Here is a 113075-nt window from a genome sequence, read left to right as displayed (position 1 = left end):
CGGCCACGCTGCAGGAAGTCGAGCTGCCCGACAGCCGCCTGCGCTTCGACCTGACCGTCGAGCCCGGCGCGCCGCACCGCATCACCTCGCTGGACGTCGAGTACCTGCCCACGCCGCGCCTCGACGAAGCGGCCGCGATCGCCGCCGTGGTGGCGCGCGCGGACGCGCTGGCGAAGCAGGACCGCTTCAGCGGCGCCGTGCTCGTGGCGCGCGGCGACAAGATCCTGCTGGAGCAGGCCTGGGGCCTGGCCGACCGCGCGCAGGGCACGCCGAACACCGTCGACACGCGCTTCCGCCTCGGCTCGATGAACAAGATCGTGACGGCGGTGGCGGTGCTGCAGCTGGTCGAGGCCGGCAAGCTCGCGCTGGACACGCCGATCGGCGAGTACCTTCCGGACTATCCGAACCCGGAGGCCGCGGCGAAGGTCACGATCCGCCACCTGCTGACGCATCGCGCCGGCGTGGGCGAGATCGGCTTCGGCGAGTCGCCGGAGTTCAAGACGCCGGCCGAATTCATCGCCAGGCGTGACGCGATGCGCACGCCCTCGGACTACCTCGCGCAGTACGCGGGCCAGGCGCTGGCCTTCGAGCCCGGCAGCCAGACCGAATATTCCTCGCTGGGCTTCATGGTGCTGGGCGCGCTGGTCGAACGCGCCAGCGGGCAGGACTACTACGCCTACGTGCAGCAACACATCCTCGACGTCGCCGGCATGGCCCGCACCGGCTCGCTGCCGGAAACCACGCCGGTCGAGGGCCGCGCCGTCGGCTACCTGCGGCAGGGCCAGGCCTGGGTGCCGAACGGCGACACGCTGCCGTTCCGCGGCTCGCCGGCGGGCGGCGGCTATGCCACGGTGCGCGACCTGCACCGCTTCGTGCAGGCACTGCAGGCCGGCAAGCTGCTGTCGCCGGCGATGGCGGCCGAAGCGACGCGCCTGCAGAGCGGCTGGCAGGGCCTCGGTTTCGAAGTCGTGGGCGAGGGCGCGCTGGCGAGCTACGGCCACGGCGGCATGGCGCCGGGCATGAACGCGCACCTGCGCGTTTATCCGCAGCTCGACGTCACCATCGTGGTGCTGAGCAACTTCGATCCCCCCGCCGCGGGCCTGGTTTACTCCTACCTGCACGAGCGCATGCCGGTTCCCTGACGGCGTGCGCGCTCAGCGCGCCGGCGCGTGCGCCTGGAAGAACTCCCACATCACCGCCGTCGCATCCACCGACCGACTGCCGTGGCTGCGCACGTGTCCGGGCCAGTCGTGTTCGCCCCGGCGGAAGCTGTACAGCAGAACCGGTGCGTCGGCATCGCAGGCCCAGTGGTGCCGGCGCACGCCCTCGGCGCGTAGCTTCGGGTCCGTCATGACCTCGATCGTGGCGGTCGGCTGGCAGCCTTCGCGCGCCGCCCAGGCCTGGCCCAGCGCCGGGATATCCAGCGTGCGCTGGCCATCCATGAACGGCAGCGAGGAATCGCGTTCGCCATGGAACAGGATCACCGGCGGCTTGTCGCCCAGGCCGCAGCCGTCGGGTGCGGCGCCGGCCACGAAGCCGGCCGCGACCACGCGCGTTGGTTCCTGGCAGGCGAAGCGCCAGCTCATTTGCGCGCCGCCCGAGTAGCCATTGACGAAAACGCGCGCGGGATCGACCCGCCCGTCGGCCGCCAGCTGGTCGATCAACGCGACCAGGAATTCCACGTCGGGGCTGCGTGGTCCGAAGATGCGCCAGCGCTCGCCGCGGGACAGCGGGTAGGCCACCACGGCGCCGTGCCGCGCAGCCACTGCGGTCCAGCCCGACATCGCCTCGATCTGCTTCGCGGTCTGGCCGTGGCCGTGCAGTGTGATCACCAGCGGCGCGCGCTTGGCATCGGGCGGCGCGAACAGGTGGTACCTGCGCAGCTCGCCGGCGACATCCAGTTCGCGCGTCGTCGCGGGATCATCCGCGGCCGCCGGTGAGGCGCTCGCCGCAGCGATGAACACGAGGACGAGCCGAATCAGCGCCCGGCCCATCGCCTAGCCCCGCACCGCCGCCTCGATGGCCGCGACGTCGATGCGGGTCATGGTCATCATCGCTTCGAACGCGCGCCGCCCCACCTCGGGGTCCGGATCGGCGAGGGCGCGGGTGAGCACGCGCGGGGTGATCTGCCAGTTCACGCCCCAGCGGTCCTTGCACCAGCCGCAGGCGCTGGGCTGGCCGCCGTTGGCGAGGATGGCGTTCCAGTAGCGGTCGGTTTCCGCCTGGTCGTCGGTGGCGACCTGGAACGAGAACGCTTCGGTCTGCGGGAAGGCCGGGCCGCCGTTGAGGCCGAGGCAGGGGATGCCGAGCACGGTGAACGCCACCGTCAGCACGTCGCCCTGCTTGCCTGAAGGGAAGTCGGACGGCGCCTTGAAGATGCCGTCGACCTGGCTGTCGGGAAAGGTCCCTGCGTAGAAGCGCGCGGCGTCCAGCGCGCCACCGTCGTACCAAAGGCAGATGGTGTTGCGGGCAATGCGTGCGGTCATGGCGGGCTCCTCGTGGCGCGGTATCCCCTGCGCCCGGGACGCTAGCACCCGCCGTCCGCCGCTGCCACCGCCGGTCGGCCCGTGCGACGACGGCCGCCGGGGAAACCGACGCGCGCCCGCTGCCGGGCGCGCGCGACGGGTCAGGCCACCTTGAGCCGCGCAATCGCCGGCGCCGCGGCCAGCTCGCCGAACAGATCCTTCGGGTCGCGCAGCGCGGGGATCAGCCCGGCCTCGCGGCCCAGGCCCAGCTCCTTCGCGGAGTCACGCACCAGGCGCAGCGCGGAGTAATCCTCCAGCGCGAAGCCGACCGAATCGAACAGCGTCACTTCGGCGCCGTTGCGGCGGCCGGCGGCGCGCAGCGTCAGCACTTCCCACAGCTCGGTGGCGGGGAAGTCGGCGGGCATCTGCTGCAGCTCGCCCTCGATGCGCGACTGCGGCTCGAACTCGACGAACACCGACGCATTCGCCACCACTTCCGGCGCCAGCTCGGTCTTGCCCGGGCAGTCGCCGCCGACGCCGTTGATGTGCATGCCGGGCTCGATCATGTCCGGCGTCAGGATGTCGGCGTTGGCCTTGTCCGCGGTCACCGTGGTCACGATGTCGGCGCCGCGCACGGCCTGGGCGACGCTGGCGCTGCGCACCACGCGCAGGGCGGGCGCGGCGGCGGCCAGGTTGCGCACCAGCTTGTCGGTGGCGGCCGGGTCGGTGTCGAACACGCGCACTTCCTCGATGCCCATCAGGTGGTGGAAGGCCAGCGCCTGGAACTCGCTCTGGGCGCCGTTGCCGATCAGTGCCATCGTTTTCGAATCCTTGCGCGCCAGCAGCTTCGCGGCCATCACCGAGGTGGCGGCGGTGCGCAGCGCGGTGGTCAGCGTCAGCTCGCTGATCAGCGTCGGCAGGCCGGTGTCCATGTCGGCCAGCACGCCGAAGGCGACCACGGTCGAGAGGCCCAGCTTCGTGTTGCCCGGGTGGCCGTTGACGTACTTGAAGCTGTACTCCTTCGCGTCCGCGACCGGCATCAGCTCGATCACGCCCAGCGCCGAGTGCGCGGCCGAACGCGGGCTCTTGTCGAACTCCGGCCAGCGGCGGAAGTCCGCCTCCAGGTAGTCCACCAGGCGGCCGAGCAGGGTCGGCAGGCCATTCGCGGCGACGATGCGGGTGAGGTCCTGGGTGGTGAGCTGGGTCATGGCCATCGGGGTTCTCCGGGTGTGCGGTTCGATGACCCCATTGTCCGGACCGGCGTGGCAGGGCGAAATGGCAGTAATGCCACGTTTTCGCCAGAAACCTGCTAAAACGACAGTACGAAATGCCGGAGTGTCCAAGTGGACGACCTCGACCAGCGCCTGATCGCCAAACTCCGCCACGACGCCCGGGCCCCCGTGGCCGACCTGGCCAAGGCGCTGGGCGTTTCCCGCGGCACGATCACCAACCGCATGGCGCGCCTGCAGCGCGACGGCGTGATCACCGGCTACACCCTGCGCCTGCGCCCCGACGCCACGCCCGACGAGATCCGTGCCTGGACCTCCCTCGCGGTCGAGGGCAACCAGCAGCGCGTCATCCGTGCGCTGCTGGGCGAACCCGGCGTCGCCGCCCTGCACGACACCAACGGCCGCTGGGACCTGCTGGTCGAACTTCGCGTGGGCAGCCTGGCCGAACTCTCCTCCGCACTCGAGCGAATCCGCGGCATCGAAGGCGTCAGCGCCAGCGAAACCAGCGTGCACCTGCGGACGCTGCGCGGATGACTGGCTTGCCCGCGAAGCCCGTCCCCCCGGAGAAGCCGCTGCCGGCCGACTGCTGCGACAGCGGCTGCGACCGCTGCGTGCACGAGATCTATGCCGAGGAACTCGCCCACTACGAGCAGCAACTCGCGGCATGGCAGGCGGCCACGGGCGACACAGCGTTCACGCCGAAGGCGGGTCCGGGCACCGAATCGCGCCTTGCGGACGACGCGGCGGACCCCATCAAGTAAGCCTGATCCCCGAGGCGCCCCGATGACCCCGCTCTCCCTCCTCGACCTCGCCCCCGTCACCGTCGGCAGCACGCCGGCCCAGACCTTCGCGAACGCCCTCGACCTGGCGCGTGCGGGCGAGCGGCTCGGCTATCGCCGCTACTGGCTGGCCGAGCACCACAACATGCCGGGCATCGCCAGCGCAGCCACCGCGGTGCTGATCGGCCATGTCGCCGCGGGCACTTCGCGGATCCGCGTGGGCGCGGGCGGCATCATGCTGCCGAACCACTCGCCGCTGCAGGCCGCCGAGGCCTTCGGCACGCTGGGCACCCTGTTCCCGGACCGCATCGACCTCGGCCTGGGCCGCGCGCCCGGCACCGACGCGGCGGCCGCGCAGGCATTGCGGCGCTACTACGCCAATGCCGAGGAGTTCCCGGCCGACGTGGTCGAACTGCTGCGCTATTTCGAACCCGCGCAGCCGGGCCAGGCGGTGCAGGCCGTGCCCGGCGCGGGCGTCGAGATCGAGGCGTGGATCCTGGGCTCCAGCCTGTTCGGCGCGCGCCTCGCCGCGGCGCTCGGGCTGCCTTATGCCTTTGCCTCGCACTTCGCGCCGGATGCGCTCGACCAGGCGCTGGCGGTGTATCGCCGCGAGTTCAAACCATCCAGGCGCCTGGCCCGGCCGCACGCGATGCTGGCCCTCAACGTGGTCGCCGCCGACACGGACGACGAAGCCGCGCGCCTGTTCACCACCCAGCAGCAGGCCTTCGTGAACCTGCGCCGCGGCCGCCCGGGCCTGGTGCCGCCGCCGCTCGCCAGCGCCGCCGACATCGACGACTACTGCACGCCCGCCGAGAGGCACATGATCGACAGCACGCTGGCCTGCCGCGCGGTCGGCGCGCCGGCCACGGTGCGCGCGCAGATGCAGGCCTTCGTCGAACGCCATCGCCCGGACGAACTGATCCTCACCGCCAACATCTTCGACCACGCTGCGCGCGTGCGTTCCTTCGAACTCACCATGGAAGCCTGGCAGGCATGAGCAGCCCGAAACTCTTCGAACCGCTTTCCGTCGGCGCGCTGTCGCTCCCCAACCGCATCGTCATCGCGCCCATGTGCCAGTACTCGGCGGTGGACGGCAAGATGACCGACTGGCACCTGATCCACCTCGGCCAGCTGGTGCTGTCCGGCGCCGGGCTGCTCACGATCGAGGCCACCGCGGTGCGACCCGAAGGGCGGATCTCCTACGGTGACGTCGGGCTCTGGGATGACGACACCGAGGCGGCGATGGCGACGGTGCTGCAGTCCGTTCGCCGATGGTCTTCGATGCCGATCGCGATCCAGCTCGCGCATGCGGGCCGCAAGGCCTCGACCGACCTGCCTTGGCACGGCGGCAGGCAGATCGCGCCCGGCCACGCCCACGGCTGGCAGACCGTCGCGCCGTCGGCGCTGCCGTTCCACGATACCGACCACGCCCCCGAGGCGATGACGCGCGAGCAGATGGACGAAGTGCGCGACGCCTTCGCCGCCGCCGCGCGCCGCGCCGCGCGCCTGGGCCTCGACGCGGTGCAGATCCACGCCGCGCACGGCTACCTGCTGCACCAGTTCCTGTCGCCGTTGTCCAACCAGCGCGACGACGAGTACGGCGGCACGCCCGGGAACCGCATGCGCTTCCCGCTGGAGGTCTTCGATGCGGTGCGCGCGGCCTTCCCGGCGGAAAACCCGGTCAGCGTGCGGGTGTCCGCCACCGACTGGGTCGACGGCGGCTGGACCACCGAAGACACGGTGGCGTTCGCGAAAGCCCTGGAGGCGCGCGGCTGCAGCGCCATCCATGTCTCGACCGGCGGGCTGCACCCGGCGCAGCGGATCCCGGTCGGACCCGGCTACCAGGTGCCGCACGCGCGCGCGGTGAAGCAGGCGGTGGCGATTCCGGTGGTGGCCGTTGGAATGATCACCGACTACGACCACGCCGAAGCCATCGTCGCCACCGGCGATGCCGACCTCGTGGCCATCGCCCGCGGCATCCTCTACGACCCGCGCTGGCCCTGGCATGCCGCGGCGCACCTCGGCGCCAGCGTCGCCGCGCCGCCGCAGTACCTGCGCTCGCAGCCCCGCCAGTTCCCGAACCTGCTGAAAGCCGATGAACCTGGTTCAATTGCCTGAGGCGCATGGAGGGCACGGGCCATGACCGACACTGAGGCCGCCGCGCACTGGCAGGACGTCTACCGCCGCAAGCCCAGCGACAGCGTGAGCTGGTACCGGCCGCACCTCGAGACCTCGCTTGCCCTGCTCGAAGCGGCCGGCCTGTCGAAGGCCTCGCGCGTCATCGATGTCGGCGGCGGGGCGTCCACGCTGGTCGACGACCTGCTTGATCGCGGTGTCCCCGACATCACCGTGCTCGACCTCGCCGGCGAAGCGCTCGCGGTCTCGCGCCAGCGCCTGGGCCAGCGCGCCGAAGCCGTCCATTGGCTGGCGGCCGATGTGCTCGACGCAAACCTGCCGGAGGCCGCCTTCGATCTCTGGCATGACCGCGCCGTGCTGCATTTCCTGACCACGCCCGAGGCGGCCGCGGGCTACGCCGCCCAGGCCGCGCGGAGCCTGCGCCCGGGCGGGCACGCGGTGATCGGCGGCTTCGCGCCGGACGGCCCCGAGCGCTGCAGCGGGCTCATCGTCGCGCGACGCGCACCCGCCGACATCGCCGCCCTGATGGGCCCCGGCTTCACGCTGGTCGACCAGCGCCACGAGATCCACACCACCCCCGGCGGCAGCCCGCAGTCCTTCGCCTGGGCCGTGCTGCGTCGGCTGGACTAGCGCCCGGCCGTCGCACGACGGGGTCAGCTTCCGCCCTTGGCCCCGCCCTCGTCGCTGGCGATGCGGCCGTCCACCAGCGACACGGTGCGGTCGCACCGGGCCGACAGCCGCGGGTCGTGGGTGACCAGCAGCACGGCGCAGCCGAACTCGCGGTTGAACTTGCGGAAGAGTTCGAAGACCTCGCCGGCGGACTGGCTGTCGAGGTTGCCGGTGGGTTCGTCGGCGAGCAGCAGGGCGGGGCGGGTGATGAGCGCGCGGGCGACCGCCACGCGCTGCTGCTGGCCGCCGGAGAGCTGGTCGGGCTTGCGGTGTTCGAGTCCCGAGAGGCCAACGTCCGACAGCAGCCCCCGCCCGCGATCGAGCTGCTCGCGCGTGGGCTTGCCGCTCGCCACCATCAGCGGCATCAGCACGTTCTCCAGCGCGGTGAAGGCCTGGATCAGATGGTGGAACTGGAACACGAAGCCGATCGCGCTGCCGCGCAGCGCGGTGCGCCCGGCGTCGTCCATCGCGCGGGTGGGCTTGCCAAGAAGAAAAAGCTCGCCATCGGTCGGGCGGTCCAGCAGTCCGATCACGTTCAGCAGCGTGCTCTTGCCCGAGCCCGACGCGCCCACCAGCGCCGCGAAGTCGCTGCGCTGCAGCCGCAGGTCCAGGCCGTGCAGCACTTCCACCTCGGTCGGCTTCCCGACGTTGTAGCTCTTGCGCAGGCCCGCGAGCCGCAGCACTTCCTGCGCGGCGTCATGGGTCTCAGACATGGCGGATCGCCTCCACCGGGTCCAGGCCCGACGCGCGCCGCGCCGGCACCGCCGCCGCGACGATGCCGGTCAACGTCGCCAGCGCCGCGGCGCCCACCAGCAGCCAAGGGTCCACCGGGATGAAAAACAGCTTGGGCCCGAAGGTGTTGAATGCGCCCACGAGTGCATAGCCCGCCAGCCCGCCCACCAGCGACCCGGCCAGGCCGAAGATCGCGCCCTGCATCAGGAACACCCGCAGCATCTGCGGCCGCGTCGTGCCCATCGCGCGCAGGATGCCGATCTCGCGCGTGCGTTGCACCACGCTCACCGACAGCACGCTGGCGATGCCCAGCGCCACGCTCAGCGCCACGAACAGGCTGATCATTTGCGTGCTCAGGCTCTGCGAGCGGAGCGCGTTCATCAGCTGCGCGTTCGTCTCCATCCAGCTCTCGGACTTGAGCCCCGTCAGCCGGCCGATGCGCGTCGCGATCGGCTGCGCCGCGAAAATGTCGTCCACCGTCACGTCGATCACGGTCGCCGCGCCGGGCAGGTCGAGCAGCGACTGCGCCTGCTTCATGTCCAGGTAAACGTAGCGCGAATCCAGCTCGCGCACGCCCAGCTCGAAGATGCCGGCGACGTTGAGCACCGTCTCGCGGCCCTGGCCGCCGTCAAGCCGCAGCTTGTCGCCGACGCGGATGCCCAGGTCCGCCGCCAGCTGCTTGCCGATCACCGTGTCGCCGGCGCCGATGCGGAATACGCCGGCCACCACGTCGTCCTGGATCGGGATGATGCGCTGGTAGCGCTCGGCATCGATGCCCACCAGCGCCACCGACTCCAGTGCCTCGCCGCGGCGCGCGAACGCCGGGCCCGAGATGACCGGCGACACCGCCGTGACCTGCGGCAGCGTGTCCAGCACGTCGCGCACCTGCTGCCAGTTGTTGATCGAACGCAGCCGTTGCGCGCGCTTGTTCTCGAGCACGAGCTGCACGCTGCCGTCGGCGGGCGCCAGGATGCGGTTGGTTTCCTCCGTCGGCTGCACGCGGATGTGCGCCTGCGTGCCCAGCGTGCGGTTGATGATGTTGCCCTGCAGGCCGGTGATCAGCGCAGTCAGGAATACGATCACCGCCACGCCCGTGGCGATGCCGACCAGGATCAGCGTGCTCTGCGCCTTGCCCTCGCGCAGGAAGCGGGTGGCGATGGTCCATTCGATCCACATCGGCGTCAGTCGAGCTTGGCCGGCAGTTCGTTGCGGGTGGCGGCGTTGCCCGCCTCGGTGGGCAGCGCGCCGTCCCGCACGCGCACGCGGTCGCCTTCGGCCACCGGCGCCTGGGCGTCGGCCAGCACGCGGTCGCCTTCGGCCAGGCCCTCGGTGATTTCGGTCATCGCCAGGCCGCGCAGGCCCAGCGTCACGGTGCGTCGCGCGGCGCGGCCGTCGACGACGGCCCACAGTTCGGCGCGGCCATCGTCGGTGCTGGCCAGGGCGTCGTTGGGCACGACGATGGCGCGCTCGCGGCGGCCGGTCTCCACGTTCACCGACACGGTCATGTCCTGGCGCAGGAAGTCGGGCGCGGGCGACACGGTGAGCCGGATGTCCACCGAGCCGCGCTGCGGGTCCACGCTGGGCGCGATGAAGCTGACGCGGGCCGGGAAGGGGCGCGACGGGAAGGCGTCGGCCACGCACATCGCCGGCTGGTCCAGCGCCAGCACCTCGAGGTTCTTTTCGTCCAGCGGCAGCAGGATCTCGGTATCGCCCGCGCGGGCGATCTCGAACAGCACGCGGCCGGGCTGCACCAGGTCGCCGGGCTCGGCATTGCGGGTGAGCACGGTGCCGGCCACCTCGGCGCGGATCGTGGTCTTGGCCAGCTGGGCGCGCGCGGATTCGAGCCGGGCGCGGGCGGCGGCTTCGGCGGGCTGGCCGGCGGCGAGCGCGGCCGCGGCCAGGCGGGCCTGCTCGGCGGTGGAGCGGGCGGTGGTTTCGGCCTGGGTGGCCTGCTCCAGCGCCTCGCGGGCGATCAGCTGGCGCGCGAACAGGTCTCGGCGGCGTTCGGCCTCGCGGCTGGCCTGCGCCAGCCGGGCCTCGGCCTCGCGCAGCGCGGCCTGGGCCTGCGGGCGGGTGGCCTGCTGCAGCTGGGCCAGCGAGGATTCGGCCTCACGCACGGCGGCCTCGAGGTCATCGGCACGCAGCACGGCCAACACGTCGCCGGGCTGCACCACGTCGCCTTCCTCCACCCGCCGCTCCAGCACCACCGCGGTGACCGGGCTGCCCACCTGTGCCCGCGACACCGCCGCCACCCGGCCGGTGGCGACCACGGTCTGGACCAGCGGGCGGGCCGTGACCCCGTAGCCGTCGAGCACCGGGCCGCGCAGGGACTGCAGGCCGGACCAGCCCAGGGCCAGGACGACCACGACCAGCGCAGCAACGACGAGGGGGCGCTTCATGCCAAGGCTCCGGGGGCAATTCGAATCTCAGGACAGCTTCTGCCCCGTGAGGCCGCATGAGAAAGAACGGGGTCAGGTTCACTTACCTCGCCGGAACTTGGCTGTGGCCGGGTTGCTTCGCCAGGTAAGTGAACCTGACCCCGTTCTTTCCTCGTAGAATTCCGGCCCATGAACCCGACCACCCTCAGCGCCGAACAGGCCCGCGTCCTCGCCAAGGGTCCGTTCCCGGACTATCCCTTCACCCCGAAGTCCTTCGTGCACCCGAACGGGCTGGCCCAGTCCTACCTGGACGAGGGCGAGGGCGACCCGGTGCTGATGCTGCACGGCAACCCGTCCTGGTCGTACTACTGGCGCCACCTGGTGCTCGGCCTGCGCGACGACTACCGCTGCATCGTGCCCGACCACATCGGCATGGGCCTGTCCGACAAGCCCGACGACAAGGCCTACAGCTACACCCTGCGCAGCCGCATCCAGGACCTGGACCGCCTGCTCACGCACCTGGACGTCGGCGACGACCTCACCCTGGCCGTGCACGACTGGGGCGGCATGATCGGCTTCGGCTGGGCGCTCAAGCACGGCGCCCGCATCAAGCGCCTGGTCATCCTCAACACCGCGTCCTTCCCGCTGCCCGCCAGCAAGCCGCTGCCCTGGCAGCTCAAGCTCGGCCGCGACTACAACCTCGGCGCGATCGCCATCCGCGGCTTCAACGCCTTCGCGGCCGGCGCCACCCGGCAGGGCGTGGTGCGCAAGATGCCCGAGGACGTGCTCAAGGCCTACGAGGCCCCGTACGACAGCTGGAAGAACCGCATCTCCACGCTCCGCTTCGTGCAGGACATCCCGCTGGCGCCGGGCGACCGCGCCTGGGACCTGGTGGAGGAGGCCGGCAAGCGCCTGGCGTCCTACGCCGACCGCCCGGCCTACCTGGGCTGGGGCCTGCAGGATTTCGTGTTCGACCACCATTTCCTGAAGGGCTTCGAGGAGGCGCTGCCGCGCGCGGAGAAGCAGGTGTACGAGGACGCCGGCCACTACGTGCTCGAAGACAAGCACGAGCTGCTGGTGCCGCGCATCCGCGATTTCCTCGACCGCAACCTGCTGTGAAATGACGGCGGCCTGCAACATCGCCGCCGCGCTGCCGCGGCTGGCCGCCGAAGCGCCCGACCGCATCGCCATGCGCTGCCCGGGCTCGCGCGGGCCCGGCGGTTTCGCCCGCCACGACCTCACGCTCAGCTATCGCGAACTCGACCAGCGCTCCGACGCGATCGCGGCGGGCCTGGCGAAGCACGGCATCGGTCGCGGCACCCGCGCGGTGGTGATGGTGCGGCCCTCGCCCGAGTTCTTCCTGCTGATGTTCGCGCTGTTCAAGGCGGGTGCGGTGCCGGTGCTGGTGGACCCGGGCATCGACAAGCGCGCGCTGAAGGAATGCCTGGGCGAAGCGATGCCCGAGGCTTTCATCGGCATCCCGCTCGCGCAGTTCGCGCGGATTTTGCTGCGCTGGGCGCCGTCGGCGCGCACGCGCATCACCGTCGGGCGCCGCTGGTTCTGGGGGGGCGCGACGCTGGCGCAAGTCGAAGCCGCCGGCGCCAACGCGGGTCCGCAGCTGGCCGACACCGCGGGCGATGACGTCGCCGCGATCCTGTTCACCTCCGGCTCCACCGGCGTGCCCAAGGGCGTGGTCTACCGCCACCGCCACTTCGTTGCGCAGATCGACCTGCTGCGCGACGCCTTCGGCATCCGGCCCGGCGGCGTGGACATGCCCACCTTCCCGCCGTTCGCGCTGTTCGACCCGGCCCTGGGCCTGAGCTCGATCATTCCCGACATGGATCCGACCCAGCCCGCCAAGGCCGATCCGCGCAGGCTGCTGCACGCGATGAAGGCCTTCGGCGTCGACCAGCTGTTCGGCTCGCCGGCGCTGATGAAGGTGCTGGCCGACCACGGCCAGAAGCTCGACGGCCTGCGCCGCGTCACCTCCGCCGGCGCGCCCGTGCCTGCCGACGTGGTGGCGCACATCCGTGCGCTGCTGCCGGACGACGCGCAGTTCTGGACGCCCTACGGCGCCACCGAGTGCCTGCCCGTCGCGGTGATCGAAGGCCGCGAGCTGCAGTCCACCCGCGAGGCCACCGAGCACGGCGCCGGCACCTGCGTCGGCCGCCCGGTGCCGCCTAACGAAGTGCGCATCATCGCCATCACCGACGCCGCGATCCCCGACTGGTCGCAGGCGCAGGTGCTGGGCGCCGAGATGATCGGCGAGATCACCGTCGCCGGCCCCACCGCCACCGACGAATACTTCAACCGCCCGCAGGCCACCGCGCTGGCGAAGATCCGCGAGACCCTGCCCGACGGCAGCACGCGCGTGGTGCACCGCATGGGCGACCTCGGCCGCTTCGACGCCGAGGGCCGGCTGTGGTTCTGCGGCCGCAAGTCGCATCGCGTGCGCACCGCGCTGGGCAATCTCTACACCGAGCAGGTCGAGCCGGTGTTCAACACCCATCCCGAAGTGGCGCGCACCGCGCTGGTCGGCGTGGGCGAGGGCAGCGACCAGCGCCCGGTGCTCTGCGTCGAGATGGCGCCGAACCTGCCGATGTCGGAGCATGAGCGCGTGCTCGACGAGCTGTATCGCCTCGGCATGGGCTACGTGCACACCGCGCGCATCCACGATTTCCTGATCCACCCGGGCTTCCCGGTGGACATCCGCCACAACGCTAAGATCGGCCGCGAGCAGCTGGCGGCCTGGGCCGCGAAGCAGCCGCGCGTGCCGCGGAGGAACGCATGAAGGTGCTCGTGACCGGCGGTGCCGGCTTCCTCGGCCAGGCGCTGTGCCAGGCGCTGCAGGCCGAAGGCCACGAGGTCACCAGCTTCCAGCGCAGCCACTCGCCCGCGCTCGAGGCAATGGGCGTGCGCCAGGTGCGCGGCGACCTCGCCGACGCCGCGGCGGTGCTCGCCGCCTTCGCAGGGCAGGACGCGATCTTCCACAACGCCGCCAAGGCCGGCGCCTGGGGCAGCGTGGAAAGCTACTTCAGCGCCAACGTCACCGGCACGCGCAACGTGCTGGCGGCGATGCGCGCCCACGGCATCGCGCGGCTGGTCTACACCTCCACGCCCAGCGTCACCCACAGCGGCCGCACGCCGGTGGAGGGCGGCAACGAGATCAACACGCCGTACGGCGAGCGCTTCCAGGCGCCGTACCCGGCCACCAAGCTGATCGCCGAGCAGGAGGTGCTGGCCGCGAACGGCGCCACGCTCGCCACCGTCGCGCTGCGCCCGCGCCTGATCTGGGGCCCGGGCGACACCCAGCTGCTGCCGCGCCTGGTCGAGCGCGCGAACGCGGGCCGGCTGCGCTTCGTCGGTGGCGGCCACAACCGCATGGACACCACCTACATCGACAACGCCGCGCAGGCCCACGTCGATGCCTTCAAGGCGCTGTCGCCGGGTGCGCCCTGCGCCGGCAAGGCCTATTTCATTTCCAATGGCGAGCCGCGGCCCGTGCGCCAGATCGTCAACGACATGCTGGGCGCGGCGGGCGTGCCGCCGGTCACCGGCAGCGTGCCCTACGCGGTGGCTTACGCGGCGGGCGCCGTGCTCGAAACCGCCTGGACGCTGCTGCGCCTGAAGGGCGAACCGCCGATGACGCGCTTCCTCGCCGAGCAGCTGTCGACGCCGCACTGGTACGACATCTCCGCCGCCCGTCGTGATTTCGGCTACGTGCCGCGCGTGTCCACCGCCGAAGGATTGGAGCGACTGGCCGCCTGGTGGCGCGCGGGCGCTCGCTAGCGCCGCGTGAAGGCGAGTCTAAACCGCGCCTGAGGACGATTCCGCGCTTAACCCGGCGGTCAGGCAGCGGGGGCTAGGGTCGGCTTGCCCATCAGAGGCATCCCCCCAATAACAGGAGAGCAACCATGCTCCATTACGCGCTGATCTTCCTCGTGGTCGCCATCATTGCGGCCGTCCTCGGTTTCGGTGGCCTGGCCGGCATGGCTGCCACGATCGCCAAGGTGCTGTTCGTGGTGTTCCTGATCCTGGCGGTCGTGTCCTTCCTCAAGAAGGCGACCTGACGGTCCATCCCCGGGCATCACGCCGGATGGCTAGAATGGCGGCATGACGCCAGCCGCCTCCCCCTTCGACGCCCTCAAGCCCCTGGCCGGCCGCGCCCTGGAACTGGCGCTCAACCGACTGGTTGCCCTCGATCCCGACACCGCCGGGGCGCTCACGCGCCTCGGCGGTCGTCGTATCGGCCTCGCGCTGGAGGCGCCGCCGGTGGCGCTCGACATCAAGGTGCACGAGGGCCAGCTGCAGGTGGGCCCGCCGACCGACGAGCCCGACCTCGGCATCCGCGCCACGCTCTCGGGCGTGCTGTCCCAGTTGCCCTTCTTCCGCGCCAGCGGCGCGCCGCCGGTGGGCAAGGTCCGCATCAACGGCGACGCCGAGCTGGCGCGCACGCTGCAGCATCTCGCGCAGCGCTTCGATCCTGATTTCGAGAAGCCCTTCGCCGACCTGCTGGGCCCGGTGATCGGGCCGCAGGTGGCGCGCGTGCTGGGCGAGGCGCTGAAGGCCGGCGGCGAGTTCGCCCGCGGCTTCAGCCGCGACACCGTCGACTACCTCACCGAGGAATCGCGCGACCTGGTCGGAAAGGCCGAGCTCGCGGCATTCCACGATGACGTCGACGACCTGCGCGATCGCGCCGAACGCCTGCTCGCCCGCTTCGCCCGTTTGAACGCGGGGCAGGGCGCATGAGCGCGGTCGGCCTGGTGCGCGGCGGCTCGCGCGGTGTCACCGCCACGTTGCGCGCCGTGGGCATCGCCCGCGTGCTGCTGCGGCACCGGCTCGATGACTTCCTGCGCGACACCGCCTTCCGCCGCTGGCTGTGGCTGCTCAAGCCGATCACGCCGGCGCGCGAGGCCGCCGACCTGCCGCGCGGCCAGCGCCTGCGCCACGCGCTGCAGGAGCTGGGCCCGATCTTCGTGAAGTTCGGCCAGGTGCTGTCGACGCGCCGCGACCTGCTGCCGCCCGACATCGCCGAGGAACTCACCCTGCTGCAGGACCGCGTCGCGCCGTTCCCGGGCGAAGCCGCGCGTGCGCTGGTCGAGGCGGCGCTGGGCAAGCCGGTCGGCGAAGTCTACGCCGAGTTCGACCTCACGCCGCTCGCGTCCGCGTCCATCGCCCAGGTGCACGCCGCGCGTTTCCACGACGGCCGCGAGGTGGTGGTGAAGGTGCTGCGCCCCGACATCCGCGCCCGCATCGACGCCGACATCGAGCTGCTGCGCACCCTGGCTTCGCTGGCCGACCGCCACCATCCGAACGCCGACAAGATCCGCGCGCACGAGGTGGTGTCCGAGATCGCGGCCACGCTGTACGCCGAGCTCGACCTGCAGCGCGAGGGCGCCAACGCCAGCCAGATGCGCCGCACCTGGCTGGGCAGCGACGACCTGTACGTGCCCGAGGTGCTCTGGGACTACAGCACCGAGACCGTGCTGACGATGGAGCGCGTGCGCGGCATCCCGTCGGACGACATCGTGGCGCTCGATGCCGCCGGCATCGACCGCAAGGCGCTGGCGGCCAAGGGCGTGCGCGTGTTCTACGCGCAGGTGTTCCGCGACAACTTCTTCCACGCCGATGCCCACGCCGGCAACATCTGGGTGGACGCCACCCGCCAGGCCAACCCGCGCTACATCGCGATTGATTTCGGCATCGTCGGCCAGCTCGATCGCCGCGACCAGTACTACCTGGCCGAGAACTTCATGGCGATCTTCCAGCGCGACTACCGCCGCATCGCCGAGCTGCACATCGAGGCGGGCTGGATGCCTTCGCACATCCGCATCGACGAGCTCGAGGCGGCCACGCGCGCCGTCTGCGAGCCCTACTTCACCCGCCCGCTGAGCGAGATCTCGCTGGGCGAGGTGCTGGTGAAGCTGTTCAAGACCGCGCAGCGCTACGAGCTCACCCTGCAGCCGCAGCTGATCCTGCTGCAGAAGACGCTGCTCAACATCGAGGGCGTCGGCCGCCTGCTCGACCCCAAGCTCGACATCTGGGCCGAGGCGCGCCCCGTGCTGGAGAAGATCCTGCGCGAGCGCTACAGCCCGGCCACGCTGGGCGCCGAGTTCCGCAAGCGCCTGCCCGAGCTGATCACGCACGCGCCCGACATGCCGCGCCTGCTGCACGATTTCCTGGCCCAGCAGGTGCGCGGCCAGCACTCGATCAACATGCGCAGCGAAGACCTGGCCGAGCTGGCGCGCATTTCCAAGGCCGGCCAGCGCCAGACCATCTACGCCATCCTCGGCACCGGCCTGATGGTGGTGGCGGCCGTCCTCGTCGGACTGGAAGCCGGCGGCCCGCGCCTGCTCGGCATCCCGGCCGCGGCGGGCATTGCCGGGCTCGGCGCGTTCGCCGCGTTCCTGGCGGCCTGGCCGCGTCGCTGAGCTGACGTGACGCTCGCGCTTCCCGTACTGCACGCCGACGAACAGATCGCGGTGGTCAACAAGCCCGCCGGCCTGATGGTGCACGACAGCGCCCTGGCCCGCGGTGAAACCGACTTCGCCGCCGACCGACTGCGCGAGCAGTTCGGCCGGCCCGTGTTCCTGGTGCACCGGTTGGACCGCGCCACCAGCGGCTGCCTGCTGCTGGCCTTCGACCGCGACAGCGCCTCGGCGCTGGGCAAGGCGCTGATGTCGCAGGACTTCGAGAAGGACTACCTGGCCGTGTGCCGCGGCTGGCCCGAGCCGGCCGAAGGCGTGATCGACCACCCGCTGGACGGCGGCCCCGGCAAGCCGCAGAAGAAGCCGGCGATCACCGCCTACGCGCGCCTGGCCACCGCCGAACTCGAGATCCCCAGTGCCCAGCACCCGACCTCGCGCTACGCGCTGCTGCGCTGTACGCCGCAAACGGGCCGCTTCCGCCAGATCCGCCGCCACCTCAAGCACCTGCACCACCACATGATCGGCGACAGCAGCCACGGCGACGGCCGCCACAACCAGGCCTTCCGCATGATGGGCGTGCACCGGATGCTGCTGCACGCCTACCGGCTGAGCTTCCCGCATCCGCTTGACGGCCGCCGCATCACCGCCATCGCCCCGGGCGACGACGAGTGGAACCGCGCGATGGCGCGGCTGGGGTGGTCGGACGTGATGGAGGCCGCGCTGCAGCGGCCACCCGGGACCTGAACGGCCCGGCCTTGGCCACGGGCCCGCGCCAGCGGCGATAATGGCCCTTCGCACGCCCCGGACCACCGCCTTGGCCAAGCTCTATTTCTACTATTCGGCGATGAACGCCGGAAAGACCACCACGCTGCTGCAGAGCGCGCACAACTACCACGAGCGCGGCATGCGCACGCTCATCCTCACGCCGCGGCTGGACGACCGCTACGGCGAGGGCGTGGTGGCCTCGCGCATCGGCCTCAAGGCCCGCGGCACCATCTTCGGCCGCGACGACGATTTGCTGGCCATGGTGCGCGACGACATCGCCGCGCGCGGGCCACTGCACTGCGTGCTGGTGGACGAGGCGCAGTTCCTGTCGAAGCGCCAGGTCTGGCAGGTCACCGAGATCGTGGATCGCCTGAACGTGCCGGTGCTGGCCTACGGCCTGCGCACCGATTTCCGCGGCGAACTGTTCGAAGGCAGCCAGTACCTGCTGGCCTGGGCCGACAACCTGGTCGAGATCAAGACCATCTGCCACACCGGCCGCAAGGCGACGATGGTGCTGCGCGTGGACGAGAACGGCCGCGCCATCTCCGACGGCCCGCAGGTGGAGATCGGCGGCAATGAGCGCTATGTTTCGGTCAGCCGCGGCGAGTTCAAGAAGGTGATGGCGGGCGAGGGCGTGATCGACCTGCAGCAGCCACAGCTGCCCCTCGGCGACTGAAGCAATAAAAAAGGGGTCAGAGTAAATATCTGTTTGAATCCCGTGCGCGGCATCATCCGGTGCTGTCTTTCTTGGTTGCATTCTTTCGAGGACGTCCCCTCGGTCGCGTCGACGCGACTTGGCCCAGCGATGCCTCCAGCATCGATTGGAAACGCGGGCTGCCCAGTGCGCGCTCTTGCCGCATGTACTCCCGAATGGCGGCCAGCTCCTCGTCCGGCAACGAATCGACCAGCAGGTGCCGGTAGGTCTCGATGCGTTGGCGTGGATCTGTCCCCAGAGCCAGGAACGAAGGATGTGGCGTTACCAAGGGGTCCGACCGTCGTCCCAAGTGGTGGTGGACGCTGGACCAGGGGTAGTCCTCGGGCCTGGCTGCCAAGGCGGCACGGACCGGGTTGAGCTCGATGTAGCGACAAACCGCCAGGGCGTAGCGGTCGGAGTCGACCAGGCAAGACCTGAAGCGGCCCTCCCAAAGCGTCCCGGTCCGCTCGTGACGCTGGTTGAATGACAGTACGTAGCGCCGGCCGAGCTGGCCCATGGCCTTGGAAAGCGCGCCCGGTCTCGATGGGGTTGCGAGCAGGTGGACGTGGTTTCCCATCAGGACATAGGCATGAAGCGCAACGTGATGCTCCGCGAACGCCTCTGCAAGCCAATGGAGATAGCGTGAGTAGTCGCCCGGATCGATGAACGTAGCCGCACGGTTAACGCCGCGCTGCGTGATGTGCAAGGGGAATCCTGAGGCTTCCAGCCTGGGGCGGCGCGGCATGGGCATGACTCCTTGGAAGGGTTACGCCAGTCTGGATGGGATCGGGTTGAAAAAGAGGAAGCGAATCGCCTCGTGTCCGCTGCGAGTACGGCCGTTTCAAACAGAAATTTACTCTGACCCCTTTTTTGGGTTCAGCCGCGGCCGCAGCCGGCGGCCAGCTCCGCGATTTCATCCGCAAGACGTTGCCGCTCCGGCTGGCCAAGGCTGGCTTCGGCGAGCATCTGCTGCCGCAGCTCACGGCCATCGCCGCTTCGGCCTTGCCGGCAGAACAGACGCGCCTGCAGGGCGCCGATGCGCCAGTCCCAGGCGTCGGTCGGGGTGGGGCGGGCGCGGGGCAGGTTGCGTAGCGAAACAAGCGCCGCATCGGCCCCGGGAACGTTGCCGACGTCGATCAGCACCTGGGTGCGCGCGAGGGCCACGGGCAGATGCTCATCGCTGCCGGCAGCGATGCCCGCCGCCAGCAGGCGCTGTTCGGCCGAAGCCAGCAGCGACAGCGCGGCTTCCGAATTCATGCGGCCCATCGCCACCCGCGCCAGCAGCAGGTCGGCGCGCGCGGCCTGCAGCGGGCTGTCGGCTAGGGCCAGCTGCTGGCATTCCAGCGCCAGCAGTTCGGCGCCGTCGGCCTGGCCCAGGGCCAGGCGCACCTGGGCCAAATCGCACAGCACCGACGAACGCGGGCCGAGGTCGTTGCCCCGACGCACCAGCTGCAGGCTGCGCTGGAACGCGTCCTGCGCCTGCGCCAGCCGGCCCTGCTCCCACGACAGCCGGCCGAGCTGCTGCCAGGACGCCGCCACTTCCGGATGCTCGGGGCCGAAGCGCGCCAGCAAGCGCTCGTGCGCGGTGCGCAGCAGGCGCTCGGCTTCCTCGAGCTTGCCGTTCTGCACCAGCAGCGCGCCCAGCGGACGCTGCACGCCGGTGCTGGCGGGGTGCCCGGGGCCGAAGCGCGTGAGCGCGATCTCCATCGCCTGGCGGTAGGACGATTCGCTTTCGACGCGGTCGCCGATCACCAGGTGCAGGTTGCCCAGTTCGCGCCAGATCTCCACGCCCAGCGCATTGCGGTCGCCGCCGCTCTCGCGCAGCAGCGACAGCGCGGCGCGCATCGCCAGGATCGCTTCCGCGTGGCGGCCTTCGTCGGCCAGCAGGCCGGCCAGGTCGGCCTGGCTTTCAGCCTGCAGCGCTTTCGAATCCGGCCCTTCGCGCAGTGCCAGCGCCTGCCCGAACAGGTCGCGCGCGACGTCCCGGCCGCCGAGGCGCCGATGGCAGCGGCCCAGCTGCGACAGGAACTCCGACACTTCGCGGGGTTGCCGCGCCGACTGCTGCTGGCTCACGGGCAACCACGGCAGCAGCGCGCGCACGCACACTTCGGGCTGGCCCAGCGCGCGCAGGCTGCGGCCGCGCATCGCGGCGGCCTCGATGCCCAGGCGCGCCGGCGCTTCGCCGGCCAGGCTGCCGAGCACCTGCGATTGCCGGTCCAGCAGCTCCAGCGCCTGGCGGTCGTCGCCCAGGCCTTGCCGCAGCCGCACCACCAGGCCCAGCAGCTCGGCGCGCGCCTGCGGCTGGCCCAGCAGTTCGGTGTCGGCGCGGCGCACGCCGGCGTCGAGCAGGGTGCGCACGTCGAGGCCCTCGCCGTCGCCGGCCTGGTCGGTGTTCTCGAACAGCGCTACCACGAAGTCCTGCATCGCCTGCGCACGCTCGGCCTCGACGATCGCGCGTCGCGCCTGCCAGGACACGAAGACCAGTGCCGCCAGCAGCAGCCCGCTCACGAAGAAGCCCGCCACCAGCGCCACCGAATTGCGGCCGATGAACTTCGCGGTGCGGTAGCCCAGGCTCTGCGGCCGCGCCAGCACCGGTTCGCCGTCGAGGTGGCGGCGCAGGTCCTGCGCCAGCGCTTCCACCGACACGTAGCGGTCTTCGGGCGCCTTCGCCAGCGCCTTCAGCAGGATGTTGTCGAGGTCACCAGACAGTTCGCCCGCGATGCGCCGCGGGGCCGCGGCACCCGCCTCGCGCGCCAGCTTCAGCGCCGCGGCGGAGGGGCGCACCGCGTCGCCGGTGAGGATGGCCTCCTCGAACGCAGCGTCGGATGCGCGCGCGGGATCGTAGGGCTTGCGGCCCACCAGCATTTCGTAAAGCACCACGCCGAGCGAGTACACGTCGGTCATGGTGGTGATCACGCCGTTGCGCAGCTGCTCGGGCGCGGCGTAGTGCAGGGTGAAGGCGCGGGTGCCGGTGCCGGTGATCTCGGTGTCGCCGTTGGCGGATTCATCGAGCAGCTTGGCGATGCCGAAGTCGAGCAGGCAGACCTCGCCGGCCGGCGTCACCAGGATGTTGGAAGGCTTGAGGTCGCGGTGCACGACGAGATTGGCGTGCGCATGGCTCACCGCCGCGCACACCTGCAGGAACAGCTTCAGTCGCGCTTCCTTCGGCAGCGACAGCTTGCGCGCGTAGTCCGTGATCGGCTCGCCCTGCACGTAGTCCAGCGCGAGGTAGGGCTGGCCGTCGCTGCTCACGCCCGCATCGAGCAGGCGGGCGATGTGGGCGTGGCCCAGCCGCGCCAGGATCTGCCGCTCGCGGGTGAAGCGCGTGCGCAGGCCGGCATCGCCGAGGCCGGGGCGCAGCAGCTTCAGCGCCACGCGGCGGTCGTAAAGGCCGTCCGCGCGCAGCGCCAGCCACACCTGGCCCATGCCGCCTTCGCCCAGCGGCCGCTCGAGCTTGTACGGGCCGATCTTCTGCCCGGGCTGCGGCGAGAACACCGCCGCATCCACCACCGACTGCGCCAGGAAATCGGGCCGCTCGTCCTCGAGCGCCATCAGACGCTGCAGTTCCGTGCCCAGGCAGGGGTCGGCGCGGGTGATTTCGGCCAGGCGGCGTTCGCGGACCGGCGGTTCGAGCTCCAGCAGCTCGTCCAGCAGCGCCGACAGCGTGGTCCAGCGCTCGGTGTCCACGGGTCGCCCGGACTCAGCCCTGCAAGGCGGCCAGCAGGAACATGCGCGCCTTCTGCCAGTCGCGGCGCACGCTTCGTTCCGAGCGCTTGAGCAGGCCGGCGATCTCGGTCTCGGACAGGCCGGCGAAGTAGCGCATCTCGACCACCTGGGCCAGGCGCGGGTCGAGGTCGTGCAGTTTGTTCAGCGCGACGTCGAGGCCGAGCATGTCCTCGTCCAGGCGCATGCCGCCGCCGGCGTCCTCGGGCAGGTCGGTGACGCGGTGCAGGTCGCCGCCGCGCTTCACGGCCATGCGCTGGCGGGCGTAGTCCACCACGACGCTGCGCATGGCGCTGGCGGCATAGGCGAAGAAGTGGGCGCGGTCCTCGAACTCGGCTTCGGCGCGGCCGGCCAGCTTGAGGTAGGCCTCGTGCACCAGGGCCGTGGTGTCGAGCGTGTGGCCGTGCTGCTGGCCGCCCAGCTGGCGCCGGGCCATGCCGTGCAGCTCGCGGTAGAGCGTGGCCAGCACCCGGTCGAGCGCCGACTTGTCGCCGCCGCGCGCGGCACTGAGCCACTGGGTGATGTCAGCCGTTTCGTTCATGGTTCCCCGGGTCCCGTCTGCGCGGGCTGGGGAGACTATAGCGGAAGCCGGGGCGTCCGGCGTTCGGGACTGAAGTCCCTCCTACAGGTGCCCTGTAGGAGGGACTTCAGTCCCGAAGCCTTTCACCGCTGGCACCGGGAACACCAGGCCGTCGCCCGATTCCCCATCCGCCCGTCCTTGATCGGCCGCCCGCAGGCCTTGCAGGGCTCGCCTTCCCGCCCGTACACGAACAGCTCCTGCTCGAAATACCCCGGCGCCCCGTCCGGGCTCAGGAAATCCCGCAGGGTGGTGCCGCCCCGGGTGATGGCGTGGGCGAGGATGGTCTTCACGGCCGCCGCCAGCCGCGCATAGCGCTCCCGGCTCACGCTGCCGGCCGCACGGCCCGGGGCGATGCCGGCCTGGAACAGGCTCTCGGCGGCGTAGATGTTGCCCACGCCGACCACGATCGCCTGGTCCATCAGGAAGGCCTTCACCGGCGCCTTGCGGCCGCGGCTGCGTTCGAACAGGTAGTCGCCGTCGAAATCTTCAGATAGCGGCTCGGGGCCGAGGTGGGCCAGCAGCTCGTGGGTCTCGCCGGCTGGCTGCCAGAGCAGGCAGCCGAAGCGGCGCGGGTCGGTGAAGCGAAGCACCCGTCCCGAATCGAGCGCGAGGTCCACGTGGTCATGGGTTTCGACCGGGGTGCGCGCGGGCAAGACGCGCAGCATCCCGGACATGCCCAGGTGCAGCACGGCGCTGCCAGGCGCGGTATCGAGCAGCAGGTACTTCGCACGGCGGCGCACGGACAGCACCGATTGCCCCGGCAGCTCGCGCGCCACCTCGGGCGGGATCGGCCAGCGCAGGTCGGGGCGGCGCAGCACCACGCCGGTGATGCGGCGGCCTTCCACGTGCGGGGCCAGGCCGCGGCGGGTGGTCTCGACTTCGGGCAGTTCGGGCATGCCGGCATTGTAGTTCGCGGCCGGGCGAGGCCCGCGCGAATTGCCGGTTCAGGAGGGCAGGGCTAGCCTAGGCCGATGCGCCCCCACCCCCGCCCCGCCTCGTCCCGCCTGCTGGCGCCCTTCCTGCTGCTGGTCCTGGCGCTGCCGGGGGCCGCGGTGGCCGCGCCTTCCAGTCCCACCGACCTGCTGCGCACGGCCGCCGAGACCCTGGCCGACCCGCAGGCCAAGGCCACCAACGACGCCCTCGACGCCGCCGCCGAGGCCGACCGCGAAGCCGCGGAGCTGGCCGAGCGCCTCGCCGCGCTGCGCACCGAAGCCGCCAACGCCCCCGCCCGCAGCCGCGAACTGACGGCGCAGCTCGAGGTCGACCGGCAGCGCTCGCTGCGCGAATGGCAGGCGCGCCTGCCCGCGCGCGCCGACGTCGAGACGCTGGAAATCGCGCTGGAACAGGAGCGCCTCGCGGCCGAGCAGCTGCGCAGCCAGATCGAAACCCTGGCCACCGAGATGGCCGCCAGCTTCGCCCAGCCGGCGCGCAGCGCCCAGGACATGGCCGCGATCCAGGCGCGCCTGGACGAGCTGGCGCAGCCGGCCGCCCCGGCCGAAGGCGAGCCCGACCCGCTGGTGCGCGCCCGTGCGCTGCGCAACGAGGCCGAGCGTCGCAAGCTCGCCGCCGACCTCGCGCTGCGCCAGGCCCAGCAGGACCTGGCCGCCACCCGCCAGCGGCTGCAGGAGCTGGAGCTGCGCGCGCTGCGCCATCGCCTCGCCGTGCGCGAGCCGCGCATGGCGGTGCTGCAGCGGCGCATCGCGGAGCTGGGCCGCGAAGAGCTCGCCGGTTTGGCGGAGCAGTTGACCGCGCAGGCCGAGACGCTGGCCACGGAGGATCCCGCCGTCGCCGAGGCCGCCCGCGTCAACCGCGCGCTCGGCGAGGAGCTGGTGGAAACCAACGAATCCCTCGCCCGGCAGCGCAGCCAGCTGGTCGGCGAGGAAGAAGCGCTGGCCCGCGACCTCGCGGGCCTGCAGGACGCCCGCACGCGCCTGGAGCTCGGTGGCCAGAGCGAGCAGGTCGGCACCTGGCTGTGGGCCGAACTGCGCCGGCTCGAACCCGAGGCGCGCCTCAACGATCGCCTCGACGAGATCCGCGAGTCCCTGGGCCAGCTGCGCCTGCGCCTGATCACGCTGGGCGAACTGCAGCGCGAGCTGGCCGACCTGCCCGACGCGGTGCGCACGCTGCGGCGCCAGGCGCCCGGCAGCGAGGAAGACGCGCCGCAGGCCACCGAGGCCACGGAGGACCCGCTGCCCGCGCTGCTCGAACAGCGTCGCGACCTGGCCAGCCGGCTCGAGCCGCTGATCTGGCGCCAGGTCGCCGCGCTCGAGCAGTCCGAGCGCAGCCTGCAGTCCCGGCTCGACGCCAACGTCGCGCTGCGCACCACGCTCGACCGCCACCTGCTGTGGATCCGCAGCCATCCGCCGGTGGGCGGCGACTGGCTGGCCACGGTGCCGGCCGGCGCCCAGGACCTGGTGAAGCCGTCGCGCTTCACCACCACCGCGATGCTCGTGCAGCGCGACTTCATCGAGCGGCCCTTGGTGTACCTCGCGGCGCTGCTGCTGGTGGCGGGTTTGTTCGTGCTGCGCCATCGCGCACCTGAAAAGCTCGAAGCGATGGCGCAGGCGGTGCGCCAGATCCGCGCGGATCGCTATCGCCGCACCTTCGAGGCGCTGGGCTGGACGCTGGCCGGCGCGCTGCCCGGTGCGGTCGCACTGTTCGCGTCCGGAAAATTGCTGCAGGGCGTGGGCGACAGCGGCAAGTACAGTGATTCGCTCGGCCTGGCGCTGCAGGCGCTGGCGCTGCCGGCGTTCACGCTCGCCTTCCTGGCCTGGATGGTGCGCGAGCGCGGGCTGGCGCACGCGCACTTCCGCTGGACCAAGACCCGCCGCGAGGCGCTGGCGCGCTGGCTGCCGAAGGCAATGCTGGTGCTGCTGCCGCTGTATTTCGTGGTGGCGTTGTCCTTCATCCGCAACCAGGAGCTGGCGATCTCGGTGCCGGGGCGGATCGCGATCGTCCTCGCCAGCCTGTTCTCGGCCTGGGTGCTGTGGGACCTGCTGCAGCCGGCGCGGCTGTGGCACACCCGCGGCCACGACCCGGAGCCCTCGGGGACCCGGCGCGTCCTTCGCGCGCTGGTGCCGGCCGGCCTGGTGGCGATGGCGCTGCTGGCGCTGGATGGCTACGTGTATTCCTCGGCGATCCTGCTCGACGCGCAGTTCGCCAGCGTGGGCATGGTGACGGCGGTGGCGGTGCTGCACGGGCTGCTGGCGCGCTGGTTCCTGCTCGGCGAGCGGCGCCTCGCGCTGCATCGCCAGGACCAGAAGCGCGAGGCCGCGGCGCAGGCCGCGGCCGAAGGCCCCGCCGAGCCCGAGGATGGCGGCGAGGCGGTGCCGGCCGAGCTGGAGCAGGAGATCACGCTGGAAACGGTCAACGCGCAGAGCCGGCGCCTGCTGCGTGCGTTCAAGCTCACGCTGCTGGTGGTGGGCCTGGCCTGGGTCTGGGCCGACGTGCTGCCGGCGTTCGCGCGCTTCGACGAGATCGCGCTCTGGCACGTCAGCGATACCGCCGAGGACGGCAGCTCGGTGCAGGTGGCGGTGACGCTGATGGCGGCGCTGCTGGGCCTGCTGGCGCTGGCGCTGACCTTCGTGGCGGCGCGCAACCTGCCGGGCCTGCTCGAGATCGGCCTGCGCTCGCGCGCCAACATCGATGCGGCCTCGCGCTACGCCATCACCAGCGTGGCGCGCTACGCCATCGTGCTGGTGGGTGTGGTGCTGGGCCTGGGCTCGCTGGGGCTGCACTGGGGCCAGCTGCAGTGGATGGCGGCGGCGCTGACGGTCGGCCTGGGCTTCGGCCTGCAGGAGATCTTCGCCAACTTCGTGTCGGGCCTGATCCTGCTGTTCGAGCGGCCGTTCCGGGTGGGCGACGTGATCACGGTCAACAACCTAGACGGCACCGTGACCCGCATCCGCACCCGCGCCACCACGATCCTGGACTTCGACAACAAGGAGATCGTGGTCCCGAACAAGGCCTTCATCACCGGCCAGCTGGTGAACTGGACGCTGAGCGACGAGACCACCCGCATCACCATCAAGGTGGGCGTGGACTACGGCACCGACCCGGCCCTGGTGCACAAGCTGCTGCTGCAGGCCGCGAACGAGAACGCGCGCGTGCTGCAGGACTGGCCGCCGCGCAGCTGGCTGCTGGAGTTCGGCGCCAGCACGCTCGACTTCGAGCTGCGCGTGTTCGTGGGCGCGATGACCGACCGCCTGGCCGTGCGCAACGAGATCAACATGCGCCTGATCGAACTCTTCGCCGAGCACGACATCGAATTCGCCTACCCGCAGATGGACATCCACGTCCGCGACCTCCCGGCCCCGCGCGACATCGAGCCGCGGGCCGGCCGCGCGCCCGGCGGCGGCCCGCAGGACCCGCGCGGCGCGCCGTCGCCCTGAGGCGACGGCACCCGGCGAGGAGCGAGGGGTCGGAGTGGTTGTTCGTTCGGAACAGCTGTTCACTCGGGCCACTTTTCTTGCGATGCTCAGGCGCCCGGATTGGAGTTGATGCCTTGCTGGATCTGTTGCGACGTGTCTTCGGTAGCGCCCCCGTCCAGTCTGAGGCCGCATCGGCGCTGCAGGCCGTCGCCGATCCGGTGGTTCGTGCCGGCGGCCAGTCGCTGGACCTGCTGGAAAGTGTCGATTGGCACGAAGGCCTGCCTTATCCGGACTGGGATCGCGCTGCCGCTTGGCTTCAGGAATTGCCCGAGGCCGATCGCGCCGACGCCTGGCTGCAGTGCGAGCGGGCCTGGCTGCTGCAGCTGCGCGATGCGCTGGGTGGGGCCTACCGCCTGCTGGAGTCCGACCGGGCCTTCCTGCTCGCCGCGCACGATCCGGTGACGGCGGAGGCCACGCTGCAGTTCCTCGGCCGCACCGAGCGCCGCGTGCAGGCGATGCTGGAGGAGCTTGCGGCGCCGGCCGACCTGGGCAAGGAAATCCTGGTGCTGTTCGAAAGCATCGACGACTACTACCGCTACATCTCGTACTTCTATCCGGAAGATGGCGAGTTCGCCATGAGCTCGGGCATGTTCATCAACGCCGGCTGTGGCCATTTCGTGGTGCACGGCGAAGACCTCTCGCTGTTCGAGCCCACCATCGCCCACGAGATGACGCACAGCCAGCTGGCGCACCTGCCGATCCCCGCCTGGCTCAACGAGGGCATGGCCGTCAACGCGGAGCAGCGGCTGACGCGGCTGGGCGCCGACGCCTGGTCCGTGCAGCACCTGGAGGCCAGGCATCGCAAGTTCTGGACGCCTGAAACCATCCAGTGGTTCTGGTCCGGCGCCGCCTACTTGCGGCCGGATGAGGGCAGCGAGCTGGCCTACGACCTCGGCCGCCTGATCGTGAACGGGCTGAGCAGCGACTGGGCCGGCTTCAAGAGGTTCGCGCTGGCCGCCAACCTGGCCGACGCCGGCGCCGCCGCGGCGCACGACCAGCTGGGCCTGGATCTCGGCGAGTTCGTGCGGCACTTCCTGGGCCAGGCCGAGGGCCGCTGGGGCCCGGATCCGGCGACCTGGGAGCAGCCTCCGGAGCGCGGCCAGTTCTGAGCCAGGGAAACACCGGCAAGGCCATCACCCGCTTGAAACGGATGAATACCCTAGCCCCTGTTTTGGGGGACAATGCCGGCCCTTTTTGATGTGCGTGGCCATGAACCAAGAAACGCCCCTGCCGCCGGCCCTCGCCGGCGATGACCTGATCGAGCGCCTGCGCGCCGCGGCCGACCTGCTGGAGGCGGTGGCCGCGAACCGCGACGTGCTCGAGGCGCTGCCGATGCCGGAGCAGAAGCGCCTGAAGGCGGCCGTGCACCGCTTCCACAACCCGGACCCGATCGACCACCGCAAGGCCCGCCGCGAGAAGAAGCGCGCCCAGGTGCGCGAGAAGAACGCCCACGACGACGCTGTGCTCAATGCCACCGGCATCCGCGAGTTGCGCAGCAAGCCGGTGTTCACCACGCCGAACTACTTCCCGCCGTCGCAGAAGCCGGTGGACGACATCACCGACACCGTCGCGCGCGAGACCATCGAGCCGCAGCACTGCTACGTGTGCAAGGAAAAGTACACGCGCATCCACCACTTCTACGACCAGATGTGCCCGGCCTGCGCCGACTTCAATTTCCACAAGCGCACCGAGACCGCCGACCTCACCGGCCGCGTCGCGCTGCTCACCGGCGGCCGCGTCAAGATCGGCTACCAGGCCGGCCTGAAGCTGCTGCGCGCCGGCGCCTCGCTGATCGTCACCACGCGCTTCCCGCGCGACTCGGCGGCGCGCTACGCGGAAGAACCCGACTTCGCTGAGTGGGGCCACCGGCTCGAGGTCTTCGGCCTGGACCTGCGCCACACGCCCAGCGTCGAGGCTTTCTGCCAGACGCTGCTGGCCACGCGCGACCGGCTCGACTTCATCATCAACAACGCCTGCCAGACGGTGCGCCGCCCGCCGGCCTTCTACGCCCACATGATCGCCGGTGAAACCGCCGCGCATTCCGACATGCCCGAGCACGTGCGCAAGCTGCTGGGCAGCTACGAAGGCCTGCGCGGCTACGACATCGTGCCCGACGGCAACGCGCTGGTGCACGACGCCGCCGCGGCCCCGGGCCTGGTCCGCGCCGCCGAGCTCTCGCAGGTGCCGCTGCTGGCCGAGGAGCTGCTGGGCCAGCAGCACCTGTTCCCCGAAGGCCGCCTCGACGCCGACCTGCAGCAGGTGGACCTGCGCGGCCGCAACTCCTGGCGCCTGCAGATGCACGAAGTGCCGTCGGTGGAGCTGCTGGAAGTGCAGCTGGTGAATGCGATCGCGCCCTTCCTGATCAACGCTCGCCTGAAGCCGCTGATGCTGCGCACGCCCGAGCGCGACAAGCACATCGTCAACGTCTCGGCGATGGAGGGGCAGTTCTACCGCAACTTCAAGACCACGCGGCATCCGCACACCAACATGGCCAAGGCCGCGCTGAACATGATGACGCGCACCTCCGCCGCGGATTACCACGGCGACGGCATTCACATGAACGCCGTCGACACCGGCTGGGTCACCGACGAGGATCCGCTGGAGATAGCCGAGCGCAAGACACGCGAGGAGCGCTTCCATCCGCCGCTGGACATCGTGGATGGCGCCGCCCGCATCGTCGATCCGATCATCGATGGCTTCAACACCGGCACGCACGTGTGGGGCCAGTTCCTGAAGGACTACCGGCCTACTGATTGGTAAAGCTTTTCGCCCCCGGCCGGAGCTAAGCGGCCACCGGCAACACCAGCCAGCCCTGGCCATAGAACAGGAAGTACAGCCCGAAGCGCAGGGCCAGCAGCAGCACGAAGGCGTACCAGCCCAGGTGCGATTCCGGCACCACGCGGCCCAGGGTGGCGCGCAGCGGCGCCAGCACCGGCCACAGGGCCCAGCTGAAGAGTTTGTACACCGGGTTCTTCATCGGATCGCCCGGGATCATCAGCCGCAGGATGCCGCGCCCGATCAGGGTCCACATCAGCACGGCCAGCAGGTATTGCAGCAGCGTGTAGAAGGTCAGCATGGCCTGATTCTATGTCCTGTCGCCAAGAAAAAGCGCCGGTGCCTGGGGGCACCGGCGCCGGGGACGCCGCGACCAACGGGGAGGAAGGCCGCGGCGGTCTGGATCAACCCTTGGCAAGCCTCGGGTAGCGCAGGTCTTCGACCATGTCCTTGACCTCCTGCGACGGCTCCTTGGTCATCAGGCTCACGGCCCAGATGGTGATGAAGCCCAGCGGGATGCCGAAGATGCCGGCCGAGACGTCCTTGATGCCGAACCAGGGCGTCATGCCGAGGAACTTCACGTTGATCAGGTAGTAGAGCGTGAGGCCGAAGCCGACCAGCATGCCCGCCACCGCGCCCGCCTTGTTCGCCCGCTTCCAGAAAATGCCCAGCACCAGGGCAGGGAAGAAGGCCGCGGCCGCGATCGAGAAGGCCCAAGCGACGATGGACAGGATGGTGGCCGGTGCGTTCGAGGCCGCGAAGGCCGCGATCGCCGCCACGCCCAGCAGCAGGATGCGGGCGATGGTCAGCCGCTTCTTGGCCGAGGCGTTCGGGTTCACCATCTTGTAGTACACGTCGTGCGAGAGCGCGTTCGAGATCGTCAGCAGCAGGCCGTCGGCCGTCGACAGCGCCGCCGCCAGGCCACCCGCGGCCACCAGGCCGGCGATGACGTAGGGCAGGCCGGCGATTTCCGGCGTGGCCAGCACGATCGCGTCGGCGTTGAGCACCAGCTCCGCCAGCTGCAGGATGCCGTCGCCGTTGCCGTTCACCGCGCAGCCCTTGATCGTGGTCATCGCATCGACCGCGTCGCAGACCGACACCAGCCCCACCTGCGTCCACGACGCCACCCAGCCCGGCAGCGTGGCGATCGACTGCCCGATGACGTTCGAATAGACCTCGAGCTTCGCGAACGCCGCGTACGCCGGCGCCGTGAAGTAGAGCAGGAAGATGAAGAACAGCGACCAGCCCACCGACTTGCGGGCTTCCTTGACGCTGGGCGTGGTGAAGAAGCGCATCAGGATGTGCGGCAGCGCCGCGGTGCCCACCATCAGGCAGAAGGTCAGCGCCAGGAAGTTCACCATGTCGTTCTTCACGAACGGCGTGGCGTGCCCCGCGGTGACGCCGAGCTGCTGCTCGAGCTGGCCGATCTGCTGCAGCACCTCGCCGTAGGCCAGCTGCGGCACCGGGTTGCCCGTCACCTTGATCGACAGCCAGACCACGGGCACCAGGTAGGCGATGATCAGGATGATGTACTGGGCCACCTGGGTCCACGTGACCGCGCGCATGCCGCCCAGCAGCGAGCACACCAGCACGCCGATCAGGCCGACCCACACGCCGGTCGCGAGGTCGATGCCGAGGAAGCGGCTGGTGATGATGCCGGCGCCGTAGATCTGGGCGATCACGTAGGTGAAGCTGGCCGTGATGGCGCAGATGATGCCGATCGTGCGCGGCAGGTTGCCGCCGTAGCGAGCGCCCAGGAAGTCCGGGATGGTGTACTGGCCGAACTTGCGCAGGTAGGGCGCCAGGAACAGCGCCACCAGCACGTAGCCGCCGGTCCAGCCCATCACGAAGGCCAGGCCGTCGTAGCCCTGCGCATACAGCGTGCCGGCCATGCCGATGAAGCTGGCCGCCGACATCCAGTCGGCGCCGGTGGCCATGCCGTTGTAGAGCGCGGGCACGCTACGGCCGGCGACGTAGTACTCGTCGGTCTCGGCGGTGCGGCTCATGATGCCGATCATCGCGTACAGGCCGATGGTGGCGGCCATGAACACGTAGCCGATCCAGACGTTGGGCAGGCCCATCTGCTCCGCGATCGCCAGCGCGACCACGAAGAAGACGAAGCCGCCGGTGTACATGCCGTAGATCTTCGGCAGGTTGTTGATGAATCCACTGTTGGAAGCCATCGGTCAGCCCTCCTCGGAAACGCCGAATTCGTTGTCCAGCCGGTTCATGTACCAGGCATAGAAGACGATCAGCACGACATAGACGATCAGCGATCCCTGCGCGCCCATGTAGAAGGCGAACGGGAAGCCGAGGAAGGTGAACTGGTTCAGCGGGACCGCGAACCAGATGACCACGTAGGTGACGACGAACCAGATCGACAGCAGGATCGCCGTGATCCGGAGGGTGCGGCGCCAGTATTCCTTGCGCCGCTCTTCGGTGACAGGTGCGTTCATTCTCGGCCTCCCGGCGCGCTCAGAAGTTGTACTTGACGTGCATGTGCAGGCGGTTCAACTCGCCCTTCGCGCCGCTTTCGATCTCGCGTTCGCCGAAGATCAGCTCGGCGCCCACGTCGAGCTTCGGGAACGGGCTGTAGATCAGGTTCGCGTGGACGGACTGCGCCGACTCGGTGACGCCGAGCCCGGTGAGGGCGGTGTCGTTGTCGAACCGGGCCATCGAGTAGAAGACGTTCGAGCGCCACTTCGGGCTGAACACGTGGCGCCAGGCCACGAAGCCGGCAGTGCCGTCGAGCGCCTCGAGCGAGCCGTCGGCCGCCTGCATCGCGTCCGGGCCGAGGCCGAAGCCCAGGTAGCGGCCCAGGCCGCTGCCGCCGTTGACCATGTAGCGGATGTCGTCCTTGGCGCCCAGGTTCCACTTGCCCGAGACGCTGATCGCGAACGAGGTTTCGGACTCGTCGAGCAGGGCGGTTTCGACCTTGAGCTGGCGGGCGAGGCCGGCGACGGTGAAGTGGCCCCAGTCGCCCTTGTGCAGGTAGCGGGCGGTGAAGTCGGGCACGTTGTTGTCGTCGCTGTTGAAGCGGGCCCCGGAGCCGAATGCCGCCACCGTGGTCTCCGGATTCTCCAGCGAGAACGACCACGGTCCGTTGGTGTAGCGGATCTGTGCGTCGCGGACGAAGATCGTGCCTTCCGTCGGGCCGACGAAATCCACGGCATCCGGCAGCGCGGCCACGTCCTGGAAGTTCGACCAGGTCTGGCCGGCCAGCCAGTTGCCCCAGCTCACGTAAGCGTGGCGGATGGTGACGCCGTAGGTATTGGTGGAGATTTCGTTGCCCAGCGCGCCGCCGAACAGGTCCATCTCGAGGTAGGCCTTGACCTTCTGGCCGGCGATCTCCGAGTCGGCGCCGAACCACAGGCGCGAGAACTGCGCGTGCATGTCGAGGTCGGCATCTTCGCTGCTGCCGGGCGAGCCCACCGGAATGGTGGATGGCACGTAGAACAGGCGGCCGGTGCTGCCGTCGGGAATCTCGCCGCCGTCGGTATCGGTGTACATGGCGTCGAGCTTCACGAAGCCGCCGAAGCTGAACTTCGTGCCCGGGGCCGCGGCGGGCATCACCGTGGTGGCCTGGATCGGGTTGGCCGGGGGCGGCGCGGCGGCCACCTTGGCGGCGGCTTCGGCGTCGGCGGCCTTCTGTGCGTCCAGTTCGGACTTGAGCACCTGCACCATCTGTTCGAGCTGGGCGATGCGGGCTTCTAGCGTCTGCGGGCTGGCGTCCTGCGCCAGGGCGTGGGTCGGCGCGGCGATCGCCAGCAAGATGGCAAGCGCGAGCGCAGATCGTTTCGTCTGCTTGGATCGGTTCATCCTTCCCCTCCCGGAATTCGGACCGTTGGCCACGATGGCGGGCCGAGTCTGTGACCGCTTGGCGGGCGCGACCATTACCCATTGGTCGAAGAGGAAAGGCTTACTTAGACGATGGTCTAATTGGGCGGAACGGACGGGCCGCCAGAATGACCGGAAGTACCCGACGCGGGTAACCTTAGACACGCAGCGCGCGGCCGCCGGCCGCAGGAGCCCCCATGTCCGACCGCATCCATCCCGTTCCCGCCGGCTTCGAGGCCGCCGCCGCGCTCAAGCGCGCCGACTACGACCGCCTCTACGCCGACTCGCTGCGTGACCCCGAGGCCTTCTGGAGCCAGGTTGGTCGCCGCCTGCAGTGGAGCAAGCCCTACACGCGCGCCAAGGACACCAGCTTCGCGCTGGAGGATTTCCACATCCGCTGGTACGCCGACGGCCAGCTCAACGTCAGCGTGAACTGCCTCGACCGGCACCTGGCCGAGCGCGGCGACAAGACCGCGATCATCTGGGAAGCCGACGACCCGAAGACGCCGTCGCGCCGTATCAGCTACCGCGAACTGCACGCCGACGTGTGTCGGCTGGCGAATGCGCTCACCGCGCTGGGCGTGGTGAAGGGCGACCGCGTCACGCTGTACCTGCCGATGATTCCCGAAGCCGCCGTCGCCATGCTGGCCTGCGCGCGCATCGGCGCCATCCACTCGGTGGTGTTCGGCGGCTTCTCGCCCGATTCGATCGCCAACCGCATCGCCGACTGCGCCAGCAAGCTCGTGATCACCGCCGACGAAGGCCTGCGCGGCGGCAAGGCCATTCCGCTGAAGGCGAACGTGGACGAGGCGCTGCGCAAGCCGGGCACGAATACCGTGGAGACCGTGCTGGTGGTGCGCCACACCGGTGGCGGCGTGCCGATGCAGATGCCGCGCGACCGCTGGTACGACGCGGTGGTGTCGTCGCAGCCGGCCACCCACGACGCGCCCGCGATGGACGCCGAGGACCCGCTGTTCATCCTTTACACCTCGGGCAGCACCGGCAAGCCGAAGGGCGTGCTGCACACCACTGGCGGCTACCTCACCTGGGCGAGCTACACGCATGAGTGCGTGTTCGACCTCAAGGACGACGACGTGTTCTGGTGCACGGCGGACGTGGGCTGGGTGACCGGCCACAGCTACGTCGTGTACGGGCCGCTGGCGAACGGCGCCACCACGGTGATGTTCGAAGGCGTGCCCAGCTATCCCGATACCGGCCGCTTCTGGGAGGCGGTGGACAAGCACCAGGTCACCATTTTCTACACGGCACCTACCGCGATCCGTGCGCTGATGCGCGAGGGCGACGCGCCGGTGAAGCGCAGTTCGCGGAAGTCCATCCGCCTGCTCGGCACCGTCGGCGAGCCCATCAATCCCGAGGCCTGGGAGTGGTACCACCGCGTGGTGGGCGACGAGCGCTGCCCGATCGTGGACACCTGGTGGCAGACCGAAACCGGCGGAATCCTTATTTCGCCGCTGCCAGGTGCGGTGGCCACCAAGCCCGGCTCGGCCACGCTGCCCTTCTTCGGCGTGCAGCCGGCGCTGGTGGATGCCGAGGGCAAGCGCCTCGAAGGCGCCACCGAAGGCAACCTGGTGCTGCTCGATTCCTGGCCGGGGCAGATGCGCACGGTGTACGGCGACCACCAGCGCTTCATCGACACCTACTTCAAGACCTACCCGGGCACGTACTTCACCGGCGATGGCTGCCGGCGCGATGCCGACGGGTATTACTGGATCACCGGGCGCGTGGACGACGTCATCAACGTCTCGGGCCACCGCATGGGCACGGCGGAGGTGGAGAGTGCGCTGGTCGGTCATCCGGCCGTGGCCGAGGCGGCCGTGGTCGGCGCGCCGCACGACATCAAGGGGCAGGGCATCTACGCCTACGTGACGCTGAAGGCGGGCATCGAGCCCACCGAGGCGCTGCGCAAGGAGCTGGTGGCGCACGTGCGCAAGGATATCGGCCCGATCGCGGCGCCGGACTGGCTGCAGTGGGCGCCGGGGCTGCCGAAGACGCGCAGCGGCAAGATCATGCGGCGAATCCTGCGCAAGATCGCCGAGGCCGGTCCCGACGGCGTCGACCGCGCCGGCCTGGGCGACACCTCCACGCTGGCGGACCCGGGCGTGGTCGACAGCCTGGTCAACGAACGGCAAGGGCGCTGAGATGCACGCGGCCACCCCGACCATCCTGGTGGCCGACGACCATCCGCTGTTCCGCGAAGCCCTGAAGGGCGCGGTGGCGAAGCTGCTGCCGGCGGCGCGGCTGGTGGAATCCGACAGCGCCGACGCGCTGTTCACCAGCGCGGAGGCCTGGCCCGACGCCGACCTGCTGCTGATGGACCTGAACATGCCGGGCGCGCACGGCTTCAGCGCGCTGGTGCACCTGCGCGGCATCCAGCCGCAGCTGCCGATCATCGTGGTGTCGGCGCGCGAGGAGGCCAGCGTGGTGCGGCGCGCGCTGGATCACGGTGCGGCGGGCTTCATCCCCAAGTCTTCGGACCCGGCCACGATCCGTGCAGCGATTTCCGCCGTGCTCGACGGCGGGCAGTGGATGCCGCCCCAGGCCGAGACGGGCGACGGCCTCGCCCCCGAGGAAGCCAGCATCGCCGCCCGCATCCGCGAACTCACGCCCCAGCAATTCCGCGTCCTGGGCATGCTCGGCAGCGGCCTGCTCAACAAGCAGATCGCCCACGCACTCGGCGTCTCCGAAGCCACGGTAAAAGCCCACATGACCGCGATCATGCGCAAGCTCGGCGCCAACAACCGCACCCAGGCCGTCCTGATGGCCGGCAAGCTTTCAGTGGATCCGACCTGAACCTGGTACCGCTTTACTCCAGGGACACCGGCACGCCGAGCGTCCGCAGTGCCTCGGCGAAGCCGAGCATCATCTCCCGGTCGTAGGTCTTCTCGTCGGCGTAGGTGTCCGCGTAGGACGTATGCGCCAGCCGCTTGCCGTCGTACATCAGCACCAGGCGAGTGCGACCGGGCAGGGCAAGCGCGAGCCCTCGAGCCAGCCACGCCATGCCCGCTGCGGCAAACAGCAGGACCCACCCATCGCCCGCCCGGTCCAGCGGCCACCGCGTGGCGGTCATCCACGCCAAGCCGCCCATCATGAGCAGCCAGAAGAGGGCGTCGCCGGGGCCATGCCACCAGCGCGCCGGCGATACCCGTACGCCAGAGATGCCGGCCAGCGGAATGCGGCGCCAGCGCGGTCGTGGCCAGGGGCCGCGAACATACAGGTAGGCCGCCTGGTCGCTGACTGCGAAGGCCGCGTCGTAACCGCGATGGAACGTGGCCTGGCCCCGGTGCCAGTGCAGGCTTTCACCGGGATGCAGCGGGACCTGGTCGGAAGGCATGCAGCGGCTCGCGAAGGATTTTCGCGAACCTTAAGCCATTCAGCGTTTTCCCGTCATTGCTTCGAACACGCCGTCGCGCCGGACCCAGGCATGGTGCAGGGCGCCGGCGACGTGCGCCAGCACCAGCGCGAAGAAGGCGTAGCCCAGTACGCCGTGGGCACCGCGCAGTGCGCTGTAGAGCGCGGGGTCCTGCGGCGCCAGCGGAGGCAGCGTGAAGCCGAAGGCCAGCGGCACGGGGTAGCCGCCGGCCGACGACATCGCCCAACCCAGCAGCGGCATCGCGACCATCAGCGCGTACAGCGCGACGTGCGAAGCGCCGGCGATGCGCGCTTGCAGGCGCGGCAGATCGTCGGGTAGCGGTGGCGGCGGGTTCCGGCTTCGATGTCGAAGGCGCAGCAGGGCCAGCAGCAGGATCAACAAGCCCAGCGGCCGGTGGATGTCGATCAGCAGCGGCCTGAGCTCGAGCGAAGTCACCATCGCGACGCCGATGAAGATCATCGCCAGGATCATCGCTGCCATCGACCAGTGCAGCCAACGGGCGGTTCGGGTGAAGGTTGCCTGGGTCATCACGGCGCCTCCTGGCGGGCCACTTCGCGCTGGCGGCGGTTGAACGACACCGCGTACGCGGCGGAACGCGCCGCCAGCACCGGATCACCCGAGGCGGCGATGCCGTCGGGCAGGAGGGTCGGGTCGAAGTTGATGTCGCGGCAGTCGCCGTCGGCCTCGGCGTAGGCGCGTTCGAGCACGAAGGTGCCGGCAGCCACGCGCTGGCGCTCCTCCGGCCAGGGCTGCGAAGGGTTCTCGATCGGATCGCCGGCCTCGGCCAGCGTCACCGCCAGCGTCCAGCGCACCGGGCCCCGCGCCAGCCGCGCGGCCAGCTCGTCGGCGAGGTAGCTGGCTTCGGCCGCCTGGCGCTGCTCCGCCGGGAAGTCTTCGAACGGCGTCTGCGGCACGAAGGACCAGCGCACGTAGCGCGCCTCGCCCGCGGCATTGGTGAAACGGAAAGCATGCACCCCGTTGTAGGCCGTACTCGCATAGCTGCTGGACCAAGGTGCTGACTGCGCCCAGGCCATGAAGTTGGCAATCTCGGGGTGGCGCTGGGCAAACGCCTGCTGCTTCGCCGGATCGGGCTTGCCCGTGGCCGGGTCCGGCCGCGACGCCAGGATCTGCTCGGCGAAGGCCTGCGGCGTGGACACCGCGAAAAAGGGGAAGCTGTTCATCGCCAGCCGCCACTGTTGGCCGTCGTCGGTGTCGAGCTGCAGGGCCAGGCTGCGCACGCGCGCCATGGCTTCCGGGCCGTTCGGGTCGCCGCCGCCGATGGACATGCGGCCCACCGCCGGCGTGCGCGCCTGGCTGAAGACCCGGGCCTTCGACAGCCCCGCGCCCTCCGGCGTGGGCTCGAAGTAACCGGCCACGCACACCCCGCGCGCATGCGCCCGCCGGAACCCGGCGAAGGGCTTGCCGTTCTCGATGGTGTCCACCAGCCGCGGTGCCGTCACCCGGGAAGGGGTCAGCCAGCCGGCGGTCCAGGCTAGCGCCGCGGCCAGCCCGCCGACCACGGCGGCGATACCCAGGAAGGGCAGCAGGTTCCGCCAGCGCGGCGGGGCAGGGGGCAGGGGTTCGGACATGGCAGGCCTCGCGGAACGGGTGTCCCATTCAGCCACGCCCCCCGTTGGCCGCAGGTGAACCAATTGAACCAGGTTCATTTGCCGCGGCCCAATGGGCCTCGTTCATTGCCCGATGGCGACGCGTCGGATCACTGGTCAGCGGCGCTTCGCACGTAGCGGATGCCCTTGACCCGCGTCGCGTCGAGCACGAGCGCGACGACACGCCCCCGGGCGTCGCGTTCGAAACGGGTGTGGTAGACGTCCGGCCCCCGGAACTCATCGACCGCCTCGATGGCCTCGAGCGTGGTCTCCGCCAGGCCGCGGCCCGCCACCAGCACGCGCTCGCCGTCCACCCTCACGTACAGCGTGCCCTCCACCGCCTCGCCAACGTAGGTGCCCGCATAAGCCGCCACGCGGTCGGCGGTCGGCCAGGTGGCCGGCGTCCACCGCAAGAGGTCATCGCCGCCCGACTCGTTGCGGGTGACATCCCAGGCACTCATGACCATGCCGTCCGCGCCGGGCTTGAAGGTGATCAGGAAGGTGGAGCCATCGAATTGGTTGGTGAACCGGCCGTCGCCCACCGGCCGAAGCGGATCGAAGGGCTGGCCGCCCTGGGGCTTGAATTCCAGGGCGCCCTCGACGACCCGGATGTCGGCGGTGAAGCTGCGGTTCCCGTTGCGATATTTGCCCGCGTACGCCTGGAGCTCGGCGTCAGGGATCGAAATCACTGGCCCCGGCGGGGGCGGCGCGTCCACGGTGGCAAGAGGCTTCGCCTGGCCGGGCGAAGACGCGAACAGCGCGGCCACTTCGAAACCAAAACGGTCCATGCCCGGATACGAATTGCACAGCGTCACCACCGACAGCGGCCGGTCCGCCCTCTGCACCAGATAGGCATAGCCACCCACGCCCCGGTGCGCCACCATCGGAATACCCTGGTAGGTGCGGCGGTACACGCCGAAGGAAAACTCCTCCCGGGCCGCGCCGTCGGCGAGCGGCGGCGCGCCTGCCTCGAGTGACTGCAGCAGGGCGCCCAGGCCCCGCGCCGGGTCCCGCAGCGCGGCTTCCCAGCGGACCAGGTCGTTCAGGCTGGTGGTGACTGCGATGCCGCCGGTCGGGCTGGAGCGATATGACAGCACGCGGCCACTGCCGTTGCCCGGCGCTTCGTGGAAGAGGGCATGCCCGGGGTGGCGCGTGGCCTGGCTGGCGCCAAGGCGCGTGCTGGCCATGCCCAGCGGGCCGAACCAGCGGGCCTGCGCGTAATCCTGCAGCGAGCCGCCCGACACCCGCTCGACCAGGATCTTGAGCAGCGCGTAATCGGTGTTGCTGTACATCGTCTCCGCGCCAGGCGCGAAGCCCAGCCGGCCCCAGCGCCGCAGTACGCGGAAGAATTCGTCCTCCGACACGCGCCCCGTCATCGGGGAGAAAGCGACATCCAGCACGCCGTAGTCGGCCAACCCGCTGGCGTGGTGCAGCAGCTGCCGCACGGTAACCGCCGCCGCGTATTCCGGCAGCTCCGGCACGTAACGGCGCACGGGATCGTCCAGGCCGAGCTTGCCCTCGCGCGCCAGCTGGGCCACCGCCAGCGCCACGAACACCCGGGCCTCCGAGTAGGGCAGCCAATGGCTGGTATCGCTCGTGCGCGCCACCCCCAGCGAGATGTCCGCCATGCCGTAGTCCTTCTGCAGGACCACTTGGCCATCCTTGACCACTGCGACGCTGCAGCCCGGGCTGTCCCGGCGGTCGTACTGGCTGAAGATGGCATCGACCGCGGCCTGCCGCGGGTCATCGGGCCGGATCGTCGCGGGCTGGGCCAGGGCGAGGCCCGGCACCAGGAGGAGAAGGATCGGGAGTCCTGGGGCCTGGCGCATGTCCGCTACCTCATCGTCGTCTCGGCAAGTCCTTGGATGAACGCCGACCCGGGCGGTGGGAGGACGCCGGCCCGCCCCGGCCAGTGGTGCTGCGGCCCCGGTCTCATCGGCAATGAAAATGAACCAGGTACCGCTTCACAAATGAACCTGGTTCATTTGTTGCACACTGCGGGGAGGCTACTGTCCGCCGCTTTCCCGGAGGTTTCCATGCGCCCGATGCTGATTGCCCTTGCTGTTTCCCTGGCCCTGCCGGCGCACGCCGCCGAGGCGCCGCCGCCGGCCGGGAAGCCGGAGCTTTACGCGATCGGCCTGGCGCCCTCGCCGGCGCGCATCGAGGCGGACATCCGCAAGCTGGTGTCGTTCGGCACGCGGCACACGCTGTCGAGCCAGACCGATCCGAAGCGTGGCGTCGGTGCGGCCACGCGGTGGATCCACGCCGAGTTCGAGCGGATCTCGCGCGACTGCGGCGGCTGCCTCGAGGTGCAGTACGTCACCGGCACCGTGCAGGGCGAGCCGCGCATCCCGGGCCCGGTCGAGGTGGTGAGCGTGATCGCGATCCAGCGCGGCCATGCCGACCCGAACCGCTACGTGATCATGAGCGGCGACATCGATTCGCGCGTCACCGACGTGATGGATGCCGAGTCGGATTCGCCCGGCGCCAACGACAACGCCTCCGGCGTGGCCGGCACGCTGGAAGCCGCGCGCGTGCTGAGCAAGTACAAGTTCCCGGGCTCGATCGTGTACGCCGCGCTGTCGGGCGAGGAGCAGGGCCTGTTCGGCGGCAAGTTCCTCGCCGAGAAGGCCAAGGCCGAAGGCTGGCGCATCGAGGGCGTGCTCAACAACGACATGATCGGCAACAGCGCCGGCATCAACGGCGTCGTCGACAACACCACGGCCCGCGTCTTCGCCGAAGGCACGCGCGCCACCGAAACCGCCGACGAAGCCCGCCTGCGCCGCTTCACCGGCGGCGAAGTGGACTCGCCCACCCGCAACCTGGCGCGCTACATCGACCGCATGGCGACCCACGTGCCCAACCTCGACGTGATGATGGTCTACCGCCTCGACCGCTTCGCCCGCGGCGGCCACCACCGCCCCTTCAACGACCTCGGCTACCCCGCCGTGCGCGTGATGGAAACCAACGAGCACTACGACCGCCAGCACCAGGACCTGCGCACCGAGAACGGCCGCGTGTACGGCGACACCATCGACGGCGTCGACTTCGATTACGCCGCCAAGCTGACCGCACTCAACGCCGTCAGCCTCGCCGGCATGGCCTGGGCGCCGCCGCCGCCGGCCGACGTCAGGATCGAAGGCGCCGTCACCGCCAACACCACGCTGCGCTGGAGCAAGCCCTCCGCCGCGCAGGCCCCGGACCTGGCGGGCTACAAGGTCTACTGGCGCCTCACCACCGAGCCGCAGTGGACCCACAGCCGCTGGGCCGGCAACGTCGACAACCTCACGCTCGAGAACGTGGTGATCGACAACTACTTCTTCGGCGTGGCGGCGGTGGCGAAGGACGGCACCGAAAGCCCCGTCGTCTTCCCCGGCGCCGCCGGCAGCTTCGGCAACTACTGACCGCGCCATCGAACCAGGTTCATTTTTGCTCTACAAAAAATGAACCTGGTTCGGCTTCCAAAGCCAATCAATCCCGCTCCGGCGCCCCCAACGGAAACAGCGCCCGATACGGCCGCGCCCCGTCCACCGCCCGCGCCACCGAAGGTCGCGCCAACAGCCGCGCCCGATAGCCACGCAGCACCGGATACGGCTCCCCGATCCGATGCACCCAGTCGGCATAGAACAGCGACGGCGCCGCCGCGCAGTCGGCCAGGGTGAAGGCCTCGCCCGTCGCCCAGGTCATCCCGGCCAGCCGCGTCTCCAGCCAGCCGTAGGCCCGCTCCAGCTTCTCGGCCGACAGCGCCAGCCCCTCGCTGCGCTTGGTCGCATCGCCGCTTAGCGCGCCGTTGACCGCATGCTGGGCCGCATCCATCACGTGCAGGTCGAAGAAGCGGTCCATGAACCGAACTTCCAGCGCCAGCGCCGCTTCCTCCGGGATCAGCTGCACCGGCCCGGGATGCGCCTGCTGCAGGTACTCGATGATGATCGAGGTCTCCACCACTTGGCGCTCGCCATCCACCAGCAGCGGGAACTTCCGAAGCGGCCAGCGCTGCAGCCATTCGGTGGTGTTCGCGGGCTGGTCGGGCCCGACCTGGCGGAACTCGAAGGGCGTCGCGTTCTCGTGCAGCGCGATGAGGACCTTCCAGGTGTAGCTGGAGAATGCGTGGCCGTAGACGATGAGGGGCATGTTCTGATCCTGCCTGGAATGGTTCCGTGGCTAGGTGTCCGGTGAAGGGTAAGGCTACCCTGTGACGCCCCGCCGCTGCGCTCCGAGGAACGCCCGCAAACTCGCCGGCTTCACTGGCTTGGTCAGCACCGGAATGCCCAGATCCCGCGCCGCGCGCTTCACGGTGTCGCTGCCGTCCGCGGTCACCAGCACCGCCGGCGTGTGCGCGCCGCAGACCGCGCGCAGTGCCTGCAATGCGCCCAGCCCGTCGAGTTCGTCGTGCAGGTGGTAGTCGGCCACCAGCACGTCGGGCCGGTCGTGCTGCGCGGCGGCCAATGCGCCGGCCACGGTTTCGGCCACGCGCACGTCGACGCCCCAGCGGCCCAGCAGGGCCTCCATGCCGTCGAGGATTTCGCGGTCGTTGTCCAGGCACAGCACCTTCAGGCCGCCGAGGTCGCCCTGAGCAACGGCAGCCCGCGCCGGGGTGGCGGGGGCGGCGGTGTCGGCCAGCGGCACGCTGAGGGTGAACACGCTGCCGCGGCCGGGCCAGCTGCGCACGCCGATGGGGTGGTCGAGCAGGCGCGACACGCGCTGGCAGATGCTCAGGCCCAGGCCGAGGCCGCGCTCGCCCCAGGGCGAGGGCTGGTCGAAGCGGCGGAACTCGTCGAACACCTGCGCCAGGTGGTGCGGCGGGATGCCCGGGCCGGTGTCCCACACCTGCAGCTCGACGCGGTCGCCGCGGCGGCGGGCGCCGATCACCACGCGGCCTGCCTTGGTGTAGCGCAGCGCGTTGGCGATGAAGTTCTGCAGCGCCCGCCGCAGCAGCCGGCGGTCGCTGCGCACCGACAGCGGACCGGCATGCACGCGGAAGCCGAGGCCGCGGCTCGCGGCCAGCGGCGCGTACTGGGCGCTCAGGCTGGCCAATAGCTCATCCAGCCGGAATACCGTGGACTCCGGCTTCAGCGAGCCGGCGTCCAGGCGCGAGATGTCGAGCAAGCCATCCAGCAATTCCTCGGCATCGCGCAGCGACACGTCCACGCGCTCGGCCAGGCGCTGCTGCTCGGGCGCCTCGTCGGCTTCGCGCAGCGCGCTGGTGAACAGGCGCGCGGCGTTGATCGGCTGCAGCACGTCGTGGCTGATGGCGGCCAGGAAGCGCGTCTTCGACTGGTTGGCGGCCTCGGCTTCGCGGGTGCGCTGTTCGACGCGCTGCTCCAGGGTTTCGTTGGCCTCGCGCAGGGCCTGCTCGGCGCGCTTGTAGTCGGTGACGTCGCTGTAGGTTGTGACGTAGCCGCCGCCGGGCAGGGGCTGGCCGCGCATCTCCACCACCTGGCCGTTCGCCCGCACGCGTTCGAACACATACGGCGAACCTTCGCGCAGGTAGGCCACGCGCTTGGCCACCTGTTCATCGGCATCGCCCGCGCCCATCTCGCCGCGCTCGGCGTTGTAGCGGATCAGGTCGGCCACCGGGCGGCCCACGTAGAGCATGCCTTCCGGATACTCGAACAGATGCTGGTAGCGGCGGTTCCAGGCCACCAGCCGCAGGTCGCGGTCGACCACGCTGACGGCCTGCGACAGGTTCTCCAGCGTGGCCGAGAGGATCTCGCGGTTGAAGCGCAGCTCGTGGCTGGCTTCGTCCAGCAGCGACATCACTTCGCCCAGCTCCATGCCCGAGCCGCGCAGCGCGGTGGTGAGCGTGAGGCGCGCCGAGGCCGCGCCGATGGCGCCGGCGAGCAAGCGTTCGGTGAACTGGATCAGGGCGCGGTCGGCGGGCTGCGTGGGCGCGAGCTCGTGGCCCTGCGCGGCGGCGTAGTCGCCGAAGGCGCGCCGGGCCTGGCGGTCGCCCAGGATGCGCGCCGCGAGCTGCTGCAGGTCGGCGGCGCTGAGGTTGCCCTGCCAGCCGCCGGCCGTGGCCAGCGGGCGCTGCGCGTAGGGGTCGAGGAAGGGCGTGGCGCGCAGGCGCTCTTCAAGCGATGGACGGAACCGCGCCGACACCACCAGCAGCGCGCCGATGTTCACCAGCAGCGACCAGAAGGTGCCGTGCGTCAGCGCGTCCCAGCCCTGCAGGCCGAACAGCTGCTCGGGCCGCAGCCAGCGGATGTCGAGCGGACCCTCCGCCAGCCAGCCGGTGTCGAACCAGCCCGCGCGGCTCAGCGTCGGCAGCAGCAGCGTGTACGTCCACAGCGTGAAGCCCGCCAGCAGGCCCGCGATCACGCCGCGGCGGCTGGCGCCGCGCCAGTACAGGCCGCCGATCAATGCCGGCGCGAACTGCGCCACCGCCGCGAACGCCAGCAGGCCGAAGGCCGCGAGGCTGTTGCCGGTGCCGGCGCCGCGGTAGTACGCGTAGGCCAGCAGGGCGATGGCGACGATGGCGATGCGCCGCACCCACAGCACGCGCTGGCCGAGGTGCTGGCGCTGGCCGGCGTCGGTGAGGCTGTCGCGCCAGAGCAGCGGCATCACCAGGTCGTTGCTCACCATCGTCGCCAGCGCCACCGAGGCCACGATCACCATGCCGGTCGCCGCCGAGAAGCCGCCGACGTAGGCCGCCAGCGCCAGCGCGGTGTTGTCCATCGCCAGCGGCAAGGCCAGCACGTAGGCATCGGGCGACACGCCGGCGCCCAGCACGAACTGTCCGGCCGCCGTGATCGGCAGCACGAACAGGCAGATCACCGCGAGGTAGCCGGTGAACAGCCACCGCGCGCTGCGCACGTCGGCCGCGTCGCCGCACTCGACCACCGCCACGTGGAACTGCCGCGGCAGGCAGACGATGGCCGCGAAGGCCAGCAGCGTCTGCGCCATGAACCCCTGCGGGATGCCCGGCGCGACGAAATCGCGGGTGGCGGCCTGGAAGCGCGCCAGCAGGTCCTCGCTGCCGGGCAGGTGGCCCAGCGCGAATACGCCCACGGCCACGAAGGCCACCAGCTTCACCAGCGACTCCAGCGCCACCGCCAGGATCATGCCGTGGTGGTGCTCGGTGGCGTCGATCTCGCGGGTGCCGAACAGGATCGCGAACAGCGCCAGCAGCAGCGCCACGTACAGCGCCGGGTCGGTCAGCGGGTGCCGCGCCACCGCCGGGTCGGCCACGGTGCCCGACAGCACGTCGATGCTCATCGCCACCGCCTTGAACTGCAGCGCGATGTAGGGGATGGCGGCGATCACCGCGATCAGGGTGACGATGGCGGCGATGTTCTGCGCGCGTCCGTAGCGGGCGGCCAGGAAGTCGGCGATCGACACCGTGCTCTGCTCGCGCGCCACCAGCACCAGCCGCTCGAGGATGCGCCAGCCGAACACGAACAGCAGGATCGGCCCGAGGTAGATCGGCAGGAAACCCAGTCCCGACTTGGCCGCCGTGCCCACCGCGCCGTAGAAGGTCCAGGAGGAGCAGTACACCGCCAGCGCCAGCGAATAGACCAGCGGACGCAGCCAGTTGCGCCCGGGGTACAGCGGCTTGCGGTCGCCCAGCCACGCCACCCCGAACAGCAGCCCGACGTAGCCCACGGACACCAGCAGCAGGATCCAGCCTGGGATCACGGACCCTCCCTCCGCGAATCAGCGCCCCCGGAGTGTAGTGGCAAATGAACCCGGTTCATTGGCTAGACCAAAGTCGAACGCTCGCGGCGGCCGCGCGTCGCAGATGAACGCGAGCCGGTGGCTAACACCCGCGTAACGGACGCGGCCCGCCAAGGCGAGTACCGTCGGTCCTGCACTACGACGCAAGGTCGTAACGGCCACTCAGCCGCGCCGCAACATCATTCCTTACTCCGCACTGAGCCCCCCACCCCTGCCCCCGCAGGGGACACGGCGCACGCCGTCCCGGATCCGCCCCCGCGCATCCATCAGAAAAGGAATCCCCATGAGCAACCACACCTCCCCCTCGACCCCGTCCGTCGCCAAGGGCGCCCCGGCCACGATGAACCTGCTCGACACCGCGGCCGCCAACGGTAGCTTCAAGACCTTTGGCAAGGCGATCGAACAGGCCGGCCTCGCCGATGCCCTGCGTGCCACCGGCCCTTACACGGTGTTCGCCCCCACGGACGCCGCGTTCGACAAGCTGCCGGCCGGCAAGCTCGAGCGCCTGATGAAGCCCGAGAACAAGGAAGAACTCGCGGGCATCCTCAACTACCACGTCGTGAAGGGCAGCCAGTCGGCCGCCACCCTCGGCAAGTGGGATTCGGCGCGCACGCTGCAGGGCCAGTCGGCCCCGATCAAGATGGCCGACGGCAAGTGCTCGGTGGACGGCGCCTTCGTCACCCAGGCCGATATCGCCAGCAGCAACGGCGTGATCCACGCGATCGACAAGGTGAACCTGCCGATCGAGCTGGCCCCGGCGGACGCCCCGGCCGCCAAGCCGGTACCGACCAAGCAGTAAGTCCAGGCAACAGGGCGGCGGCGGGGGCTGTTCCCCGCCGCTTCCTGCACCAGAAACAAATGATCCGGGTTCAATTGCCGCCCGTTTGTTGCCTAGGCGCGGGGCTGCCGTCAAAATCGGGGCATGCCTGTTTCCTGCCACGCCGAACGCTCGCTCCCCTGCCGCCCCGAAGTCGCCTTCGCGATGGCCACCGACCCCGACCGCTTCCCGACCTTCTTCACCGGCTTCGGGCCGATCCCGGCCGTGCGCGGGATCCGGCTGCACTCGCCGCTGGCGGTGGGCAGCCAGCGCCGCGTGCACAATTCCGACGGCACCGTGCTCAGCGAGCGCGTCATCGCCCACGACCCGCCGGTGCGCCACGCCTACACGCTCAGCGGCTTCCGGCCGCCGTTCGCGTGGCTGGTCACCAAGGGCGAGGCCAACTGGACCATCACCGGCCATGAGTTCGGCTCGCGCGTGCGCTGGGACTACGAGTTCGAACTGACCCGCCGCTGGCTGTGGCCGGTCGCCGCGCTGGTGCTGAAGCTGTTCATGGCCCGCGCGATGCACCGCTGCCTGAAGAACATGTCGCGCGCGCTGATGACCCCCGATCCGGCACCCGGCAAGCCCTGATGGGCGAGTGGCTCCTGCTGGCGATGGCGCCCGTGTTCCTGGGCTTCGTCGGCTGGGAGGCCTGGCACTGGCATCGCCGCGGCGCGGCGCACTACAGCCTGCGCGACACGCTGTCGAACGCCGCGCTGGCGCTGATGCACCAGGCGGCGGATGCCGTCACCTGGCTGGTGGTGATCGGCCTGTTCTGGTGGGTCTACCAGTACCGCCTGTTCGACCTGCCCACGACCTGGTGGACGATCGCGCTGCTGTTCGTGGCCCAGGATTTCTTCTACTACTTCTTCCACCGCGCCCACCACCGCGTGCGCTGGATGTGGGCCTCGCACGTGGTGCACCACTCCTCGGAGCGGCTGAACCTGTCCACCGCGTTCCGGCAGAGCCTGACCTACCCGGTGTCGGGTATGTGGGTGTTCTGGCTGCCGCTGGCCTTCCTCGGCTTTTCCCCGCCGCACATCGTGGTCGTGGTGGCGATCAATCTGGGCTTCCAGTTCTTCGTGCATACCCAGGCAGTGGGGAAGCTGGGCTGGCTGGAGAAGGTGTTCAACACGCCCTCGCACCACCGCGTGCACCACGCGCGCAACGCGAAGTACATCGACCGCAACTACGCCGGCGTGCTGATCGTCTGGGACAAGCTGTTCGGCAGCTTCACCGAGGAAGATCCGGCGGTGCCGTGCGAGTACGGCATCGTCAAGCCGGTGCACACGCACAACCCCATCACGCTGACCTTCCACGAATGGCGCGACATGCTGCGTGACGCGGCGCGGCCGCAATCGCTGCGCTCGCGGCTGGGGCAGCTGTTCGGTCCGCCGGAGCGGGCGCACGCGCAAGCGCCTGACCCACCAAGGTCGTACTGACGCGCCGGGCGCGCGCGTGGCAGGCTGGGGGCCATGACCGCCACGGTGCCCGGGCTGGACCTGGATTCGCCGCCCTTCGACCTGCTCGACGCGGGCCAGAAGGCGCGCGTGGCCGCCGCCGTGGACCTCGGCTTCCATCCGGGCGGCACGCGCCTGATCGAAGCGGGCCAGGCCTCGCCGCACGTCTTCGTGATCCTGAAGGGCCGCGTGCAGGCGAGCGATCCGGGCGCGGCGGGCGACGAATCGCGCTTCGCCGACTACGGGCCGGGCGATCTGTTCGGCGCCTTTGCCGTGATCGCGGGCCGGGCGCGGCACCGCTACACCGCCGTGGGCGACGCGCTCTGCTTCCTGCTGCCGGCGGCAGTGTTCGAGGCGCTGCTGGCGGAGAACCCGCGCTTCGCCGCCTATTTCCACGAGGCGCTGTCGGTGAAGCGCCGCCTGCTGGCCGACCGGCAGCAGCCCAGCGAGCTCAGCCGCCTGATGCTGACGCGCGTGCGCGACGCCCAGCTGGCGCCGGTGCACGCCGTGCCCGACCACACCGGCATCGGCGCCGCCGCGCTGGCGCTGCGCGAGCACAAGGTCGATTGCCTCGTCGTCACCGGCGACCCGGCCGGCCCGGGCATCGTCACCCGCACCGACCTGCTCGATGCGCTGACCACGGGCGGCCTCGACGCCAGCGCGCCCATCGGTGCGCTCGCCAGCCGCCCGCTGCGCGCCGTGCGTGCTGACGACGTGCTGTTCCAGGCCATCGTCACCATGACCGAGCACCACATCGAACGCGTGGTGGTGCTGGACGACGAGACGCCGATCGGCACGCTCGGCATGGCCGAGGTGCTGGCGCACTACGCGAGCAGTTCGCACCTGATCAGCCTGCGGCTGGCGCGCGCGCAGTCCATCGACGAAATCGCGGACGCCGCCGCGGGCATGACCGACCTGGTGCGGCAGCTGCACGCGCAGGGCGCGAAGATGAGTTACCTGATGGAGCTCGTGAGCGCGCTCAACCGCCGCGTCATGGCCCGCGTGTTCGAGCAGGTGGTGCCGGCGGAACACCGCGGCAAGCTCTGCCTCCTCGTGCTGGGTAGCGAAGGCCGGCGCGAGCAGATCCTCAAGACCGACCAGGACAACGCGCTGGTCGTCGCCGAGGGTTTCGCGTGGGATGGGCTGCCGGCGGCGATGGATGCCTTCTCGCAGGCGCTGGCGCGCATCGGCTATCCGCTGTGCCCGGGCGGCGTGATGGCCAGCAACCCGCACTGGCGGCTGGACCAGTCGGCCTGGCGCGCGCGCATCGCGCAGTGGGCGCGCGTGGCGGATGGCCAGACTGCGCTCGACCTGGCGATCGCGCTCGATGCCCGGCCGGTGGCGGGCAACGCGGCGCTGTTCGACGAGATCGCGCCCTCGCTGCGGGCGCTGGGCAAGGACCAGATCCTGCTGCGCTACCTGGCCGAAGCCACGCTGAGCAAGGGCAATCCGCTGACCTGGCGCGGCCAGGTGCGCGAGGCCGAGGGACGCGCCGACCTCAAGCGCGGCGGCGTGTTCCCGATCGTGCACGGGCTGCGCACGCTGGCGCTGAAGCATGGCGTCGCGCACCGCAACAGTTTCGACCGCTGCGCCGCGCTGGTGCAGGCCGGCGCCCTCGACGCCGAACTCGGCCGCGACCTGCCGCAGGCGCTGGCGGTGCTGATGCGCCTGCGCCTGGGCCAGCAGCTGGCCGACCTCGATGCCGGCCACGCGCCCGGCAACGGCGTCGACGTCCACGCCCTGCGCCGCCTCGACCGCGAGCTGCTGCGCGACGCCCTCCGCGTCGTCAACGCCTTCAAATCCCACGTCGCCGACACCTTCCACCTGGCCGGCTAGCGCAAATGAACCCGATGCAGCGGTGGTGGTGGGGGCGGACGCATCGTGGGGGCGAGTGGGGGTTCCTGTTCGATGCGGTGCCGGCGGGGGAGTGGGTGTCGCTGGACCTGGAGACGACGGGGCTGGATTCGTCGCGCGATGCGGTGCTGAGCCTGGCCGCGGTGCCGGTGCGCGGCGCGCAGGTGCGGCTGAGCGAGCGCTTCGAAACCCTGGTGCAGCCGGGACGCGGCTTCGACATCGAATCGATCCGCCACCATCGGCTCACGCCCGGCGAAGTTGCGAACGCGCCCACGCTCGATGCGATCCTCCCGGGTTTCCTGCGCTGGCTCGGGGCGCGACGATTGCTGGGCTACCACCTGGCCTTCGACCTGGCGATGCTTGGCCCGTCGGTGCGCGCGCTCACCGGGTTTCCGCTGCCGAACCCGCGCCAGGAGCTGGCGCAGGTATGGCTCGATCACCAGCGCCTGGCGCAGCCCCGGGGTGACATCGATCTCTCGCTCGATGGGATGGCGGCGGCGCTGGACCTGCCCGCGCTGGGTCGCCACACGGCCCTGGGCGACGCCACGCTGGTGGCGCTGGCCTGGCTGGCCCTGTCGCGCCGCTGAAGACCCGGCGCGACTTGGCTTGACCTCGCGGCGAGCGCTGGCAGTATCGGGAGCATGAGCGGATCGGCCTCTCCCTCGCCATGCGCATGAAGCGCCGCGGACGCGCGTGGCGCTGGCTGGGCGTCGCCCTGGCCACCCTGGTCGTGGTGCTGCTGTCGTTCAACTTCACCCGCGGCGAGAAGCAGCTCGAGCGCGTGCTGGTGCACCCGCACGCCATCGATTCGCCGCAGTTCCGGCGCGAGATGGGCGTGCTGCTGGGACCGGGCATCACCGCCGGCAACCAGGTGCAGGCGCTCGACAACGGCCGCGAGATCTTCCCGGCGATGCTGGCCGACATCCGGGCCGCACGGCGCAGCATCACCTTCGAGACCTACATCTACTGGTCGGGGGAGATCGGCAAGGCTTTCGCCGAGGCCCTGGCCGAGCGGGCGCGGGCCGGCGTCGAGGTCAACGTCGTCATCGACTGGGTCGGCGGCATGAAGATGGACGAATCGCTGGTGACCGCAATGCGCGGCGCCGGCGTCAGGCTCGAGCTCTACCGTCCGCTGAAGTGGTACAACCTCTCGCGCGTGAACAAGCGCACCCACCGCAAGCTGCTGGTGGTGGACGGCCGCATCGGGTACACCGGCGGCGTCGGCATCGCCGATGTCTGGGAAGGCAACGCCGAGGATCCCGAGCACTGGCGCGACATGCACTTCCGGGTCGAAGGCCCGGTGGTGGCGCAGATGCAGGCCGCCTTCATCGACAACTGGATCAAGGCCACCGGCCGCGTGCTCAATGGCGAGGCCTATTTCCCGCCGCTGGCGCCCGCGGGCGACATGGATGCGCAGCTGTTCATCAGTTCGCCGGAAGGCGGCGGCGAAAGCATGCACCTGATGTACCTGATGGCCATCGCCTCGGCGCGCGAATCGCTGGACGTGCACGCGGCCTACTTCGTGCCCGACGCGCTGACGATGCGGGCGCTGAAGATGGCGCTCAAGCGCGGGGTGCGGCTGCGGGTGCTGGTGCCCGGCGAGCACATCGATTCGGACGCCGTGCGGGTCGCCTCGCGTGCGCTCTGGGGCGAGCTGCTGGCGGCGGGCGCCGAGATCCACGTCTACCGGCCGACGATGATGCACGTGAAGTCGCTGGTGGCCGACGGCGTCCTGGTGTCGGTGGGTTCGACCAATTTCGACGTACGCAGCTTCCAGCTCAACGACGAGGCCAGCCTGAACGTCTACGACCGCGGCTTCGCCGAGCGGATGACCGCCACCTTCGAGCGCGACCTGCAGCGGGCCACGCCCTACACGCTGGAAGACTGGGAGGCGCGGCCCTGGACCGAGCGCCTGCACGAGGCCGTGGTGCTGCCGATCAAGTCCCAGCTCTGAGCGGCGCCCAAAAGAAAACCCGCCGGAAGGCGGGTTTTCAATGAGGCGGATCGAAGCAGCCGGGCGGCTTACTTGATCTTGCCTTCCTTGTACATCACGTGCTTGCGGACGACGGGATCGTACTTCTTGATCTCCATCTTGCCCGGGGTGGTCTTCTTGTTCTTGTCGGTCGTGTAGAAATGACCGGTGCCGGCCGAAGACGTCAGGCGAATCTTGTCGCGCTTGGAAGCCATGGTTCAGTCCTCCTCAGATCTTTTCGCCGCGGGCGCGGAGATCGGCGAGCACGGCGTCGATGCCGTTCTTGTCGATGGTGCGCAGGGCATTGGCGGAAACACGCAGCTTCACCCAGCGGTTTTCCGAGGCTACCCAGAAGCGGCGCTCGTGCAGGTTGGGAAGGAAACGGCGGCGGGTCTTGTTGTTGGCATGCGAGACGTTGTTACCCGTCATCACTTTCTTGCCGGTCACTTGGCAAACTCGACTCATGGTGCAACTCCTGGGTCAGGACTGGCCACCCATAGCCCGGGCGGCGGCGGCCCCGCGCGGCTGGTCCGAAGACCCGGCAGGCGCATGCGATGCGGGATGAAGCGAACGCTCCGCCAGGGGCCGGAATCGCACTTCCGGGGCCAGGGCCGTGGGGCAGGTGCGGAGCGAGCCGCGCATTATGCCTTCCCCGGCAAGCACTTACAACCGGGGGCTAATGCGGGGCCCGGTCGCGGTGCCAGCCGCGGTGCTGGATGTCGAGCCAGAGGCTGTAGGCGGCGGTGAAGGTGGGGAAGAGGTTCTGGAGGACGCCGACCGAGTCCTGCTTGGCCGAGAACAGGAAGTAGCTCAGGGTCATCAGCGCCCCGACCAGGCTCATGTACCAGAACACCCGCGGGATCACCGGCTTGCCGGCCCGGCGCGAGGCGATGAACTGCACCACCCAGCGGCCGCCGAACATCAGGGCTCCGGTGTAGCCCACCAGCTTCCACGGCGTGACGTGCAGGCCGCTCCAGCCCAGCCACAGGATTTCCTGGTCCATCACGCTCATGCCAGCTCCCTCACGTCGGTCAGTCGGTTGCGCTTGATCAGCCAGGCCACGCCGATCAGGTCGCGGATGCCGACCAGGGCGCGGCCCAGGTTGGTGTACTTGGACTGCCCGGCGCCGCGCGGGCGGTGGTTCACCGGCACGCTGACCGTGCGCCAGCCGGCGCGCTGCATCAGCGCTGGCAGGTAGCGGTGCATGTGGTCGAACCAGGGCAGCTCGAGGAAGGCGGCGCGCTCGAACAGCTTGGTGCCGCAGCCGGTGTCGGGGGTGGCGTCGCGCAGCAGGCGCGAGCGGATGCCGTTGGCCCACTTCGAGGCCCACTTCTTGCTGCCGGTGTCCTGGCGGTTCACGCGCCAGCCGGCGTAGAGCTTCACGTCGGCGGGGCCGGCATCGCGGGCGGCCAGCAGCTTGGGCAGGTCGGCGGGGTCGTTCTGGCCGTCGCCGTCCAGGGTGGCCATCCAGGGCGCGCGGGCGGCGCGGATGCCGGTGCGCAGGCCGGTGCTCTGGCCGCTCTGGGTGGCGTGGGTGAGCACGCGCAGCTCGGGATGCCGGGCCTTGGCGGCCTGCAGCACGGCCAGGGTGTCGTCGGTGCTGTGGTCGTCGACCACGATCAGTTCGAAATCGACGCGGCCGCGCAGGGCGGCGATCACTTCGTCCACGAGCAGCGGCAGGTTGCCGGCTTCGTTGAAGGCGGGAATGACGACCGAGAGGCTGGGTTGGGGCACGTTGGCGACTTTGGGCGCGGGGCCCGCGGGGAAAGAGCCGCCATTATCACCGGCCTTACATTAAGTTTCCCTTATGTAAGGCCAGGCTCGCCTACTGCCCGCCGCGCAGCCGCTCGAGGATGCCGTCGAGCGTATCGAGGCCGTGGTAGCTGATCACCAGCTTGCCGCGGCCGCCGCGGCCGTGCTGCACCGCGACCTTGGCGCTCAGCTTCTCGGAGAGCTCGCGCTCAAGCGCCGCGATGTCGGCGTCGATCTTCTTGCCGTTCGGCTTGGCCGGCTTCTTCGAGGGAATCTGGCCCTTGCCCAGCAGCTGCGCGCGGCGCTCGACCTCGCGCACCGACCAGCCTTCGGCCACCGCTTCCTTCGCCAGCGCCAGCGCGGCCTGCGGGGCCAGGGTGAGCAGGGCGCGGGCGTGGCCCATTTCCAGCTGCTTGGTTTCCAGCAGCTCGCGGATGCCGTCGGGCAGCTCGAGCAGGCGCAGCAGGTTCGACACCGCGGCGCGCGAGCGGCCCACGGCCTCGGCGGCCTGCTGGTGGGTGAGGCTGAATTCGTCGATCAGGCGACTCAGGGCCTGCGCCTCTTCCAGCGGGTTGAGGTCTTCGCGCTGGATGTTCTCGATCAGCGCCATCGCGATCACGGCGCGGTCGTCGACCTCGCGCAGCACCACCGGCACGTCGGACAGGCCGGCCTGGGTGGCGGCGCGCCAGCGGCGTTCGCCGGCGATGATCTCGTAGCGCGGCAGGCCGTCCTGGCCGGTGCCGATCTCGCGCACCACGATCGGCTGGATCAGGCCCTGGGCCTTGATCGACTCGGCCAGCTCGGTGAGCTTGGCCGGGTCCATGCCGGTGCGCGGCTGGTACTTGCCGGGCTGCAGGTGGTCGATCGGCAGGCTGCGCAGGCCCTCGCCGGACGCCGCCGCGGTTTCGGCGACGGGCGCCGCGCCCTTGTTGCCCGTGCCCAGCAGGGCCTCCAGGCCGCGGCCGAGGCCGCGCTTCTTGGTGCTCATGCCGACTCCTTCAACATCTTTTTCTCGCGCCGCACGATCTCGCCCGCCAGCCCCAGGTACGCAATGCCGCCGCGCGAGGCGCGGTCGTAGCCGACGATGCTCTGGCCGTGGCTGGGCGCCTCGGCCAGGCGCACGTTGCGCGGGATGATCGAGCGGAAGACCTTGTCGCCGAAATGCTTGGTGAGCTCGCCCGAGACCGCGTTGGCGAGGTTGTTGCGCACGTCGAACATGGTCCGGACGATGCCTTCGATCTCCAGCGCCGGGTTGAGCTTGCCCTTGAGCGCGTTGATGGTGTCCACCAGCGAGCTCAGGCCCTCGAGCGCGAAGTACTCGCACTGCATCGGCACGATCACGCCGTCGGCCGCGGCCAGGGCGTTGAGGGTGAGCAGGGACAGCGAGGGCGGGCAGTCGACGATGATGTAGTCGTACTGCTCGCGCACGGCGCCCAGGGCGGTCTTGAGCCGCTGCTCGCGGGCCGACTCGTCCATCAGCCGGATCTCGGCGGCGGTCAGGTCGATGTTGCCGGGCAGCAGGTCGTAGTTTTCCGGGGTGGTGACGATGGCGGCGCTGGCCGGGCATTCGCCCAGCAGCACTTCGCAGCTGGAGTTCTCCAGTTCGCGCTTGTCCACGCCCGAGGCCATGGTGGCGTTGCCCTGCGGATCCATGTCCACCAGCAGCACCTTGCGCGGGACCGCGGCGAGCGCGGCGGCCAGGTTCACGGCGGTGGTGGTCTTGCCCACGCCGCCCTTCTGGTTGGCGATGGCGATGATGCGGCCCATGCAGACTCCTGGCGCCGGTCGCGGTGACCGGGGGTTGGTGGCGCGGATCGGGCCGTGGCCCGAACGGGGGATTATGCCGCCTGCGCGGGGTCGCGGGTGATCGTGACCAGGTGGCGGTCGCCTTCGAGGCCCGGGACGGCCAGCGGCTGCACCGATTCGAGCCGCCAGCCGGGCGGCAGCGCGGCCAGCTCGGCCTCGGGGTATTGGCCCTTCATCGCCAGCAGCCGGCCGCCGGGCGAGAGCAGATGGCCGCCGACCGCGAGGATGCCGGCCAGGGTGTCCATGGCGCGGGCGGTGATCTGGTCGTACTGGCCGGGCTCGTCCACGGCCTCGGCGCGGGCGTCGAGCACGCGCACGTTGTCGAGGCCGAGCTGGCGCACGGCTTCGCGCAGGAAGCGGCACTTCTTGCTGATGCTCTCGACCAGGGTGACCTGCAGGCCCGGCACGGCCAGCGCCAGCGGGATGCCGGGCAGGCCCGGGCCGGTGCCCAGGTCGGCCAGCTTGCCGGGCTGCACGTGCCGCCACATCGACAGCGAATCGAGCAGGTGCTTGGACAGCATCTCGCGCGGGTCGCGGATGGCGGTGAGGTTGTAGGTGCCGTTCCAGCGCTCGAGCAGGGCCAGGTAATCGAGCAGGCGCCCGGCCAGCGGCTGCGCCGGCAGGCCCAGCGCGACCAGGCCCGATTCAAGCTCGGGCAGGAGGTGCGATAGCGGATTCATGCCCGCCATTGTCGCGGCAAAAAAGGGGTCAGAGTAAATATTTGTTTGAAACGGCGGGCGAGCCAAGCCGTTTCAAACAAATATTTACTCTGACCCCTTTTTTGGCTTCAGGCGGCGTGGAGGGCGGCGCGGATGACGCGCAGGCCCAGGCCGCCGATGCGGCGGTTGATCTCGGCCTTGAACTGCTCGACGGCGGGCGTGGGCAGGGTGGCCAGCACATCGCGGGCCTGGTCGCTGACCAGGGCGTCCACGCGGTCGAGGTTGGCGCCGGCCCGGGCCGGGTCGAGGATCTGGTAGTACAGCTCGGCGTGCGCGCCTTCGTCGGCGGGGATGTCGAGGTGGTGGCCGATCAGGCAGACCGGCTGGCCCAACTGGTCCAGGCCCGGTACCGTCCAGCGCCAGCCGGCGCCCAGCGCCCGCACGAAGCGCCCGAAGCGATGCACCGTGACCACGCAGTTGTCGGGCACCCGCCGGAAGCCGGTAAGCCAGGCCAGGGAGGCCAGGGGCAGGGGGAGCGGCAGCAGCGGGCTCATGATTGCCAACGGGATCGGGGGGTTAGGAAGTGTTGCTCAAGCATAACCTTCGAAACGTGACTGGTTTCACAATACGGCCAGCGCGGGATTGACGGCGGCGGGAACGCCAGGGCCCGCAGGGCCTACGACCGCGGGCCGCCGGGCGAAGCCCTCAGCGATCCGCCTTGAACAGGCACACGCCGAGCCGCTGGCTCTTCGCGCGGTACATGGCCGCATCCGCCGCGCGCAGGTAGTCGTCGGTGCTCGAAAGCCCGGGCTGGCTGACGACCACGCCGATGCTGGCGCCGACCTCCACCGTCCGCCCGTCGAGCCGGTAGGGCGCCGACAGCGCCGCGGCGATCTGCCCGACGCGCGCGGTGGCCGTGGGCTCGTCCACCGCCTCCAGCAGCACGTTGAACTCATCGCCGCTCATGCGCGCCACCAGGTCGGCGGGCCGCACGCTGCCTTCCAGGCGGCGCGCCACCTGCTGCAGCAGCTGGTCGCCGGCGTGGTGGCCGAAGGTGTCGTTGACCGCCTTGAACTGGTCGAGGTCGAGCAGCAGCACCGCGAACGAGGTGGCGTCGCCCTGGCGTTCCAGGCGTTCTTCCCGGCTCACCGCGCCCTGCTGCACCGCGATGGCGTGCTCCAGGCGATCCCGGAACAGCGGCCGCCCCGGCAGGCTGGTCAGGAAATCGTAGGAGCTGCCGCGTTGCGCCAGGTCGCTCAGGGATCCCGCCATGCGCACCGGCCGGCCCTGCTCGAACTGTGCGACGCCGCGCCAGTTCACCCACACCAGCCGTCCGGACGCGTGCAGTGCGCGGAAGTCCACCGAGAAGTCCGGGCGTTCGCCCGCCAGGTGGCGCCGGTAGGCCGCCTGCACGCGCTCGCGATCGTCCGGGTCGATCCGCTGCCCCAGGAAGGCCCAGCCGTCGTCGTGCTGCGCATCGGCGTCGTCGAGCCCGAGGATCTCGTGGAAGCGCCGCGAGGCGTGGAAGACATCCTCGGCCAGGTTCCAGTACCAGATGCCGTCGTTGGAGCCGCGGGTGGCCAGCGCGTAGCGCGCGTCGGACTGCACCAGCTCGAGCTCGGTCTGCTTCTGCTGGCTGACGTCGATCATCAGGCCGATCATGCGGTTGGGCCGGCCCGGCTCGACGATGGCGCGGCACAGGTCGCGCACCCAGACGACCTTGCCGCCCTTGGCGATCAGCCGGTAGTTCATTTCGTAGGCGTAGCTGTGGGTGGCGTTGTAAGCGGCCTCGTCGATGGCCAGCGCCTGCCCGACGTCCTCCGGGTGCAGGTGCCCGCGCCAGAACCCCGGGTCGGCGCGCCACTCCTCCACCGTGTAGCCGAACAGCCGCTCCACCTGCGGGCTGAGGAAGGTGTTGCCCACGCCGCGCTCGGCCTCCCAGACCACGCCGTCGATGGTTTCGAGCAGGCGCAGGAAGCGCTGCCGCACCTCCACCAGCACCTGCTCGGTGACCTCGGTGATCTCGACCAGCAGGCCCTGGCGGCTGAGCACGCGCTCGCGCTCATCCACGTCGGCCTGCAGCTGCAGGCGCACCCAGCGGTACTCGCCGCCGGCGAAACGCAGGCGGAACACCGGCATGCCCGAGCGCAGCGTGCCGCGGTCGTCGGCATGCACGAAGTCGAGCAAGGAGTGGCCAATCGTGCCGGCCAGCGGATGCCCCGTGACTTTTTGCCAGGCCGGGTTCAGGTACGTGACAACCCACTGCGAATCCGTCTGCACGACGACATCGGGAAGCAGCTGCAGCAGGTGGTCGGGTGGCGTGGCGGGCATGGGGCCAGTATAGGTTCCGGTCCGTTCGGGGAGGGGGCGAAAGTTTCCATTCACGCACGCGTGCGAGACCCATTTGCCAATACCCGGCGGGCAGGTAACCATTCGGCACCCCCGCGCCGAGAACCCGCATGCCTACCGTCCTCGTCACCGGCGCCACCGGCTTCCTGGGCCAGCACCTGCTGCGCGAGCTCGTCGCCGACGGCGCCAAGGCGCGCGGGCTGTCGCGCAGCGCCGGCGGCGATGCCGCGGTGGCCGCCGCGGGCGCGCTGCCGGTGCGCGGCGAGCTGGGCGATGCGGCGTCGCTGGCCGCCGCGATGGAGGGCGTCTCGGCGGTCTTCCACGCCGCCGCCGACACCAACAACTGGGGCCCGGGCGATGCCGCCCAGACCGAAACCAACGTCGGCGGCACCGCACGCCTGCTGGAGGCCGCGCGCGCGGCGGGCGTCACCACCGTCGTGCATACCTCCAGCGTCTCGGCCTACTCGCACCTCGTGCACCAGACCCTGCGCGAGGACGTGCCGCAGCGCGGCGCCGAGTCCTGGATCAACTACGAGCGCACCAAGTACGCGGCCGAGCGCCTGGTGCGCGAATCGGGCCTGCCCTTCCTGGTCTTCCAGCCCTCGCACATCCTCGGGCCGGGCGACCGCAACAACTGGTCGAACCTGATCCGCCTCGTGGATGCCGGCAAGCTGCCGGGCGCGCCGCCGGGCTCGGGGGCGTTCGCCGACGTGCGCGAGATCGCGCGCGCGCAGGTGCGGGCATGGCGCCAGCCGGCGCGCGACGAGACCTGGCTGGTGGGCGGCGAGCACGCCAGCTTCCAGTCGCTGGTCACCGAAATCGGCCGCCAGCTCGGCAAGCCCGCGCCGACGAAGCCGATGCCGGCCTGGCTGCTGCGTGGCCTCGCCCGCACGCTGGACCTGGGCTCGCGGATCACCCGCAAGCGCCCCGACCTGACGCCGGCCGCCGTGGCCTTCACCTGCCACCACCTGAAGGTCGATTCCGGCAAGGCCGAGCGCGAGCTCGGCTATCGCAGCACGCCGTTGCCGGCGCTGCTGGCCGACACCATCGCCTGGCTCCGCGCCGAAGGCCTGCTGTCGGGCTAGCCCGGGGTGCCGCCTTCCATGCCGAAGCGGGCGAGGATGTCGCCGGCCGAGGCCGGCTTGGCGAAGAAGTAGCCCTGGCCCAGGCTCAGGCCGAGCAGGCGCAGCTGGTAGCGCTGCTGCTCGGTCTCGATGCCTTCGGCGATCACTTCCAGGCCGAGGGAATCGGCCAGCAGGCGGATCGCGCGCACGATGGCGGTGCTGCCGCCGCTCTCGCCGCTGCGCAGTTCGGCCACGAAGCTGCGGTCGATCTTCAGGCCATGCAGCGGGAAGCGGTGCAGGTAGCTGAGCGAGGAATAGCCGGTGCCGAAGTCATCGAGCAGCGTGAGCACGCCGGCCTCGCGCAGGCGGCCCAGGCAGGCGTTCACTTCCTCGGGCTGCTCGAGCAGCGCGCCCTCGGTGACCTCCAGCCGCAGGCGGCCGGGCTTCACGCCGTGGCGCGACATCAGCTCCAGCAGGCGCTGGTCGAAATCGGGCGCGCGCAGGTGCCGCGGCGAGACGTTGAGCGTGGTGTAGGCGTTGCGCGCGGACAGGCGCTTGGTGTCGCGGCAGACCAGGTCGTAGATCTGCCAGTCCATGTATTCCAGGCTGCCGGTTTCCTCGGCGATGGAAATGAACTCGCCGGGCGCGCTCAGGCCGCGCGCCGGGTGGTGCCAGCGCATCAGCGCCTCGAAGCCGACCAGGCCGCCGTCGGCCAGGTTCACGATCGGCTGGTAGTAGGGCTCGAACTCCTGGCGCTGCAGCGCGCGGCGCAGGTCGCCCTCGAGCTCGAGCAGCTTGAGCGCCGCCTCGTGCAGGTGTTCGTCGAAGATGGCGTAGCGCTGGCGGCCCGTGGCCTTGGCGCGGTACATCGCCACGTCGGCGTCGCGCAGCAGTTCTTCCGGACGGCGGTAGCGGCCGTCCACCAGGGCGATGCCGATGCTGGCCGAGGTGTAGAGCTCCTTGCCGGCGATGCGCATCGGTTCGGCCAGCGCCACGATCACGCGCTCGGCCACCGCCACCGCGTCGTCGGCGGTGTGGATGAAGTCGAGCACGATGGCGAATTCGTCGCCGCCCAGGCGCGCCACCATGTCCGGGTCGCGCACGCAGCCGCCGATGCGGCGCGCGGCTTCCTTCAGCAGTTCGTCGCCGACCAGGTGGCCGACCGAGTCGTTGACCACCTTGAAGCGGTCGAGGTCGAGGAACAGCACCGCGAACAGCTGGCGCGCATCGGCCCGGTAACGCGACAGCGCCTGGCCCATCCGCCCCAGCAGGTGGCTGCGGTTGGGCAGGCCGGTGAGGGTGTCGTGCAGGGCCTCGTGCTTGAGCTTGAGCTCCATCCGCTCGCGCACCGAGATCTGGTCGAGCAGCTCGCGGTTGGCGTCGGCCAGCTCGCTGGTGCGCGAGGCCACGCGCTGCTCGAGCTCGGCGTAGGCGAGGCGCAGGGACTCGTTCGCGCGGCGGCGGTCGAGCGCCTGGGCGATGTGGAAGGAGACGAAGCTCAGCAGCTCCTGGTCGCGCCGGGTGTAGAGGTAATCGGGCGTGTAGCTCTGCACCGCGATCACGCCGGCGGCCTTGCCGTCCAGGTGCAGCGGCACGCCCAGCCAGCACACCGAGGGCGTGCCGAAGGACATCACTTCGCCGCGCGCCACCAGCGCCCGCACCTGCCCGCGGTCGGCCAGCAGCGGCGCGCCAGTGGTCAGCACGTACTCGGTCAGGCCGCGGGCCAGGCGCCGGCGCGGGCGCTTCTGGTCGCGTTCGTCCACCGAGTAGGGGAAGTCGAGCTCCTGCCGGTCGTCGGTGAGCAGGGCGATGAAGAAGTTGCGGGCGTCGAGCAGGTCGCTGACGATGCCGTGCACCTCGGCGTAGAACACCTCGATGCTCTCGCTGCGCCCGGCCTGCTCGGCGATGCGGAACAGGGCGGCCTGCAGTTTCTCGCTGCGCTCGCGCTCGGTGACCTGCTCGCGCAGCTCGCGGGTGCGCTCGTCCACGCGGCGCTCGAGCTCCTCCTGCGCCTCGCGCCGCGCCAGGGCGGTGAGGATGTGCTGGGCGACGTAGCCCAGCAGCGCGCGGTCGTCCTCGGTGTAGCGCGAGTCGGGGTCGTAGCTCTGCACCACCACCGCGCCGCGCACCACGCCTTCGTCCACCATCGGCACGCCGAGCCAGTCCTCGCTGTCCGGGCCCAGGGTCTCGTCGCGGGACACGGCGAGTTCGCGCCGCACCTCGTCGGACGGGCCCATCACCGGCTTGCCGCGGCGGATCAGGGCCAGGGTCAGGCTGTTGGCCATCTTCTCCGCGCTGAATTCCTCGTTCGGGTCCGGGCAGACCGGGTCGAGGCTGTCGGCGAAGTAGATGAAGCGCATCGACTCGGTCTCGGGCGAGAACCGGACGATGTAGAAGTTCTCGGCGTACATCAGCCGGCCGACGATCTCGTGCAGGCCGCGCAGCACGGTGGCCGTGTCCTCGTCGGAGCTGGCCAGGTCGGAGATGGCGAACAGCGCGCGCTGCAGGCGCTCGGCCTTGCCCAGGCGCTCGACGTCCACCCGAAGGCGCTGGACCTCGGCGGCCAGGGCGGCGGTGTCGTCGCTGCGCGTCGCCGCCGGATTGGCGGCGGGGGCGAAGCTGGGCGCTAGGGGCGTGTGCGGCATCAGGATTCCACCCCCTCCCCGGGGGACTGGCCCGAGTGTATCAGCCGATCTTCACGCCGCCCCCCAGGACCGACGCCGTGTCGCCGCAGGCCTGCAGCCGGCCCCCGGCAATGACCGCGGTCCGCTCGGCCAGGGCCCGCGCCGCGCTGAAATCGTGGGTGATGAACAGCAGGGCCAGGCCGCGCTCGCGCTTGAGCCGGCCCAGCAGGGCCAGCACGCCGGCGCGGTGGTGGGCGTCGAGGGCCGACACGGCTTCGTCGCAGACCAGCAGGTCCGGGTCGGTGGCCAGGGCGCGGGCGATGGCGACGCGCTGGCGCTGGCCGCCGGAGAGCTGGTGCGGCCAGCGATCCGCCAGGGCCGGGTCCAGGCCGACGGCCCCGAGCAGTGCGGCGACGCGGGCGGGGTATTCGCCGCGTTCGCCCAGGGCGTGGATGCGCAGCGGCTCGGCCACGATGTCGCCGATGCGCATGCGCGGGTCGAGCGAGGCGTACGGATCCTGGAACACGACGCCGATGCGCCGGCGCAGGGCCCGGAGCCGGACGCGGCCCGCCTGCAGCAGGTCTTCGCCGTCGACCAGGATGCGGCCCCGGGTGTCGCCGCGCATCAGCCGCAGCAGCGCGCGGCCGAGGGTGCTCTTGCCGCTGCCGCTTTCGCCGACCAGGGCCAGGCACTCGCCGCGGTGCAGCGACAGGCTGGCCTCGCTCACGGACGGCGCCGGCGCGCGCGGGTAGTGCACGCTGAGCGCGTCCACTTCGAGCAGGCGGGGGCCGGGCGCCGACGGCTCCGGCGCGGGCAGGCGGTCGGCGGCCAGGAGTTCGCGGGTGTAGGCATGCGCGGGGTTGGCGAACACGTGCGCGGCGTCGCCGGCCTCGACGCATTCGCCGCGGCGCAGGATGGCGACGCGCTGCGCGTAAGCGGCCACCAGCGGCAGGTCGTGGCTGACCAGCAGCACGGCCAGGCCGAGCTCGCGGCGGAGGCCATCGATGAGATCCAGTGATTCTTTCGCCAGGCGCGGGTCGAGCGCCGACGTCGGTTCATCGGCCAGCAGCAGGCGCGGCTGGCCCGCCAGGGCCAGGGCCAGCAGCACGCGCTGGCGCTGGCCGCCTGAAAGTTGGTGCGGGTAGCGATCGAACAATTCGCCGGGCGTCGGCAGTTGCAGGCGGTCGAACAGGGCGAGCGCTTCGCGCCGCGCCGCGGCGGCATCGAGGCCGCGCAGCACCCGCAGGCTTTCCACCAAGAGGGCACCGACGCGACGCAGCGGATGCAGGCTGGCCTGCGGGTCCTGCGGCATCCAGGCGATGGCGCGGCCGCGCAGCGCGGCGTGGTCGCGGCCGCCCGGGGCGATGGCCTGTCCCTGCCAATGCAGCATGCCGCGCGCGGCGAGCCCGGGCGGCAGCAGGCCCAGCAGCGACATCACGGTGAGGCTCTTGCCGCTGCCGCTTTCGCCGACCAGGCCCAGGCAGTCGCCTGCGTGCAGGTCGAGGTCGAGCGGGCCGAGCAGGCGGCGCGGGCCGGTCGACACCTCGAGGCCGCACAGCGAGAGCAGCGCGCTCATGCCGCGGCCCCGGGATCGCGCGGCGACCCGGGCGCGCTCATGCCGACGCCCCGCGCACGTCGAGCCAGTCGCGCAGGCCGTCGCCCAGGAACTGGAAGCTCGCGAGCGTGGCGACCAGGAAGCCGGCCGGGAACAGCAGCGACCACGGCGCCGTGTCGAGCTCCTGGCTGCCTTCGTGCAGCAGGCTGCCCCAGCTGGCCGCGGGTTCGTCGACGCCGAGGCCGAGGAAGCCGAGGAAGCTCTCGACCAGGATCGTCTGCGGCAGGATCAGGCCCAGGTAAACCAGTGCCAGCGGCATCAGGTTGGGCAGCAGGTGCCAGCGCAGCACCTGGTCGAAGCGGGCGCCGGCCGCGCGCGCCGCGAGCACGAAGGGCGCTTCGCGCAGGCGCGCGGCCTCGGCCCGCACCACGCGGGCGAGGTCGATCCAGACGTAGCCGCCGATCGCCGCCAGCAGCAGCCACAGCGAGCGCCCGAACAGCGCCAGCAGCAGGATCACGATCAGCAGGAAGGGCAGGGCCGACAACAGGTCGAGCACGCGCACCATCGCGCGCTCGACCCGGCCGCCGGCGTAACCGGCGACGGCGCCGTAGGCCAGGCCGATCACCAGCGCCACCGCCGTGGCCAGCGCGCCCACCGTCAGCGATAGCCGCCCGCCGGCCAGCGTGCGCGCCAGGATGTCGCGGCCGATCGCGTCGGTGCCGAACCAGTGGCCGCTCGCCAGCGACGGCGGCGACGACAGCGCGTTCCAGTCGGGCTGGTGTGGGTCGTGGCCGGGCAGCAGCAGGGCCAGCCAGCAGGCGGCGGCCAGCAGCGCGATGACCGCGAGGCAGAGCCGGGCCTGGCGCGGCAGGCCTTCGCGTGGTGATGACGAACTCTTCATGCCGTGCTGATCATGCCTTCGTAGGCTCCGTGACGGGGAGCACGCTTTCGGTCACATCGTACCGGCGCCGCCCGCCCGTCACGCTGCAGGCGACTGCCGTACGCGCCGCCGACCCCCGTCGGCCCCGCGGCTCCCGGCCCGGTCCTGCGTCCATCCACCTGTTCTGGAGTCACGCATGAAGATCACGCCCCTCCGGCCCGTCGCCGTTTCGCTGGCGCTCGCCCTGTGCTTCACCCAGCCCGTGCTTGCCGAGGACGGCACGGCCCCCGGCAGCAAGACTGCCATCGACCGGGAAACCGGCCGGCTGCGCGCCACCACCGTCGCCGAGGACCGCGAACTCGAGCGCGACGCCGCCCGCCTGGCCGCGCAATCGCGCGGCAAGCCCGCGCCGGGCGCCGCCGCCCTCGTACGCCCCGCGACGGAAAGCGAGGCCCTGCAGACCCAGGTCCGCCACGCCGACGGCACCGTGTCCATGCAGGTCCCCGAAAGCCTGGACAGCCAGGTGGTGGCGACCCGCGACGCCGACGGCAGGCTCGTCGTCACCCATGCCGAAGCGACCGCGGAGGGCCACGACCATGACTAAGTCCTCGCTCGCCCTCGCCCTGGCGGCGGCACTGTTCGCTGCGCCCGCGTTCGCCGCCGAGATCGTGGTGGTGAACCTCGACGCCGGCACCGGCGCCGGCCTCGACGATCCGTCCCCGCGCGCGCCGCAGGGCGGCAACCCGGGCACCACCCTGGGCGAACAGCGCCAGGTGGCCTACGCCTACGCCGCGAAGATGTGGGGCGCGATCATGCAGTCCGACGTGCCGATCCGGGTCGGCGCGCGCTTCATCCCGCAGGCCTGCACCGCCACCGGCGCGGTGCTGGGTTCCGCCGGCACCACCTCGGTGTTCCGCGATTTCCCGGGCGCCACGCGGCCGGGCACCTGGCATAACGTCGCGCTCACCGAATCGATCGTCGGCGTGGACCTCAACCCGGGCTTGCTCGACATCAACTCGCAGTTCAACAGCCGCATCAGCGGCGACCCGGCCTGCCTGGGCGGCGCCGACTGGTACTACGGCCTCGACGGCCAGACGCCGGCGGGCGCGGTGAACTTCCTCAACGTGGTGATGCACGAGATCGGCCACGGCATCGGCTTCCAGAGCTTCCTCAACGTCACCACCGGCAACCTGTTCGGCTTCGCGGCGCCGTCGCCGGTGAATCCGGCGGGCTCGCCGGGCTTCCCGGACGTGTACCTGGCCAATGCCTTCAACAACACGCTTGGCAAGGCCTTCCCGGACATGACCGCGGCCGAGCGCCAGTTCGCGGTGCGCAACGCCGGCGGCACGGTGTGGACCGGTCCGGACGTGTCGGCAGTGGCTCCGGATTACCTCGACCCCGAGCTGGCGCTGAACGTCAGCGGCATCGCGTCGCCGCTGCCGGTGGGGCGCTCGAGCCTGGGTCCGGCGGTGACCGGGCCGGAGTTCGCCGGCACGATCGCGCTGGCCGACGACGGCGTGGATGCCGGCGCCGATGCCTGCACGCCGCTCGCCAATGCCGCCGACGTGGCGGGCCGGATCGCGCTGGTCGATCGCGGCGTGTGCGCGTTCGCGATCAAGGCGGTGAACGCCCAGGCCGCGGGGGCCATCGGCGTGCTCGTGGCCAACAACGTGCCGGGCGTGATCGAGCCGGGCGGCGTGGACCCCGCGGTCACCGTCCCGGTGCTGGGTATCAGCCTCGAAGCCGGCGGGCAGATCCGTGCGCTGGCGCCCGGGGCCACGGTGGCGGCGGTGGCCGACCCGGTGCGCCGGGTGGGCGCCGACGCGCTCGGTCGCGTTCGCCTGAACACGCCGGCGGCGCTGGCGCCGGGATCGACGTTCTCGCACTTCGACACCGCGCTGAACCCGAACGCACTGATGGAACCGTCGATCACCGGCACCCTGCGCGGCGACCTCGACGTGGACCTGACGCCGGCGCTGTTCCGCGACACCGGCTGGCGCACCTCGGCCGGCAACGCCACGCTGGGCAGCTGCGATACCGGCGTGCCGGTGGTGGATCCGTCCGGCATCGCCGTGGGCGCGAGCATCGAGGCGCGTTCGCTGGTCTGCTCGGCCTTCGCGGCCGACAAGGGGGAGTACCAGGACTGCATCACGGCCTATGCCGACAGCCTGGTCGAAGCCGGCCTGATCGAAGGCCGCAGCAAGGGCCGCATCGCCACCTGCGCCGCGCGCCAGCGCTGAGTCGAACCGGGGGCCGGCGCGTCCGGCCCCCGGTGTTTCCCCGGCCAGCGGCGTATCATCGGGGCACCTGATCCGCGTGGACCCGTCGAACGCCATGGCCTTCCCGTACACCCGCCCCCGGCGCATGCGCCGCGACGATTTCTCCCGGCGCCTGATGCGCGAGCACCGGCTCAGCGCCGACGACCTGATCCTGCCGGTCTTCATCCACGAACTGCAGGGCCGCGCCGCGGTCGCCTCGATGCCGGGCGTCGAGCGCCTGTCCATCGACGAGCTGCTGCGTACCGCCGAGCAGGCGGTGGCGCTGAAGATCCCGGCGATCGTGCTGTTCCCGGTCACCGCGCCCGAGGCGAAGTCGCTCGATGCCGCCGCCGCCTGGGACGAGAACGGGCTGGCGCAGCGCGCCATCCGCGCGCTCAAGCAGCGTTTCCCGGAGCTTGGCGTGATCACCGACGTGGCGCTGGACCCGTACACCACGCATGGCCAGGACGGCCTGGTGGACGACAGCGGCTACGTGGTCAACGACGAAACCGTGGAGGCGCTGGTGCTGCAGGCGCTGTCGCACGCCGACGCCGGCGCCGACGTGGTGGCGCCCAGCGACATGATGGACGGCCGCATTGGCGCGATCCGCGAGGCGCTGGAAGAGCACGGCCACCTCAACACCCGCATCCTGGCCTACTCGGCCAAGTACGCCTCGAGTTTCTACGGCCCGTTCCGCGACGCCGTGGGCAGCGCCGGCGCGCTCGGCAAGGGCAACAAGTACACCTACCAGATGGACCCCGCCAATTCCGACGAGGCCCTGCGCGAAGTCGGCCTCGACCTCGAGGAAGGCGCCGACATGGTGATGATCAAGCCGGGCCTGCCCTACCTCGACATCGTGCGGCGGGTGAAGGACCACTACGGCGCGCCCACCTTCGTGTACCAGGTGAGCGGCGAGTACGCGATGCTCAAGGCCGCCGCGCAGAACGGCTGGCTGGACGAACGCGCCTGCGCGCTGGAGTCGCTGGTGTCGATCAAGCGCGCCGGCGCCGATGGCGTGCTGACTTATTTCGCGCTCGATGCGGCGCGCTGGCTCAAGGAGGAATGACATGACCGCGCATTACGCCGTCTTCGGACACCCCGTGGCGCACTCGCTGTCGCCGCGCATCCACGCCGCCTTCGCGAAGCAGATGGGCATCGCGATGGAGTACGTCGCCATCGACGCCAGCCCGGCCGACTTCGCCAGCGCCGTCAGCGCCTTCGCCACCGTGGGCGGGCGCGGCGCCAACGTCACGCTGCCGCACAAGGAGCGCGCCGCCGCCCTGTGCAGCCAGCTCAGCGAGCGCGCCCGCCGCGCCGGCGCGGTGAACACGCTCAAGCGCGTGGGCCTGCAGTGGCACGGCGACAACACCGACGGCGAAGGCCTGGTGCGCGACCTCACCGGCCGCCACGGGCTCGACCTGCGCGCGCGCCGCGTGCTGCTGCTCGGCGCTGGCGGCGCCGCCCGCGGCGTGGCACCGGCCCTGCTAGATGCCGGCATCCAGGAGCTGTGGATCGTCAACCGCACGCCGGAGAAGGCCGACGCGCTGGCCGATGCCCTGGGCCAGCCCGACCGCGTGCACACGCGCTACCTCGCGGACCTGCCGAACCTCGGCAACTACGACATGATCGTCAACGCCACCTCGGCCGGCCGCGGCGAGGCCGACTTCAAGCTGCCGTTCCGCCTGGCCGAGGCGCGCGCGCTGGCGGTGGACCTGAGCTACGGCGAAGCCGCCATCCCCTTCCTGGCCTGGGCCCAGGCCGCCGGCTGCGAGCCGCGCATCGACGGCCTCGGCATGCTGGTCGAACAGGCCGCCGAAAGCTTCGCGATCTGGCACGGCCAGCGCCCCGAGACCGACGAGGTCTACGCCGAGCTCCGCGCCCACGCCGACGCCCTCCACACCGCCGACTGACGACATGACCACTGATTTCCTGATCGCCACCTTCTTCAACCTCGGCCTGAACATCATCCAGACGCTGATCGCGCTGGTGGTGGCGGTGCTGGGCCTGCAGTTCATCGACCGCAAGCTGCTCAAGCACATCGACATCGAGCAGGAGCTGCAGAAGGGCAACCTCGCGGTGGCGATCTTCGCGTCCACCATCCTGCTGTTTGTGGCGATCGTGACGGTGTTCGGCCTGCGCGGATGAATCGCGGCGGCAAGACCTCACCGCTGGCGTGGATGCTGCTGATCGGGATGGTGCTGATGTCCGTGCGCGCCCTCGAGCGCGTCGGGGGCGGTGGCGACGGCCCACGGTCTGCGGCCGAAGCGCTGCCGGAACTCCCCGCGCCCGCCACGCCCGGCGAGGACTTCGCCGCGCCGCCGGAGACCCGCGCGATCGAGCTGGCCAATGGCTATCGCTTGCACGAAGGCCAGGTGGCCGAGGCGCTGCGCGAGGCAGGGCACGCGGAAACCTGGATGTCCTTCGGCTGGATCTTCGGCGACGAAACCGTCACTACGGTGGCGCCGGGCCTGGACCGCCGCCATCACTTCGCCAACGCCTACCTGGTGGGCTACGTCCCCTTCGAAGGCGTCGATGCGTGGGTGCCGCTCGTGTCGCTGGCGCAGCGCAAGCAGTACGCCTACGACCACGACCAGTATCCGGGCGTGCCCGAACTGTGGCAGACCTCGCGCGAGGCCTTCTTCTACCCGCAGGGCGACTGCGAGGACCACGCCATCGCGCTGGCGGACTGGCTGATCGGCCTGGGCCTGGACGCGCGCGTGGTGCTGGGCCGGATGAAGGAGGAAGGCCACGCCTGGGTGGTGGTGCTCGACGGCGCCCGCACCTACCTGCTCGAGGCCACGCACAAGCGCCCCGGCCGCGCGCTGCCGCTGGCCAGCCAGCTGCCGGACTACCGGCCCGAGGCGATGTTCAACCGCGACAGCTATTGGGTGAACACGGGATCGCCGCTCACCACCGACTACACCGGGGCGCGCTGGCAGCGCCGCTCCGGGTTCCTGCGCGACTAGCCTGCCGCCTTACTCGCGGTCGAAATTGATGCGCACGTCCTTGACGGTGCTGCTGACCAGCGCCATCCGGAATCGGGGGTGGTACAGGCGCCGCTTCACGAGCAGGTCCTCGCCGTCGTCGCGCTCCACGCGCCAGCCCCAGGGCAGGGCGCGGTCGAGCGCACGCTGCACCTTGGACGACACGCGGTTCTCGCCGTCATTGCGCTCGATCGCCACGCTGATCTGGTAGTCCGCGCCGCGCTCGTCCGTCACCGCGATCACGATCTCGCCCGCGGATTCGGCGGCGCCGCTGAACTCCAGCCGCCATTTGTTCGAGCGGGGCCCCGCGTCCGCGGGCTCGCCGGACGCCGCGGCGGGCGGCGGGACGATGCTGGCGGGGCCGGTGGCGGCGAACGCGGGCGCGGCGGCGAGCGCGATCGCCAGGAACCACGGGAAAGTCTTCGTGCGCGTCTCGGTCATGAGGGTCTCCCGGGGCTGGCCAGTGGAATCAGAGGTACTCGTCCTTCAGGCGGACGTAGTGCTTGGCGCTGTAGTAGAGCTGCTCGATTTCCTTGTCGCTGAGCTGGCGCACGGGCTTGGCGGGGTTGCCGAGCCAGAGTTCGCCGCTGCGCACGGTCTTGCCGGGCGGCACCACGGCGCCGGCGCCGACGAAGCCGTGCTGTTCGACCACGGCGCCGTCGAGCACGGTGGCGCCCATGCCGATCAGCACCGCGTTGCCGATGGTGCAGGCATGGATGATGGCGCCGTGGCCGATGGTGACGTCGTCGCCGATCAGCGTGGGCCAGCCGCCCGGCCGCGTGTAGGGGCCTTCGTGGGTGACGTGGACGATGGTGCCGTCCTGGATGTTGGTGCGGGCGCCGATGCGGATGTGGTTGACGTCGCCGCGCACCACGCAGCCTGGCCAGATCGAGCTGTCCTCGCCCAGGTGGACGTCGCCGATGACGCAGGCGGCGGGATCGACGTAGGCGCGGGCGCCGAGGGTGGGGACGATGCCCCGGAAGGGTCGGATGTGCATGCCGGCATTCTAACCATCCCTTCGCGCCGCCCCGCCGTGAAGGGCATAAACTGGGGCCATGGATACCCCCGCCCACCCCGACCACGACCTGCGGCCCCTGCTCGAGCAGGTCCGCGCCGCCCATCGCCGCCAGCCGCCGTCCTACCGGCAGCGCATGGACGACCTGGCCCGGCTGGGCGAGGTGGTCCGCTCGCACCGGGATGAGCTGGTGAAGGCGGTCTCGGCCGACTTCGGCCGCCGATCCCGGCACGAGACCCTGGCCGCGGACGTGATGGTCACGCTGGACGAGATCAAATACCTGCGGCGCAAGCTGCGCGGCTGGATGCGCCCCGAGCGCCGCGGCCTGAACCTGGCCTTCCTGCCCGCCCGCGGCGAGATCCGCCGCATGCCGCTGGGCGTGGTCGGCATCGTGGCGCCCTGGAACTACCCGATCCAGCTGGCCCTGATCCCGCTGGCCGACGCCATCGCCGCGGGCAACCACGTGCTGGTGAAGCCGTCCGAACACACCCCGCGCACCTCGGCCCTGCTGGCCCGGCTGCTGGCGGAAGCCTTCCCGTCCGAGCGGGTGACGGTGGTGCAGGGCGACGCCGCGGTCGGCGCGGCGTTCACCCGGCTGCCCTTCGACCACCTGGTGTTCACCGGTTCCACCGCCGTGGGCCGCGCGGTGATGGCCGCCGCCGCCGACCACCTGACGCCGCTGACGCTCGAGCTTGGCGGCAAGTCGCCCGCGCTGGTGGCGCCGGGCTACCCGGTCGAGCAGGCCGCCGACCGCATCGCCGCGGGCAAGTGCTTCAACGCCGGCCAGACCTGCGTGGCGCCCGACTACGTGCTGGTGCCCCGCGCCCAGCGCGACGAGTTCGTGCGCGCCTACCTGGCCAGCGTGCGCCGCCGTTACCCGACGCTGGCCGCCAACCCCGACTACACCGCGGTGGTGAACCACCGCCAGGCCAACCGCCTGCGCGACTGGCTCGACGACGCCCGCGACCGCGGCGTCTCGGTGATCCAGTACCGCCCCGACAGCGAGGCGCCGCCGCCCGGCGTCGAAGTGATCCCGCCCACCGTGCTGCTCGACCCGCCGGACGAAGCCAAGGTGATGCAGGAGGAAATCTTCGGCCCGCTGCTGCCGGTGAAGTCCTACGACGACCACGACGCCGCCATCGCCTACATCAACGGCCGCGACCGGCCGCTGGCCTTCTATCCCTTCGACCGCGACCGGGCGCGCCTGCAGCGCACGCTGGACGCCGTGGTCGCGGGCGGCGTCTGCGTGAACGACTGCCTGATCCAGTTCGGCCAGCACTCGCTGCCGGTCGGCGGCGTCGGCCCCAGCGGCATGGGTGAGTATCACGGCCACGCCGGCTTCCTGGCCTTCAGCAAATCCATGCCGGTGCTGTACCAGTCCCGCCTCAACGGCATGTCGGTATTCGACCCGCCGTTCGGTAAGCTCGCGGACTTCGTGGTGAAGCTGTTCACGCGATGAACGCGCGACGCACCGGTCTTGGCGGGTCGCTGGCGGCGCTCGTGGCGGCCGCGATCCCGATGGGGATCCCGGCCGCACCCGGCGGCGCAGCCTGGGCCGCGCCCGTCGCGGCGATCGGCGCGAACCCGGTGCGCCCTCACTCCGCCGAGCCTGCGGCCCAAGGGACCGCCGCGTCGCCGCTTCGCCTCTCGGCCGCCGACAGCGGCCGCGCGATGAGGCTGCCGGTCGGCACCGTGCTGCGCGTGGAGCTCGACGCCAACTACAGCACCGGCAGCGAATGGCAGCGCCGCGACGCCTTCGGCGCCGTGCTCGATTCCGTGCCCTGCGAGGGCCTGGTGCGCGAGCCGCTGGTGAAGGCCGGCGAGCCCGCCCCGCCGGTCGGCACCGGCAGCACCGCACGCTACTGCTTCCGCGCTGCCGCGCCCGGCCGCGCGTTCCTCTATCTTTTCTACGGCCGCGCCTGGCAGCCCGAATCTTCGCCGCTGGGCAGCTTCAGCCTCGATGTCACCGTCACGCCCGCCGCCTGAGGCTTGGAATCCGCGGCCCGCAACGCCATCTGGAAACGCATGAATACTGAAAACCCCCTGCTCGCCGCCGGCGAACTCCCCGCCTTCTCCGCCATCACGCCGGACCAGGTGAACCCGGCCATCGACGAGGTGCTCGCCGGCTTCCGCGCCGAAGTGGCGCGCCTGGTCGCCGACCCGCAGGCGCGCGACTTCGCCCGCCTGATGGCGCCGCTGGAGCGCTGGGAAGAGCGCCTCGGCCGCTGCTTCGCGCCGGTCTCGCACCTGCACGGCGTCAAGGATTCGCCGGAGCTGCGCGCCGCGTATTCCGCCGCGCTGGAGAAGCTCACCGAGCACGGCACCGAGCTCGGGCAGAACCGCGATCTCTACGAGGCGGTGAAGGCCGTGCGCGAAGCCCCGGGCTTCGAGGCCATGGACCGCGCGCGCCGCACGGTGGTCGAGGACAGCCTGCGCGGCTTCCGGCTCTCGGGCGTGGCGCTGGAAGAGCCGGCGCGCTCGCGCTTCAAGGACATCCAGACCCAGCTGAGCAAGCTCGAGACCGAGTTCGAGGAAGCGGTGCTCGACGCCACCGATGCGTGGACGCGGCCCGTCACCGAGGCCGAGCTCGCGGGCCTGCCGGAATCCGCCCGCGACATGCTGCGCACGATGGCGAAGGACAAGGGCGTCGCGGGTCACCTGGCCACGCTGAAGGGTCCGGTGGTGCAGGCCATCCTCACCTTCGCCGACGACCGCGCGCTGCGCGAACAGCTCTACACCGCCTACAACACGCGCGCTTCCGACCAGGGCCCGCAGGCCGGAACCCGCGACAACAGCGGGCGCATCGAGCAGATCATGGCGCTGCGCCACGAGGCCGCGGCGCTGCTGGGCTTCGACTCCAGCGCGCACCTGTCGCTGGCCGACAAGATGGCCGGCACGCCCGAGCGCGTGCTCGGCTTCCTGCGCGAGCTGGCGGCCAAGGCCAAGCCCGTGGCCGCGCGCGAGCTCGAAGAGCTGCGCGCCTTCGCCGCCGCCGAGCTCGGCATCGCCGACCTCCAGCCCTGGGACGTCGCGTACTGCGCCGAGAAGTTGCGCGAGCGCCGCTTCGCCTTCAGCGAGGAAGACCTCAAGCCCTACTTCCCGCTGCCGGCGGTGATGCAGGGCCTGTTCACGGTGGCCGAGCGCGTGTTCGGCGTGAAGCTGGTCGAGCGCCACGGCGTGGATGCCTGGCACCCGGACGTGCACTACTTCGACGTGGTGGACCATGACGGCACCGTGCGCGCCGGCGTCTACCTCGACCACTACGCGCGCGCCGGCAAGCGCGGCGGCGCCTGGATGGACGTGTGCCGCTCGCGCATGGACGACGGCGAATCCCTGTTCAAACCGGTGGCCTACCTGACCTGCAATTTCGCGCCGCCGGCCGGGGATGGCAGGCCTGCCTTGCTGACCCACGACGACGTGATCACGCTTTTCCACGAGTTCGGCCACGGCATCCACCACCTGCTCACCGAGGTGGACTGGCCCAGCATCGGCGGCATCAGCGGCGTCGAGTGGGACGCGGTCGAGCTGCCGAGCCAGTTCATGGAGAACTTCGCCTGGCAGCGCGAGGCGCTGGACATGTTCGCGCGCCACTGGCAAACCGGCGAGCGCCTGCCCGACGACCTGTACGCGAAGATGCTGCAGGCGCGGCACTTCCACGCCGGCCTGTTCCTGGTGCGGCAGCTGGAGTTCGCGCTGTTCGACTTCCGCCTGCACCTGGAGTTCGACCCGGCCCGCGGCGCGCGCGCGCTCGAGGTTCTCAACGAGGTGCGCGACGAAGTCGCCGTGCTGCCGCCGCCGGCCTGGCACCGCGGCCCGCACGCCTTCACCCACATCTTCTCGGGAGGCTACGCGGCCGGCTACTACAGCTACCTGTGGGCCGAGGTGCTGAGCGCGGATGCGTTCGCGGCCTTCGAGGAAGCCGGCGTCTTCGACGCCGACACCGGCGCCCGCTACCGCCGCGAGATCCTCGCGGTGGGCGGCTCGCGCCCGGCGCTGGAGAGCTTCGTGGCCTTCCGCGGCCGCGAACCCCAACCCGACGCCCTGCTCCGCTCCTACGGCCTCGCGGCTTGATTCTTTTAGCCACGGATGAACACAGATAAACACGGATAGAGCACAACAAGTTCTGGAGGTAGCTCGCTCCTGGGGGCGTGTGGCCTTGAGCACCCCCGCTCCTATCTGTGTTCATCAGTGTTCATCAGTGGCTAAACCGCTTTCAACGGCACTCCCATGAACCCCGGTCGTCGCCTGGCGCTGATCGTGGCGTGTGCGTTGTTCATCGAGAACATGGACTCGACGGCGATCGCGACCTCGTTGCCGGCGATCGCCGCCGACCTTGGCACCGAGCCGATTGCGCTCAAGCTCGCGCTCACCGCCTACCTGCTGGCGCTGGCGGTGTTCATTCCCGTCAGCGGATGGGTGGCGGACCGGTTCGGGGCGCGCAGCACCTTCATGGCCGCGATCGCCGTGTTCCTGCTGGGCTCGCTGGCCTGCGCCGCCAGCGGCACGCTCGAGCAGATGGTCGCCGCGCGCTTCCTGCAGGGCATGGGCGGCGCGCTGATGGTGCCGGTGGGGCGGCTGGTGCTGCTGCGCACGGTGCCCAAGAGCGAGCTGGTGCAGGCGCTGAGCTGGCTGACGATTCCCGCGCTGGTGGCGCCGATCATCGGGCCGCCGCTCGGTGGCCTCATTTCGACCTACAGCGACTGGCGCTGGATCTTCCTGATCAACCTCCCGATGGGCTTGCTGGGGCTATTCCTGGCCTGGCGCTTCGTGCCGGACCTGCGCGAGCCGGTGAAGCCGCTGGACTGGACGGGTTTCGCGCTGTCCGGCCTCGGCCTCGCGCTGGCGCTGTTCGGATTCTCCAGCCTCGGGCGGCACATGGTGTCCACGCCGGTGGCGGTGGGCTGCCTGCTGCTGGGCCTCGGCGGCATGGCGGGCTACGTGTGGCACGCACTGCGACATCCGCATCCGCTGATCGACCTGCGGCTGCTGGTGCTGCCCACCTTCCGCGCCGGCGTGATGGGCGGCATGCTGTTCCGCATCGGCATCGGCGCCACGCCCTTCCTGCTGCCGCTGATGCTGCAGCTCGGCTTCGGCCTGACGCCGCTGGCCTCGGGCCTGCTCACCTTCGTGTCGGCGGTGGGCGCGATGTTCATGAAGACGATCGCGGCCAGCGTGCTCAAGCGCTTCGGTTTCCGGCGCGTGCTGTGGGTGAACGCGCTGCTGGCCTCGGCGATGCTGGCGGGCTTCGGCCTGTTCCGCGCCGACACCGCGCACGGGGTGATCATGGCGGTGCTGCTGGTGTCGGGCTGCTTCCGCTCGCTGCAGTTCACCAGCCTCAACGCCATCAGTTACGCCGAGGTGGACCCGGCGCGCATGGGCCAGGCCAGCAGCCTGTCGGGCATGATGCAGCAGCTCTCGCTGGCGTTGGGCGTGGCCATCGGCGGCTACGCGCTGCAGATCGCCGGCGCGTTCACTGGCCACGACTACGCCGACGCGAGCAACTTCGGCTGGGCCTTCCTGACCGTGGGCACGATCTCGGCGCTCTCGGCCTGGGTCATGTTCCGTCTGCCGCCCGACGCCGGCGCCGAAATGGCCGGCCGCGCGGAGCCGGGCCACGAGATCACCGACCCGAAACCGGCGCAGCGGCCGAATACGTGAGGGGGTGTTGGGAGCGGTTTTGACGCGGATTAACGCGGATAAACGCGGATAGGGCAAAAGCAAATCGATAGTGGATCTTCGCGGGATTCTGCCGCGGGCAGGGACCCAAACCTGTCTTTGCTCCATCCGCGTTTATCCGCGTCAATCCGCGTCGAAAATGCCCTTCAAGCCCCCGCAGCCCATCGCCGCGACGATTACTTGATGGCTTCGAGTTCCCAGAGGAGCCAGGCCGGCGAAAGCTGGGCGCGCTTGCCGCGGAGGAAGCGGATCCAGCGGCGCACCGCGCGCGCGAGGCGCTTCGCGGGGCCGTGGTTCTGCGGCGAGTTGGCCAGGGCGCTGTAGGCGCTGGCGCGTTCGGTGCGCAGCACGCGGATCGCGCGGAAGCGGCCGGTGAAGCCGTACATCGCGCCCAGCGGGGACTCACCGCAGAAATAGGCGTGGCTCTCGTCGGTGATGAAGTTGACGTGGGTCGGGTCGACGAAGGCCTCGGGATGCGGGTACGCCGGCGTGAGCGCATACAGCCGCCCGCCCGGCGCCAGCACGCGCCAGATCTCGTCCATCAGCCGCACGAAGGGGAAGCAGGTGCCGCCGTTGCCGTCGGGAAACAGCCGCGGCACGTGTTCGAGGTAGTCGAAGGCCGACACCGACCCCAGGCTGCTGTCGGCGAACGGGATCGGCTGCAGCACCAGGTTGGCGACGCGGTGCTCGTAATCCACCGGGCCGTCGGGCGCGCGGATGTCCACGCCGTACAGCGTGCCGCGGCCGTAGGGATTGCGCGGGTGCGTGCCGCAGCCGAGGTCGAGGTGGCAGTCGGGAAGGCTCATGCCCGGATTATGCCCAAGCCCCGGCGCGGCATCACCCGAAGAAGCCGCGGAACGCGGCGATGGCGCGCGCGAGCCCGTCGTCATCCACGTCCAGGTGCGTGACCAGTCGGATGCGCGGCCCGCGTCCGGCCGAGATGAGCACGCCTTCCTCGCGCAGCCTTGCGGCCAGCGCCGCCTGCCGGCCATCGGGCACGGTGATGAAGACGAGGTTGGTCTGCGGCGCGTCCACCTGCACGTCGGGCAGCGCGGCCAGCGCGTCGGCCAGCTGCTTCGCGCGGCGGTGGTCGTCGGCCAGGCGCGCCACGTGGTGGTCGAGCGCATGCGACGCCATCGCCGCCAGCTGCCCGGCCTGGCGCCAGCCGCCGCCCAGCACCTTGCGCCAGCGGCGCGCCTTGTCGATCAGTTCGTGCGTGCCCAGCAGCACCGAGCCCACGGGCGCCCCCAGCCCCTTCGACAGGCACACCGACACCGAGTCGAAATGCGAGGCGATGTGCGCCGCGGTGGTGCCGCCAGCCACCGCCGCGTTGAACAGCCGCGCGCCGTCGAGGTGGTAGGCCAGGCCGTTCGTCTTCGCCAGTTCGCGCGCCTGGGCGAGGTAGGGCAGGGGCAGCACGCGGCCGTGCCAGGTGTTCTCCAGCGCCAGCAGGCGCGTGCGCGCGAAGTGCGGGTCGCCGGCGGGCTTGATCGCCGCGGCCACGGCGTCCAGCGGCAGCGTGCCGTCGGGCGCGTTGACGATCGGCTGCGGCTGGATCGAGCCCAGCACCGCGGCGCCGCCGCCCTCGTACTTGTAGGTGTGCGCGTCCATGCCCACCAGGTATTCGTCGCCGCGTTCGCAGTGCGCCATCAGCGCCAGCAGGTTGCTCTGGGTGCCGCTGGGCACGAACAGGCCGGCGGCGAAGCCGAGCTCGCCGGCCAGCCGCTCCTGCAGCGCGTTCACGCTGGGGTCGTCGCCCATCACGTCGTCGCCGACCGGGGCGCGAAGACCCGCTTCGCGCATGGCGTCGGTCGGGCGGGTGACGGTGTCGCTGCGGAGATCTACCGGGGGCATGCGCGGCCTGCGTGGCGGGAAGCGAGCCGCCACTCTGGCCGAGCCACGCCGCGAAGGCAACGCTCAGGCCATGCGGCGCAGGGTGTCGTCGCGGCGGACGAAGTGGTGGTACAGCGCGGCGGCCGCGTGCAGGCCCACGACGTAGTAGAACGCCGTGCCGACCCACTCGTGCAGCTCCTCCAGCTGTCCCGCCAGCGCGGCATCGGGCGCCAGCAGCGCGGGCAGGGCGATCTGCGTGAAGGGCAGCAGGATGTCCTTGCCGTCGGTCCAGGCCGTGCCCAGCCCGAGCAGGGGCTGCACGACCAGCATTGCGTAAAGCAGCAGGTGCACCGCCTTGGCCGGCAGCGCCTGCCAGGCCGGCAGCGCAGGGGCTGCACGACCAGCATTGCGTAAAGCAGCAGGTGCACCGCCTTGGCCGGCAGCGCCTGCCAGGCCGGCAGCGGCGGCCGCACCGCGGGCGCGGGGCGCGAGAACGCCAGCAGCAGGCGCGGCAGCATCAGCGCCAGCAGGGCAATGCCAACCCAGAAATGGGCCTGCACCATGGCCAGGCGGGCGGGCGTACCGCGCTCGAACCACCCGCGGCCCTCGATGAAGACGAAGGCCAGCACGATGCCGAGGAACATCAGCCAGTGCAGGGCGCGGCGGGACGGGGCGTAGCGGCGGGCGGGGTCCATGGGAAAGCTCCGGTTGGATTCCTGAGCATCACACTACGCCGGCCGGTCGCGGCCGCCTTGATGCCGGTCAAGTAGTCGCCCCCGGCATCGCGAACCGTTAGCATTCGCGCATGGATACGACCACGATCGCCAGCTGGAACGTCAATTCCCTCAACGTCCGCCTCCCGCACCTGGAGGAATGGCTGAAGCTGCGCGCGCCCGACATCGTGGCGCTGCAGGAAACCAAACTCGAGGACGCCCGCTTCCCCGACGATGCGCTGGCGGCGCTGGGCTACCGCAGCGTGTTCGTGGGCCAGAAGACCTACAACGGCGTCGCCATCGTCTCGCGCGAGCCGGCGACGGACGTGCAGGTCGGCATCCCGGGCTTCGAGGACGAGCAGAAGCGCGTCATCGCCGCCACGGTGGGCGGGCTGCGCATCGTCAACCTGTATGTGGTGAACGGCCAGGACGTGGGCACCGACAAGTACGACTACAAGCTGCGCTGGCTCGATGCGGTGCACGGCTGGCTGGCCGAAGAGCTGAAGGCGCATCCGCGGATGGTGGTGCTCGGCGACTTCAACATCGCCCCCGACGACCGCGACGTGCACGACCCGGCGGTCTGGAACGACGCCAGCATCCTCACCTCCACCGCCGAGCGCGCCGCGCTCCGGCGCCTGCTCGGGCTCGGCCTGCACGACAGCTACCGCCTGCACCACGAGGAGGGCGGCGTGTTCAGCTGGTGGGATTACCGCGCCGCCGGCTTCCGCCGCAACCTGGGCCTGCGCATCGACCTGTGCCTCGTCAGCGACGCCCTGCGCGAGCGCTGCGTCGGCGCCAGCATCGACAAGGAGCCGCGCAGCTGGGAGCGCCCCAGCGACCACGCCCCGGCCCTCGTCCATCTCTCGCGCTGACCGCTTCCTGTAGGAGGGCCTTCAGGCCCGAAGCTTTTTGGTGAAGAGCTTCGGGCCTGAAGGCCCTCCTACAGTATCCGGCTACTTGAGGCAGCGGGCGAAGAAGGCCTCGGACAGGCGGTAGCGGTGCAGGGCGTCGGCGCCCTGCAGGCCGTGCTTGGCGCCGGGGTAGGTCATCAGCTCGAAGGGCGTGCCGCGCTTCTGCAGCTCCGACATCAGCTTGGTCGAGTTGGTGAACAGCACGTTGTCGTCGGCCATGCCGTGCACCAGCAGCAGCTTCGAGCGCAGGCCGTCGAGGTGGGTGAACACCGAAGCGACGCGGTAGCCCTCGGGGTTCGCCGCCGGGTGGTCCATGTAGCGCTCGGTGTAGTGGGTGTCGTACAGCGCCCAGTCGGTCACCGGCGCGCCGGCCACGCCGCAGGCGTAGTGGTCGCTGGCCTGGGCCAGCAGCATCAGGGTCATGTAGCCGCCGTTCGACCAGCCGTGCACGCCGATGCGCGCGCCGTCCACCCAGGGCTGGCGGCGCAGGAAGTCGACGCCCAGCTTCTGGTCCTCGACCTCCACCGTGCCCTGCCTGCCGTACAGCGCGCCGCCGAACTTCGCGCCGCGCCGCGGCGTGCCGCGGTTGTCGAGCGAGAACACCACGTAGCCGTTCTGCGCCAGGTACTGGTTGAACAGCGCATCGGCGCGGCCGGGCCAGGCGCGGGTCACCGTCTGCGCGGCCGGGCCGCCGTAGACGAACACCACCACCGGATACTTCTTCGCCGGGTCGAAGCCCGCGGGCTTGATCAGGCTGTAGTGCAGGGTCTCGCCGCTCGCGGCCTTGAGTTCGCCGAACTCGACCGGGCGATGCGCGGCGCGGTAGGGCGCGTAGGGATGCGCCGGGTCGGCGAGGTCGTTGGCCACCAGCGTCGCCAGCTTCGTGCCGTCGGCGCGCAGCAGCTCGGTCTGCGGCGGGGTTTCCGGGTTGGACCACAGGTCCACGAACACGGCCGCGTTCGCGCTGAACACGGCCTGGTGCATGCCGGCCTCGCGCGTCAGTCGACGCGGCTCGCCGCCGGCCAGCGGCACGGCGTACACGTGGTTCTCCAGCGGCGAATCGCGGGTGCCGGAGACGTAGGCGAAGCCCGCGGCCTCGTCCAGGCCCAGCAGCGCATCCACCGTCCACTCGCCGGCGGTCAGCGCGCGCACCGGCTTGCCGTCGGCAGCGTGCAGGTACAGGTGCTCGAAGCCGCTGCGCTCGGACAGCCACAGGAAGCGGCCGTCGGCCAGGAAGCGCAGGCCGTCGTGCAGCGGCACCCAGGTCTTGCTGGTTTCGGTGAGCAGCACGCGCTGGCGGCCCGAGGCCAGCGTGGCCTCCACCAGCTCCAGCCGGCGCTGGTCGCGCGACTGGCGCTGGAAGGTGAGGCGGTCGGCGCCGCGCCAGTTCACGCGCGCCAGGTAGATGTCGGCGTCCTTGCCCAGGTCGACGTCGGTGACCCGGCCGTCGCGCAGCGAGGCCACGTGCAGGCTGATCCGCACGTTCGGATCACCCGCGGCGGGGTAGCGCTGCTCGACGATCTCGGTGCGGTCGGCGTAAACCTCCGGGCGCTTCTGGATCGGCACCGGCGATTCGTCAATGCGCGCGAAGGCGATGGCGGAATCATCCGGCGCCCACCAGTAGCCGGTGTGCCGGCCCATCTCCTCGTCGGCCACGAACTCGGCGACGCCGTTGCCAATCACCTCGCTGCCGTCGTTGGTCAGCGCGCGCTCGCGGCCGGTGGCCAGGTCGATCACCCACAGGTTGCGGTCGCGCACGAAGCTGACGAAGCCGCCGCGCGGCGACACCTTCGGGTCGGTGGCAAAGCCGGTGCCGGACGTCAGCTTGCGCACGGGGTCGGCGACGCCTTCGCCGAGGTCGTACCGATACAGCTCACCGCCCAGCGGGAACAGCAGCGACTTCCCGTCCGGCGCCCACTGGTACTCGACGATGCCGCGGAAGGCGGCGATGCGCTGGCGCTCGCGCCGCGCCTTCTCCTCGTCCGACAGCACTTCGTCGCCGGGCAGCACCACCGCGGAATCCACCAGCAGGCGGCGCTCGCCGTCGGCGATGGCGTACTCCCACAGGTCGAGCTGGAAGCGGTCGGTGTCCTTGCCCTGCAGGAAGGTCACGCGCGAGCCGTCCGGCGAAATCGCCGGTTTCATCAGGCTGGGGCCCGACAGCGGCGCGCCGCCGGTGATGGCCTCGAGGCTCAGCTTGTCTTGCGCGGTGGCGGCGGCGGTCAGGGTCATCATCGTGGCCAGCAGCAGGCTCTTCATCACTTGGCGTCCCCGGCCGGGGCCATGCCCTGGTAGTTGATGCGCACCCAGCGGTCGGGCGGCAGGAAGCCCTTGCCCCACTGTTCGTCGAATTCGGCGGTGGGCTTGGCGGCGATCACCTCTTCAAGCGTCTTGCCTTCGCCGATCAGCGTCTCGAGCCGCGCATGCACCACGCGCAGCATCTGCAGGTACTCGGCCAGCTGCCGCCGCGTGATCACCACCGGGCCGTGGCCCGGGATGAAGCGCGTGTCCTCGTTCGACATCTCCATCAGCTTCGCGGTGGCGTCGGCCATGCCCTTGAGGCTGCCGCCGTTGCTGTAGTCCACCACCGGGTACAGCCCGTAGAACACCAGGTCGCCGGTGTGGATCACGTTGGTCTCCGGCAGGTGCACGATGGCGTCGCCGTCGGTGTGGGCGCTGGGGATGTGGATGGTGCGCACGGTGTGGCCGCCGACGTGGAAGGTGACCTGGTCGTTGAAGGTGATCACCGGCAGCGCGCCCTTGGGCGCGGCCGGGACGGTGCGGTCGAAGGCCGCCATCACCTGGTCCGACGACAGCCGCGTGCGCACGTTGTCGTGCGCCACCACCAGCGTGCCCGCTTCGGCGAAGGCCTCGTTGCCGCCGGTGTGGTCGCCGTGCCAGTGCGTGTTCAGGACGAAGCTCACCGGCTTGTCGGTGATCGCCGACACGGCCGCGCGGATCTTGGGCACCATCGGCGCGTACTGGTCATCGATCAGGAAGGCGCGGTCTTCGCCCACCACCAGGCCGAGGTTGCCGCCGGCGCCCTTGAGCGCGTACACGCCCTCGGCCACCTTCGTGCTTTCCACTTCGATCTTGGAGAAATCCTGCGCGGTAGCCGGCGTCGCCAGCAGCAGGGCCGCGAGCGCGGCGGGGATCAGGGCGGTGCGATGCATGGGTGGCTCCGGGGTCGTCAGGGATTCAGGCGGGGCGCCCGAACAGGTTGCGGCGCATCTCGTCGGTCATCTCGGCGGGACGCTTGAAGGTTTTCTCGAGGGCATAGGCGCGTGCGAAGGCCGGCCGCGCCGCGAGCGCGGCATGCCAGCGCCGCACCTCGGGGTAGTCCGCGAGGTCGACGTGGTGCCAGGCGTGCGACGTCGCCCACGGGTGGCAGGCCAGGTCGGCGATCGACAGCGCGTCGCCGGCGATGAACTCGCGCCCGGCCAGGCGCCGGTCCAGCACGCCATAAAGGCGCGCGGTTTCGCGCGGGTAACGCTCGATGGCGTAGGGAACCTTCTCCGGCGCGTAGCGGGTGAAATGATGGTTCTGGCCCAGCATCGGCCCGAAGCCGCCCAGCTGCCACGACAGCCACTCCAGCACCGACTTGCGCTCGCGCGCCGCGGTGGGCAGCAGCCGGCCGGATTTCTCGGCGAGGTACTGCAGGATGGCGCCGGATTCGAACACGCTGATCGGCTCGCCGTCGTCCGCCGGCGCGTGGTCCACGATCGCCGGCATGCGGTTGTTGGGCGAGATGGCCAGGAACTCCGGCCTGAACTGGTCGCCCGCGCCGATGTCCACCGGCACGATGCGGTAGGGCAGCGCGGTCTCTTCGAGGAACAGGGTGATCTTGTGGCCGTTCGGCGTCGGCCAGTAGTACAGGTCGATCATATCGATGCGTGCGTCTCAGGCGAGGTAGCCGCCGTCCACCGGCAGCGACACGCCGGTAAGGTACGAGGACGCCGGTGAAGAAAGGAACAGCACCGCCGGCGCGATCTCGCCCGGCTGCGCCATCCGGCCCAGCGGGATCAGCTGCAGCATCATCGCCATGATCTTGGGGTTGCCGGTCAGCGCCGAGGCGAACTTGGTGTCGGTCAGGCCCGGCAGCACCGCGTTCACGCGCACGCCCAGCGGCGCCAGCTCCTTCGCGAAGCCTTCGGTCATGTTGACGATGCCGGCCTTGGTCATCGAGTAGACGAGCTGCCCGGGCGCCGCACGCTCGGCGTTCACCGAAGCGATGTTGATGATGCTGCCGCCGCGGCCCTTCATGCGGCGCGCGGCCTGCACGGTGGTCCAGAAGTAGCCGCGCAGGTTCACTTCGACGGTCTTCTCGTAGGCGTCCAGGGTCATGTCGATCGCCGGGCCGAAGTAGGGATTGGCGGCGGCGTTGTTCACCAGTACGTCCACGGCGCGGCCGTCGGCGTCGAGCTTGTCGAACAGGCCCTCGATCGCGGCCGGGTCGCCGACGTGCACCGCGTGCGCCTCGGCCGAGCCGCCCGCGGCGCGGATCTGGCTGGCCACCGCCTCGCAGCCCTCGAGCTTGCGGCTGGTGCAGATCACGTGGGCGCCGTGCGCCGCCAGCAGGTGGGCAATGGCCTCGCCGATGCCGCGGGACGCGCCGCTGACGAGGGCGGTCTTGCCGGAGAGGTCGAACAAGGAATCAGGCACGGGAAGCTCCACGGGAACGTGTGAATGACGTACGGCTTGGTATGCTCGGGAATCTAGCACAGGCCTCGTCCAGGCCTGGCTCACACCGGGGGAACGATCCATGGCGCAGCGGCGGGTACTGATCACGGGGGCGGGCAGCGGGCTGGGGCAGGCGCTGGCCATGCGTTACGCCAAGGCCGGCGACCGGGTTGCCTGCGTGGATATCGACGCCGCGCGCGCCGAGCTCACCCGTGCCGCGCTGCCCGGCAGCGGCCACCTCACCATGGCCGCCAACGTCGCCAACGACGAGGCCATGGAGCAGGTGCACGAGACCGTCGCCCGCGAGTGGGGCGGCCTGGACGTGCTGGTGAACAACGCCGGCATGGCGACCGGCGGCGCCATGGTCGACACCACGATGGCCGAGTGGCGCACCGTGCTCGACGTCAACGTGCTCAGCGTCGTGCGCGGCTGCCGCCTGTTCCTGCCCGGCATGATCGCCGCGGGCCGCGGCCACGTGGTCAATACCGCCAGCTTCGCCGGCCTCGCGGGCGCGCCCAGCATCATGAGCTACGGCGTGTCCAAGGCCGCGGTGGTGGCCCTGTCCGAGCAGCTGCGCGCCGAGGTGCACGACAAGGGCGTCCGGGTCAGCGTGCTGTGCCCGGCCTTCTTCCGCACCAACCTGCTCGAGAGCTGGCAGGGCAACCCCAAGCTCAAGGACTTCGCGGCGCGGATGATGGACACCGCGCCCGACACGCTCGACTCCGTGGCCGACTACGTGTTCGCGGCGCTGGAGCGCGGCGAGTTCCTGGTGTTGCCCACGAAACGCGAACCGATGCGCTGGCGCCTGAAGCGCTGGCTGCCGGAAACCTACTTCCGCCAGCTGCTCAAGATGGTGAAGTCGCGCACGGCGGGGCACTGACATGGAGTGGATGATCTACGGCGCCAACGGCTACACCGGCCGCATGATGGTGGAGGAGGCCGTCAAGCGCGGCCTGCGCCCGGTGCTCGCCGGACGCAGCGCGGCCACGCTGGAACCGATGGCGAAGCAACACGGCTTGCCGGTGCGCGCCTTCGCGCTCGACGATCCGCAGGCGCTGCGCAGCGGGCTCAACGGCATCGGCCTGGTGCTGCACTGCGCCGGCCCGTTCTCGGCCACCTGCGCGCCGATGCTCGAGGCCTGCCTGGACTCCGGCGCGCATTACCTCGACATCACCGGCGAGATCGACGTGTTCGCGCACTGCCACGCGCAGGACGCCCGCGCCCGCGACAAGGGCATCGTGGTGCTGCCTGGCTCCGGCTTCGACGTGGTGCCGACTGATTGCCTGGCCGCCCAGCTCAAGCGCGAGCTGCCGGGCGCCGAGTCGCTGGTGCTGGCCTTCGAGGCCGGCGGCGGCCCCAGCCCCGGCACCGCCAAGACCAGCGTCGAAGGCCTGGGCAAGGGCGGGCGCGCACGCATCGACGGCAGGATGACGCGCGTGCCCCTGGCCTGGAAGACGCGGACTTTCGAGCGCGACGGCGAGCAGCGCTTCGCCATGACCATTCCCTGGGGCGACGTCTACACCGCTTACGTCTCCACTGGCATCGGCAACGTCGAGGTCTACATGGGCGTGCCGCCGGGCACGGCGAAGAAGCTGCGCCGGCTTCGCCTGCTGGGCCCGCTGCTGGGCCTGGGCCCGGTGCAGTCGATGCTCAAGAAGCAGGTGGAGAAGCGCGTGCGCGGCCCGTCCGACGCCACCCGCGGCAAGACCGGCTGCGTGGTCTGGGGCGAGGCGCGCGACGCCGCCGGCCACGAGCTCAAGCGCCGCCTGCGCACGCCCAACGGCTACGAGATCACCGTCACCGCAGCGCTGGGCATCGTCGCCCGGCTGCTGGACGGCCCCGTGCCCAAGGGCGGTTACTACACGCCTTCGGCCCTGATGGGCGCCGATTACGTGCTGTCCCTGCCCGGGGTGTCGCTGGACTGAACGACGCCCGCGGCCGCCGCTTGGCAGCGCCCCGCGTTGCCTCTACCCTTCGCCTGCCCGGTCCCCGGGCCAACCTGGAGTAGAACCATGCGCATGCCCGCCATCGTCATCGGCGTCATCCTGCTCGTCATCGGCGGCCTCATCGCCGGCGGCGTGTTCAAGTTCCAGAGCACCGAGAAGGTCGCCGACATCGGCCCGATCGAGATCAGCAAGACCGACACCAAGACCCCGCCCATCAACCTCGGCTGGATCCTGCTCGGCGCGGGCGCCGTCGCGGTCGTGGTCGGCGTGGCCAGCAAGAAGTAAACGGACATCCCATGAACAAGCCTGATTCCAGCGCGGCGCCGAAGCTCGGCCCGCTGTCCACCCTGATCTTCGCGTCGCGCTGGCTTCAGCTGCCGCTGTACCTGGGCCTGATCCTCGCCCAGTGCGTCTATGTATTCCTGTTCATGAAGGAACTTTGGCACCTGATCGCGGGTGCCAACAGCCTCACCGAGCAACTGATCATGCTGCTGGTGCTGGGCCTGATCGACGTGGTGATGATCTCCAACCTGCTGGTGATGGTGATCGTCGGCGGTTACGAAACCTTCGTGTCCCGCCTGAACCTGCAGGGCCACCCGGACCAGCCGGAATGGCTGAGCCACGTGAACGCCTCCGTGCTGAAGGTGAAGCTGGCGATGGCCATCATCGGCATCTCCTCGATCCATCTGCTCAAGACCTTCATCGCCATCGGCGACCTGGGGGCCCCGGGCTCCCGGTTCACCGAGGCCGGCGTGATGTGGCAGACCATCATCCACACCATCTTCATCCTGTCGGCCATCGGCATCGCCTGGACCGACAAGCTGATGGCGCAATCGGTCGCGACCAGCAAGAAGCACTGACCGCGGCTCTGTGTAGGAGGGCCTTCAGGCCCGAAGCACTTTGCCGAAAAGCTTCGGGCCTGAAGGCCCTCCTACAGTCCCTCCCACAGGGGCTGCCCCGGCGCCGGTAGAATGGCGCCATGGATGTCTCCCACCTGCTTGACGAACTGAACCCGGCCCAGCGCGAGGTCGTCTCCGCGCCGCCGGGCCATGCCCTGGTGCTGGCCGGCGCCGGCTCGGGCAAGACCCGCGTGCTCACGCACCGCATCGGCTGGCTCAACGAAGTCGTCGGCGTGCCGGCGCACGGCATCCTCGCCGTCACCTTCACCAACAAGGCCGCCGCCGAGATGCGAGGCCGCGTCGAGGCGCTGCTGCGCAACGGCGCCCGCGGCATGTGGATCGGCACCTTCCACGGCCTGGCGCACCGCCTGTTGCGCCTGCACTGGCAGGAGGCCGGACTGCCCGAATCCTTCCAGGTGCTCGACCAGGACGACCAGGTCCGCCTGCTCAAGCGCATCAGCGCCGACCTCGAACTCGACGAGGGCCGCTTCCCGCCGCGCCAGATGGCCTGGTGGATCAACGCGCAGAAGGACGAGGGCCGGCGCCCGAAGCACATCCAGCCGGCCGGCGGCGATTTCTACGGCCAGACCATGCTCAAGGTCTACGAGGCCTACGAGGCGCGCTGCCAGCGCGCGGGCCTGGTCGATTTCGCCGAGCTGCTGCTGCGCGCGCACGAGCTCTGGCTCGAGCATCCGGCGCTGCTGCACCACTACCAGCAGCGCTTCCGCCACCTGCTGGTCGACGAGTTCCAGGACACCAACGCGATCCAGTACGCCTTCGTGCGCGTGCTGGCCGGCGACACCGGCGAGGTGTTCGTGGTCGGCGACGACGACCAGGCCATCTACGGCTGGCGCGGCGCCAAGGTCGAGAACGTGCAGCGCTTCCTGCGCGACTACCCGGGCGCGCGCACGCTCAAGCTCGAGCAGAACTACCGATCCACCGGCAACATCCTGGCCGCCGCCAACGCGGTGATCACCCACAACCCCGACCGCCTCGGCAAGCAGCTGTGGACGGCTGACGGCGAGGGCGAGCCGATCGACCTGTTCGCCGCCTACAACGAAGTGGACGAGGCGCGCTTCGTGGTCGAGCGCGTCCAGGCCTGGATCCGCGACGGCGGCAGCGCCGGCGACAACGCGGTGCTGTACCGCTCCAACGCGCAGTCGCGCGCGATCGAAGAGCAGCTGGTGCAGGCCGGCCTGCCGTACCGCGTGTACGGCGGCCAGCGCTTCTTCGAGCGCATGGAAATCAAGGATGCGCTGGCCTACCTGCGCCTGATGGCCAACCGCAGCGACGACGCCGCCTTCGAGCGCGCGGTGAACACGCCGCCGCGCGGCATTGGCGGCAAGACGCTGGACGAAGTGCGCCGCCACGCGCGCGAGCAGGCCGTGCCGCTGTGGCAGGCCGCCGTGGCGCTGTCGGAAGGCGGCGCGCTGCCGGGCCGCGCCCGCAACGCGCTGCGCGCCTTCGCCGACCTGGTGGACGCGCTGCAGGCCGACACCGAAGACCAGCCGCTTCACGAGGTTTTCGACCACGTCATCGCCACCTCGGGCCTGCGCGTGCACTACGCGCAGGAATCGAAGGGCCAGCTCGACTCGCGCACCGAGAACCTGGACGAGCTGGTGTCGGTGGCCAGCCGCTTCGAACGCCGCGACGACGAGGCCAGCGCCGAGATGAGCGAGCTGGTGGCCTTCCTCAGCTACGCCTCGCTGGAGGCCGGCGAAGGCCAGGCCGAGGCCGGCGAGGACGGCGTGCAGCTGATGACCCTGCACAGCGCGAAGGGCCTGGAATTCCCGCAGGTGTTCCTGGTCGGCATGGAAGAGGGCTTGTTCCCGAGCGGAAAGTCCATCGAGGAAAGCGGGCGGCTGGAGGAAGAGCGCCGCCTGGCCTACGTCGGCCTCACCCGCGCGCGCCAGAAGCTGGTGCTCACCTACGCCGAGTCGCGCCGCCTGCACGGCATGGAGATGTACGGCACGCCCTCGCGTTTCCTGCGCGAGATTCCGCCGGCGCTCATCTCCGAAGTCCGGCCCAAGGTCACCGTCAGCCGCCCGTCTTACGGCCCGCCGCGCAGCGCGGCGCTGGAGTCCAACACCGGTCCCGGCCTGCGCCTGGGCCAGCGCGTCACCCACCCCAGCTTCGGCGAGGGCACGGTGATGGACGCCGAAGGCAGCGGCCCGCACGCCCGCGTGCAGGTCAACTTCGAACGCGGCGGCGCCAAGTGGCTCGTCCTCGGCTACGCCAACCTCACCCCCGCCTGACGGCCCTCCCACAGGGGGCTGGGGCATACTTGATGCCTTGTCGAAAAGGACTGGATCCATGAAGCGACGTGAACTCCTGCGCGGTGCCGGCGTGGCCGCGGTGGCGACCGGGTTGGCGGCCTGCGGTGCCAAGCCGCCGGGCGAGGCTGGCGCGGCGTCCACCGAGAAGTTCGTCTGGAAAATGGTCACGTCGTGGCCCACGAATTTCCCGGGCCTCGGCACCGGCGCCGCGCGCCTGGCCGAGATGATCACCGCCGCCAGCGGCGGCCGCCTCACGGTGAAGGTCTATGGCGCCGGCGAGCTGGTCCCGGCCTTCGAAGTCTTCGACGCCGTCAGCCGCGGCACCGCCGAGATGGGGCATTCCGCCAGCTACTACTGGAAGGGCAAGGCCGCGGCGGCGCCGTTCTTCTGCGCCGTGCCCTTCGGCCTCAACGCGCAGGAGATGAACGGCTGGCTGTACGAAGGCGGCGGCCTGGAGCTGTGGCGCGAGCTGTACGCGCCCTTCGGCCTGGTGCCGTTCCCGGCGGGCAATACCGGCGTGCAGATGGCCGGCTGGTTCCGCAAGCCAATCGCTTCGCTGGCCGACCTGCAGGGCCTGAAGATGCGCATTCCCGGCCTCGGCGGCGAAGTGATGGCGCGCGCGGGTGCGACGCCGGTGAATTTGCCGGGCGCCGAGATCTTCAGCTCGCTGCAGTCGGGCGCGATCGACGCGGCGGAGTGGGTGGGTCCGTACAACGACCTCGCCTTCGGCCTGCACCGCGCCGCGAAGTACTGCTACTACCCGGGCTGGCAGGAGCCGGGCCCCACGCTGGAATGCATGGTCAACCAGGCCGCCTACGACACGCTGCCGGCGGACCTGAAGGAGATCGTCGCGCTGTGCTGCCGCGCGGTGAACGACGCGATGCTGGCCGAGTACACCGCGCGCAACCAGCAAGCGCTGGACGTGCTGGTGCGCGAACACGGCGTCGAACTGCGCCAGCTCCCCGACGACGTGCTGCTGGCGCTGCGCCGCACCTCCGACAAGGTGCTGGAGGAAGCCGCCGCGGCCGACCCGATGGCGCGCCGCGCGCTCGACTCGATGCAGGCGTTCCGCGCGCAGGCCAAGGCTTGGCACGCGGTGTCGGAAGAAGCCTACTTCGCCACCCGCGGCTGACCCTGCCGAAGGTCACGGATCGCGCGCCCAGGCGAAATCGCGGCTGAACGCCGTGGGGCCGCTTCGTCGCGGAAACCTCGTGTTGATGGCCATCCCCGGAATTGGATGATGGCGTCATGGGCAAGTGGTTGAAGCGGTTGGCCTGGCTGGCCGGTGTTGTCGTGGTGGCGATCGGCGCGCTCGGCGCCGTGGCCTGGTGGCATTCGGAGCGGGCGCTGGCGACGGTGTACGCCGTGAAGGATCCCTCTCTGGTGTTCGCCGGCGATGAAGCCGAAGCTGCGCGCGGTGCACATCTCTACGCGGTATTGGGTTGCGTCGATTGCCACGGCGCCGACGCCCGCGGCAAGTTCGTGTTCGATGCGATGCCGGTGGCGCGCATCGTCGGCTCCAACCTGACGCCGGCGGCGATCGCCGGGCGCTACGACGCCAACCAGCTGGCGGCGGCGATCCGGCATGGCGTCGGCCCGGACGGGCGGCCGCTTCGCTTCATGCCGTCGGGCGACTTCAAGGATCTCTCCGACGCCGATACCGCGGCGCTGGTGCGCCACCTGCAGTCGCTGCCGCCCTCGGACCAAGCCCCCGGCGAAACCGTGATCGGGCCGATGGGCCGCGTGCTGCACCTGTTCGGCCAGTTCGACCTCGCGCCCGCCGAGCACATCGACCACGCCCCCCGCACCCGCGGCGCACCCACGGCGGGCCCCACCGCCGAATACGGCGCCTACCTGGCCCAGGTCTGCACCGGCTGCCACGGCGCCGACTGGGCCGGCCAGCGCGTGCCGGGCACGCCGCCCGAGCTGCCGGCCGCCAGCAACCTCACGCCGCACGCCAACGGGCTGGCGGGCTGGACCGAGGCCGACTTCATCCGCGTGATCCGCGAGGGCACGCGTCCCGACGGCCGCGAGCTGCACGGCTTCATGCCCTGGCGTATCTACGGCGGCATGACCGACGAGGAGCTCCAGGCCCTGTGGCGCCACTTCGAGCGCTTGCCGCCGCGGCCGGGCGCCGGCTGACCGGGCGGCGGCCGCCCGGCGTCGTCCAGGCCGTTCTCCCTGACTGGAACCCAGCCACCCGGAGAACGTCATGCCCAAGTACGTGATCGAACGCGACATCCCCGGCGCGGGCCAGCTCAGCGCCGAGCAGCTCAAGGGAATCTCCCAGACGTCCTGCGCCGTGCTGGGCGAGCTCGGGCCCCGCATCCAGTGGCTGCAGAGCTACGTCACCGGCGACAAGGTCTATTGCATCTACATCGCGCCCGACGAGGCGATGGTGCGCGAGCACGCGGCGCGCGGTGGCTTCCCGGCCAACCGCGTGTCCGAAGTGGCGACCATCATCGATCCCACCACCGCCGAGTAGCGGCGGCCGCGGTCGGATCAGCCGTACAGCCAGTCCGGCAGCGCGGTCGCCAGCGACGGGAACAGCGCCACCAGCGCCAGCATCAGCAGCTGCAGCCCGATGAAGGGCACCACGCCGCGATAGATGTCGCCGGTGGCGAGCTCCGGCGGCGCCACGCCGCGCAGGTAGAACAGCGCGAAGCCGAACGGCGGCGTCAGGAACGAGGTCTGCAGGTTGATGGCCATCATCACGCCCAGCCACACCGGGTCGACGCCCAGTGCCAGCAGCACCGGCCCGACGATCGGCACCACCACGAACACGATCTCGATGAAGTCGAGCACGAAGCCGAGCAGGAACATCAGCAGCATCACCGCCACCACCGCGCCCCACTTGCCGCCGGGCAGCGCGGTCAGCGCCTCGTGCACCAGCTCGTCGCCGCCGTAGCCGCGGAACACCAGCGAGAACAGCGCCGCGCCGAGCAGGATCGCGAACACCATCGCGGTGACCCTCACCGTCTGCTCCGACACCTCGCGCAGGCGCGCCCAGCCGAGCTGCCCGTGCATCGCCGCGAACACGGTCGCGCCGACGGCGCCGACGGCGGCCGCTTCGGTAGCCGTGGCGAAGCCGCCCAGGATCGAGCCCAGCACCAGCAGGATGAGCGACAGCGCCGGCACGATCGCCTTGGCGAGCGCCAGCTTGCCGCGCGGCGCCAGCGACGCCACCGCGGGCGCGCGCACCGGCTGCCGCCAGGCCACCCACAGCGCGTAAGCGAGGTACAGGCCGACCAGGCCCAGTCCGGGCACCAGCGCCCCGGCGAAGAGGTCGCCGACCGAAATCGTCTCGGGCGCGAAGATGCCCTGCTTGAGCTGCGCCTGCTGGTAGGCGTTGCCCAGCTGGTCGCCCAGCAGCACCAGCACGATCGAGGGCGGGATGATCTGGCCCAGCGTGCCCGAGGCGCAGATCGCGCCACTGGCCAGCCGCGGGCAGTAGCCGTTGCGCAGCATGGTGGGCAGCGAGATCAGGCCCATCGCCACCACCGTGGCGCCGACGATGCCGGTGGACGCGGCCAGCAGTGCGCCGACCAGCAGCACCGCCACCACCAGCCCGCCGCGCACCTGGCCGAACAGCGAGGCCACGGCCTCCAGCAGCGACTCGGCGATGCGCGACTTCTCCAGCATCACGCCCATGAACACGAACAGCGGCACCGCCACCAGCGTCTCGTTGGTCATCACGCCGAACACGCGGTTCGGAAAGGCCTCGAGGAAGCTCGGGTCGAAGCTGCCGGTGAGCATGCCCGCGCCCGCCGCCAGCAGCGCCACGCCGCCGAGCACGAAGGCCACCGGGAAGCCGCTGGCCAGGCCCGCGAACAGGCCCAGCAGCAGCAACACGAGCATCAGGATCTGCTGGTCGTGCAGGCTCATCCGGCCTCGCGCGCGAAGGCCACGGACAGCGAACGCAGCGCCAGCGCCACGCCCTGCAGGAACAGCAGCGCGGCCGACACCGGCAGCAGCGCCTTGAGCAGGTACCAGCCGGGCAGGCCGCCCGGGTCACGCGAGCCTTCGCGCGCCGACCAGCTGGCCGCCACGTAGTCCCAGCTCATCGCCAGCATGAACACGCAGAAGGGCAGCAGCAGCGCCAGCGTCGCCGCGAACGTGACGCGCGCCCGCGTGCGCGCCGACCAGCGCTGGGAGAAGACATCCACCCGCACGTGGCCGTCGTGCCGCAACGTGTAGCCGAGGCCCAACAGGAACAGCGACGCGTGCAGCCACAGCACCGCTTCCTGCGCCGCCACCGAGCCGGCGTTGAAGGCGTAGCGCGCCAGCACCAGCCCGAACACCAGCGCCACCAGCACGGCCGCCAGCACGCCGGCCAGGCGGCCGGCGGCTTCGTTCACGGCATCCACGGCGCGCAGCAGCGGCGCCAGCCGGCTCAATCCCATTCGTAGATGACCCAGTGCACCGGCTGGATGCGCGGATCGCGCTCGTCGCGGTTGAAGCGGCCGTTGCCGTCGGTGTCCATCAGGTAATAAGGCGGACCGCGCTCGGGCGTGACCTTGACCATGTACAGCACGCCGTTCTGGCGGTACTCCTCGACCCGGTCGCCGTTGGGCTCGACCCGGATCGCGACCTCGGGCACCTCGTCGTCCGCCGGCGCGGCGGCCTGCACCTTTTCCGGGATCGGGGCCTCGTCGCGGGCGGGTTCGGCCTGGGCCGAGAGGGCCAGCAGCAGGGGAAGCAGGATGGCCATGGTCAGGTCCTCGCGCGGGCCTTCGAGGATGGCAAATGCGGCGCGGGCGCTCAAGGCCCGCGGGGCTTAAAATCGGGTCCTCGTCCAGAAAGGCCCCGCCATGTCCCGCCTCGTCCTGATCGATGGCTCGTCCTACCTGTTCCGGGCCTTCCACGCGCTGCCGCCGCTCACCGCGCCGGACGGCACGCCCACCGGCGCGCTGTACGGCATCGTCAACATGCTGCGCGCCACGCTGAAGGAAAACCCGGACTACACCGCCTTCGTGCTCGACGCCTCCGGCCCGACCTTCCGCGACGAGCTGTACCCGCAGTACAAGGCCAACCGCCCGCCGATGCCCGAGGACCTGCGCGCCCAGGTCGAGCCGATGAAGGAGATCGTGCAGGCGCTGGGCTTCCCGCTGCTGTGCGTGCCCGGCGTCGAGGCCGACGACGTGATCGGCACGCTGGCGCTGCAGGCGCACGCGGCCGGCATCCCGGTCACCATCTCCACCAGCGACAAGGATTTCGCGCAGCTGGTGCGGCCGGGCATCACGCTCACCAACACCATGACCGGCAGCGTGCTCGACGACGCCGGCGTGATGGAGAAGTTCGGCGTGCGTCCCGACCAGGTGATCGACCTGCTGGCGCTGATGGGCGACACCGTGGACAACGTGCCCGGCGTGGACAAGTGCGGCCCCAAGACCGCGGCCAAGTGGCTGGGCGAGTACGGCACGCTGGACGCGGTGATCGCTAGCGCCGACAAGATCGGCGGCAAGATCGGCGAGAACCTGCGCGCCGCGCTCGGCCGCCTGCCGCTGAACCAGCAGCTGGTCACCATCAAGACCGACGTCGCGCTGGACCAGGCGCCTTCCGACCTCACCCTGCGCCCGCGCGACGTGGACGCGCTGCGCGAGCTCTACACCCGCTGCGGCTTCGGCAGCGCCCTGCGTGAACTCGATGGCGGGTCTGCCCCGCCTGCGCGCGGCGCGCGCCCCGTCGCGCCCGCCGCCGTGGCCGATGAAGCGCCCGACGCGGCGCTGTCCGCGCCGGGCGAGTACGAATGCGTGCTCGACGCCGCCGCGCTGCAGGCCTGGGTCGCCCGCCTGCAGGCCGCCGAGCTCGTCGCCTTCGACACCGAAACCGATTCGCTCGACCCGATGCGCGCCAACCTGGTCGGCCTGAGCTTCTGCGTCGAGCCGGGCCAGGCTTGCTACATCCCGGTCGGCCACGACTACCCCGGCGCGCCCGCGCAGCTTGATCGCGCCGCGGTGCTCGAGGCGCTGCGCCCGGTGCTCGAGGACGCCGCCAAGCCCAAGCTCGGCCAGCACGGCAAGTACGACCTGCACGTGCTGCGCCGCCACGGCGTGGACGTGCGCGGCTACGCCGAGGACACGATGCTCGAAAGCTTCGTGTTCAACGCCGGCGGCCAGCGCCACGACATGGACACGCTGGCGCAGAAGTACCTCGGCTACACCACCATCAAGTACGAACAGGTGGCCGGCAAGGGCGCCAAGCAGATCCTGTTCTCGCAGGTGGCCATCGACGACGCCACGAAGTACGCGGCCGAGGACGCCGACGTCACCCTGCGCCTGCACCGCGTGCTGTCGGCGAAGCTGGCCGCGGAACCCACGCTGCAGGCCGTGTACCGCGACATCGAGATGCCGCTGGTGCCGGTGCTCACGCGCATGGAGGCCACCGGCGTGCTGATCGACGTGGCCGAGCTGCGCCGCCAGAGCGCCGACCTGTCGCAGCGGATGATGGCCGCGCAGCAGCGCGCGCACGAACTCGCCGGCCGCGCCTTCAACCTCGACTCGCCCAAGCAGCTGGGCCAACTGCTTTTCGAGGAGCTCAAGTTGCCGGCGCTGGTGAAGACCCCGACCGGCGCACCGTCGACCAACGAGGAAGCGCTGGAGGCCATCGCCGACCAGCACGAACTGCCGCGCCTGGTGCTCGAGTACCGCGGCCTGGCCAAGCTGCGCAACACCTACACCGACAAGCTGCCGGACATGGTCAACCCCGACACCGGCCGCGTGCACACCAGCTATCACCAGGCCGGCGCCGCCACCGGCCGCCTGAGCTCGAACGACCCGAACCTGCAGAACATCCCGATCCGCACCGAGGACGGCCGCCGCATCCGCACCGCCTTCATCGCGCCGGAGGGCCGCCGCATCGTCGCCTGCGACTACTCGCAGATCGAGCTGCGGATCATGGCCCACCTCTCGGGCGACCCCGGCCTGGTGCGGGCGTTCGAAGGCGGCCTGGACGTGCACCGCGCCACCGCGTCGGAAGTCTTCGACGTGCCGCTGGAGAAAGTGAGCGGCGACCAGCGCCGCGCCGCCAAGGCCATCAACTTCGGCCTGATGTACGGCATGAGCGCCTTTGGTTTGGCGAAGCAGCTTGGCATCGGTCGCGGCGACGCGCAGGACTACATCGCGCTCTACTTCGGCAAGTACCCGGGCGTGCGCGACTACATGGAGCGCGTGCGCCAGCAGGCGCGCGAGCAGGGCTACGTCGAGACCGTGTTCGGCCGCCGCCTGCAGCTCAACGAAATCCACTCGCGCAACCAGGCCCAGCGCGCAGGCGCCGAGCGCGCCGCGATCAACGCCCCGATGCAGGGCACCGCCGCCGACATCATCAAGCGCGCCATGGTCTCGGTGCAGGACTGGCTGGACGGGCAGGGTGGCCGGGCCACGATGATGATGCAGGTGCACGACGAACTGGTGTTCGAGGTCGACGCTGGCTTCGTGGACACCCTGGTGGACGAGGTACGCCGGCGCATGGTCGCAGCCGCCGAGCTCCGGGTGGCCCTGGTGGTGGACGTCGGCAGCGGTTCCAACTGGGAAGAAGCGCACTGAACTGTGACGGATTTCGCCTTGTTTATCAGGCGCTTGCCCGGGGCATGAATCTCTCCTGAATTTATTTCCGGAGATGCCAAGCTGTTCACGAACTTCTCATGGTCGCGGGGGTCTACTAGGCGCGTCGGATGCAAGGTCCGGCGCAGGATCACTCCCTCCCCTGAGTGGATCCACCGGGAACCGGGCTCTCCCCAGCCTCAGGTTCCCACCCCTGACCCCGCGGGCTTCCCCTGGCCCGCGGGGTTTTTATTTGCGTGCGCTTTGCGCACGAACCGCCGCACTCCGGGACGTCTCGGCAGCTCCGCCCAGCAACGATAGGGTTCGCCGCCCGCCCGGCGACACGGCGTCCTGCCCATCGACGGGCGGCCGTTCCGGCCTCCTGCCTCCACTTCGTCGAACCCTATCGTCGCTGGGCGGCGCTGCGACGAAGCCACAAACTGCGGCGGTTCGTGCGCAAGGCGCACGTGATTCAGGGGGTGAGCCAGTCGCGGGGCTTGAGGTAGTCGGCGAGGCGGGCTTCGGCGCTGCCGGGTTCCGGGGTGTAGGCGTATTCGAAGCGCACGCGCGGCGGCAGGCTCATCAGGATCGATTCGGTGCGGCCGCCACTCTGCAGGCCGAACAGCGTGCCGCGGTCCCAGACCAGGTTGAACTCCACGTAGCGGCCGCGGCGATAGAGCTGGAATTCGCGCTCGCGCTCGCCGTAGGGCGTGGCCTTGCGGCGTTCGACGATGGGCAGGTAGGCGTCGAGGAAGGCATCGCCGACCGCGCGCGTGTAGGCGAAGCTGCGCTCGAAGCCGTCGGCGTGCAGGTCGTCGTAGAACAGCCCGCCCACGCCGCGCGCCTCGTCGCGGTGCTTGAGGAAGAAGTACTTGTCGCACCAGGCCTTGTGCTCGACATAGCGCGTCGCGCCGAAGGGCGCGCAGGTGTCGTGCGCGACCTGGTGCCAGTGCCGCACGTCCTCGTCGAAGGGATAGAAGGGCGTGAGGTCGAAGCCGCCGCCGAACCACCAGATCGGATCGCGGCCTTCGGGGCGGGCCTCGAAAAAGCGCACGTTGGCGTGCGAGGTGGGCACGTAGGGGTTGCGTGGATGGATCACCAGCGACACGCCCACCGCGCGCCACGGCGCGCCGGCGAGTTCGGGCCGGTGCGCGGTCGCGGACGCGGGCAGGGTGGCGCCGGAGACATCGGAGAAGCCGACGCCGGCCTGTTCGAACACCGCGCCGTCCTTCAGCACCCGGCTGCGACCACCGCCGCCCAAGGATGGGCCAGTGTCCCGGGAGGCAGGATGCCGGGAGGGACCGCCGCCCAAGGATGGGCCAGTGTCCCGGGAGGGGCCGCCGCCCAGGGAGGGGCCTCCGCTGCCCTCGCGGGTCCAGGCGTCCTCGGCGAAGCGGCCGCCGTCGATGGCCTCGAGCCCGGCGCAGATGCGGTCCTGGAGCGTGCGCAGGTAGTCCTGCACGGCGTGGAAGTCGGTCATGGGGCACCCGTGGCAAGCAGGCCGCCATGATAGCCGCCCCGGCCGGCGGCTATAATCGCGCCCAGCAATGAACTCCCCCGACCCCACTCCCGCGCGGCTACGGATCGTTCCCGAACGGCGCGACGAAGCCCTGATTCCCTTCCGCTTCCAGTCCGGCGTGGCGTCGCCGCTGGCGATCGACTGCCCGCCGCTGGCCGGCCCCGCCGACGAAGCCTGGCTGGCCGGCGCCATCACCGAATCGGCCGAGACCGCCGGCGCGGCCTGGGCCCACGGCGAGCACTACGCGCTGGTCGCGCTGGCGGTGGACGAAGCCGACGGCGACATCGAGTCGGCCGCCGCCCTGGCCTACGAGCGCCTGCTGGTCGCCGTGCGCCCGTCCGCGCATCCCTACCTGCTGCGGATCTGGAACTACTTCGCCGCGATCAACCAGGGCGAGGGCGACGACGAGCGCTATCGCCGCTTCTGCGTCGGCCGCGCCCGCGCCGTGGACGGCATGTTCAACGATCCGCCGCCGGCCGCCACCGCGATCGGCACCGTCGGCCAACCCGGCCAGCTGAAGGTGGTGGCGCTGTGCTCGCGTGCGCCGGCGATCGCGCTGGAGAATCCGCGGCAAACGCCCGCCTGGCAGTACCCGCGCGAACACGGGCCGGTGTCGCCGGGCTTCTCGCGGGGCGCGGTGCTCGACGCCGACACCGCCACGCCGCGCCTGCTCGCCTCGGGCACGGCCAGCATCGCCGGCCACGTCTCGCTGCACCTGGGCGACTGCGCCGAGCAGCTGCGCGAGAGCCTGCGCAACCTCGACGCATTGATGGCGCAGGCCACCACGAAGACCTGCCGCGCGTTCCACCTCGGCCACTGCGAGGCGCTGCGCATCTACCTCCGCCACCCGTCCGACCTGGACGCGGCCCGCGCGGTGATGGCGTCCACCGGCATCCCGGCCGACCGCATCAGCTACCTCCGCGGCGACGTCTGCCGCCGCGAACTCGACGTCGAACTCGAAGGCGTGTTCGCGGCCACCTGAAAGAGTTTTTGCCACGGATGCGCACGGAAGTGGCACGGATGCGCACGGAGAAGTCGAAATGAAAAGGGCCCGCGACACCCTCTGGGGTCGCGGGCCCAATTCAAATCGCTCTATCCGTGTCTTTTCCGTGCCACTTCCGTGCGAATCCGTGGCAAACGCTTCTACTTCAGGTTGTCCTCGAAGAGTTCGAGGATGCGGCGGTACTGGTCGTACCAGCTTTCCGGGTGCTGGTAGCCGTGGCGCTCGAGCGGGTAGCTGGCCAGTTCCCAGTCGTGCTTCTTGAGCTCGATCAGGCGTTGCGCGAGGCGGATCGAGTCCTGGTAGAAGACGTTGTCGTCGATCATGCCGTGGCTGATCAGCAGGTGGCCGCGCAGGTTCTCAACGTACTCGATCGGCGAGGACTTGCGGAAGGCCTCCGGGTCGAGCTCGGGCGTGTTGAGGATGTTCGAGGTGTACTCGTGGTTGTAGCTGGTCCAGTCGGTGACCGGGCGCAGCGCGGCGCCGGCCTTGAAGATGCCCGGCTCGCGGAACAGCGCCATGAAGCTCATGAAGCCGCCGTAGCTGCCGCCGTAGATGCCGACGTTGGCGGCGTCGCCCTGGTGCTGCGCCACCATGTACTTCACGCCGTCCACGTAGTCCTCCAGCTCCGGGTGGCCCATCTGGCGGTAGATCGCCGTGCGCCAGTCGCGGCCGTAGCCCTCGGAGGCGCGGAAGTCCATGTCCAGCACGATGAAGCCGCGCTCGACCAGCAGCTGGTGGAACATCTGCTCGCGGAAGTAGTTCGGGTAGCGGTCGCTGACGTTCTGCAGGTAGCCGGCGCCGTGCACGAACATCACGATCGGATACTTGCGGCCGGCCTCGAGCTGCGCCGGGCGGTAGAGCTTGGCCCAGACCGTGCCGGCACCGTGCGTGGACGGCACTTCCACGGTCTGCGGCGCCAGCCAGGTGCGCGACTTGAAGTCGGCGCTGCGGGTGTCGGTGAGCTTGCGGGCTTCGCCGCCGGCGACCGGCTGCACCGCCAGCTGCGGCGGCGTGTGGTGGGCCGACCAGCGCAGCAGCAGCTGGCGGCCGTCCGGCGAGAGCGCGAAGTCCTCGACGCCGTCGAGCGCGGTCACTTCGCGCACGTCGCCGCCCCCGCGCGACACCGCGCAGACTTCGTAGTCACCCGGGCGCGCGCGGTTGCAGACGAAGTACGCGGCCGAACCGTCCAGCGTCCACTGCGGCGACGAGGCTTCCCACTTGCCGCGGGTCAGCGCCTTCGCGCGGCCGCCGGGCGTGGCCGTGTACAGGTGCGACCAGCCGCTTTCCTCGGACAGGAACCACACGGTCTGGTTGTCCGGCAGCCAGCCGAACTCGTTGAAGTTCCAGTTGATCCAGGCGGTGTCGGTGAGGCGGTGCAGCGGCTGCAGCGCGCCGGCGTCGAAATCGACGGTGGCGATCCAGCGGTCCTTGTTGTCCACCGCGCGCGCCATCACGGCCACGCCGCGGCCGTCGTCCGACCACTGGATGCCGCCGATGCGCACCGCGCGCTCGCCCTTGAGCGGCTCGAGCCTGGCGGCGCGGCGCAGGTCGGCCAGCGGGTCGGTGGCGATGCCCGGCAGCGGCGCGAACGGCAGGTCGCGCACGCGGTTGTCGCGCAGGTCCACCAGCTTGAGCTGCTGCGGGATCGGCGCATTGCGGCCGACGCGCACGCGCACGTCCTCGGCTTCCTCGTAGCCCGATTCGGTCACGTACTTGGGCATCTTGCCGGTGCGGCCGGCCTCGGCGCCCTTGGCCTGGGTGACCACCAGCAGCCAGCGGCCGTCGGGCGACATCGAGCTCGCGCTGATCTGCACCTTGTCGCCCAGGTAGGCCGGCGCCGCGGCGCGGGTCGGGTCGGCGGCACGCAGCGCCTCGGCGTGGTCGCGCAGGGCCTCGCGCTGCGCCTTCTCGCGCGCCAGCGTGCTGCTCAGGCGCAGCTGGTGGTCGCGCAGGGCGTCGGCCTCGGGCGCGGCGGCCGGATCCTTCTCGGCGCGCGGCAGGGCGGCCGGCTGCGCCAGGCGCGCTTCGGGCGACCAGCGGAACCAGTCGTTGCCCACGCTCCACACCACGTCGCGCTCGTTGGCGGCGAAGCGCGCATTCGCTTCCGCCTCGGCGCTGCGGGTGAGCTGCTGCAGCGCGCCGCCCACGTCGCGCAGGAACACGTCGCCGTTGCGCACGAACACCGCGCGCTTGCCGGTCGAATCGAAATCGACCTGGGCGCCATCCACGTCCGCGAGCGCGGCGCCTTCGACGCGCGCCGGCGTGCCGCCGGCCACCGGCAGCGTCCAGGTGTCGCGCACCGGCGAACCCTCGCGCTTGAGCGTGTACAGCGCGCGCTGGCCATCCAGCGACCACCAGGCCTGCTCCACCGGCGAACCGATCCAGTCCGGGTGCGCCATGGCCTGGTCGAGGGTCAGCGGGGTGTCGTTCGCCAGGGCCGGCGCGGCGCAGGCCGCGAGCAGGGCGAAGACGAGGTGGCGATGGCGCATGGCGGCTCCCAGTGGGCGATGTCGGCCCGCAAGCCTAGCAAAGCCCGCGTGTGGGCGGCCCGTGCTGCTTTTCCCCCGTGGCGTTTGCGGCGACAATCGGCCGAACCCAGCGGCGGCGCCATGCAAGCCTACGTCTACAAGTCCCTCCGGAAGCCCGATACCTATGTCTACCTGCGCAAGCGGGACGACTTCGCGGTGATGCCCGATCCCGTGCGGCTGCCGCTGGGCGAGCTCGCCTTCGTGCTCGAGGTGGCGCTCACGCCCGAGCGGCGCCTGGCCCGGGCCGACGCCGGGGTGGTGCGCAGCAACCTGGCCACGCACGGCTTCCACCTGCAGTTCCCGCCGACCATGCTGGATCCCCTGGTCGATGGCTGAAGCCCGCCGCGTCGCGCTGGCCTGGGCCTGGCTGCTGCTGGGCGCCGGCCTGACCCTGGCCGTGGCCTGGCCGCATCCGGCCGGCCTGCTGGGCGCCTGGCTGGCGCAGCCGGCCCTGGCCCTGGGCCTGGCCAGCCTGCGCGGCCTGCGGCCGACGCCGGGCTTCGACGCCGCGGGCCTGCGCGAGGCCCTGGGCCTGGCCCTTGCCTGGCTGCTGGGGCTGGGCCTGGTGGCGCTGGCCACCGCCTGGCCGCTGGCCGCGCTGCGCGACACCGGCTCGCTGACGTCGGCGCTGGCGCTCAGCGGCATGGCCGGCGCGGCGCTGCTGTGCCTGTGGCGGGCCTGGCCCGCTTACGGCCTGGCCGAGCGGGAATCGGGGCGCCTGCCGCCGCTGGCCGCCGCCGTCGGTTCCGGCGGGCCGGAGGAGGCCGGGCGCGGTTTCGTGGTCGCCCTGTCCGTGTTCGCCGTGCTGGCGGCTTCCCTGCTGCTGGCCTGGCCGGGCCTGGTGCCCGCGCCTTACCGCTGGCTGGCGGCGGGCGGCCTGCTGGCGGTCGCCGTGGCCGCGCATGCGCTGGTGCAGCGCTTCGGCGCGCCGCCGGCACCGCCCTCGCTGGCCAGCCTGCCGATTTACGGCGACGACGACGAAGACGACGCCCCGCCGCTGGCCTTGGGCGACGCCGGCCTGTCGCCCGAAGCCGAGCTCTACGCCGCCGCCCGCGCCGGCCGCATCGAGACGGCCCTGGCCCTGCTCGAAGCCGGCGTCGACCCGGGCGCCGAGCCCGATCCCGATGATCGCGACCAGCGCACCCTGCCGATGCTGGCCGCGCTGCTGGGCGACCTGCGCCTGCTGCGCGAACTGATCGCCCGCGGCGTCGACCTCAACGACGAGCACGCCGGCCTCACGCCGCTGCTGGCCGCCACCCGCGACAGCTGGCACGGCCGCCCCGAGGCGGTGATGACCCTGCTCGCCAACGGCGCCGACCCGCGTCGCGCCGACGCCGACGGCAACACGCCGCTGCACCATGCCGCGCGCAGCACCGACGCCGCCGTGGCGGCCCTGCTGCTCGACGCCGGCGCCACGCTCGAGGCGCTCAACGCCGAAGGCTTCAGCCCGCTGGGCATCGCCTGCGCGGCCGGCAACTGGCGCCTCGCGCGCTTCCTGATCGAGCGCGGCGCCAAGCCCGAGCCCAAGGACGGCCAGCCGGCGCTGCTGGCCGCGGTGGTGGGCGACGACGACACCGCCGGCGTGCAGCTGCTGCTGCGGCACAAGGCGCGGGTGGACGCGCGCGGCGCCCGCCAGCGCACCGCGCTGCTGCTGGCCTGCGCCGCCGGCAACGCCGAGATCGTCGGCGAACTGCTCGACGCCGGCGCCGACCGCAACGCCCACGATGCCGACGACATCACGCCGCTGCTCGAAGCCGCCCGCGGCCATCACGCGGCCGTGCTGGCACGGCTGGCGCAGGCGCGTCCCGAGGTGTCCGCGGTCGACGGCCACGGCCGCAACGCGCTGGTGCTGGCCACCGAGGCCGGCGCGACGCCGGAGTTCCTGCGCCATCTGATCGCGCTCGGCGTGAATCCCGAGCAGCGCGACGCCGACGGCCGCCGCGCGCTCGAGCACGCGCTCGGCGCCGGCCGCTGGCCGCTGGTGGCGGTGCTCGATCCGTCCTATCCGCTGCCGGCCAGCGTCGCCGAGGGCTTGTCCGAGGGCCACTTCGAGAAGACGCCGCGTGAACTTCTGCGCGAAGCCCTGCAGTCCGGCCGGCGCGAATCGGCCGAGGCCATGCTGCGGCTCGGCGCCGGCCCGGATGCGGCAGGCATGGCCTCGCTGCTGCTCGAGTTCTCGGGCGAAGGCGACGCCGCCGGATTCGACTGGCTGCTGCGCCACGGTGCCCGCGCCGATGTCGTCATCGACGGCGAGCAGAGCGTGCTGTTCCACCTGCTGGGCCGCGGCGGCCACGCGCTGCCGGCGCTGCAGCGCCTGCTGGAAGTGGCGCAGCCGGTCGGCGGCCGCGGCGGTTTGGCGCTGTGGCTGCAGGCCTGCCAGAGCGGCGAGCACACGACGCGCGGCCACGAGCAGTTCGCGCTGGCCCTGCTCGAGCGCGGCGCCGACGCGTTCGGCGGCGCGCCCGCGGATCCGCCGCTGGGCCTGGCGATCCAGCTGGGCTGGCTGCGCCTCGCGGAAGCGCTGCTGGCCGCCGGCGTCGATCCGAACGCCCGCGACGGCCGCGGCCACACCGCGCTGCACGTCGCCGCCACCCTGGGCCGCGAGAGCGCGCTGCGCGTGCTGATCCGCCACGGCGCCTCGCCGGCGCTGTCCGCGCCGGATGGCCAGACGCCGCTCGGCCTGGCGCTCGCGGCCGATCGCCGCGAACTCTCGCACTGGCTCGAGTGGCGCCAGTGGCAGCTGCCGGGCCGCGCGCTTCAGGCCGCCGACCTGCCGGCCGCCGCGATGGCCGGCGATGCCGAGGCCGTGCTGCGCCTGCTCGAACTCGGGCTGCCGGTGGACGGCACCGACACCCAGGGCTGCACCGCGCTGCTGCGCGCCGCCGGCGGCGGCCACGACGTGGTGGTGGCCTTGCTGCTCGAGCGCGGCGCCGACACCGCGCTCTCGGCGCGCACCGGCGCCACGCCGCTGTCGGCCGCGATTTCCATGCGCCACGTCGGCGTGGTGGACCAGCTGCTGCGCGCTGGGGCTGCGCCCGACCTCGCGCTGCCCGGCGAGGTCACGCCGCTGATGCTGGCCGCCGCGCTGGGCCAGCCCGAACTGGTGTCGCGCCTGCTCGCGCACGCCGCCAACCCGCAGGCGCGCGACGCCCAGGGCCTGGGCCCGCTGCACTGCGCGGCGCTGCACGCGTTCTCCTCGCGCGACCGCCAGCGCGTGCTGGCCCTGATGGACATCCTGCTGCTGGCCGACGCCGGTCCGGACGAGCCCAGCGCGCTCGGCCAGACGCCACTGCTGCTGCTGCTGGGCGCGCGCGCCGAGCCCGGCGCCGCCTGCGACGAGGACGTGCTGCTGGCGGCACTCGAGCGCCTGCTGGCCGAAGACGTCAGCCTCGACGCGCAGGACCAGCGCGGCTTCACCCCGCTGCACCTGGCCGCGCTGCACGGCCTGCCGCGCGTGGTGCAGCGCCTGCTGCGCGAGGGCGGCAACCGCCAGGCCCGCGATGGCCTGGGGCGCACGCCGCACGACATCGCCGTGCTGCGCGGCTTCGTCGACGTGGCCGCGGAGTTCGAACCGGCGCGCAGCGGCACGCCGTCGTTGGCGAGGTTCCTGCGCGACCCGCGCTAAAGCCGGGATCAGCGCCCCGCATCCCCATCATCGTCCGCCGGCTCGATGTCGGCTTCGAACAGGGTCTCGAGTTCGCGCTGCGCTTCGCGCGCCGACGCCACCAGCGCCGCCTCGTCGTCGTAGACCAGGTGCTGCTGGCGCAGCAGCGCCTCGTCGTGCTCGCGGAAGCGCTCGGTGTTGCGCGCGGCCTCCTCGGCCGGCACGCCCAGCGCCTCCATCACCCGGCGGCCCAGCACCAGGCTGGAGTGGAAGGTCTCGCGCGTCACCTGCACGTCCATGTCCATCAGCTTGAACGCGTGCTGGCGGTTGCGGGCGCGGGCGTACACCTTCAGGTGCGGGAACATCCGTTTCACCAGCCGTGCCGTGCGCACGTTGGCGTCGGGGTCGTCGGTGGTGAGCACGAACACCTCGGCCAGGTCGGCCCGCGCGGCCCGCAGCAGCTCGGGCCGGGCCGGGTCGCCGAAGTAGATCTTGTTGCCGAAGCGACGCAGGAAATCCACCTGCTCGGCGCTGGTCTCGAGCGCGGTGAACGGGATCTTCTGCGCCCGCAGCATGCGGCCGACGATCTGCCCCATGCGGCCGAAGCCGGCGATGATCACCCGCGGGTGCTCGTCGTCGATGGTGTCGTGCGCGCGCTGGGGCTTGGGCTCGGGGTGGGTCTGCAGCCAGCGCGACACTGCCATCAGCGCCAGCGGCGTGGCCGCCATCGACAGGCCGATCACGACGAACAGCTTGTCGCGCATCGCGGCGTCGATCAGCCCGGCCTTGAGGGCCTCGGCGAACACCACGAAACCAAACTCGCCGCCCATCGCCAGCACCGCGCCCAGCCGCAGCGCCTCGCGCGGCGCCAGCCCGCCCGACCAGCGGCCGATCGCCATCAGCAGCAGGGTCTTCACCGCCAGCAGCGCCAGCACGCCGCCCAGGATCACCGCCGGTTCGCGTGCGACCACGCCCAGGTCGATGCTCATGCCGACCGCCATGAAGAACAGGCCCAGGAACAGGCCCTTGAACGGTTCGATGTGCGACTCGAGCTCGTGCCGGTACTCCGAGTCCGCCAGCAGCACGCCGGCCAGGAAGGCGCCGAGGCCCATCGACAGCCCGACCCACTGCATCAGCCAGGCGTTGCCCACGACCACCAGCAGCGCGGTGGCGGTGAAGACCTCCACCGAGTTGGCGCGGGCCACGACGCGCAGCAGGTGCCGCAGCAGCAGCCGGCCACCGACGATCACCGCGGCGATCACCACCACCGCGTTGAGCACCGACGCCATCGGCGGCGCCGACTGTTCGAGCGCCTTGGCCTCGCCCAGCAGCGGGATCGCCGCCAGCAGCGGGATGGCCACCAGGTCCTGGAACAGCAGGATGGCGAAGGCGACGCGGCCGTGCGCGGCGGTCAGCTCCTTGCGCTCGGCCAGCAGCTGCAGCCCGACCGCGGTGGAGGACAGCGCCAGGCCCAGGCCCACGACCACCGGTGCCTTCCATCCGCCCAGGAAGGTCGCGGCGACCAGGCCGATCGCCGCCGCCGACACCAGCACCTGCAGGCCGCCCGTGCCGAACACCTGCCGGCGCATCACCCACAGGCGCGGCGGGCTCAGCTCGAGGCCGATGATGAAGAGCAGCATGACCACGCCGAATTCGGACGCGGCCAGCACGTCCTCGGGGTCGGGCACCACCGCCAGCCCTTCCGGGCCGATCGCCACGCCGGCGGCGAGGTAGCCGAGGATCGCGCCCAGCCCCAGGCGCCGGAACAGCGGCACCGCGACCACCGCCGCGATCAGGAAGACGAGGATGATGCCGAGGTAGCCGGTGCCGTGCATGGCCCGATTATGCGTCAGCGGCGTGACGGCGCGACATGGCGCGGAGGCCACGCCTTGTCCCGCCCGTCGACCGATGCTTAACTCCGGCCTCGTCCCCCCGGAATCGAATCCATGATGAAGCTGCTTGCCCCTCTCGCCGTCCTGGTCGGCGCGCTGGCCTCCCCGTCGGCGTCCGCCAGCGACCTGCAGGAGGTGTTCACCGCCAGCACCCATGGCGACCTGGCGATCGACGCCGAGGGCCGCGTCGTCGAAGTGAAGCTCGACCACCAGCAGCTGGGCGAGGGGGTCATGAAGAGCTTCGAGCAGCAGATGATGGGCTGGCGCTTCGAGCCGATCCTGCACGAAGGCAAGCCGGTCAAGGCCTATGCCTACGTCAACCTCGCCCTGTTCGTCGTGCGCCAGCCGGGCGAGCAGGGCGTGCGCATCGGCTTCAAGGAGGTGACTTTCATCGACGCCACCGACCAGGGCGCGGCGGAAGTCGCGGCCCGGCGGGTCAAGCCGCCGCGCTATCCGCGCCGGCCGGCGGACCATGGCGTCGGCGCCCGCGTGAAGCTGTTCGTGCAGACCGACGACGAGGGGCGGGTGATCCGCTCCGCCGTGGAAGAGCTGCTGTTGCTGGGGGGTGAGGTGGAGACCAACCAGGTCGGACGCCACGTCGAGGCCTTCCGAGAGGCCTCCGAGCAGGCCGCGGCCGGCTGGGTCATCCCCGACGTCAAGGGCGGCCGGGCCGTGGTTCCGGTCCTTTACACGCCGCCGGGTTTCCAGGGGCGCTGGGTCCGCACGCGGATGGCGCCCGTGCAGGCGCCGGCCTGGGTGGCGGAGGAGCGCGCCAAGGACGAGGCCGCCGAGCTGGGCGACGGCGGCGTCGCGAACTCGGAGCGCTGGAAGCTGCAGACGCCGATCGGCGGCTGAGCCGGCGGAAGCCACGAAAAAGCCCCGCTTCCGCGGGGCTTTTTCTTTTTCCTGCCGGGTGCCTCAGCGCTTCATCGAAGAGAAGAACTCGTCGTTCGACTTGGTGTTCTTCATCTTCTCGAGCAGGAACTCCATCGCGGCCAGCTCGTCCATCGGATGCAGCAGCTTCCGGAGGATCCAGATCTTCTGCAGCATGTCCGGCTCGATCAGCAGCTCCTCGCGGCGGGTGCCGGAGCGGTTGATGTTGATGGCCGGGTAGACGCGCTTCTCGGCGATGCGGCGGTCCAGGTGCACTTCGCTGTTGCCGGTGCCCTTGAACTCTTCGTAGATCACCTCGTCCATCTTCGAGCCCGTTTCCACCAGGGCCGTGGCGATGATCGTCAGCGAGCCGCCTTCCTCGACGTTGCGGGCCGCGCCGAAGAAGCGCTTCGGGCGGTGCAGGGCGTTGGCGTCGACGCCACCGGTGAGCACCTTGCCGGAGCTGGGCACCACGGTGTTGTAGGCGCGGGCCAGGCGGGTGATCGAGTCGAGCATGATCACCACGTCCTTCTTGTGCTCGACCAGGCGCTTGGCGCGCTCGATCACCATCTCGGCGACCTGCACGTGGCGCGCGGCCGGCTCGTCGAAGGTGGACGAGATCACTTCGCCGCGCACGCTGCGCTGCATCTCGGTCACTTCTTCCGGGCGCTCGTCGATCAGCAGCACGATCAGGTGCACTTCCGGGTGGTTGTGCAGGATGGCCTGGGCGACGTTCTGCATCAGCATGGTCTTGCCGGCCTTGGGCGGCGAGACGATCAGGGCGCGCTGGCCCTTGCCGATCGGCGACATCAGGTCCATCACGCGGCCGGTGATGTCTTCCGACGAACCGTTGCCGCGCTCGAGCTTGAAGCGCTCGCGCGGGAACAGCGGCGTCAGGTTCTCGAACAGCACCTTGCCCTTCGACGCCTCCGGCGGCTCGCCGTTGATGGTGTCGACGATGTTGAGCGCGACGTAGCGCTCGCCGTCCTTCGGGCTGCGGATGCGGCCGGCGATGTGGTCGCCGGTGCGCAGGTTGAAGCGGCGGATCTGGCTGGGCGAGATGTAGACGTCGTCCGGGCCGGCCAGGTAGCTGGCATCGTCGCTGCGCAGGAAGCCGTAGCCGTCGGGCAGGATTTCCAGCACGCCGTCGCCGGCGACGCCGGCGGGGTGGCGGGTCAGTACCTTGAGCAGGGCGAAGTTCACGTCCTGCTTGCGCATGCGGGCCACGCCCTCATGCAGGTTCAGCTTGTCGGCGATTTCCAGCAGCTTGTGCGCCGGCATCCGCTTGAGGTCGTTGAGGCTGTAGGTCGGGAAGTCCGGCGGCAGCTGCGGCATCGGGCGGTCGTTGCGCTCGCCGCCGCCGTTGCCACCACCGTTGCCGGCTTCGTCGTCGCCGCCGCCATCGCGCGGGCGGTCGCGGAAGCGGTCGCGCTTGTCGCGGAAGCGGTCGCGGCGATTGCGCCGGCCCTCGCGGAAGCCGCCTTCGCCACCCTGGCCGCCTTCGCCGCCCTGGCCACCGGCTTCGTTCTGCTGGCCGCCGCCGTGGCTGCCGCCCTGGGGCTGGCCGCCGCCTTCGTGCGGCTGGCCGCCGCCGGATCGCGGCTGGCCGCTTTCCTGGCCGCCGCCCGACGGGGCGTCGCCGCCGCTGGCTGCCGGCGCGGGCGCGCGCTCGGGCGCTCGCTCGGAAGCGGGCGGGGTCGCGGTTTCAGCGGGGTTCTGGGTGGGGGCGCTGCGCGGCTTGCGCGGGCGCTTCTCGGCGCTTACGCCGGATTCGTTTTCGTTATCGGACACAGGATTCACCTCGCGAACGCGAGCGTGGGGGAGGGAGGGGTTCTTGCAGAAGAGAGTGGGCGCCCGGGGCGCCACGACCTCATTACGCTAACACCGGCCGCCCCGCGGCGACAACCCGCGCGGGGCGGAAGGCCCCGGCCGGGGCCGGGGCGCGGGCGCTCAGAGCGCCTTGTCCATGAACTGCGCGAGCTGCGACTTGCCGACCGCGCCGACCTGGGTCGAGTGCACCTTGCCGTCCTTGAACATCATCAGGGTCGGGATGCCGCGGACCGCGTACTGCCTGGGAGTCTGGGGGTTGTGATCAATATTTATCTTCACGACCTTGACCTTGCCGGCGTAGGTGCCGGCCAGCTCGTCGACCATCGGGCCGATCATCTTGCAGGGGCCGCACCACTCGGCCCAGAAATCCACCAGCACCGGGGTGTCGGACTTGAGCACCTGGGCCTCGAAGTCGCTGTCGCCCACGTGTAGGACCTGGTCGCTCATGCCTCAAACTCCTGATTTTCTTGGGGGATGCGGCCGGTTGCCGCCATCGTTGGGTTAAACTGGGGCGCTTTCGCCGATAAACAACCGACAGCGGCACCCCCGGACGCCACGAGTTTGCGATTCCCGGACAGGCCGCGCAAGCGCAGAGACGCGCCCCAAGAGAGTCCCATGTCCGATAAACCGCTGACTGACATCGTTTTTTCCAGCTTCGAGCTGCACCCGGCCCTGCAGGCTGGCCTCGAATCCGCGGGCTTCACCCGCTGCACCCCGATCCAGGCCCTGACCCTGCCGCTGGCCCTCAACGGCCGTGACGTCGCCGGCCAGGCCCAGACCGGCACCGGCAAGACCCTGGCCTTCCTGGTCGCCCTGATCAACCGCCTGCTGACCCGCCCGGCCCTGGCCGACCGCAAGCCCGAGGACCCGCGCGCGCTCATCCTGGCGCCCACCCGCGAGCTGGCCATCCAGATCCACAAGGACGCGGTGAAGTTCGGCTCCGACCTCGGCCTGCGCTTCGCCCTGGTGTACGGCGGCGTCGACTACGACAAGCAGCGCGAGCTGCTGCAGCAGGGCGTGGACGTGATCATCGCCACCCCGGGCCGCCTGATCGACTACGTCAAGCAGCACAAGGTCGTTTCGCTGCACGCCTGCGAAGTCTGCGTGCTCGACGAGGCCGACCGCATGTTCGACCTCGGCTTCATCAAGGACATCCGCTTCCTGCTGCGCCGCATGCCGATCCGCACCGAGCGCCAGACCCTGCTGTTCTCCGCCACCCTCAGCCACCGCGTGCTGGAGCTGGCCTACGAGCACATGAACGAGCCCGAGAAGCTCGTCGTCGAGACCGAGTTCATCACCGCCGCCAAGGTGCGGCAGCTGGTCTACTTCCCGGCCGACGAAGAAAAGATCCCGCTGCTGATCGGCCTGCTGACCCGCAGCGAGGGCCACCGCACGATGGTGTTCGTGAACACCAAGGTGTGGGTGGAGCGCGTGGCCAAGGCGCTCGAGCGCGCCGGTTTCCGCGTCGGCGTGCTGTCGGGCGACGTGCCGCAGAAGAAGCGCGAGACGCTGCTGGCGCGCTTCCAGAAGGGCCAGCTCGACCTGCTGGTCGCCACCGACGTGGCGGCCCGCGGCCTGCACATCGACGGCGTCTCGCACGTCTACAACTACGACCTGCCGTTCGACGCCGAGGACTACGTCCACCGCATCGGCCGCACCGCGCGCCTGGGCGCCGAGGGTGACGCGATCAGCTTCGCCTGCGAGCGCTACGCGATGTCGCTGCCCGACATCGAGGCCTACATCGAGCAGAAGCTGCCGGTGGCCGCGGTCGAGCCCGAGCTGCTGATCGCCAAGCCGCGCGCGCCGCGACCGAAGGTCGAGGGCGAGGACGAGGGCGAGGCCGAGAGCGTCACCGCGATCTTCCGCGAAGTGCGCGAAGCCAAGGCCGCCGAGGACGAGAAGCGCGGCCGCGGTGGCCGCAGCGGCGGTCGCGACGGCGGTCGTCCGGGCGGCGGTTCGCGCGAACGCAGCGGCCCGCGCCCGGGCGCGCAGCGCGAGCGCAAG

General features: G+C 70.9%; 100 protein-coding genes and 3 pseudogenes (1 of these 103 running past the window's edge). 52 read left to right on the top strand and 51 right to left on the bottom strand.

Going from position 1 to position 113075, the window contains the following annotated elements; genetic code table 11:
• A protein-coding gene (locus N787_RS08810) for a serine hydrolase domain-containing protein (RefSeq protein WP_084590718.1) crosses the window boundary here: on the top strand, window positions 1-1142 show its 3' portion. 319 nt of this gene lie to the left of the window's left edge; the window shows 1142 of its 1461 coding nt (coding positions 320-1461); the start codon falls outside the window, past its left edge; its stop codon occupies window positions 1140-1142.
• Window positions 1143-1154: 12 nt separating this feature from the next.
• Here N787_RS08810 and N787_RS14360 read toward each other — a convergent pair whose 3' ends face one another.
• The 3 genes from N787_RS14360 to N787_RS08795 form a co-directional block, all read right to left on the bottom strand.
• Window positions 1155-1994: a CE1 family esterase gene (locus N787_RS14360; protein WP_052575312.1), complete on the bottom strand. Its 840-nt coding sequence runs from the start codon at window positions 1992-1994 to the stop codon at window positions 1155-1157.
• A gap of 3 nt (window positions 1995-1997) precedes the next feature.
• Window positions 1998-2486 carry a VOC family protein gene (locus N787_RS08800; protein WP_034212765.1) on the bottom strand — a complete coding sequence of 163 codons (489 nt, stop codon included), beginning with the start codon at window positions 2484-2486 and terminating at the stop codon, window positions 1998-2000.
• Between the two features lie 140 nt (window positions 2487-2626).
• Entirely contained in the window at window positions 2627-3673 is a 1047-nt protein-coding gene (locus N787_RS08795; RefSeq protein ID WP_034212829.1) for an ornithine cyclodeaminase, read from the bottom strand.
• A gap of 135 nt (window positions 3674-3808) precedes the next feature.
• On the opposite strand from N787_RS08795, the gene N787_RS08790 reads away from it, so the two are divergent.
• From N787_RS08790 to N787_RS08770, 5 genes are read left to right on the top strand one after another with little or no spacing between them, the layout of a single operon-like run.
• A complete protein-coding gene (locus tag N787_RS08790) occupies window positions 3809-4228 on the top strand; it encodes an Lrp/AsnC family transcriptional regulator (RefSeq protein ID WP_034212763.1) in 420 nt (139 codons plus the stop codon).
• 5 nt (window positions 4229-4233) lie between these two features.
• Window positions 4234-4455, top strand: coding sequence for an oxidoreductase-like domain-containing protein (locus tag N787_RS15530; protein ID WP_425387859.1), 222 nt, complete (start codon window positions 4234-4236; stop codon window positions 4453-4455).
• 22 nt (window positions 4456-4477) lie between these two features.
• A complete protein-coding gene (locus N787_RS08780) occupies window positions 4478-5470 on the top strand; it encodes an LLM class flavin-dependent oxidoreductase (RefSeq protein ID WP_034212759.1) in 993 nt (330 codons plus the stop codon).
• Window positions 5467-6591 (top strand): NADH:flavin oxidoreductase/NADH oxidase, encoded by a 1125-nt coding sequence (locus tag N787_RS08775; RefSeq protein WP_034212757.1) that lies wholly within the window; start codon window positions 5467-5469, stop codon window positions 6589-6591. The genes N787_RS08780 and N787_RS08775 overlap by 4 nt, the downstream gene beginning before the upstream one ends.
• A gap of 21 nt (window positions 6592-6612) precedes the next feature.
• Complete coding sequence (locus tag N787_RS08770; protein WP_034212755.1) at window positions 6613-7239, top strand: class I SAM-dependent methyltransferase; 627 nt, start codon at window positions 6613-6615, stop codon at window positions 7237-7239.
• A gap of 23 nt (window positions 7240-7262) precedes the next feature.
• Here the strand turns inward: N787_RS08770 and N787_RS08765 are convergent, their stop codons facing one another.
• Genes N787_RS08765 through N787_RS08755 form a run of 3 tightly spaced genes read right to left on the bottom strand, consistent with a single transcriptional unit; the run spans window position 7263 to window position 10409 of the window.
• Complete coding sequence (locus tag N787_RS08765; protein WP_034212754.1) at window positions 7263-7991, bottom strand: ABC transporter ATP-binding protein; 729 nt, start codon at window positions 7989-7991, stop codon at window positions 7263-7265.
• Window positions 7984-9186, bottom strand: a complete 1203-nt coding sequence (locus N787_RS08760; protein WP_034212752.1) for an ABC transporter permease — start codon at window positions 9184-9186, stop codon at window positions 7984-7986. The genes N787_RS08765 and N787_RS08760 overlap by 8 nt, the downstream gene beginning before the upstream one ends.
• Window positions 9187-9191: 5 nt before the next feature.
• Entirely contained in the window at window positions 9192-10409 is a 1218-nt protein-coding gene (locus N787_RS08755) for an efflux RND transporter periplasmic adaptor subunit (RefSeq protein ID WP_034212750.1), read from the bottom strand.
• A gap of 168 nt (window positions 10410-10577) precedes the next feature.
• Between N787_RS08755 and N787_RS08750 the strand changes: the two genes are divergently transcribed.
• The 8 genes from N787_RS08750 (at window position 10578) to N787_RS08715 (ending at window position 18257) form a co-directional block, all read left to right on the top strand.
• A complete protein-coding gene (locus N787_RS08750; protein ID WP_034212748.1) occupies window positions 10578-11507 on the top strand; it encodes an alpha/beta fold hydrolase in 930 nt (309 codons plus the stop codon).
• Window position 11508: 1 nt separating this feature from the next.
• Window positions 11509-13179, top strand: a complete 1671-nt coding sequence (oleC, locus tag N787_RS08745) for an olefin beta-lactone synthetase (RefSeq protein ID WP_034212746.1) — start codon at window positions 11509-11511, stop codon at window positions 13177-13179.
• Entirely contained in the window at window positions 13176-14177 is a 1002-nt protein-coding gene (oleD, locus tag N787_RS08740) for a 2-alkyl-3-oxoalkanoate reductase (RefSeq protein WP_034212744.1), read from the top strand. Before oleC ends, oleD begins: the two co-directional genes overlap by 4 nt.
• 125 nt (window positions 14178-14302) lie before the next feature.
• Window positions 14303-14458 (top strand): DUF1328 domain-containing protein, encoded by a 156-nt coding sequence (locus N787_RS14715; RefSeq protein ID WP_034212741.1) that lies wholly within the window; start codon window positions 14303-14305, stop codon window positions 14456-14458.
• 43 nt (window positions 14459-14501) lie between these two features.
• Window positions 14502-15137 carry a ubiquinone biosynthesis accessory factor UbiJ gene (locus N787_RS08730; RefSeq protein WP_034212739.1) on the top strand — a complete coding sequence of 212 codons (636 nt, stop codon included), beginning with the start codon at window positions 14502-14504 and terminating at the stop codon, window positions 15135-15137.
• Window positions 15134-16819, top strand: coding sequence for a ubiquinone biosynthesis regulatory protein kinase UbiB (gene ubiB, locus N787_RS08725; RefSeq protein WP_052575311.1), 1686 nt, complete (start codon window positions 15134-15136; stop codon window positions 16817-16819). Before N787_RS08730 ends, ubiB begins: the two co-directional genes overlap by 4 nt.
• Window positions 16820-16894: 75 nt before the next feature.
• Window positions 16895-17560: a pseudouridine synthase gene (locus N787_RS08720; protein ID WP_425387861.1), complete on the top strand. Its 666-nt coding sequence runs from the start codon at window positions 16895-16897 to the stop codon at window positions 17558-17560.
• Window positions 17561-17630: 70 nt separating this feature from the next.
• Window positions 17631-18257 (top strand): thymidine kinase, encoded by a 627-nt coding sequence (locus N787_RS08715; RefSeq protein ID WP_034212736.1) that lies wholly within the window; start codon window positions 17631-17633, stop codon window positions 18255-18257.
• A 52-nt stretch (window positions 18258-18309) separates the two neighbouring features.
• Here N787_RS08715 and N787_RS08710 read toward each other — a convergent pair whose 3' ends face one another.
• The 4 genes from N787_RS08710 to mutM form a co-directional block, all read right to left on the bottom strand.
• Window positions 18310-19020: a transposase gene (locus tag N787_RS08710; RefSeq protein WP_034212825.1), complete on the bottom strand. Its 711-nt coding sequence runs from the start codon at window positions 19018-19020 to the stop codon at window positions 18310-18312.
• A 131-nt stretch (window positions 19021-19151) separates the two neighbouring features.
• Window positions 19152-21962 carry a protein kinase domain-containing protein gene (locus N787_RS08705; protein ID WP_034212734.1) on the bottom strand — a complete coding sequence of 937 codons (2811 nt, stop codon included), beginning with the start codon at window positions 21960-21962 and terminating at the stop codon, window positions 19152-19154.
• A gap of 13 nt (window positions 21963-21975) precedes the next feature.
• Complete coding sequence (locus tag N787_RS08700; protein WP_034212732.1) at window positions 21976-22539, bottom strand: ECF-type sigma factor; 564 nt, start codon at window positions 22537-22539, stop codon at window positions 21976-21978.
• Between the two features lie 122 nt (window positions 22540-22661).
• Window positions 22662-23474 carry a bifunctional DNA-formamidopyrimidine glycosylase/DNA-(apurinic or apyrimidinic site) lyase gene (gene mutM / locus N787_RS08695; protein WP_034212730.1) on the bottom strand — a complete coding sequence of 271 codons (813 nt, stop codon included), beginning with the start codon at window positions 23472-23474 and terminating at the stop codon, window positions 22662-22664.
• Window positions 23475-23549: 75 nt separating this feature from the next.
• Here mutM and N787_RS08690 point away from each other — a divergent pair, with 75 nt between their 5' ends.
• The 3 genes from N787_RS08690 (at window position 23550) to N787_RS08680 (ending at window position 29768) form a co-directional block, all read left to right on the top strand.
• Window positions 23550-26969 carry a mechanosensitive ion channel domain-containing protein gene (locus N787_RS08690; protein WP_052575310.1) on the top strand — a complete coding sequence of 1140 codons (3420 nt, stop codon included), beginning with the start codon at window positions 23550-23552 and terminating at the stop codon, window positions 26967-26969.
• A 113-nt stretch (window positions 26970-27082) separates the two neighbouring features.
• A complete protein-coding gene (locus tag N787_RS08685) occupies window positions 27083-28117 on the top strand; it encodes a hypothetical protein (RefSeq protein WP_034212729.1) in 1035 nt (344 codons plus the stop codon).
• Window positions 28118-28217: 100 nt separating this feature from the next.
• A complete protein-coding gene (locus N787_RS08680) occupies window positions 28218-29768 on the top strand; it encodes an SDR family NAD(P)-dependent oxidoreductase (protein ID WP_034212821.1) in 1551 nt (516 codons plus the stop codon).
• Between the two features lie 22 nt (window positions 29769-29790).
• Here N787_RS08680 and N787_RS08675 read toward each other — a convergent pair whose 3' ends face one another.
• The 4 genes from N787_RS08675 to N787_RS08660 form a co-directional block, all read right to left on the bottom strand.
• Window positions 29791-30084 carry a hypothetical protein gene (locus tag N787_RS08675; RefSeq protein WP_034212726.1) on the bottom strand — a complete coding sequence of 98 codons (294 nt, stop codon included), beginning with the start codon at window positions 30082-30084 and terminating at the stop codon, window positions 29791-29793.
• A 103-nt stretch (window positions 30085-30187) separates the two neighbouring features.
• Window positions 30188-31966, bottom strand: a complete 1779-nt coding sequence (locus N787_RS08670; protein WP_034212724.1) for a sodium:solute symporter family protein — start codon at window positions 31964-31966, stop codon at window positions 30188-30190.
• A gap of 3 nt (window positions 31967-31969) precedes the next feature.
• The gene (locus tag N787_RS08665; protein ID WP_034212722.1) at window positions 31970-32239 is read right to left on the bottom strand and encodes a DUF4212 domain-containing protein; all 270 of its coding nucleotides are present in this window, start codon (window positions 32237-32239) and stop codon (window positions 31970-31972) included.
• 19 nt (window positions 32240-32258) lie between these two features.
• Window positions 32259-33602: a DcaP family trimeric outer membrane transporter gene (locus tag N787_RS08660; RefSeq protein WP_034212720.1), complete on the bottom strand. Its 1344-nt coding sequence runs from the start codon at window positions 33600-33602 to the stop codon at window positions 32259-32261.
• A 215-nt stretch (window positions 33603-33817) separates the two neighbouring features.
• On the opposite strand from N787_RS08660, the gene acs reads away from it, so the two are divergent.
• Complete coding sequence (gene acs / locus N787_RS08655; protein ID WP_034212718.1) at window positions 33818-35779, top strand: acetate--CoA ligase; 1962 nt, start codon at window positions 33818-33820, stop codon at window positions 35777-35779.
• Between the two features lies 1 nt (window position 35780).
• The gene (locus N787_RS08650; protein ID WP_034212716.1) at window positions 35781-36431 is read left to right on the top strand and encodes a response regulator transcription factor; all 651 of its coding nucleotides are present in this window, start codon (window positions 35781-35783) and stop codon (window positions 36429-36431) included.
• A 13-nt stretch (window positions 36432-36444) separates the two neighbouring features.
• Here the strand turns inward: N787_RS08650 and N787_RS08645 are convergent, their stop codons facing one another.
• The 4 genes from N787_RS08645 to N787_RS08630 form a co-directional block, all read right to left on the bottom strand.
• The gene (locus N787_RS08645; RefSeq protein WP_034212714.1) at window positions 36445-36972 is read right to left on the bottom strand and encodes a hypothetical protein; all 528 of its coding nucleotides are present in this window, start codon (window positions 36970-36972) and stop codon (window positions 36445-36447) included.
• 39 nt (window positions 36973-37011) lie between these two features.
• Entirely contained in the window at window positions 37012-37539 is a 528-nt protein-coding gene (locus N787_RS08640; RefSeq protein ID WP_034212712.1) for a cytochrome b, read from the bottom strand.
• Window positions 37539-38600, bottom strand: coding sequence for a catalase family peroxidase (locus N787_RS08635; protein WP_034212710.1), 1062 nt, complete (start codon window positions 38598-38600; stop codon window positions 37539-37541). The genes N787_RS08640 and N787_RS08635 overlap by 1 nt, the downstream gene beginning before the upstream one ends.
• Before the next feature lie 128 nt (window positions 38601-38728).
• Window positions 38729-40447, bottom strand: a complete 1719-nt coding sequence (locus N787_RS08630) for a serine hydrolase domain-containing protein (RefSeq protein WP_084590717.1) — start codon at window positions 40445-40447, stop codon at window positions 38729-38731.
• A gap of 207 nt (window positions 40448-40654) precedes the next feature.
• On the opposite strand from N787_RS08630, the gene N787_RS08625 reads away from it, so the two are divergent.
• Complete coding sequence (locus N787_RS08625; RefSeq protein WP_034212701.1) at window positions 40655-42022, top strand: M28 family metallopeptidase; 1368 nt, start codon at window positions 40655-40657, stop codon at window positions 42020-42022.
• A gap of 67 nt (window positions 42023-42089) precedes the next feature.
• Here N787_RS08625 and N787_RS08620 read toward each other — a convergent pair whose 3' ends face one another.
• Together N787_RS08620 and N787_RS08615 are read right to left on the bottom strand one after the other, a co-directional pair.
• Complete coding sequence (locus tag N787_RS08620; protein WP_034212699.1) at window positions 42090-42749, bottom strand: glutathione S-transferase family protein; 660 nt, start codon at window positions 42747-42749, stop codon at window positions 42090-42092.
• Window positions 42750-42803: 54 nt separating this feature from the next.
• Window positions 42804-46256, bottom strand: coding sequence for a hybrid sensor histidine kinase/response regulator (locus N787_RS08615; protein WP_034212697.1), 3453 nt, complete (start codon window positions 46254-46256; stop codon window positions 42804-42806).
• 322 nt (window positions 46257-46578) lie between these two features.
• Here N787_RS08615 and N787_RS08610 point away from each other — a divergent pair, with 322 nt between their 5' ends.
• The 6 genes from N787_RS08610 (at window position 46579) to N787_RS08585 (ending at window position 52383) form a co-directional block, all read left to right on the top strand.
• On the top strand, window positions 46579-47094 hold the full coding sequence (locus N787_RS08610) for a fasciclin domain-containing protein (protein WP_052575309.1): 516 nt from the start codon (window positions 46579-46581) through the stop codon (window positions 47092-47094).
• Between the two features lie 123 nt (window positions 47095-47217).
• On the top strand, window positions 47218-47706 hold the full coding sequence (locus tag N787_RS14355) for an SRPBCC family protein (RefSeq protein ID WP_052575308.1): 489 nt from the start codon (window positions 47218-47220) through the stop codon (window positions 47704-47706).
• The gene (locus N787_RS08600) at window positions 47706-48557 is read left to right on the top strand and encodes a sterol desaturase family protein (RefSeq protein WP_034212695.1); all 852 of its coding nucleotides are present in this window, start codon (window positions 47706-47708) and stop codon (window positions 48555-48557) included. Before N787_RS14355 ends, N787_RS08600 begins: the two co-directional genes overlap by 1 nt.
• A 33-nt stretch (window positions 48558-48590) precedes the next feature.
• Window positions 48591-50411 (top strand): DUF294 nucleotidyltransferase-like domain-containing protein, encoded by a 1821-nt coding sequence (locus N787_RS08595; protein ID WP_034212693.1) that lies wholly within the window; start codon window positions 48591-48593, stop codon window positions 50409-50411.
• A gap of 5 nt (window positions 50412-50416) precedes the next feature.
• A complete protein-coding gene (locus tag N787_RS08590; RefSeq protein WP_034212691.1) occupies window positions 50417-51016 on the top strand; it encodes an exonuclease domain-containing protein in 600 nt (199 codons plus the stop codon).
• Window positions 51017-51102: 86 nt separating this feature from the next.
• Entirely contained in the window at window positions 51103-52383 is a 1281-nt protein-coding gene (locus N787_RS08585; protein WP_052575316.1) for a phospholipase D-like domain-containing protein, read from the top strand.
• A 68-nt stretch (window positions 52384-52451) separates the two neighbouring features.
• Here N787_RS08585 and rpmG read toward each other — a convergent pair whose 3' ends face one another.
• The 9 genes from rpmG to N787_RS08540 form a co-directional block, all read right to left on the bottom strand.
• Window positions 52452-52616, bottom strand: coding sequence for a 50S ribosomal protein L33 (rpmG, locus tag N787_RS08580; RefSeq protein WP_034212689.1), 165 nt, complete (start codon window positions 52614-52616; stop codon window positions 52452-52454).
• Between the two features lie 13 nt (window positions 52617-52629).
• Window positions 52630-52866: a 50S ribosomal protein L28 gene (gene rpmB, locus N787_RS08575; protein ID WP_034212687.1), complete on the bottom strand. Its 237-nt coding sequence runs from the start codon at window positions 52864-52866 to the stop codon at window positions 52630-52632.
• A 211-nt stretch (window positions 52867-53077) separates the two neighbouring features.
• Window positions 53078-53413 carry a lipid-A-disaccharide synthase N-terminal domain-containing protein gene (locus N787_RS08570; RefSeq protein ID WP_034212685.1) on the bottom strand — a complete coding sequence of 112 codons (336 nt, stop codon included), beginning with the start codon at window positions 53411-53413 and terminating at the stop codon, window positions 53078-53080.
• The gene (locus tag N787_RS08565) at window positions 53410-54135 is read right to left on the bottom strand and encodes a glycosyltransferase family 2 protein (RefSeq protein ID WP_034212684.1); all 726 of its coding nucleotides are present in this window, start codon (window positions 54133-54135) and stop codon (window positions 53410-53412) included. The genes N787_RS08570 and N787_RS08565 overlap by 4 nt, the downstream gene beginning before the upstream one ends.
• Before the next feature lie 91 nt (window positions 54136-54226).
• Window positions 54227-55141, bottom strand: a complete 915-nt coding sequence (locus tag N787_RS08560; RefSeq protein WP_034212669.1) for a ParB/RepB/Spo0J family partition protein — start codon at window positions 55139-55141, stop codon at window positions 54227-54229.
• Window positions 55138-55920 (bottom strand): ParA family protein, encoded by a 783-nt coding sequence (locus N787_RS08555; protein WP_034212667.1) that lies wholly within the window; start codon window positions 55918-55920, stop codon window positions 55138-55140. Before N787_RS08555 ends, N787_RS08560 begins: the two co-directional genes overlap by 4 nt.
• Before the next feature lie 71 nt (window positions 55921-55991).
• Entirely contained in the window at window positions 55992-56639 is a 648-nt protein-coding gene (gene rsmG, locus N787_RS08550) for a 16S rRNA (guanine(527)-N(7))-methyltransferase RsmG (protein WP_034212666.1), read from the bottom strand.
• Window positions 56640-56746: 107 nt separating this feature from the next.
• Entirely contained in the window at window positions 56747-57172 is a 426-nt protein-coding gene (locus N787_RS08545; protein WP_034212664.1) for an SPFH domain-containing protein, read from the bottom strand.
• Window positions 57173-57323: 151 nt separating this feature from the next.
• A complete protein-coding gene (locus N787_RS08540) occupies window positions 57324-58949 on the bottom strand; it encodes a PAS domain-containing protein (RefSeq protein WP_034212662.1) in 1626 nt (541 codons plus the stop codon).
• 128 nt (window positions 58950-59077) lie between these two features.
• Here N787_RS08540 and N787_RS08535 point away from each other — a divergent pair, with 128 nt between their 5' ends.
• Entirely contained in the window at window positions 59078-60052 is a 975-nt protein-coding gene (locus N787_RS08535; RefSeq protein ID WP_034212660.1) for an NAD-dependent epimerase/dehydratase family protein, read from the top strand.
• Here the strand turns inward: N787_RS08535 and N787_RS08530 are convergent.
• From N787_RS08530 to N787_RS08520, 3 genes are read right to left on the bottom strand one after another with little or no spacing between them, the layout of a single operon-like run.
• The gene (locus tag N787_RS08530) at window positions 60049-62676 is read right to left on the bottom strand and encodes a bifunctional diguanylate cyclase/phosphodiesterase (protein WP_052575306.1); all 2628 of its coding nucleotides are present in this window, start codon (window positions 62674-62676) and stop codon (window positions 60049-60051) included. The two genes, N787_RS08535 and N787_RS08530, sit on opposite strands and share 4 nt — an antisense overlap.
• Window positions 62677-62716: 40 nt before the next feature.
• Window positions 62717-64231, bottom strand: coding sequence for an ATP-binding cassette domain-containing protein (locus N787_RS08525; RefSeq protein ID WP_052575305.1), 1515 nt, complete (start codon window positions 64229-64231; stop codon window positions 62717-62719).
• 37 nt (window positions 64232-64268) lie between these two features.
• On the bottom strand, window positions 64269-65111 hold the full coding sequence (locus N787_RS08520) for an ABC transporter permease (protein WP_052575304.1): 843 nt from the start codon (window positions 65109-65111) through the stop codon (window positions 64269-64271).
• A gap of 175 nt (window positions 65112-65286) precedes the next feature.
• Here N787_RS08520 and N787_RS08515 point away from each other — a divergent pair, with 175 nt between their 5' ends.
• The 6 genes from N787_RS08515 to N787_RS14350 all read left to right on the top strand — a co-directional run bounded on the left by N787_RS08515 (window position 65287) and on the right by N787_RS14350 (window position 70314).
• The gene (locus tag N787_RS08515; protein WP_052575303.1) at window positions 65287-65694 is read left to right on the top strand and encodes a post-PEP-CTERM-1 domain-containing protein; all 408 of its coding nucleotides are present in this window, start codon (window positions 65287-65289) and stop codon (window positions 65692-65694) included.
• Window positions 65687-67330 carry a PA domain-containing protein gene (locus N787_RS08510; RefSeq protein WP_052575302.1) on the top strand — a complete coding sequence of 548 codons (1644 nt, stop codon included), beginning with the start codon at window positions 65687-65689 and terminating at the stop codon, window positions 67328-67330. The genes N787_RS08515 and N787_RS08510 overlap by 8 nt, the downstream gene beginning before the upstream one ends.
• A gap of 94 nt (window positions 67331-67424) precedes the next feature.
• Window positions 67425-68414, top strand: a complete 990-nt coding sequence (hemB, locus tag N787_RS08505; RefSeq protein WP_034212806.1) for a porphobilinogen synthase — start codon at window positions 67425-67427, stop codon at window positions 68412-68414.
• Between the two features lies 1 nt (window position 68415).
• Entirely contained in the window at window positions 68416-69258 is an 843-nt protein-coding gene (aroE, locus tag N787_RS08500; RefSeq protein WP_034212658.1) for a shikimate dehydrogenase, read from the top strand.
• A gap of 4 nt (window positions 69259-69262) precedes the next feature.
• Window positions 69263-69493 carry a DUF350 domain-containing protein gene (locus N787_RS08495; protein WP_034212656.1) on the top strand — a complete coding sequence of 77 codons (231 nt, stop codon included), beginning with the start codon at window positions 69263-69265 and terminating at the stop codon, window positions 69491-69493.
• On the top strand, window positions 69490-70314 hold the full coding sequence (locus N787_RS14350; RefSeq protein WP_052575301.1) for a transglutaminase domain-containing protein: 825 nt from the start codon (window positions 69490-69492) through the stop codon (window positions 70312-70314). Before N787_RS08495 ends, N787_RS14350 begins: the two co-directional genes overlap by 4 nt.
• Window positions 70315-70323: 9 nt before the next feature.
• Here N787_RS14350 and N787_RS08485 read toward each other — a convergent pair whose 3' ends face one another.
• Together N787_RS08485 and N787_RS08480 are read right to left on the bottom strand one after the other, a co-directional pair.
• Window positions 70324-70773 (bottom strand): hypothetical protein, encoded by a 450-nt coding sequence (locus N787_RS08485; RefSeq protein WP_034212654.1) that lies wholly within the window; start codon window positions 70771-70773, stop codon window positions 70324-70326.
• 28 nt (window positions 70774-70801) lie between these two features.
• Window positions 70802-71329, bottom strand: coding sequence for a gamma carbonic anhydrase family protein (locus N787_RS08480; RefSeq protein ID WP_034212652.1), 528 nt, complete (start codon window positions 71327-71329; stop codon window positions 70802-70804).
• Between the two features lie 58 nt (window positions 71330-71387).
• On the opposite strand from N787_RS08480, the gene N787_RS08475 reads away from it, so the two are divergent.
• The 4 genes from N787_RS08475 (at window position 71388) to N787_RS08460 (ending at window position 77005) form a co-directional block, all read left to right on the top strand.
• Window positions 71388-72806 carry a coniferyl aldehyde dehydrogenase gene (locus N787_RS08475; RefSeq protein WP_034212650.1) on the top strand — a complete coding sequence of 473 codons (1419 nt, stop codon included), beginning with the start codon at window positions 71388-71390 and terminating at the stop codon, window positions 72804-72806.
• Complete coding sequence (locus N787_RS08470) at window positions 72803-73333, top strand: protease inhibitor I42 family protein (RefSeq protein WP_034212647.1); 531 nt, start codon at window positions 72803-72805, stop codon at window positions 73331-73333. Before N787_RS08475 ends, N787_RS08470 begins: the two co-directional genes overlap by 4 nt.
• 39 nt (window positions 73334-73372) lie before the next feature.
• Window positions 73373-75418 carry a M3 family metallopeptidase gene (locus tag N787_RS08465; RefSeq protein WP_034212645.1) on the top strand — a complete coding sequence of 682 codons (2046 nt, stop codon included), beginning with the start codon at window positions 73373-73375 and terminating at the stop codon, window positions 75416-75418.
• A 156-nt stretch (window positions 75419-75574) separates the two neighbouring features.
• A complete protein-coding gene (locus N787_RS08460) occupies window positions 75575-77005 on the top strand; it encodes an MFS transporter (protein WP_034212643.1) in 1431 nt (476 codons plus the stop codon).
• 194 nt (window positions 77006-77199) lie between these two features.
• Here the strand turns inward: N787_RS08460 and N787_RS14345 are convergent, their stop codons facing one another.
• From N787_RS14345 to N787_RS15525, 4 genes and pseudogenes are all read right to left on the bottom strand, one after another.
• Complete coding sequence (locus N787_RS14345; protein WP_052575300.1) at window positions 77200-77829, bottom strand: class I SAM-dependent methyltransferase; 630 nt, start codon at window positions 77827-77829, stop codon at window positions 77200-77202.
• A gap of 31 nt (window positions 77830-77860) precedes the next feature.
• Window positions 77861-78877 (bottom strand): low-specificity L-threonine aldolase, encoded by a 1017-nt coding sequence (gene ltaE / locus N787_RS08450; protein ID WP_034212641.1) that lies wholly within the window; start codon window positions 78875-78877, stop codon window positions 77861-77863.
• A gap of 63 nt (window positions 78878-78940) precedes the next feature.
• Window positions 78941-79240, bottom strand: coding sequence for a cytochrome b (locus tag N787_RS15430; protein ID WP_483756943.1), 300 nt, complete (start codon window positions 79238-79240; stop codon window positions 78941-78943).
• 104 nt (window positions 79241-79344) lie between these two features.
• Window positions 79345-79551, bottom strand: a pseudogene (locus N787_RS15525) (cytochrome b/b6 domain-containing protein); the annotation flags it as partial.
• Window positions 79552-79661: 110 nt separating this feature from the next.
• Between N787_RS15525 and xth the strand changes: the two are divergent.
• Entirely contained in the window at window positions 79662-80441 is a 780-nt protein-coding gene (gene xth / locus N787_RS08440) for an exodeoxyribonuclease III (protein ID WP_034212639.1), read from the top strand.
• Window positions 80442-80522: 81 nt separating this feature from the next.
• Here xth and N787_RS08435 read toward each other — a convergent pair whose 3' ends face one another.
• Genes N787_RS08435 through N787_RS08420 form a run of 4 tightly spaced genes read right to left on the bottom strand, consistent with a single transcriptional unit; the run spans window position 80523 to window position 85142 of the window.
• Window positions 80523-82739 (bottom strand): S9 family peptidase, encoded by a 2217-nt coding sequence (locus N787_RS08435; protein ID WP_034212637.1) that lies wholly within the window; start codon window positions 82737-82739, stop codon window positions 80523-80525.
• The gene (locus tag N787_RS08430) at window positions 82739-83653 is read right to left on the bottom strand and encodes an MBL fold metallo-hydrolase (protein ID WP_034212635.1); all 915 of its coding nucleotides are present in this window, start codon (window positions 83651-83653) and stop codon (window positions 82739-82741) included. Before N787_RS08430 ends, N787_RS08435 begins: the two co-directional genes overlap by 1 nt.
• A gap of 25 nt (window positions 83654-83678) precedes the next feature.
• Window positions 83679-84365: a glutathione S-transferase N-terminal domain-containing protein gene (locus N787_RS08425; RefSeq protein ID WP_034212633.1), complete on the bottom strand. Its 687-nt coding sequence runs from the start codon at window positions 84363-84365 to the stop codon at window positions 83679-83681.
• A gap of 15 nt (window positions 84366-84380) precedes the next feature.
• A complete protein-coding gene (locus N787_RS08420; protein ID WP_034212800.1) occupies window positions 84381-85142 on the bottom strand; it encodes a glucose 1-dehydrogenase in 762 nt (253 codons plus the stop codon).
• 100 nt (window positions 85143-85242) lie between these two features.
• Here N787_RS08420 and N787_RS08415 point away from each other — a divergent pair, with 100 nt between their 5' ends.
• From N787_RS08415 to N787_RS08380, 8 genes are all read left to right on the top strand, one after another.
• Window positions 85243-86040: an SDR family NAD(P)-dependent oxidoreductase gene (locus N787_RS08415; protein WP_034212631.1), complete on the top strand. Its 798-nt coding sequence runs from the start codon at window positions 85243-85245 to the stop codon at window positions 86038-86040.
• A gap of 1 nt (window position 86041) precedes the next feature.
• On the top strand, window positions 86042-87085 hold the full coding sequence (locus tag N787_RS08410; RefSeq protein WP_034212629.1) for a saccharopine dehydrogenase family protein: 1044 nt from the start codon (window positions 86042-86044) through the stop codon (window positions 87083-87085).
• 87 nt (window positions 87086-87172) lie between these two features.
• Window positions 87173-87391: a hypothetical protein gene (locus tag N787_RS08405; RefSeq protein ID WP_034212627.1), complete on the top strand. Its 219-nt coding sequence runs from the start codon at window positions 87173-87175 to the stop codon at window positions 87389-87391.
• Window positions 87392-87402: 11 nt separating this feature from the next.
• The gene (locus tag N787_RS08400) at window positions 87403-87966 is read left to right on the top strand and encodes a TIGR00645 family protein (protein WP_034212625.1); all 564 of its coding nucleotides are present in this window, start codon (window positions 87403-87405) and stop codon (window positions 87964-87966) included.
• 119 nt (window positions 87967-88085) lie between these two features.
• On the top strand, window positions 88086-90260 hold the full coding sequence (gene uvrD / locus N787_RS08395; protein ID WP_034212623.1) for a DNA helicase II: 2175 nt from the start codon (window positions 88086-88088) through the stop codon (window positions 90258-90260).
• A 58-nt stretch (window positions 90261-90318) separates the two neighbouring features.
• On the top strand, window positions 90319-91413 hold the full coding sequence (locus N787_RS08390; RefSeq protein WP_034212621.1) for a TRAP transporter substrate-binding protein: 1095 nt from the start codon (window positions 90319-90321) through the stop codon (window positions 91411-91413).
• A gap of 116 nt (window positions 91414-91529) precedes the next feature.
• Window positions 91530-92423: a c-type cytochrome gene (locus N787_RS08385; protein ID WP_034212619.1), complete on the top strand. Its 894-nt coding sequence runs from the start codon at window positions 91530-91532 to the stop codon at window positions 92421-92423.
• A 70-nt stretch (window positions 92424-92493) separates the two neighbouring features.
• Window positions 92494-92766: a DUF4242 domain-containing protein gene (locus N787_RS08380; protein WP_034212617.1), complete on the top strand. Its 273-nt coding sequence runs from the start codon at window positions 92494-92496 to the stop codon at window positions 92764-92766.
• A 17-nt stretch (window positions 92767-92783) separates the two neighbouring features.
• Here the strand turns inward: N787_RS08380 and N787_RS08375 are convergent, their stop codons facing one another.
• The 3 genes from N787_RS08375 to N787_RS08365 are packed head-to-tail and all read right to left on the bottom strand — an operon-like array spanning window position 92784 to window position 95046.
• On the bottom strand, window positions 92784-94166 hold the full coding sequence (locus tag N787_RS08375; protein WP_034212615.1) for a TRAP transporter large permease: 1383 nt from the start codon (window positions 94164-94166) through the stop codon (window positions 92784-92786).
• Window positions 94163-94684 carry a TRAP transporter small permease subunit gene (locus tag N787_RS08370; RefSeq protein ID WP_034212613.1) on the bottom strand — a complete coding sequence of 174 codons (522 nt, stop codon included), beginning with the start codon at window positions 94682-94684 and terminating at the stop codon, window positions 94163-94165. The genes N787_RS08375 and N787_RS08370 overlap by 4 nt, the downstream gene beginning before the upstream one ends.
• Window positions 94675-95046 (bottom strand): DUF2782 domain-containing protein, encoded by a 372-nt coding sequence (locus N787_RS08365; RefSeq protein ID WP_052575299.1) that lies wholly within the window; start codon window positions 95044-95046, stop codon window positions 94675-94677. The genes N787_RS08370 and N787_RS08365 overlap by 10 nt, the downstream gene beginning before the upstream one ends.
• Before the next feature lie 46 nt (window positions 95047-95092).
• Between N787_RS08365 and polA the strand changes: the two genes are divergently transcribed.
• Complete coding sequence (gene polA / locus N787_RS08360) at window positions 95093-97825, top strand: DNA polymerase I (RefSeq protein ID WP_034212611.1); 2733 nt, start codon at window positions 95093-95095, stop codon at window positions 97823-97825.
• Between the two features lie 469 nt (window positions 97826-98294).
• Here the strand turns inward: polA and hemF are convergent.
• Both hemF and N787_RS15520 read right to left on the bottom strand, forming a co-directional pair.
• Window positions 98295-99080, bottom strand: a pseudogene (hemF, locus tag N787_RS08355) (oxygen-dependent coproporphyrinogen oxidase); the annotation flags it as partial.
• A 105-nt stretch (window positions 99081-99185) separates the two neighbouring features.
• Window positions 99186-99302 (bottom strand): annotated as a pseudogene (locus N787_RS15520) (oxygen-dependent coproporphyrinogen oxidase); the annotation flags it as partial.
• Window positions 99303-99369: 67 nt separating this feature from the next.
• Here N787_RS15520 and N787_RS08350 point away from each other — a divergent pair.
• Window positions 99370-100323, top strand: a complete 954-nt coding sequence (locus N787_RS08350; protein WP_034212607.1) for a chorismate transformation FkbO/Hyg5 family protein — start codon at window positions 99370-99372, stop codon at window positions 100321-100323.
• 161 nt (window positions 100324-100484) lie between these two features.
• Here the strand turns inward: N787_RS08350 and N787_RS08345 are convergent, their stop codons facing one another.
• A complete protein-coding gene (locus tag N787_RS08345; RefSeq protein ID WP_034212605.1) occupies window positions 100485-102833 on the bottom strand; it encodes a S9 family peptidase in 2349 nt (782 codons plus the stop codon).
• A 120-nt stretch (window positions 102834-102953) separates the two neighbouring features.
• Here N787_RS08345 and N787_RS08340 point away from each other — a divergent pair, with 120 nt between their 5' ends.
• Together N787_RS08340 and N787_RS08335 are read left to right on the top strand one after the other, a co-directional pair.
• The gene (locus N787_RS08340; protein ID WP_034212603.1) at window positions 102954-103208 is read left to right on the top strand and encodes a YcgL domain-containing protein; all 255 of its coding nucleotides are present in this window, start codon (window positions 102954-102956) and stop codon (window positions 103206-103208) included.
• Entirely contained in the window at window positions 103201-106497 is a 3297-nt protein-coding gene (locus N787_RS08335) for an ankyrin repeat domain-containing protein (RefSeq protein ID WP_034212601.1), read from the top strand. The genes N787_RS08340 and N787_RS08335 overlap by 8 nt, the downstream gene beginning before the upstream one ends.
• 8 nt (window positions 106498-106505) lie before the next feature.
• Here the strand turns inward: N787_RS08335 and N787_RS08330 are convergent, their stop codons facing one another.
• The gene (locus N787_RS08330; protein ID WP_034212599.1) at window positions 106506-108311 is read right to left on the bottom strand and encodes a monovalent cation:proton antiporter-2 (CPA2) family protein; all 1806 of its coding nucleotides are present in this window, start codon (window positions 108309-108311) and stop codon (window positions 106506-106508) included.
• 111 nt (window positions 108312-108422) lie between these two features.
• Between N787_RS08330 and N787_RS08325 the strand changes: the two genes are divergently transcribed.
• Window positions 108423-109223 (top strand): hypothetical protein, encoded by an 801-nt coding sequence (locus N787_RS08325; RefSeq protein ID WP_034212597.1) that lies wholly within the window; start codon window positions 108423-108425, stop codon window positions 109221-109223.
• A 63-nt stretch (window positions 109224-109286) separates the two neighbouring features.
• Here N787_RS08325 and rho read toward each other — a convergent pair whose 3' ends face one another.
• Together rho and trxA are read right to left on the bottom strand one after the other, a co-directional pair.
• A complete protein-coding gene (gene rho, locus N787_RS08320) occupies window positions 109287-111032 on the bottom strand; it encodes a transcription termination factor Rho (protein WP_034212595.1) in 1746 nt (581 codons plus the stop codon).
• Window positions 111033-111191: 159 nt separating this feature from the next.
• Window positions 111192-111518 (bottom strand): thioredoxin TrxA, encoded by a 327-nt coding sequence (trxA, locus tag N787_RS08315; RefSeq protein ID WP_034212593.1) that lies wholly within the window; start codon window positions 111516-111518, stop codon window positions 111192-111194.
• 168 nt (window positions 111519-111686) lie between these two features.
• On the opposite strand from trxA, the gene rhlB reads away from it, so the two are divergent.
• Window positions 111687-113075, top strand: a 1389-nt coding sequence (gene rhlB / locus N787_RS08310) for an ATP-dependent RNA helicase RhlB (RefSeq protein WP_034212591.1), incomplete at its 3' end; no start/stop codon positions are given.

Origin of the sequence: Arenimonas metalli CF5-1, assembly GCF_000747155.1 — a bacterium.
In the GTDB taxonomy this organism is placed as follows: domain Bacteria; phylum Pseudomonadota; class Gammaproteobacteria; order Xanthomonadales; family Xanthomonadaceae; genus Arenimonas; species Arenimonas metalli.
This window is presented reverse-complemented; position numbering and strand designations above follow the sequence as displayed.

Bases quoted from the DNA above. Each gene is read 5' to 3' on its own strand.
- oleC (WP_034212746.1), top strand. From the start codon at position 11,509: ATGACGGCGGCCTGCAACATCGCCGCCGCGCTGCCGCGGCTGGCCGCC.
- N787_RS08425 (WP_034212633.1), bottom strand. From the start codon at position 84,365: ATGATCGACCTGTACTACTGGCCGACGCCGAACGGCCACAAGATCACC.
- N787_RS08730 (WP_034212739.1), top strand. From the start codon at position 14,502: ATGACGCCAGCCGCCTCCCCCTTCGACGCCCTCAAGCCCCTGGCCGGC.
- N787_RS08635 (WP_034212710.1), bottom strand. From the start codon at position 38,600: ATGTCCGAACCCCTGCCCCCTGCCCCGCCGCGCTGGCGGAACCTGCTG.
- N787_RS08585 (WP_052575316.1), top strand. From the start codon at position 51,103: ATGAAGCGCCGCGGACGCGCGTGGCGCTGGCTGGGCGTCGCCCTGGCC.
- N787_RS08560 (WP_034212669.1), bottom strand. From the start codon at position 55,141: ATGAGCACCAAGAAGCGCGGCCTCGGCCGCGGCCTGGAGGCCCTGCTG.
- N787_RS08795 (WP_034212829.1), bottom strand. From the start codon at position 3,673: ATGACCCAGCTCACCACCCAGGACCTCACCCGCATCGTCGCCGCGAAT.
- N787_RS08690 (WP_052575310.1), top strand. From the start codon at position 23,550: ATGCGCCCCCACCCCCGCCCCGCCTCGTCCCGCCTGCTGGCGCCCTTC.
- N787_RS08650 (WP_034212716.1), top strand. From the start codon at position 35,781: ATGCACGCGGCCACCCCGACCATCCTGGTGGCCGACGACCATCCGCTG.
- N787_RS08415 (WP_034212631.1), top strand. From the start codon at position 85,243: ATGGCGCAGCGGCGGGTACTGATCACGGGGGCGGGCAGCGGGCTGGGG.
- N787_RS08430 (WP_034212635.1), bottom strand. From the start codon at position 83,653: ATGCATCGCACCGCCCTGATCCCCGCCGCGCTCGCGGCCCTGCTGCTG.
- N787_RS08480 (WP_034212652.1), bottom strand. From the start codon at position 71,329: ATGCACATCCGACCCTTCCGGGGCATCGTCCCCACCCTCGGCGCCCGC.
- N787_RS08400 (WP_034212625.1), top strand. From the start codon at position 87,403: ATGAACAAGCCTGATTCCAGCGCGGCGCCGAAGCTCGGCCCGCTGTCC.
- N787_RS08620 (WP_034212699.1), bottom strand. From the start codon at position 42,749: ATGCCCCTCATCGTCTACGGCCACGCATTCTCCAGCTACACCTGGAAG.
- N787_RS14350 (WP_052575301.1), top strand. From the start codon at position 69,490: ATGAATCGCGGCGGCAAGACCTCACCGCTGGCGTGGATGCTGCTGATC.
- N787_RS08370 (WP_034212613.1), bottom strand. From the start codon at position 94,684: ATGGGATTGAGCCGGCTGGCGCCGCTGCTGCGCGCCGTGGATGCCGTG.
- N787_RS08545 (WP_034212664.1), bottom strand. From the start codon at position 57,172: ATGAGCCCGCTGCTGCCGCTCCCCCTGCCCCTGGCCTCCCTGGCCTGG.
- trxA (WP_034212593.1), bottom strand. From the start codon at position 111,518: ATGAGCGACCAGGTCCTACACGTGGGCGACAGCGACTTCGAGGCCCAG.
- N787_RS08600 (WP_034212695.1), top strand. From the start codon at position 47,706: ATGGGCGAGTGGCTCCTGCTGGCGATGGCGCCCGTGTTCCTGGGCTTC.
- xth (WP_034212639.1), top strand. From the start codon at position 79,662: ATGGATACGACCACGATCGCCAGCTGGAACGTCAATTCCCTCAACGTC.
- N787_RS08515 (WP_052575303.1), top strand. From the start codon at position 65,287: ATGAAGATCACGCCCCTCCGGCCCGTCGCCGTTTCGCTGGCGCTCGCC.
- N787_RS08570 (WP_034212685.1), bottom strand. From the start codon at position 53,413: ATGAGCGTGATGGACCAGGAAATCCTGTGGCTGGGCTGGAGCGGCCTG.
- N787_RS08665 (WP_034212722.1), bottom strand. From the start codon at position 32,239: ATGAACGCACCTGTCACCGAAGAGCGGCGCAAGGAATACTGGCGCCGC.
- N787_RS08330 (WP_034212599.1), bottom strand. From the start codon at position 108,311: ATGCACGGCACCGGCTACCTCGGCATCATCCTCGTCTTCCTGATCGCG.
- N787_RS08645 (WP_034212714.1), bottom strand. From the start codon at position 36,972: ATGCCTTCCGACCAGGTCCCGCTGCATCCCGGTGAAAGCCTGCACTGG.
- N787_RS08380 (WP_034212617.1), top strand. From the start codon at position 92,494: ATGCCCAAGTACGTGATCGAACGCGACATCCCCGGCGCGGGCCAGCTC.
- N787_RS08530 (WP_052575306.1), bottom strand. From the start codon at position 62,676: ATGCCGCACACGCCCCTAGCGCCCAGCTTCGCCCCCGCCGCCAATCCG.
- N787_RS08720 (WP_425387861.1), top strand. From the start codon at position 16,895: ATGGTGCACGACAGCGCCCTGGCCCGCGGTGAAACCGACTTCGCCGCC.
- N787_RS08465 (WP_034212645.1), top strand. From the start codon at position 73,373: ATGAATACTGAAAACCCCCTGCTCGCCGCCGGCGAACTCCCCGCCTTC.
- N787_RS14715 (WP_034212741.1), top strand. From the start codon at position 14,303: ATGCTCCATTACGCGCTGATCTTCCTCGTGGTCGCCATCATTGCGGCC.
- N787_RS08405 (WP_034212627.1), top strand. From the start codon at position 87,173: ATGCGCATGCCCGCCATCGTCATCGGCGTCATCCTGCTCGTCATCGGC.
- N787_RS08630 (WP_084590717.1), bottom strand. From the start codon at position 40,447: ATGCGCCAGGCCCCAGGACTCCCGATCCTTCTCCTCCTGGTGCCGGGC.
- N787_RS08335 (WP_034212601.1), top strand. From the start codon at position 103,201: ATGGCTGAAGCCCGCCGCGTCGCGCTGGCCTGGGCCTGGCTGCTGCTG.
- N787_RS08595 (WP_034212693.1), top strand. From the start codon at position 48,591: ATGACCGCCACGGTGCCCGGGCTGGACCTGGATTCGCCGCCCTTCGAC.
- N787_RS08765 (WP_034212754.1), bottom strand. From the start codon at position 7,991: ATGTCTGAGACCCATGACGCCGCGCAGGAAGTGCTGCGGCTCGCGGGC.
- N787_RS08485 (WP_034212654.1), bottom strand. From the start codon at position 70,773: ATGACCGAGACGCGCACGAAGACTTTCCCGTGGTTCCTGGCGATCGCG.
- N787_RS08385 (WP_034212619.1), top strand. From the start codon at position 91,530: ATGGGCAAGTGGTTGAAGCGGTTGGCCTGGCTGGCCGGTGTTGTCGTG.
- mutM (WP_034212730.1), bottom strand. From the start codon at position 23,474: ATGCCCGAACTGCCCGAAGTCGAGACCACCCGCCGCGGCCTGGCCCCG.
- N787_RS08800 (WP_034212765.1), bottom strand. From the start codon at position 2,486: ATGACCGCACGCATTGCCCGCAACACCATCTGCCTTTGGTACGACGGT.
- N787_RS14355 (WP_052575308.1), top strand. From the start codon at position 47,218: ATGCCTGTTTCCTGCCACGCCGAACGCTCGCTCCCCTGCCGCCCCGAA.
- N787_RS08660 (WP_034212720.1), bottom strand. From the start codon at position 33,602: ATGAACCGATCCAAGCAGACGAAACGATCTGCGCTCGCGCTTGCCATC.
- N787_RS08625 (WP_034212701.1), top strand. From the start codon at position 40,655: ATGCGCCCGATGCTGATTGCCCTTGCTGTTTCCCTGGCCCTGCCGGCG.
- N787_RS08525 (WP_052575305.1), bottom strand. From the start codon at position 64,231: ATGAGCGCGCTGCTCTCGCTGTGCGGCCTCGAGGTGTCGACCGGCCCG.
- oleD (WP_034212744.1), top strand. From the start codon at position 13,176: ATGAAGGTGCTCGTGACCGGCGGTGCCGGCTTCCTCGGCCAGGCGCTG.
- ltaE (WP_034212641.1), bottom strand. From the start codon at position 78,877: ATGCCCCCGGTAGATCTCCGCAGCGACACCGTCACCCGCCCGACCGAC.
- N787_RS08410 (WP_034212629.1), top strand. From the start codon at position 86,042: ATGGAGTGGATGATCTACGGCGCCAACGGCTACACCGGCCGCATGATG.
- N787_RS08770 (WP_034212755.1), top strand. From the start codon at position 6,613: ATGACCGACACTGAGGCCGCCGCGCACTGGCAGGACGTCTACCGCCGC.
- N787_RS08350 (WP_034212607.1), top strand. From the start codon at position 99,370: ATGAACTCCCCCGACCCCACTCCCGCGCGGCTACGGATCGTTCCCGAA.
- N787_RS08510 (WP_052575302.1), top strand. From the start codon at position 65,687: ATGACTAAGTCCTCGCTCGCCCTCGCCCTGGCGGCGGCACTGTTCGCT.
- N787_RS08780 (WP_034212759.1), top strand. From the start codon at position 4,478: ATGACCCCGCTCTCCCTCCTCGACCTCGCCCCCGTCACCGTCGGCAGC.
- N787_RS08775 (WP_034212757.1), top strand. From the start codon at position 5,467: ATGAGCAGCCCGAAACTCTTCGAACCGCTTTCCGTCGGCGCGCTGTCG.
- uvrD (WP_034212623.1), top strand. From the start codon at position 88,086: ATGGATGTCTCCCACCTGCTTGACGAACTGAACCCGGCCCAGCGCGAG.
- N787_RS08760 (WP_034212752.1), bottom strand. From the start codon at position 9,186: ATGTGGATCGAATGGACCATCGCCACCCGCTTCCTGCGCGAGGGCAAG.
- N787_RS08375 (WP_034212615.1), bottom strand. From the start codon at position 94,166: ATGAGCCTGCACGACCAGCAGATCCTGATGCTCGTGTTGCTGCTGCTG.
- N787_RS08680 (WP_034212821.1), top strand. From the start codon at position 28,218: ATGAACCAAGAAACGCCCCTGCCGCCGGCCCTCGCCGGCGATGACCTG.
- N787_RS08675 (WP_034212726.1), bottom strand. From the start codon at position 30,084: ATGCTGACCTTCTACACGCTGCTGCAATACCTGCTGGCCGTGCTGATG.
- N787_RS08750 (WP_034212748.1), top strand. From the start codon at position 10,578: ATGAACCCGACCACCCTCAGCGCCGAACAGGCCCGCGTCCTCGCCAAG.
- N787_RS08610 (WP_052575309.1), top strand. From the start codon at position 46,579: ATGAGCAACCACACCTCCCCCTCGACCCCGTCCGTCGCCAAGGGCGCC.
- N787_RS08540 (WP_034212662.1), bottom strand. From the start codon at position 58,949: ATGCCCGCCACGCCACCCGACCACCTGCTGCAGCTGCTTCCCGATGTC.
- rpmG (WP_034212689.1), bottom strand. From the start codon at position 52,616: ATGGCTTCCAAGCGCGACAAGATTCGCCTGACGTCTTCGGCCGGCACC.
- N787_RS08340 (WP_034212603.1), top strand. From the start codon at position 102,954: ATGCAAGCCTACGTCTACAAGTCCCTCCGGAAGCCCGATACCTATGTC.
- N787_RS08590 (WP_034212691.1), top strand. From the start codon at position 50,417: ATGAACCCGATGCAGCGGTGGTGGTGGGGGCGGACGCATCGTGGGGGC.
- hemB (WP_034212806.1), top strand. From the start codon at position 67,425: ATGGCCTTCCCGTACACCCGCCCCCGGCGCATGCGCCGCGACGATTTC.
- N787_RS08640 (WP_034212712.1), bottom strand. From the start codon at position 37,539: ATGACCCAGGCAACCTTCACCCGAACCGCCCGTTGGCTGCACTGGTCG.
- N787_RS08555 (WP_034212667.1), bottom strand. From the start codon at position 55,920: ATGGGCCGCATCATCGCCATCGCCAACCAGAAGGGCGGCGTGGGCAAG.
- N787_RS08495 (WP_034212656.1), top strand. From the start codon at position 69,263: ATGACCACTGATTTCCTGATCGCCACCTTCTTCAACCTCGGCCTGAAC.
- N787_RS08670 (WP_034212724.1), bottom strand. From the start codon at position 31,966: ATGGCTTCCAACAGTGGATTCATCAACAACCTGCCGAAGATCTACGGC.
- N787_RS14345 (WP_052575300.1), bottom strand. From the start codon at position 77,829: ATGAGCCTTCCCGACTGCCACCTCGACCTCGGCTGCGGCACGCACCCG.
- ubiB (WP_052575311.1), top strand. From the start codon at position 15,134: ATGAGCGCGGTCGGCCTGGTGCGCGGCGGCTCGCGCGGTGTCACCGCC.
- N787_RS14360 (WP_052575312.1), bottom strand. From the start codon at position 1,994: ATGGGCCGGGCGCTGATTCGGCTCGTCCTCGTGTTCATCGCTGCGGCG.
- N787_RS08460 (WP_034212643.1), top strand. From the start codon at position 75,575: ATGAACCCCGGTCGTCGCCTGGCGCTGATCGTGGCGTGTGCGTTGTTC.
- N787_RS08390 (WP_034212621.1), top strand. From the start codon at position 90,319: ATGAAGCGACGTGAACTCCTGCGCGGTGCCGGCGTGGCCGCGGTGGCG.
- N787_RS08325 (WP_034212597.1), top strand. From the start codon at position 108,423: ATGATGAAGCTGCTTGCCCCTCTCGCCGTCCTGGTCGGCGCGCTGGCC.
- N787_RS08755 (WP_034212750.1), bottom strand. From the start codon at position 10,409: ATGAAGCGCCCCCTCGTCGTTGCTGCGCTGGTCGTGGTCGTCCTGGCC.
- N787_RS08435 (WP_034212637.1), bottom strand. From the start codon at position 82,739: ATGAAGAGCCTGCTGCTGGCCACGATGATGACCCTGACCGCCGCCGCC.
- N787_RS08520 (WP_052575304.1), bottom strand. From the start codon at position 65,111: ATGAAGAGTTCGTCATCACCACGCGAAGGCCTGCCGCGCCAGGCCCGG.
- N787_RS08710 (WP_034212825.1), bottom strand. From the start codon at position 19,020: ATGCCGCGCCGCCCCAGGCTGGAAGCCTCAGGATTCCCCTTGCACATC.
- aroE (WP_034212658.1), top strand. From the start codon at position 68,416: ATGACCGCGCATTACGCCGTCTTCGGACACCCCGTGGCGCACTCGCTG.
- N787_RS08535 (WP_034212660.1), top strand. From the start codon at position 59,078: ATGCCTACCGTCCTCGTCACCGGCGCCACCGGCTTCCTGGGCCAGCAC.
- N787_RS08470 (WP_034212647.1), top strand. From the start codon at position 72,803: ATGAACGCGCGACGCACCGGTCTTGGCGGGTCGCTGGCGGCGCTCGTG.
- N787_RS08475 (WP_034212650.1), top strand. From the start codon at position 71,388: ATGGATACCCCCGCCCACCCCGACCACGACCTGCGGCCCCTGCTCGAG.
- polA (WP_034212611.1), top strand. From the start codon at position 95,093: ATGTCCCGCCTCGTCCTGATCGATGGCTCGTCCTACCTGTTCCGGGCC.
- N787_RS08345 (WP_034212605.1), bottom strand. From the start codon at position 102,833: ATGCGCCATCGCCACCTCGTCTTCGCCCTGCTCGCGGCCTGCGCCGCG.
- rpmB (WP_034212687.1), bottom strand. From the start codon at position 52,866: ATGAGTCGAGTTTGCCAAGTGACCGGCAAGAAAGTGATGACGGGTAAC.
- N787_RS08700 (WP_034212732.1), bottom strand. From the start codon at position 22,539: ATGAACGAAACGGCTGACATCACCCAGTGGCTCAGTGCCGCGCGCGGC.
- rsmG (WP_034212666.1), bottom strand. From the start codon at position 56,639: ATGAATCCGCTATCGCACCTCCTGCCCGAGCTTGAATCGGGCCTGGTC.
- acs (WP_034212718.1), top strand. From the start codon at position 33,818: ATGTCCGACCGCATCCATCCCGTTCCCGCCGGCTTCGAGGCCGCCGCC.